113 protein-coding genes and 2 pseudogenes (1 of these 115 running past the window's edge) are annotated in these 115,343 nt (G+C 31.2%); 34 read left to right on the forward strand and 81 right to left on the reverse strand.

Translation table 11 applies throughout. From position 1 onward, the window contains the following. Window positions 1-1,329 precede the first annotated feature (1,329 nt). Window positions 1,330-1,551 carry a hypothetical protein gene (locus bhDAH_RS05725; RefSeq protein WP_062705800.1) on the reverse strand — a complete coding sequence of 74 codons (222 nt, stop codon included), beginning with the start codon at window positions 1,549-1,551 and terminating at the stop codon, window positions 1,330-1,332. 184 nt (window positions 1,552-1,735) lie between these two features. Continuing rightward, window positions 1,736-1,897, reverse strand: coding sequence for a hypothetical protein (locus bhDAH_RS05730; protein ID WP_155719661.1), 162 nt, complete (start codon window positions 1,895-1,897; stop codon window positions 1,736-1,738). A 1,047-nt stretch (window positions 1,898-2,944) separates the two neighbouring features. Here bhDAH_RS05730 and bhDAH_RS05735 point away from each other — a divergent pair. From bhDAH_RS05735 to bhDAH_RS05745, 3 genes are all read left to right on the forward strand, one after another. Next, window positions 2,945-3,094: a hypothetical protein gene (locus tag bhDAH_RS05735; RefSeq protein WP_247098903.1), complete on the forward strand. Its 150-nt coding sequence runs from the start codon at window positions 2,945-2,947 to the stop codon at window positions 3,092-3,094. Window positions 3,095-3,507: 413 nt separating this feature from the next. Further along, window positions 3,508-4,632: a fibronectin-binding protein gene (locus bhDAH_RS05740; protein WP_020732343.1), complete on the forward strand. Its 1,125-nt coding sequence runs from the start codon at window positions 3,508-3,510 to the stop codon at window positions 4,630-4,632. Between the two features lie 149 nt (window positions 4,633-4,781). Further along, on the forward strand, window positions 4,782-5,339 hold the full coding sequence (locus bhDAH_RS05745) for a hypothetical protein (protein WP_020732344.1): 558 nt from the start codon (window positions 4,782-4,784) through the stop codon (window positions 5,337-5,339). A 210-nt stretch (window positions 5,340-5,549) separates the two neighbouring features. On the opposite strand, the gene bhDAH_RS05750 is transcribed toward bhDAH_RS05745, so the two are convergent. The 5 genes from bhDAH_RS05750 to bdr form a co-directional block, all read right to left on the reverse strand. After that, entirely contained in the window at window positions 5,550-6,647 is a 1,098-nt protein-coding gene (locus tag bhDAH_RS05750; RefSeq protein ID WP_020732345.1) for a BTA121 domain-containing protein surface lipoprotein, read from the reverse strand. Window positions 6,648-6,736: 89 nt separating this feature from the next. Further along, window positions 6,737-7,678: a BTA121 domain-containing protein surface lipoprotein gene (locus tag bhDAH_RS05755; RefSeq protein WP_020732346.1), complete on the reverse strand. Its 942-nt coding sequence runs from the start codon at window positions 7,676-7,678 to the stop codon at window positions 6,737-6,739. A 265-nt stretch (window positions 7,679-7,943) separates the two neighbouring features. Further along, window positions 7,944-9,005, reverse strand: coding sequence for a BTA121 domain-containing protein surface lipoprotein (locus bhDAH_RS05760; protein ID WP_020732347.1), 1,062 nt, complete (start codon window positions 9,003-9,005; stop codon window positions 7,944-7,946). 1,076 nt (window positions 9,006-10,081) lie between these two features. After that, the gene (locus bhDAH_RS05765) at window positions 10,082-10,423 is read right to left on the reverse strand and encodes a hypothetical protein (protein ID WP_206743764.1); all 342 of its coding nucleotides are present in this window, start codon (window positions 10,421-10,423) and stop codon (window positions 10,082-10,084) included. Between the two features lie 514 nt (window positions 10,424-10,937). Beyond that, on the reverse strand, window positions 10,938-11,111 hold the full coding sequence (bdr, locus tag bhDAH_RS05770) for a Bdr family repetitive protein (protein ID WP_155719663.1): 174 nt from the start codon (window positions 11,109-11,111) through the stop codon (window positions 10,938-10,940). 392 nt (window positions 11,112-11,503) lie between these two features. On the opposite strand from bdr, the gene bhDAH_RS05775 reads away from it, so the two are divergent. The 26 genes from bhDAH_RS05775 to bhDAH_RS05905 all read left to right on the forward strand — a co-directional run bounded on the left by bhDAH_RS05775 (window position 11,504) and on the right by bhDAH_RS05905 (window position 41,295). After that, window positions 11,504-12,364, forward strand: a complete 861-nt coding sequence (locus bhDAH_RS05775) for a complement regulator-acquiring protein (protein ID WP_257722527.1) — start codon at window positions 11,504-11,506, stop codon at window positions 12,362-12,364. 351 nt (window positions 12,365-12,715) lie between these two features. Next, window positions 12,716-13,504 carry a complement regulator-acquiring protein gene (locus bhDAH_RS05780; protein WP_020732350.1) on the forward strand — a complete coding sequence of 263 codons (789 nt, stop codon included), beginning with the start codon at window positions 12,716-12,718 and terminating at the stop codon, window positions 13,502-13,504. Between the two features lie 189 nt (window positions 13,505-13,693). Next, window positions 13,694-14,443, forward strand: coding sequence for a CRASP family complement regulator-acquiring lipoprotein (locus bhDAH_RS05785; RefSeq protein ID WP_020732351.1), 750 nt, complete (start codon window positions 13,694-13,696; stop codon window positions 14,441-14,443). 417 nt (window positions 14,444-14,860) lie between these two features. After that, window positions 14,861-15,673 (forward strand): virulence associated lipoprotein, encoded by an 813-nt coding sequence (locus tag bhDAH_RS05790; protein ID WP_020732352.1) that lies wholly within the window; start codon window positions 14,861-14,863, stop codon window positions 15,671-15,673. A gap of 90 nt (window positions 15,674-15,763) precedes the next feature. Beyond that, entirely contained in the window at window positions 15,764-16,741 is a 978-nt protein-coding gene (locus bhDAH_RS05795; protein ID WP_020732353.1) for a CRASP family complement regulator-acquiring lipoprotein, read from the forward strand. 211 nt (window positions 16,742-16,952) lie between these two features. Continuing rightward, window positions 16,953-17,771, forward strand: a complete 819-nt coding sequence (locus tag bhDAH_RS05800) for a CRASP family complement regulator-acquiring lipoprotein (protein ID WP_020732354.1) — start codon at window positions 16,953-16,955, stop codon at window positions 17,769-17,771. A gap of 223 nt (window positions 17,772-17,994) precedes the next feature. Next, entirely contained in the window at window positions 17,995-18,927 is a 933-nt protein-coding gene (locus bhDAH_RS05805; RefSeq protein WP_062705803.1) for a virulence associated lipoprotein, read from the forward strand. Between the two features lie 211 nt (window positions 18,928-19,138). Beyond that, window positions 19,139-20,092, forward strand: coding sequence for a virulence associated lipoprotein (locus tag bhDAH_RS05810; protein WP_062705806.1), 954 nt, complete (start codon window positions 19,139-19,141; stop codon window positions 20,090-20,092). Window positions 20,093-20,305: 213 nt separating this feature from the next. Then, the gene (locus bhDAH_RS05815; RefSeq protein ID WP_020732356.1) at window positions 20,306-21,166 is read left to right on the forward strand and encodes a CRASP family complement regulator-acquiring lipoprotein; all 861 of its coding nucleotides are present in this window, start codon (window positions 20,306-20,308) and stop codon (window positions 21,164-21,166) included. A 230-nt stretch (window positions 21,167-21,396) separates the two neighbouring features. Then, window positions 21,397-22,533 (forward strand): virulence associated lipoprotein, encoded by a 1,137-nt coding sequence (locus tag bhDAH_RS05820; RefSeq protein WP_062705809.1) that lies wholly within the window; start codon window positions 21,397-21,399, stop codon window positions 22,531-22,533. Window positions 22,534-22,762: 229 nt separating this feature from the next. Then, window positions 22,763-24,574 (forward strand): virulence associated lipoprotein, encoded by a 1,812-nt coding sequence (locus bhDAH_RS07500; RefSeq protein ID WP_064536590.1) that lies wholly within the window; start codon window positions 22,763-22,765, stop codon window positions 24,572-24,574. 231 nt (window positions 24,575-24,805) lie between these two features. Beyond that, the gene (locus tag bhDAH_RS05835; protein WP_062705815.1) at window positions 24,806-25,792 is read left to right on the forward strand and encodes a virulence associated lipoprotein; all 987 of its coding nucleotides are present in this window, start codon (window positions 24,806-24,808) and stop codon (window positions 25,790-25,792) included. Window positions 25,793-26,069: 277 nt separating this feature from the next. Then, complete coding sequence (locus bhDAH_RS05840) at window positions 26,070-26,339, forward strand: hypothetical protein (RefSeq protein ID WP_020732360.1); 270 nt, start codon at window positions 26,070-26,072, stop codon at window positions 26,337-26,339. 167 nt (window positions 26,340-26,506) lie between these two features. Continuing rightward, complete coding sequence (locus bhDAH_RS05845; protein ID WP_020732362.1) at window positions 26,507-27,601, forward strand: CRASP family complement regulator-acquiring lipoprotein; 1,095 nt, start codon at window positions 26,507-26,509, stop codon at window positions 27,599-27,601. 250 nt (window positions 27,602-27,851) lie between these two features. Beyond that, a complete protein-coding gene (locus bhDAH_RS05850; RefSeq protein WP_020732364.1) occupies window positions 27,852-28,919 on the forward strand; it encodes a virulence associated lipoprotein in 1,068 nt (355 codons plus the stop codon). Window positions 28,920-29,106: 187 nt separating this feature from the next. Beyond that, on the forward strand, window positions 29,107-29,973 hold the full coding sequence (locus tag bhDAH_RS05855) for a virulence associated lipoprotein (RefSeq protein ID WP_020732365.1): 867 nt from the start codon (window positions 29,107-29,109) through the stop codon (window positions 29,971-29,973). 322 nt (window positions 29,974-30,295) lie between these two features. Then, window positions 30,296-31,084 (forward strand): virulence associated lipoprotein, encoded by a 789-nt coding sequence (locus bhDAH_RS05860; RefSeq protein ID WP_062705820.1) that lies wholly within the window; start codon window positions 30,296-30,298, stop codon window positions 31,082-31,084. 325 nt (window positions 31,085-31,409) lie between these two features. After that, window positions 31,410-32,300: a virulence associated lipoprotein gene (locus bhDAH_RS05865; protein ID WP_020732367.1), complete on the forward strand. Its 891-nt coding sequence runs from the start codon at window positions 31,410-31,412 to the stop codon at window positions 32,298-32,300. 251 nt (window positions 32,301-32,551) lie between these two features. Continuing rightward, window positions 32,552-33,445, forward strand: a complete 894-nt coding sequence (locus tag bhDAH_RS05870; protein ID WP_020732368.1) for a virulence associated lipoprotein — start codon at window positions 32,552-32,554, stop codon at window positions 33,443-33,445. Window positions 33,446-33,697: 252 nt separating this feature from the next. Then, the gene (locus bhDAH_RS05875) at window positions 33,698-34,600 is read left to right on the forward strand and encodes a virulence associated lipoprotein (protein WP_020732369.1); all 903 of its coding nucleotides are present in this window, start codon (window positions 33,698-33,700) and stop codon (window positions 34,598-34,600) included. A 326-nt stretch (window positions 34,601-34,926) separates the two neighbouring features. Beyond that, window positions 34,927-35,748, forward strand: coding sequence for a virulence associated lipoprotein (locus tag bhDAH_RS05880; protein ID WP_020732370.1), 822 nt, complete (start codon window positions 34,927-34,929; stop codon window positions 35,746-35,748). Between the two features lie 284 nt (window positions 35,749-36,032). After that, window positions 36,033-36,839 carry a complement regulator-acquiring protein gene (locus tag bhDAH_RS05885; RefSeq protein WP_020732371.1) on the forward strand — a complete coding sequence of 269 codons (807 nt, stop codon included), beginning with the start codon at window positions 36,033-36,035 and terminating at the stop codon, window positions 36,837-36,839. Between the two features lie 245 nt (window positions 36,840-37,084). Beyond that, window positions 37,085-37,942: a complement regulator-acquiring protein gene (locus tag bhDAH_RS05890; protein ID WP_062705823.1), complete on the forward strand. Its 858-nt coding sequence runs from the start codon at window positions 37,085-37,087 to the stop codon at window positions 37,940-37,942. Between the two features lie 221 nt (window positions 37,943-38,163). Further along, a complete protein-coding gene (locus bhDAH_RS05895) occupies window positions 38,164-39,084 on the forward strand; it encodes a complement regulator-acquiring protein (RefSeq protein WP_062705826.1) in 921 nt (306 codons plus the stop codon). 231 nt (window positions 39,085-39,315) lie between these two features. Then, complete coding sequence (locus bhDAH_RS05900) at window positions 39,316-40,143, forward strand: complement regulator-acquiring protein (protein ID WP_062705829.1); 828 nt, start codon at window positions 39,316-39,318, stop codon at window positions 40,141-40,143. A gap of 231 nt (window positions 40,144-40,374) precedes the next feature. Beyond that, on the forward strand, window positions 40,375-41,295 hold the full coding sequence (locus bhDAH_RS05905) for a complement regulator-acquiring protein (protein WP_062705832.1): 921 nt from the start codon (window positions 40,375-40,377) through the stop codon (window positions 41,293-41,295). Window positions 41,296-41,500: 205 nt separating this feature from the next. Here bhDAH_RS05905 and bhDAH_RS05910 read toward each other — a convergent pair whose 3' ends face one another. The 16 genes from bhDAH_RS05910 to bhDAH_RS05980 form a co-directional block, all read right to left on the reverse strand. Continuing rightward, on the reverse strand, window positions 41,501-42,346 hold the full coding sequence (locus tag bhDAH_RS05910) for a hypothetical protein (RefSeq protein WP_020732373.1): 846 nt from the start codon (window positions 42,344-42,346) through the stop codon (window positions 41,501-41,503). Window positions 42,347-42,805: 459 nt separating this feature from the next. Then, window positions 42,806-42,964, reverse strand: a complete 159-nt coding sequence (locus bhDAH_RS05915) for a hypothetical protein (RefSeq protein ID WP_155719664.1) — start codon at window positions 42,962-42,964, stop codon at window positions 42,806-42,808. A gap of 81 nt (window positions 42,965-43,045) precedes the next feature. Continuing rightward, on the reverse strand, window positions 43,046-44,416 hold the full coding sequence (locus tag bhDAH_RS05920) for a hypothetical protein (RefSeq protein WP_247098904.1): 1,371 nt from the start codon (window positions 44,414-44,416) through the stop codon (window positions 43,046-43,048). A 991-nt stretch (window positions 44,417-45,407) separates the two neighbouring features. Then, on the reverse strand, window positions 45,408-46,397 hold the full coding sequence (locus bhDAH_RS05925) for a CRASP family complement regulator-acquiring lipoprotein (protein ID WP_020732376.1): 990 nt from the start codon (window positions 46,395-46,397) through the stop codon (window positions 45,408-45,410). Between the two features lie 1,340 nt (window positions 46,398-47,737). Further along, complete coding sequence (locus tag bhDAH_RS05930) at window positions 47,738-48,643, reverse strand: hypothetical protein (protein WP_062705837.1); 906 nt, start codon at window positions 48,641-48,643, stop codon at window positions 47,738-47,740. A gap of 362 nt (window positions 48,644-49,005) precedes the next feature. Further along, window positions 49,006-49,902, reverse strand: coding sequence for a hypothetical protein (locus bhDAH_RS05935; protein WP_062705840.1), 897 nt, complete (start codon window positions 49,900-49,902; stop codon window positions 49,006-49,008). A gap of 338 nt (window positions 49,903-50,240) precedes the next feature. Next, window positions 50,241-51,230, reverse strand: a complete 990-nt coding sequence (locus bhDAH_RS05940) for a hypothetical protein (RefSeq protein WP_020732379.1) — start codon at window positions 51,228-51,230, stop codon at window positions 50,241-50,243. A gap of 364 nt (window positions 51,231-51,594) precedes the next feature. Further along, entirely contained in the window at window positions 51,595-52,413 is an 819-nt protein-coding gene (locus bhDAH_RS05945) for a hypothetical protein (protein WP_020732380.1), read from the reverse strand. Window positions 52,414-52,718: 305 nt separating this feature from the next. After that, window positions 52,719-53,606 (reverse strand): hypothetical protein, encoded by an 888-nt coding sequence (locus bhDAH_RS05950; protein ID WP_020732381.1) that lies wholly within the window; start codon window positions 53,604-53,606, stop codon window positions 52,719-52,721. Window positions 53,607-53,729: 123 nt separating this feature from the next. Beyond that, window positions 53,730-54,071, reverse strand: coding sequence for a hypothetical protein (locus bhDAH_RS05955; RefSeq protein WP_020732382.1), 342 nt, complete (start codon window positions 54,069-54,071; stop codon window positions 53,730-53,732). A gap of 308 nt (window positions 54,072-54,379) precedes the next feature. After that, window positions 54,380-55,210 carry a collagen-like triple helix repeat-containing protein gene (locus tag bhDAH_RS05960; protein WP_020732383.1) on the reverse strand — a complete coding sequence of 277 codons (831 nt, stop codon included), beginning with the start codon at window positions 55,208-55,210 and terminating at the stop codon, window positions 54,380-54,382. A 132-nt stretch (window positions 55,211-55,342) separates the two neighbouring features. Next, window positions 55,343-55,468, reverse strand: coding sequence for a hypothetical protein (locus tag bhDAH_RS07505; RefSeq protein WP_257722529.1), 126 nt, complete (start codon window positions 55,466-55,468; stop codon window positions 55,343-55,345). A gap of 678 nt (window positions 55,469-56,146) precedes the next feature. Continuing rightward, window positions 56,147-56,932 (reverse strand): hypothetical protein, encoded by a 786-nt coding sequence (locus tag bhDAH_RS05965; protein WP_020732385.1) that lies wholly within the window; start codon window positions 56,930-56,932, stop codon window positions 56,147-56,149. Window positions 56,933-56,971: 39 nt separating this feature from the next. Next, a complete protein-coding gene (locus bhDAH_RS05970; protein ID WP_020732386.1) occupies window positions 56,972-57,742 on the reverse strand; it encodes a hypothetical protein in 771 nt (256 codons plus the stop codon). Window positions 57,743-57,780: 38 nt separating this feature from the next. Beyond that, complete coding sequence (locus tag bhDAH_RS05975; protein ID WP_020732387.1) at window positions 57,781-58,584, reverse strand: hypothetical protein; 804 nt, start codon at window positions 58,582-58,584, stop codon at window positions 57,781-57,783. A gap of 38 nt (window positions 58,585-58,622) precedes the next feature. Beyond that, window positions 58,623-59,486: a hypothetical protein gene (locus bhDAH_RS05980; protein ID WP_020732388.1), complete on the reverse strand. Its 864-nt coding sequence runs from the start codon at window positions 59,484-59,486 to the stop codon at window positions 58,623-58,625. A gap of 499 nt (window positions 59,487-59,985) precedes the next feature. Between bhDAH_RS05980 and bhDAH_RS05985 the strand changes: the two genes are divergently transcribed. Continuing rightward, the gene (locus bhDAH_RS05985; RefSeq protein WP_149029003.1) at window positions 59,986-60,192 is read left to right on the forward strand and encodes a hypothetical protein; all 207 of its coding nucleotides are present in this window, start codon (window positions 59,986-59,988) and stop codon (window positions 60,190-60,192) included. A 149-nt stretch (window positions 60,193-60,341) separates the two neighbouring features. Here the strand turns inward: bhDAH_RS05985 and bhDAH_RS05990 are convergent, their stop codons facing one another. The 22 genes from bhDAH_RS05990 to thyX form a co-directional block, all read right to left on the reverse strand. Beyond that, window positions 60,342-61,235 (reverse strand): hypothetical protein, encoded by an 894-nt coding sequence (locus tag bhDAH_RS05990; protein WP_020732391.1) that lies wholly within the window; start codon window positions 61,233-61,235, stop codon window positions 60,342-60,344. Window positions 61,236-61,602: 367 nt separating this feature from the next. After that, the gene (locus bhDAH_RS05995; protein WP_020732392.1) at window positions 61,603-62,526 is read right to left on the reverse strand and encodes a hypothetical protein; all 924 of its coding nucleotides are present in this window, start codon (window positions 62,524-62,526) and stop codon (window positions 61,603-61,605) included. A gap of 283 nt (window positions 62,527-62,809) precedes the next feature. Then, a complete protein-coding gene (locus bhDAH_RS06000) occupies window positions 62,810-63,709 on the reverse strand; it encodes a hypothetical protein (protein WP_020732393.1) in 900 nt (299 codons plus the stop codon). A gap of 371 nt (window positions 63,710-64,080) precedes the next feature. Continuing rightward, entirely contained in the window at window positions 64,081-64,803 is a 723-nt protein-coding gene (locus bhDAH_RS06005) for a hypothetical protein (protein WP_020732394.1), read from the reverse strand. A 205-nt stretch (window positions 64,804-65,008) separates the two neighbouring features. After that, a complete protein-coding gene (locus tag bhDAH_RS06010) occupies window positions 65,009-66,019 on the reverse strand; it encodes a hypothetical protein (protein ID WP_020732395.1) in 1,011 nt (336 codons plus the stop codon). A gap of 209 nt (window positions 66,020-66,228) precedes the next feature. After that, window positions 66,229-67,038 carry a hypothetical protein gene (locus tag bhDAH_RS06015; protein ID WP_020732396.1) on the reverse strand — a complete coding sequence of 270 codons (810 nt, stop codon included), beginning with the start codon at window positions 67,036-67,038 and terminating at the stop codon, window positions 66,229-66,231. Window positions 67,039-67,185: 147 nt separating this feature from the next. After that, window positions 67,186-67,980: a hypothetical protein gene (locus bhDAH_RS06020; RefSeq protein WP_020732397.1), complete on the reverse strand. Its 795-nt coding sequence runs from the start codon at window positions 67,978-67,980 to the stop codon at window positions 67,186-67,188. A gap of 105 nt (window positions 67,981-68,085) precedes the next feature. Further along, a complete protein-coding gene (locus bhDAH_RS06025) occupies window positions 68,086-68,706 on the reverse strand; it encodes a hypothetical protein (RefSeq protein ID WP_020732398.1) in 621 nt (206 codons plus the stop codon). A gap of 155 nt (window positions 68,707-68,861) precedes the next feature. Next, window positions 68,862-69,467 (reverse strand): hypothetical protein, encoded by a 606-nt coding sequence (locus bhDAH_RS06030; protein WP_020732399.1) that lies wholly within the window; start codon window positions 69,465-69,467, stop codon window positions 68,862-68,864. A 173-nt stretch (window positions 69,468-69,640) separates the two neighbouring features. After that, the gene (locus bhDAH_RS06035) at window positions 69,641-70,249 is read right to left on the reverse strand and encodes a hypothetical protein (protein ID WP_020732400.1); all 609 of its coding nucleotides are present in this window, start codon (window positions 70,247-70,249) and stop codon (window positions 69,641-69,643) included. Between the two features lie 227 nt (window positions 70,250-70,476). Continuing rightward, window positions 70,477-71,229 (reverse strand): hypothetical protein, encoded by a 753-nt coding sequence (locus bhDAH_RS06040; protein WP_020732401.1) that lies wholly within the window; start codon window positions 71,227-71,229, stop codon window positions 70,477-70,479. A 350-nt stretch (window positions 71,230-71,579) separates the two neighbouring features. Further along, on the reverse strand, window positions 71,580-72,395 hold the full coding sequence (locus tag bhDAH_RS06045; RefSeq protein WP_020732403.1) for a hypothetical protein: 816 nt from the start codon (window positions 72,393-72,395) through the stop codon (window positions 71,580-71,582). Window positions 72,396-72,484: 89 nt separating this feature from the next. Next, window positions 72,485-73,315 (reverse strand): hypothetical protein, encoded by an 831-nt coding sequence (locus tag bhDAH_RS06050; RefSeq protein WP_020732404.1) that lies wholly within the window; start codon window positions 73,313-73,315, stop codon window positions 72,485-72,487. Between the two features lie 289 nt (window positions 73,316-73,604). Further along, window positions 73,605-74,510, reverse strand: coding sequence for a hypothetical protein (locus tag bhDAH_RS06055; RefSeq protein WP_020732405.1), 906 nt, complete (start codon window positions 74,508-74,510; stop codon window positions 73,605-73,607). A 358-nt stretch (window positions 74,511-74,868) separates the two neighbouring features. Further along, complete coding sequence (locus tag bhDAH_RS06060) at window positions 74,869-75,672, reverse strand: hypothetical protein (RefSeq protein WP_247098905.1); 804 nt, start codon at window positions 75,670-75,672, stop codon at window positions 74,869-74,871. Window positions 75,673-76,065: 393 nt separating this feature from the next. Next, window positions 76,066-76,920, reverse strand: a complete 855-nt coding sequence (locus bhDAH_RS06065; protein WP_062705846.1) for a hypothetical protein — start codon at window positions 76,918-76,920, stop codon at window positions 76,066-76,068. 392 nt (window positions 76,921-77,312) lie between these two features. Further along, window positions 77,313-78,029: a hypothetical protein gene (locus bhDAH_RS06070; protein ID WP_020732408.1), complete on the reverse strand. Its 717-nt coding sequence runs from the start codon at window positions 78,027-78,029 to the stop codon at window positions 77,313-77,315. A 380-nt stretch (window positions 78,030-78,409) separates the two neighbouring features. Continuing rightward, a complete protein-coding gene (locus tag bhDAH_RS06075) occupies window positions 78,410-79,054 on the reverse strand; it encodes a hypothetical protein (protein ID WP_149029005.1) in 645 nt (214 codons plus the stop codon). Window positions 79,055-79,650: 596 nt separating this feature from the next. Further along, complete coding sequence (gene nrdF / locus bhDAH_RS06080; RefSeq protein WP_062705856.1) at window positions 79,651-80,616, reverse strand: class 1b ribonucleoside-diphosphate reductase subunit beta; 966 nt, start codon at window positions 80,614-80,616, stop codon at window positions 79,651-79,653. 21 nt (window positions 80,617-80,637) lie between these two features. Beyond that, window positions 80,638-82,710: a class 1b ribonucleoside-diphosphate reductase subunit alpha gene (gene nrdE, locus bhDAH_RS06085; protein ID WP_062705859.1), complete on the reverse strand. Its 2,073-nt coding sequence runs from the start codon at window positions 82,708-82,710 to the stop codon at window positions 80,638-80,640. Beyond that, on the reverse strand, window positions 82,688-83,077 hold the full coding sequence (nrdI, locus tag bhDAH_RS06090; RefSeq protein WP_020732412.1) for a class Ib ribonucleoside-diphosphate reductase assembly flavoprotein NrdI: 390 nt from the start codon (window positions 83,075-83,077) through the stop codon (window positions 82,688-82,690). The genes nrdE and nrdI overlap by 23 nt, the downstream gene beginning before the upstream one ends. Before the next feature lie 30 nt (window positions 83,078-83,107). After that, window positions 83,108-83,926, reverse strand: coding sequence for an FAD-dependent thymidylate synthase (gene thyX, locus bhDAH_RS06095; RefSeq protein WP_025400302.1), 819 nt, complete (start codon window positions 83,924-83,926; stop codon window positions 83,108-83,110). 403 nt (window positions 83,927-84,329) lie between these two features. Between thyX and bhDAH_RS06100 the strand changes: the two genes are divergently transcribed. From bhDAH_RS06100 to bhDAH_RS06110, 3 genes are all read left to right on the forward strand, one after another. After that, window positions 84,330-85,172 carry a S2/P23 family protein gene (locus bhDAH_RS06100; RefSeq protein WP_062705862.1) on the forward strand — a complete coding sequence of 281 codons (843 nt, stop codon included), beginning with the start codon at window positions 84,330-84,332 and terminating at the stop codon, window positions 85,170-85,172. A 299-nt stretch (window positions 85,173-85,471) separates the two neighbouring features. Continuing rightward, window positions 85,472-86,287 (forward strand): BB0158 famile outer surface lipoprotein, encoded by an 816-nt coding sequence (locus tag bhDAH_RS06105; protein WP_020732415.1) that lies wholly within the window; start codon window positions 85,472-85,474, stop codon window positions 86,285-86,287. Window positions 86,288-86,460: 173 nt separating this feature from the next. Beyond that, window positions 86,461-87,348 carry a BB0158 famile outer surface lipoprotein gene (locus bhDAH_RS06110; RefSeq protein ID WP_062705865.1) on the forward strand — a complete coding sequence of 296 codons (888 nt, stop codon included), beginning with the start codon at window positions 86,461-86,463 and terminating at the stop codon, window positions 87,346-87,348. A gap of 138 nt (window positions 87,349-87,486) precedes the next feature. Here the strand turns inward: bhDAH_RS06110 and bhDAH_RS06115 are convergent, their stop codons facing one another. The 20 genes from bhDAH_RS06115 to bhDAH_RS06210 all read right to left on the reverse strand — a co-directional run bounded on the left by bhDAH_RS06115 (window position 87,487) and on the right by bhDAH_RS06210 (window position 102,678). Then, complete coding sequence (locus tag bhDAH_RS06115; protein WP_226285704.1) at window positions 87,487-88,083, reverse strand: BTA121 domain-containing protein surface lipoprotein; 597 nt, start codon at window positions 88,081-88,083, stop codon at window positions 87,487-87,489. A 902-nt stretch (window positions 88,084-88,985) separates the two neighbouring features. After that, on the reverse strand, window positions 88,986-89,603 hold the full coding sequence (locus bhDAH_RS06120) for a DUF777 family protein (RefSeq protein ID WP_062705966.1): 618 nt from the start codon (window positions 89,601-89,603) through the stop codon (window positions 88,986-88,988). A gap of 4 nt (window positions 89,604-89,607) precedes the next feature. Then, complete coding sequence (locus bhDAH_RS06125; protein ID WP_020732419.1) at window positions 89,608-90,528, reverse strand: DUF693 family protein; 921 nt, start codon at window positions 90,526-90,528, stop codon at window positions 89,608-89,610. A 99-nt stretch (window positions 90,529-90,627) separates the two neighbouring features. Continuing rightward, window positions 90,628-91,689, reverse strand: a complete 1,062-nt coding sequence (locus tag bhDAH_RS06130) for a hypothetical protein (protein ID WP_020732420.1) — start codon at window positions 91,687-91,689, stop codon at window positions 90,628-90,630. A 39-nt stretch (window positions 91,690-91,728) separates the two neighbouring features. Next, a complete protein-coding gene (locus tag bhDAH_RS06135) occupies window positions 91,729-92,289 on the reverse strand; it encodes a DUF792 family protein (RefSeq protein ID WP_020732421.1) in 561 nt (186 codons plus the stop codon). 22 nt (window positions 92,290-92,311) lie between these two features. Then, window positions 92,312-93,745: a hypothetical protein gene (locus tag bhDAH_RS06140; protein ID WP_062705869.1), complete on the reverse strand. Its 1,434-nt coding sequence runs from the start codon at window positions 93,743-93,745 to the stop codon at window positions 92,312-92,314. 12 nt (window positions 93,746-93,757) lie between these two features. Further along, window positions 93,758-93,970 (reverse strand): DUF1322 family protein, encoded by a 213-nt coding sequence (locus bhDAH_RS06145; RefSeq protein WP_020732423.1) that lies wholly within the window; start codon window positions 93,968-93,970, stop codon window positions 93,758-93,760. A 52-nt stretch (window positions 93,971-94,022) separates the two neighbouring features. Beyond that, a complete protein-coding gene (locus bhDAH_RS06150) occupies window positions 94,023-94,436 on the reverse strand; it encodes a DUF1473 family protein (protein WP_020732424.1) in 414 nt (137 codons plus the stop codon). Between the two features lie 4 nt (window positions 94,437-94,440). Continuing rightward, window positions 94,441-94,860: a DUF1463 family protein gene (locus bhDAH_RS06155; protein ID WP_020732425.1), complete on the reverse strand. Its 420-nt coding sequence runs from the start codon at window positions 94,858-94,860 to the stop codon at window positions 94,441-94,443. Then, window positions 94,860-95,936, reverse strand: a complete 1,077-nt coding sequence (locus bhDAH_RS06160; protein WP_020732426.1) for a DUF787 family protein — start codon at window positions 95,934-95,936, stop codon at window positions 94,860-94,862. The genes bhDAH_RS06155 and bhDAH_RS06160 overlap by 1 nt, the downstream gene beginning before the upstream one ends. A 46-nt stretch (window positions 95,937-95,982) precedes the next feature. Next, complete coding sequence (locus bhDAH_RS06165; protein WP_020732427.1) at window positions 95,983-96,522, reverse strand: DUF764 family protein; 540 nt, start codon at window positions 96,520-96,522, stop codon at window positions 95,983-95,985. A 39-nt stretch (window positions 96,523-96,561) separates the two neighbouring features. Beyond that, on the reverse strand, window positions 96,562-96,933 hold the full coding sequence (locus bhDAH_RS06170) for a DUF1506 family protein (RefSeq protein WP_020732428.1): 372 nt from the start codon (window positions 96,931-96,933) through the stop codon (window positions 96,562-96,564). Beyond that, on the reverse strand, window positions 96,933-97,319 hold the full coding sequence (locus bhDAH_RS06175; protein WP_020732429.1) for a DUF3890 domain-containing protein: 387 nt from the start codon (window positions 97,317-97,319) through the stop codon (window positions 96,933-96,935). Before bhDAH_RS06175 ends, bhDAH_RS06170 begins: the two co-directional genes overlap by 1 nt. A gap of 1 nt (window position 97,320) precedes the next feature. After that, the gene (locus bhDAH_RS06180; protein WP_020732430.1) at window positions 97,321-98,247 is read right to left on the reverse strand and encodes a hypothetical protein; all 927 of its coding nucleotides are present in this window, start codon (window positions 98,245-98,247) and stop codon (window positions 97,321-97,323) included. A gap of 59 nt (window positions 98,248-98,306) precedes the next feature. After that, complete coding sequence (locus bhDAH_RS06185; RefSeq protein WP_020732431.1) at window positions 98,307-98,918, reverse strand: DUF228 domain-containing protein; 612 nt, start codon at window positions 98,916-98,918, stop codon at window positions 98,307-98,309. A 68-nt stretch (window positions 98,919-98,986) separates the two neighbouring features. Continuing rightward, window positions 98,987-99,559, reverse strand: coding sequence for a DUF1357 family protein (locus bhDAH_RS06190; protein ID WP_020732432.1), 573 nt, complete (start codon window positions 99,557-99,559; stop codon window positions 98,987-98,989). Between the two features lie 18 nt (window positions 99,560-99,577). After that, entirely contained in the window at window positions 99,578-100,783 is a 1,206-nt protein-coding gene (locus bhDAH_RS06195; RefSeq protein ID WP_020732433.1) for an anti-CBASS protein Acb1 family protein, read from the reverse strand. A 115-nt stretch (window positions 100,784-100,898) separates the two neighbouring features. Continuing rightward, the gene (locus tag bhDAH_RS06200; RefSeq protein WP_020732434.1) at window positions 100,899-101,996 is read right to left on the reverse strand and encodes a DUF871 domain-containing protein; all 1,098 of its coding nucleotides are present in this window, start codon (window positions 101,994-101,996) and stop codon (window positions 100,899-100,901) included. A gap of 10 nt (window positions 101,997-102,006) precedes the next feature. After that, complete coding sequence (locus tag bhDAH_RS06205) at window positions 102,007-102,321, reverse strand: PTS sugar transporter subunit IIB (RefSeq protein WP_020732435.1); 315 nt, start codon at window positions 102,319-102,321, stop codon at window positions 102,007-102,009. A 9-nt stretch (window positions 102,322-102,330) separates the two neighbouring features. After that, entirely contained in the window at window positions 102,331-102,678 is a 348-nt protein-coding gene (locus bhDAH_RS06210) for a PTS lactose/cellobiose transporter subunit IIA (RefSeq protein ID WP_020732436.1), read from the reverse strand. Between the two features lie 125 nt (window positions 102,679-102,803). Between bhDAH_RS06210 and celB the strand changes: the two genes are divergently transcribed. Next, complete coding sequence (gene celB, locus bhDAH_RS06215; RefSeq protein WP_020732437.1) at window positions 102,804-104,165, forward strand: PTS cellobiose transporter subunit IIC; 1,362 nt, start codon at window positions 102,804-102,806, stop codon at window positions 104,163-104,165. A gap of 344 nt (window positions 104,166-104,509) precedes the next feature. Here celB and bhDAH_RS06220 read toward each other — a convergent pair whose 3' ends face one another. The 16 genes and pseudogenes from bhDAH_RS06220 to bhDAH_RS06295 all read right to left on the reverse strand — a co-directional run. Further along, entirely contained in the window at window positions 104,510-105,127 is a 618-nt protein-coding gene (locus bhDAH_RS06220; RefSeq protein WP_062705874.1) for a BTA121 domain-containing protein surface lipoprotein, read from the reverse strand. A gap of 194 nt (window positions 105,128-105,321) precedes the next feature. Continuing rightward, window positions 105,322-105,906, reverse strand: a pseudogene (locus tag bhDAH_RS06225) (hypothetical protein). A gap of 118 nt (window positions 105,907-106,024) precedes the next feature. Then, on the reverse strand, window positions 106,025-106,648 hold the full coding sequence (locus tag bhDAH_RS06230; protein ID WP_062705883.1) for a BTA121 domain-containing protein surface lipoprotein: 624 nt from the start codon (window positions 106,646-106,648) through the stop codon (window positions 106,025-106,027). Between the two features lie 194 nt (window positions 106,649-106,842). Further along, a pseudogene (locus tag bhDAH_RS06235) lies at window positions 106,843-107,427 on the reverse strand (hypothetical protein). Window positions 107,428-107,469: 42 nt separating this feature from the next. Then, window positions 107,470-108,081: a BTA121 domain-containing protein surface lipoprotein gene (locus tag bhDAH_RS06240; protein ID WP_062705892.1), complete on the reverse strand. Its 612-nt coding sequence runs from the start codon at window positions 108,079-108,081 to the stop codon at window positions 107,470-107,472. A 181-nt stretch (window positions 108,082-108,262) separates the two neighbouring features. Further along, complete coding sequence (locus bhDAH_RS06245) at window positions 108,263-108,847, reverse strand: hypothetical protein (protein ID WP_064536613.1); 585 nt, start codon at window positions 108,845-108,847, stop codon at window positions 108,263-108,265. A gap of 130 nt (window positions 108,848-108,977) precedes the next feature. Then, on the reverse strand, window positions 108,978-109,640 hold the full coding sequence (locus bhDAH_RS06250) for a BTA121 domain-containing protein surface lipoprotein (RefSeq protein WP_062705905.1): 663 nt from the start codon (window positions 109,638-109,640) through the stop codon (window positions 108,978-108,980). A gap of 170 nt (window positions 109,641-109,810) precedes the next feature. Further along, window positions 109,811-110,401: a hypothetical protein gene (locus tag bhDAH_RS06255; RefSeq protein ID WP_062705908.1), complete on the reverse strand. Its 591-nt coding sequence runs from the start codon at window positions 110,399-110,401 to the stop codon at window positions 109,811-109,813. Window positions 110,402-110,537: 136 nt separating this feature from the next. Continuing rightward, a complete protein-coding gene (locus bhDAH_RS06260; RefSeq protein ID WP_020732440.1) occupies window positions 110,538-111,134 on the reverse strand; it encodes a BTA121 domain-containing protein surface lipoprotein in 597 nt (198 codons plus the stop codon). Between the two features lie 82 nt (window positions 111,135-111,216). Further along, the gene (locus tag bhDAH_RS06265; RefSeq protein WP_020732441.1) at window positions 111,217-111,834 is read right to left on the reverse strand and encodes a hypothetical protein; all 618 of its coding nucleotides are present in this window, start codon (window positions 111,832-111,834) and stop codon (window positions 111,217-111,219) included. A gap of 82 nt (window positions 111,835-111,916) precedes the next feature. Continuing rightward, window positions 111,917-112,447: a hypothetical protein gene (locus bhDAH_RS06270; protein ID WP_020732442.1), complete on the reverse strand. Its 531-nt coding sequence runs from the start codon at window positions 112,445-112,447 to the stop codon at window positions 111,917-111,919. A 122-nt stretch (window positions 112,448-112,569) separates the two neighbouring features. Beyond that, window positions 112,570-113,169: a hypothetical protein gene (locus bhDAH_RS06275; RefSeq protein ID WP_020732443.1), complete on the reverse strand. Its 600-nt coding sequence runs from the start codon at window positions 113,167-113,169 to the stop codon at window positions 112,570-112,572. A gap of 87 nt (window positions 113,170-113,256) precedes the next feature. Next, entirely contained in the window at window positions 113,257-113,784 is a 528-nt protein-coding gene (locus bhDAH_RS06280; protein ID WP_020732444.1) for a hypothetical protein, read from the reverse strand. A 125-nt stretch (window positions 113,785-113,909) separates the two neighbouring features. Further along, window positions 113,910-114,509 (reverse strand): hypothetical protein, encoded by a 600-nt coding sequence (locus bhDAH_RS06285; RefSeq protein WP_020732445.1) that lies wholly within the window; start codon window positions 114,507-114,509, stop codon window positions 113,910-113,912. A 102-nt stretch (window positions 114,510-114,611) separates the two neighbouring features. Then, window positions 114,612-115,139, reverse strand: a complete 528-nt coding sequence (locus bhDAH_RS06290; RefSeq protein WP_020732446.1) for a hypothetical protein — start codon at window positions 115,137-115,139, stop codon at window positions 114,612-114,614. Between the two features lie 175 nt (window positions 115,140-115,314). Continuing rightward, window positions 115,315-115,343, reverse strand: the end of a protein-coding gene (locus tag bhDAH_RS06295; RefSeq protein WP_020732447.1) for a hypothetical protein. The gene runs 226 nt beyond the window's last position; the window shows 29 of its 255 coding nt (coding positions 227-255); its start codon lies beyond the right edge, outside the window; it ends in the stop codon at window positions 115,315-115,317.

A 115,343-nucleotide genomic window follows, 5' to 3' on the forward strand; every position in this document is an offset into this window, starting at 1 on the left:
TAGTTTAGTTGATATTAGTATAAATTCCTTTATAAAATCCCATGCAAATACTCAGATCTCTTTGAAATTATTATGTCAACTACTTACAGACATTATTAAATAAATATAAAATAAGGGCTCACTCTCATTATTTGTTAAATATCTTCAAATATGATTCTTTCAATTCTATTCCTCTTTGTTTCGCAATATTAGCTACTCTAGTAACATGCTCATCATTTACAATTCTATTCAAAATATAATTGACATCTTCTTTGGTGCTATTTTTATTTAAAGCCTAGAGATAGTGAGGATGTACTGAAGGAATTTGTTAAGCCTGATTCAAGGAAAGAGGTTGATTCTAAAGTGACTATGGAAGAGCTTATTGATATGAATAAACGGCTAGCTAAATATTTAACAATGTTAGAGCTAGTTAGAAATGTGCTTTTGAATGCTATAGAATTATAGGGGAGTAATAATCACTATAAAGCTGTCCTTCAAAAAACAGATACAACATCCCTCATCATATCATTTATCATCTTAAGAAATTTAACAACAACATTACGATATTCATAACTTACTTCAAACTTACAAGACAACGAAGAACATTCGCTCCTCAATTTATATAAACCAAATAATAGTGAATAAAGCACTTTCGATTATATATAAAACCATATAAATATATTCATCTTTCATCTCATTAGCTCGCATTAATTTCACGTCCAATGCCTCAATAAAGATTACATATGGATGAGTATCATCAATAAACTTGGAGACGATAAGGGGGTACCACTTAAGCTTTTCAAAATACAAAGCATGTGTAATATGATGGTCTTTTTGCTGTTAAAAATATATTTATATATTTCATCAAATTCATCTATAGCTTCCTCTTTTGCATTTGGAACATTCTTTCCCAAATATTGCTTAGAATCCGATTCTTCTCCATGCTCATCAAGATCTATCAGATCTGATACCCAATCTCTACATACAACAGATTCACACTCTTGTAATACTTGTGTTAATGCGGGGCGTTTTCTTCACTTTTAACTTCAGGAAGAAGAAAAGATGAAGGCCCCCAGCTACATCTTGCTCTCCTGGTTTTTCTCCTTACTGTATTTCATCACCTAAAGGGGAATCAGTATCTATCTACAACAACTAATGGGATGAGATTGGTATATCGTTTCATTTACCTTCTAACTTATTGCTAATTATTATTTCCTTTAACTTTACTTTCTTGCGTATTTTGATAACAATTTATTATCAACACACTCAGGAGCACCACACTTACTATTACCATATAAATTTACCATATAAATTTCTCACTTTTATACTCTTGCTTTATTATAACTATTATTAGTTCGGCACATCATCAACTTTAAGTACCAATCTTTTTCTATCTCTTATGCCCAAACCTCTATCCATTAAATCTGATAAATACTTTCTTATTTTATAATCAGATACATTTGTATCTTTAGCAATTTTGCTCAAAGGCTTTATAGTGCGCTTGTCATCTTCTAAATTAGATAGAATAAATTCAAGTGATTCATCAAACTCTTTTAGGTGTTTTCTTAGCATCTAGACTAAAAATTCGACGATTATTTTGCTTGAAACTAACTTTTACTGCTTTTAGGCAATGGAACTGAACATAGTAACTTTTGACCGTAAAACTTAGAATAAGCATTTTTCTTATACAGAATTCTTGGCAAATTATATACGAATTATTATTCTTAATCTTAACATCAATACTAGCTATTTCCCCCTAAATTATCCGATCTTTATCAAAGAGTAACTTACGAATACCTTCTTCTTTTTCAATCTGACCTTTTTTAAGGCTCAAAACAGCATCCCTAATAGTATCTTCAAACCTAACCATTTGAATATGTCTCTCTATTGCTTTATTAAGCTCTACAAGCTCTTCCATAGTCGCGTTAGCCTTTTTTAAAAATAATACTGCTTCCTCACTCTACGCCATAATACATCTGAAGTGGCAACCAACATTCTCCTAACATATGCAATAAATCCTTAATAGCTCCTTTACATTCAGATCTTTGGGCAATATTATTATCAACGCTATAGACATTGGCAACACAAGGAAGTAACAATTAATAACAATTGTTATATAATATAATTTATAAGCTTAGCAATGGAATATACTCATAGTAAGTTTTAGTAGATAAATGTGAAAAATATTTAGCCATGAAAAAACTATTACCATTATTTTAAATTGATTTATAGAAACAGAAATACATTTTAACAGAAGGATTATATTATGAATAAATTTTTAAGATTTTTAGGTATATCAATATCAATACTAATGATTAATTGTAATCCTCATTTAAGAAAAAATCAAAAATAGTGGCTTAGATAGCGATAAAAGCAAATATACTGGTCAAAACATTAAAAGACAAGTAAGCAACAAGGACCTTCAAAAAAAGAACTACTAAAGCAGACTTTAAGAAAAATATTATAAAACTCTCCAAGCAAAGAATAAAATTAGATGAAGTATGTCCTATAGAAGCTAAACAAATTGACAATACTCTTCCTTTTTCTCTATACCAAGACTCAATAAGTCTTCTTAAAAAAGCTTTAATGCATAGGACTATTTATCGCTACGCAAATTATAATGAGGGATCAATTGAGTGGCAGGTTGACAAATTTAAAGTTTATACAGAAGAAGTTGATAATTTTGTGAAATATCTAATAGATACTGATAAAATTCATAATTTCAAAAAATATTAAAGTTACAGCAAGGGGAAAAATAACTTTATAGAATTCGAAAAATCCCTTAAAGCCGATAATAAGAGCCCTATAAATCAAGTTGATTATAAACTAGATATAAAAATATAGAAGACGAATTTCTCTACGAGATTAGAAGAGCTTACAGGGATATCATTTTGGCATGTATCACAATATTACTAGGGCTAAAGATAATGCAATTAAACCTCTTATTTATTACAGCAGAATTAAAATGTACATAAACATGGAGAAATACAAACTAAAAAGAAAAGATCAAGGATATTTATATAGTTCTCATTATAAAGGATACACCGAAGTAGAAGGAAAGAAAATAAACAAAATGATGAAGGCTCAAGGGTTAACTTTAGAATTTGATGTTTAATAGCACCTAAAGCAAGTTGTATTTAATAACAGATACACACATACTGTGAATAAACACAAGGGGAGATCAAGGATATATAAGTGCCAGACAGCTAACCAATAAAGCAAAACACAAAAGGCATTGCCTTTAATAGCTCAAGTTAAAACCAAACTAAATCCGCAAAATTTATAATAAAATGGTCTCTAATCACTCAAATTCACGAATTACTTTCATGATTAATCTACTGGTACTTTGGCAAAGAATAAATCACAATTTAAACATCTACAAACACTCCACTTATATTTTAAATACTATTTAAAATACTATTTAAAATAACTATCAAGGTAAAATTGATAAAATTACTAATGAGAAATGCTCTATCTCTTGTTTTATGCACTTATTGGTATATATTTTTTTCAACTAAGGAGATAAAAATGCAATTGAAAAAACAATGTTTGTTTACACTTATGATGATCAGTTTTATTAGCTGTGACTTATTATTTGACAAAAAAATGCAAGATCAATCTGTTGGCCTACTCGATAAGGTCTACTCTATCTGGGATACTAAAGAGCAAGCTAGCAGAAATACCTCTGGCAAGCCAGATAAAGCAATTAAAAAACCTTTGAAAAAGGGAAGTAAAAAACTTAGAAAAGTTATAACAAGAGACAAATTGCGACAAGCCAATGGCTCTGCTGCTTATGTTGGGGCTCCTATTGTCAATGGTATATTAGTTTCAAGTTCTATGACTCAAGGTACACTTAAAGGAGAAGAAGGAGAAAATTTATCTGTTAGTGTCAACGGTGGGAATGATTTAACTTCTCTTAGCAATCAGGAAGGAGAAATTACTGCACCAGGTAGCACACCTACAAGCGGCCTAAGTGGCACTACAGGCACTCTTGGTAGTTTAAGCGGCAAAATATCTAGTTATTCAACAAAAGGTTCAAATTCAAGTCCTCTTAGCGGTTTAAGTAGTGAATACTCAGGTGACTATGAGTACACTTATTCTTCAGCAATAATCTCAGGTTTCTCTGGTTCTATGACAGAAGAAGAAGATGACCCGCGCTACGAATATTATGATCAATTAAAGAAAGCTGAAAAAGATATCGATTCTGCATTTAAGATATTAGAAAAACTAAAAAAAGATAGGGATCAAGTCGAACTTCAAGGTACTATGAGAATGTCTGGTCATTCTACCTCAGAGGATAGAGCAACCGCCCAAGCAAAGTTGAACCAGTTTAGCAAAGCAAAACTAGTACAAGAACTTAAAGATCTTTTGGAAAAAATTGATAAGAATGCTAAGCTAACAATTGATAATGCAGTAGAAGATTTTTCCAAATTCTCATCAGAAACCCCCCAAAGTAATTATGTTACTGAGGCAGATAAAAGCTTATATTTGGCTAAAGATAAATTATACGATCTTATAAAAGCCGTTGAAAGCTCAGCTAATACTTATGATGCTTACGCAAAAAGAACAGGCATAGGTCATGGCTCTAAATTCTCAGAGGTAGAAAATCATTTAAAAGATGCAAAAAGTTTAATCAAGAAAGCCTTAAAATAAGTTAGTTTATCCTTTAAAAATGAGATTATCTAAATATAATTTTTAACTTAAAACAACAGATAGACTCAATTTACAGTCTATCTGTTAATTAATATGCATTCAATGTTTTTAAATTAAACTGCACTATATTTTGTTTTAAAGGAGGCAAAATGCAATTAACAAAAAAATATTTACCAGCAATTCTTTTATTATTAAGCCTTGCTAGCTGTGATTTATTCTATAAAAACAGAAACTCAAATGCTAATTTACTAAAAACTCTTGATAATAATCAAAAACAAGCTCTCATTTACTTTAAAGATACACTTCAAGATAAAAAATATTTAAGTTATTTAACGACAAGCCAGAAAAATTTTTTAGACGATTTAGAGAAAAATAAAAAAGCTCCTGGTTTGCAATATAAACTTAAAAAAACACTAAGCTCTGAGTATGATGAAAGTCAATTCAATAAATTACTTAATGAACTTGGAAATGCTAAGGCTAAACAATTCCTTCAACAATTGCATATAATGCTACAGTCTATCAAAGACGGCACGCTTACAAGCTTTTCATCTGCAAATTTCAATGACTTGCAAAATTTAGAGCAAAAAAAAGAACGAGCATTGCAATCTATCAATGGTGAATTATATGTTGAATACTATTTCTATATCAATGGAATTAGCAATCCGGACAATTTTTTTGAAAAAATAATGCAAAATTTAAAAACTTAAGTTGATCTTATAAATCAAACTGATGCAAAACCAAATCCTTATTAACTGAAATCTTTTGGTTTTACATAAATTTTAATATCGGTATTATTTATATGTTAACCTGAGAGTATAGGCAGTACTCCAATTACTACCTATTTCTCTTTTGGGTTACTACTAATATACAAAGCAATACATTTAAATACACTAATTTTTTATATCAGCACTCAAAGACTAATTTATCGCATGTGCCTTTGCCTTAATTTGCTTAAATTTATCTGCATAACTTAATGCAATAAGTTTGTTACATAATTCTACATTCTCCTCCGCAGGATTATAGAATGCGGCTTTTAACGCTTGTGTATAATCATTATCAACTTTTAAATAATCATCATTTAATTTATCTTTTTCAGCTCGGTCATTTACTATGTTTATAGCTGCTCGCGCTTCGGCTCTTGCCTCAAGAATATTCATAATATTTTGAATAACCATCCTGAATTTATCAGTATTAAAAACAAATCTAGACATTACATAATGAAAATTATTAACAGTATATATTTCAAACCTGCTCAGATGTTTATGATCTTCTTTATGCCGCGGTTTTTTAAAACATTCCCGTACATTACGAAACATAATAAACTCGGAATTCACTACTACATCTCTCAAGTAATAAATGACTCTCGTCTCTTCATCGGTCAAATTAAATTTATCATCTATTTTAGAAATCAACGCCACATCAATATCAATTGCCTCAAACTTGACCTTCGCATCCACAATCAATTTAGCAAAGTTGCTATCATTAGTAAGATTATCATATGCCTGATTAGGATCATCGCATGCCAGTTTTAACACTTTCTCATAATAATTATTAGCGCTCACAAACCGCTTACTTAATGCGTCTTTTTTAGTTACATCTTGTACCTTAGCAACAGCTGCTTCAGCTGAGGCTTTTGCATTAAAAATAACTGCAATATTTTCAGCAACTGTTTGAGTTCTAACAGCACCAAAAATAATAGATAGCAGCTTATAAAAATCATCATCATCATATGTTTTTACTCTTACCCCATCTGCATCACGTACAACAAACCTAGAATCAGTCAATACATTTTTCAAGCACAAAACAGCTCTTGCCTGGTAGTCAGTTAGATTCAATTTAACAAATAATTCATCAAATCTAACATTATTATGATTACCAACACTAACAAATGCCCTATTCATTGGAAAACTAGCATTATGATACCCATCTACTGAACTAGAGACAGTACCTTTTTTATCCACATTACAACTAACTAATAACAATACTAATAATACTTTACTCTTATTACTCTTCATGTCCATTTCCTTTCAATTGACATACAATAAATGCTAATATCCACTCCCCTTCCCGCTTTTAACTTCACGCTCTTACTGCTAAGTGTTAGCTATATTTTTGCTTGAAGGTTCTCCAACCTAGCTTTATAGTCAAAACTCAAATTAGCAAACGCCCCGCCTACAAGGTTGTTATATGCCTTAGTAGAATCTTTAAAAATACGTTTTAACTCGCTTTTATATACATTATCATTAAGCTCAATATCTGCTAGCAATTGATTTCTTTTTGTATCTTCTTGCACCTTATCAACAGCTACAATGGTTGCCTCTACTATTCTTAGGGTTTTTACAATTGAATCTAAAGCCCTTTTAATGTTGGAAGCACTAAAAGGAAGGGATAATAATACGGAATAAACCTCATCATCATGATATACTACTTCTGCTACATTACTTGGAGAAATACCAGAAACGGTTAATGCATCTCGCAAGTAATATACAGCCTTTTTCTCATCAAGAGTCAAATTAAATTTGTTAAATACTTCAGCAGATAATTCTGCAATTTTCTTAACATTACCAAGCTCGCCCTTTGCTATCTCAATTACGTCAGTCAACACAGATGCCTGATCAGGCCTATTAAATACAACTTTTAAAAACTTTTCATTCCAAACTCGGCTTAAATGCTCATGCAATCTACTTTTTTCAAATTCATATTGCACCTTATCAATAGCCCCTTTAGCTTTCTCTAATGCCTTTTGAATTTCCATAATGCTCTCAGCAACTGCTTTAGTGCCATCCTTACCAAAACTATTTAGTAAACTATAAAACTCATCACTGGTGTACGTTTTGTAATCCTTTTTATATGCATCGGGTATAAAATGCTTAAAACTCATTAGTATATCTTTTAAGTAATCTATAGTATTCTTCTCTTCAGTTGTTAGATTAAAATTTTTATACATATCTGTATAACGACTTACATCATCTTCTCTTTCATCCAACAAACTACAACTAACTAACAACAATAATAATGATAACAACTTAATCTCATCCATCTTCATACCTAAACTCCTTTTTAGCAGACTTCCTACATGTACATTTTAACTTTTTTATATAACACAAATAAGCCTGCTACTTATAACTCCTAGCTTCCTCTAATTCATTAATAAGCTATATAAAATTTTTTAACCAAATTACAACTAACTAATTAATAACATTAGTAATAATTAGAGATTATTACTAATAAATAATCTCCTTTTAAATGCACAATAAATACTAGCAATAACTCACTAGTTATTATTCCAGTTTGAAGACCTGCTGTTTGCACTAACTTTTGCTTCGTGCCTCTTGCTTAATTCTGTCAAATTCACCTGCAACAGTATGACTTAAATGCTCAAATATATCACTAGTAAGCTTAGCATATAGCTTATCAGGATCCTTTAATACGGGTTTCAACTCTTGATCATACAAATCCTTCTGACGATTAAACTGCTCTTTTAAATTATTTTTTCTAGTCTCATCCTTTATCTTGCCAATAGCTGCTTCAGCTGCGTGTAGGGCCTTAATAGTCTTTTTCATGTTCTCAACAGCATTTTTAATGTTAGCAGCACCAAGAGGAGGGGACGCTAATAGCTCATAAATCTCATATTTAGTATACGGGGTTACCTTTACTCCAGTATCATCATCTTCACCATGAACAATTGATAAAGCTAAAATGTAGCGAATAACTCTTTTCTCATAAAGATCCAGATTAAAGGTGTCATATATTTTAGCAGATAACTCTGCACTTCTCTTGATTCCTTTTTCAAATACGTCCTTTACTTTCACATTCCGTTCAGCAAGATCATTATATGTCAATGAAGGATCATCAAATGCAACTTTTAATACCCTTTTATACCAATTCTGCCTTAACTCCATCTGCTTGAATACTTCTCGTTCGATTAAATCTCCTATCTTACTGACAGCTTCCTCAGCTTCGGCTTGTGCATTTAGAACTGCCACAATGCTTCCAGCAACTTTTTTAATACCATCCTTACCAAAACTATCTAGCAAACTATAAAACTCATCACTCGTATACGTTTTGTAATCCTTTCTATATACACCGGGTATAAAATGCTTAAAATTCATTAATGTATCTTTTAAGTAATTTATAGCTTTCTTCTCTTCAGTAGTTAGATCAAAATCTTTAAGTAATCCATCTGATTGACTACTTGATCTAGTTGATCTAGGAATCAATGCATGCTGCCCATTAGCTGCATATGGCCTAGGCACTGAATATACACCTTGCTCACTGGACGAAGCTCCACCTGAATTTTCTTTTTTAAATAGATCGCAACTAATTAATAATGTTAATAACATTAACACTGCTTTAATACTATTTAATTTCACAAATATTCTCCTTTTTTATATTATATATAATATAAAATATTACAAATTAATATATTTTATTATATGATAATAAATATTAAGTTTCAACATTATTAAGCTTCTGTACTAATATTCATTTACAAATATCCTTGAAAAGCTTATTAGCATATCTCCTCTGTTCATCTCCTCAAGTGAATACATTACTTATGCTTGTATTTCAAATTTAACTGGAAAATTTCTTAGCGGTTTGTGTTTATTGGTAGATGCGAGATTACACTTGAACTTACTATTTCTATGCTTATAAGTAAGGTTCAACATTAAAAGATTATTGGCAAACTTTCTGTTATTCCCGAGCTTTTCAACATTAATAAATCTATAGCTTTTGAGAACTCAATTATTTTAAATCCTATTTTAGATACTCCTTTCTATTAGCTAGTCTCTTTAATTAAGGTAACTACTACGTATACTTTAACAAATTTGGACTAACTGAAAAAGTTAAGATTTTAATAATCCGGACTATACAAGCACCACCATAAACTTTTATAGCATAACCACAGGAACTTTTAAAGAAAATTTAAAATTTTTTTAAAAAAACTTGAAATAAATAATTTTTTGAACTAATAATTAATTACCAAATACTTTAATTTTTCAAAAGGAAGATTGTTTACTCACAATGTTTTATACATTCTTTTAAATGTCCCCTTTATCAAGGGGGCTTTTTTTCAATCCATTTCTTAAAGGCATAAATATTCTATTCCACATATATCCAACTTTACATTAAGTATTAGCCTAAAATACACACATCAAATTAACAGAATCACTAATTGTGCTATTCATTTTAAACTTATTTTATTACATCAAAGCATAACATTCTAATCAGACCAAAAGACTAGCAATGCTCAAACTGAGATCAAGAACAAACAAAATCTAAAGGTTAAAGCAATTTTAGGTAAAGCTCACTTTAATACACTTTCTCAAGTACTATCAGATTTATGAAGTATATTTATTGTAAAAGGAGACATTATATGGAGCATGTAAAAACAATCATCATTGCAGCACTGCTACTAACGATCAATTGCAAACTAGATAATAAAAGACTAAAGGCAGAGAAGTGATACTAAAACAGCAAAAGAAAATACAAAATCTGTAGAAGAATCTATTGCAGGACAAGTAAGCAAATTTACAGGATTAGCAGTAACTGAAATTAAAGCTTTAAGTACATAAGAACTCGCTAAGATTACTGCTGAGGCAAAAGCAAATTCTAAAAACTCTAAAAAGGGAATTGATAATTTTAGAAAAACTACAGGTAAAGCAAAATTAGAAGTAAATGATATCCCAAATTTTATTAAAGCAATTAAAGATTCTGCTGAAAAGATTGAAATAGCATTCAAAGCATTATTAAATGCAGGATACAATGGGCCTGTAGCAAATGCTGTCAAGAGTAACATAGATAGTGGGATAAAAAATGCTGACTTTACTGGATAAGTTATTAGACACAACTACCAGGATAACTCATAATGGTAGAAAACTAGGGATTAAAGGGACAATAGAGAAATTTAATACACATAATCCAAGATTACAAATTTATATTAATGAATCTCGGGCTAACGCTAACATGAAAGCATACATAAGGGTTATTATGACAAATGTAAGTAGATATTTTTTAATGGTGTCTATGATGAGTTAAAACGACAATTTAGACCAAGCTCCAAGTAATCTTAAAGAAGCTTTGACATCTCTAAAAGAGGCTGCCGACTCTATAAGCACTGCAGCAGGAATAATTGAGCTATGTTTTAATAGCAATTATTAATCAATTAAATATCATTAACGATATACTAAGAAAATGTCTTTATAACATTATATTGGCATATCTTCTATTTTTAATAAGCGTATAAATCTTTGTTTAGGCAACTTAAGTATTTCTGGTCATAAATAAACATGTAATTATCATATTTATTTGAAAATAAAGCCCGCTATTATAGTAATTACATTATACGTAAGCTTATTATGATAATAACGCCTTGACAAATCAAATGCAATAGCTTTATGCATACCTACCCTAACAAACTCACTATAAATTTGCTTTTCTGCGATATACGGATTATCCTTAGCCTTTACATTCTGCATAAACACACCCTCTACTCTATTAGACTTTAAATCTAGATAAATAATCAATAAAAAATAATCTTTAAAAACCAAATAAGCTGCACTAAATTAGCATTAACTGCAAAACAATTACGGGTATCAATAGACTATAAAGTCAACATTACACTTAACTAACTATCATTAATGTAATAACTTATTCCTTTTTAAATTGCGCTTGTATTTCAACAATATGCAATATATGACTAAACATCAATTATTGAATAAGCATTATTATAATGAATATTATATCTTTCCTCTCCACCATCTTGATATTTAAATTTGATATCATATATAATATCAAATAATATACAATATTAAATTACATGAAGTATCAAATAATATACAATGTTATTTGATAAAATATTAATTAATATTTGTTAAATTTTACAAGCAAGGAGAATATTGTGAAAAATTATTTTTTAATCATATATTTTCTAATAATTTTTACCGCTTGCAAATCAGACCTTAACGAACAAAGAACAAAAGAATTGCATCACAAGGATCAACCAAATTGGACACAGTCAACGCAAAGAGATGGCACATCATCACTACAGACACAGATACAAAAAAAATGCAAAGAAGAGGCTGAAAAAAAAGCAAAACAGATGTTAATAAAATCTTTAAGAGAACGGATTCAAAATGTCACGGTTTTAATAGAGAGAGACAAAGCAAATACTCAAAAGAATGAGCCTGCAGATCAATTTGGAATGAAAAATGGAGCATTTAAAATCATCATAGGCAATCCTAGTCAGAAAGCTTACAATGATCCTGAAAGTCAAAATAACAGAAGACAATTCTATTCGTCTCTAGGTTACAACGAAGAAAAAATTAGAAGTATTGGGATCATTCTTAATCAAATAACATCTGATGGTACCAATAGAGGACAATTACACATAGACATCACAAATGCAGGAAGAGCTTACTCGCAATTTTTATTTGAACGAGTAATCGATAAAATAAAAGAAGCTCAAGACAAGTTTGATTCTCTGGCCCTTCAGGATTTAAGAACAATTAAAATTAAACTTGATTCAATTGAAAAAATAAAGTTACTGTGGCAAAACACTGTAGATAGTATCACCAAGGATTATGATGATGACAGGGATGGGATTAAAACTGATAGCAAAAAATTAATTGAACATATAAAAGAAAAATATGGCAACCTACTTCAAAAGGAAATCCCTGCAATCGGCATACTAGCTGGTGATATTAACAAAATTTTAAAAACAATAAATTAGCAATCTATATTAAACATTATAATAATGAATTTATAAACCGCAGAAGAGAAGATATCCTCTTTTCTGCTTTTATTTTTACCTTTATGCTTAAAATTTTTACTTAAATTCAATAAAAAAGATATAAATATGATAAGACTTTACTTTAAGACATACAACAATCTATAACTGTCTTAAAGTAAAACTTTAAAATAATCCCTTAGCACAATACATACTATCTTGACAGTAGCATTACTACGCAGATATACGTGTATAATATTATTTATAGCTATTATTTAATAAATAATATTTAATTGCCATTATTTAATAATAATAAACTATAATTTATTAAATCTTAAAAGCAAGGGGTATATTTTGAAAATCTATTTTTTTGTCATGCCTTTTATAATAATTTTTACTCTAACTACTTGCAACTCAGATCTTGATTTATTTCCAAAAACAGGAATAGTAGGCTTGCGCAACTTTCTTGGTAGCTTAGAGCCAAAAGCGATAGAAAAACTTAAAAATGCTTTAATAAATGAGCTAAGAAAAAAAGCTTCCAATATTAAACCCATATTAGATATACACAATAATGATACCTGGATCGAAGATAGTACTCAATTTGGAATGAAAGGAAATGGCAAGGCATTTGATATGATTGACAATAAGGCAAATACTCAAAAAGTAAGTAATAATATAAATAAATCAGTTAGAAGGCAATTTTATTTAGCTTTGGAATACGATGAGAAAACAATTAAAGACTTAGGAGCAGTTCTTAACCAAATAACAGCAACTATTACTCATAGAAACAATACGCTGCTTACCAAGATCACAAATGCAGCAATAATATACTCTTCCAACTATTTTGAACTTGCATTCACAGCGCTCATTAATAAAAAGGATCAACTTGAATCTTTAAATCTTAATACTCTCCTCTTCCTTAAAGAAGCATTTGATATACTTGAAAGGATAAGAAATAATTGGAAACAAACTGTAAAAAAGCTTACCAATGATTACATTAATGATAAAAATAATATTAGAACTAACAAAACTAAAATTATATCCCACATAACTCATAACTATAGATCGAACTTTACAACCGCAATTAATAGAATTGATACAATAAGTAGTAACATTGCAATAATCTTAAAAGAACTTAGATAAACGATGGGGTTAAGCAGAGACATTTAAGAAAGATATATTACATATTTCAAATAATAACCTGATTATTTAACTTTTCCTATTGATATTCAAAATTAAATCAATATAATAAATAATAATTATCAATTAATAATAAGCATTGTTATAAAATAAATTAATACCGCATTTAATTTTAAAAACAAGGGGAACACTTTGAAAAATTATTTTTCTGCAACATTGATTTTCATAACCTTTATTCTAATTGCCTGCAATCCAAATCTTAAACCAGCTCCTAATGAGACAAGAAATAGAAAGGCTAAAATTCTAATAGATAAACTAATAAGCCAAACTGATAATATTAAACACATACTCAATATACACAACAATGATAAATGGGTCGAAGATAACACTCAATTTGACATGAAGGGAACAAATCAATTATTTGATGTCATTAGCACTGATAATAACAAAAAATATAAGGATAATGAATTTGCCAGGAGAGAAATTTATTTAGCCTTCGAGTATCACACAAGCTCCATTAGAGAATTTGGGACAATTGCTAACAAATTAGCAGATGGTGCTATTAAAGGCAGTAATCAAGATATTCAACACCTAAACATGGTCATAAACCAAGTAAAGCAATATGCTAGAAATTATTTTTTAGCTGCATTCACACCACTAATCAACAAAAAAGATAACCTTACCTCTTTAAGTTTTCGTGACTTAAGAAAACTTACAAACAAATTCAAAACACTTGAAAATAAAAAACAACAGATTAAAAATACGCTGCTCAGGATAAAAAATGATTTCAATAATAATCATAATAATATTAAAACAGGCAGTATCGCTAATTTAATAAAATACCTGACTGTCGATAATAAATATCCTGAACAACTTACATATGCAGCTATTACAATCGACTACATATGTAAAGACATTAGCTCAATCTTAGGTAAAATATAAACATTATGTAACATATATTACATCTCAAATAAAGAATAATAATAAGAAGAAAAGGTATTCTTTTCTTCTTACTGAGTGTAAGGATTTACGCTTAAGAAATTTACAGATCAGCAAGTGTTATTCAGATATTTAAACACATTTGGGTCTTTGTATGTTTTATTTATTCAATTTTATTTGTACCATTTGAATGGTACTCTAAACAACATTTAACATCAAAATTCAACCAACATAATCATTATAATTGTTATACATATAAATAACATTCTTATAATATGATTACAATAATATTATTCAACTCTTACCATCTTGATATTTGAATCAAATAAATATATAATACCATATAATAACAATTATTAACTAATACTTTTGTAAGTAATGTTAATAACTCTGTTTAATCTTGAAAATAAGGAGAATATTTTGAAACACAAGGTTTTTATTATATGTATTTTAACAGGCTTGATTTTACTGGGCTGTAATCAAAATTCAAAGGAGAAGGAAGATCCTACAACACCGGTTGACACAGCCCAACAAGAAAAAGCTGCAAAACAGGCTATTATCGATGACTTAACAGCAAAAGCTCAACAAGTAGAAACAGAACTAAGCACACATAAGGATACAGCTTGGGATGAAACTGCACAAGCTTATGACATCTCAGGTGCCGATCAATTATTTGATGCAATTGAATATGATAATGCTCAGAGTCAAAAAACAAAATACAATGGCAATGATAATGAGAGTAAAAAAGCTAGACGAGAAATGTACCTAGCCTTTGCTTATAAGAAAGACGACATTAAAGCTTTTGGGGCACTTGCCAACAAAATGACAGCTCCAGGAGCACCTCCAGAAATGAAGGGTACTCTAGAGATGATTGTAGATAATATGAGACAATATGCTAGGGATTTCTACTTAACAGCATTCGATACGCTAACTAGCAAAAAAGATAGGCTTATGGAACTGACTCTAAGCGATCTAAAAATACTGAAAACAAAGTTCCATATACTTCTAGCATCAAAAACAAATCTTAAAAGTGCAGCAGATGTAATCATCGGGGACTACAATAATGATATAGAAATTGGCGCTGCTAACCCTAAACATAAACTTAAAACTAATGCTACTGCTGAGGAAATAAAAAAGTACTTAGAAGACAAAAAAAATATCTTTACGACTGACTTAAATACAGTAAAAAATGACGTTCCCAAGATTATTACAATCTTAAATAAGATTCAATAAGAAGATACATAAATATCGGATATAAAATTTATTATAAAACAAGGACAAGAAACACTCTTCTCCTTGTTTTCTTTAAAAAAGGAGAAGATTATGAAATACAAGATTTTTATTATATGTATTTTAACAGGTTTGTTTCTACCACTCTTAGCTCTGGTTTCTTGCAACTCAGAACCTGAAAAAACAGAGGGAGTAAAATTAGGAGCAAAATCAAATGCAAACACTCTTACACCAAAGCCTGGTCCACGCAAGCACGATCCACCAAAGCCTGGCAAGACTGATCCACTAAAGCCTGATAATCCTGGCGGAGGGGCAGCGGGCAATTCTAGCGGAGGGGCAGCAGGCAATTCTGGCAGCGGAGCTGCAAACCAACAGGATGAAGCTGCAAAACAGCACATCGTCAATCACTTAACAGCACTTATTGTTCCATCAATAAAAGATAACATAAACATATATAATAGTATAACTTGGAATGAGGCTGCAGAAGCTTATGACATCTCAGGCGCCAATCAATTATTTGATGTAATTGAATATGATAATGCTCAGAGCCAAAAAACAAAATACAATGGTAATGATGATGAGAGTAAAACAACTAGACGAGAAATGTACCTAGGCTTTGGTTATAATAAAAACTACATTAAGGCTTTTGGGGCACTTGCAAACAAAATAGCAGCAACTAAAAATGTACAAATGAAAACCGAGCTTGAAAATATGGTGAAGAAGATAAGAGAATATGGTACAGCTTACCACTTAACAGCATTCAATACGCTAATTAACAAAAAAGATAAGCTTTTGAAGCTGGATCTAAGTGATTTACAAATACTGAAAGCAAGGTTTGATGCAATTCATCCAACAGAGATAACTATTCTCTTTACATTCAAAGATACAATCTACAGTGATTACGAGCTTAACATAGAAGTTGGTACCGCTAAACATACACTTCAAGATAATGCTACCGCTGAGGAAATACAAAAGTACCTAAAAGATAAATTCACTTCAGTCGAACCCGACTTCGCTAAAGTCATAGAGGAAGCTCCCAAGATTGCCGGTATCTTAAATAAGATTCAATAAAATATCAATATCGATTATAAATCTATTACATAATAAATTTGTTATTAAATTTTGTAATAAGGAGAAACATTTTTTTCCTTATTCTTTTTCGCAGCCTTATACCATCTTGATATTTAAATCAAATAAATATATATTATTTTATTATTAGAATTATTTATTAATAATATTGCTAATAATATATTTGTTTAATCTTGAAAATAAGGAGAATATTTTGAAATACAAGATTTTTATTATATGTATTTTAACAGGTTTGTTTATACCTCTCTTAGCTCTGGTTTCTTGCAACTCAGAACATGAAAAAACGGAGGGGGATAAATTTCCTACAAACACACAAAATGAGGCTGAAAAACAGGTTATTGTCGATAAACTAATAACCTCTATTATTATTCCAGCAATAAAAACCAACATAGACATATATAATAGTACAACTTGGGATGAGACTGCAGAAGCTTATGACATCTCAGGTGCCAATCAATTATTTGATGTAATTGAATATGATAATGCTCAGAGCCAAAAAACAAAATACAATGGTAATGATGATGAGAGTAAAACAACTAGACGAGAAATGTACCTAAGCCTTCATTATATTTCTAGCATCATTAAAGCTTTTGGAGCACTTGCAAACAAAATGGTAGCAGCTAAAAATGCACAAATGAAAACCGAGCTCGAAAATATGGTGGATAAGCTAAGAAAACAGGGGAAAGCTTTCTACTTCACAGCATACAATACGCTAATTACTAAACAAGATAAGCTCTTGAAGCTGGATCTAAGTGATTTACAAACACTGAAAGTAAAGTTTGATGCAATTAATTCAGCAAATAAAAAGATTTACCCAGCATTCGTAAAGCCAATTACAAATGATTACTATAAGAACATAGAAATTGGTACCGCTAAACATACACTTCAAGATAATGCTACCGCTGGGGAAATACAAACTTATCTAAAAGACAAATTCAATTCAGCTGAACCCCACTTCAATACAATCATAAATGAAGCTACTGATATTGCCAACATCTTAAAGAAGATTTAATAAGATATCAATATCGGCTATAAATCTATTGCATAATAAATTTGTTATTAAATTTTGTAATAAGGAGAAACATTTTTTTCCTTATTCTTTTTGCATTCTTATACTATCTTGATATTTAAATCAAATAAATATATATTATTTTATAATAAGCATTATTTATTAATAATATTGATAATTATATTATTTAATATATTTGTTTAATCTTGAAAATAAGGAGAATATTTTGAAATACAAGATTTTTATTATATGTATTTTAACAGGTTTGTTTATACCTCTCTTAGCTCTGGTTTCTTGCAACTCAGAACCTGAAAAAACAGAGGGAGTAAAATTAAATGCAAACACTATTACCCCTAAGCCTGGCCTACGCAAGCCCAATCCACCTAAGCCTGGCGGCGGGGCAACTGATCCTAGCGGTGGGGCAGCAGCAGGCAACTCTGGCAGCGGAGCTGCAAACCAACAGGATGAAGCTGCAAAACAGCACATTGTCAATCACTTAACAGCACTTATTGTTCCATCAATAAAAGATAACATAAACATATATAATAGTATAACTTGGAATGAGGCTGCAGAAGCTTATGACATCTCAGGTGCCAATCAATTATTTGATGTAATTGAATATGATAATGCTCAGAGCCAAAAAACAAAATACAATGGTAATGATGATGAGAGTAAAACAACTAGACGAGAAATGTATCTAGGCTTTGGTTATATTGCACTCGACATTCAAGCTTTTGGGGCACTTGCAAACAAAATGATAGCAGCTAAAAATGCACAAATGAAAACCGATCTTGAAAATATGGTGGATAAGATAAGAGAATATGGTACAGCTTACTACTTAACAGCATTCAATACGCTAATTAAAAAACAAGATAAGCTTATGAAGCTGGATCTAAGTGATTTACAAACACTGAAAGTAAAGTTTGATGAAGTTAACTCAACAGATAACAAGATTTACTCAGCATTTGCAAATTCAATCGAAGAGGATTACAATAAGAACATAGAAATTGGTACCGCTAAACATACACTTCAAGATAATGCTACCGCTGAGGAAATACAAAAGTACCTAAAAGACAAATTCACTCCGGTCAAACCCGACTTCGATAAAATCATAAAGGAAGCTACCGATGTTGCTGGTATCTTAAATAAGATTCAATAAGATATCAATATCGGTTATAAATCTATTACATAATAAATTTGTTATTAAATTTTGTAATAAGGAGAAACATTTTCTCCTTATTCTTTTTGCATTCTTATATTATCTTGATATTTAAATTGAACAAATATTATTTTATAATAACTATTATTTATTAATATAATTACTAATAATATTAATATATTTGTTTAATCTTGAAAACAAGGAGAATATTTTGAAATACAAGATCTTTATTATATGCACTCTAACAGGTTTGTTTCTACCTCTCTTAGCTCTGGTTTCTTGCAACTCAGAACATGAAAAAACAGAAATAGTAAAATTAGGAGCAAAATTAAATGCAAACACTCTTACACCTAATCCTGGCAAGACTGATCCACTAAAGCCTGATAATCCTGGCGGAGGGGCAACTGATCCTAACGGTGGGGCAGCAGCAGGCAATTCTGGCAGCAGAGCTGCAAACCAACAGGATGAAGCTAAAAAACAGAGTATTATCGATTACTTAATAGCACTTATTAATCAAGGGATAAAAGACAACATAAACACACATAATGATACAACTTGGAATGAGGCTGCAGGAGGATACAACATTCAAGCTTCCAATCAATTATTTGGTGTAATTCAGTATACTGATGCTCAGAAGCAGCAAAAACTCTATAACCTTCAGGATAATGAGAGCAAAACAGCTAGACGAGAAATGTACCTGGGCTTTGATTATTTTCCACCATACATTGAAGCTTTTGGGAAACTTGCAAATAAAATGGTATCAACTCAAAATGTACAAATGAAAACCGATCTCGAAAATATGGTGGATAAGATAAGAGAATATGGTACAGCTTACTACTTAACAGCATTCAATACGCTAATTAAAAAACAAGATAAGCTTATGGGGCTGGACCTAGGTGATTTACAAACACTGAAAGAAAAATTTAATGAAATTAATTTAGCAAATACCGAGATTTCCCATGAATTCACATATCTAATCTACTATAATTACGATAAGAATATAGAAGTTGGTACCGCTGACCCTAAACATCAACTTCAAACTACTGCTACCGCTGAGGAAATACAAGATTATCTAAAAGACAGATTCAATTCAGCTGAATCCGACTTCGATGCAATCATAAAGGAAGCTACCGATATTGCCAACATCTTAAATAAGATTCAATAAGATATAAACATCGGTTATAAATCTATTACATAATAAATTTGTTATTAAATTTTGTAATAAGGAGAAACATTTTTCTCCTTATTCTTTTTTGCATTCTTATATTATCTTGATATTTAAATTAAACAAATATTATTTTATAATAACTATAATATAGTAATACTATTGCTAATAATATTAATATATTTGTTTAATCTTGAAAATAAGGAGAATATTTTGAAATACAAGATTTTTATTATATGCATTTTAACAGGTTTGTTTTTACCACTTTTAGCTCTGATTTCTTGCAACTCAGAACCTGAAAAAACGGAGGGAGTAAAATTAGGAGCAAAATTAAATGCAAACACTCTTATGCCAAAGCCTGGCAGAATTGCAGACCAACAGGATGAAGCTAAAAAACAGCTTATTATCAATGACTTAATAGCATTTATTATTCCAATAATAAAAGACAACATAGACACACATAATGATACAACTTGGGATGAGGATGCGCAAGGATACAACATTAAAGCTTCCAATCAATTATTTGGCGTAATTCAGCATACTGATGCTCAGGGCAATAAAAAACTCTATAACGCTCAGGATGATGGAAGTAAAACAGCTAGACGAGAAATGTACCTAGGCTTTGATTATAAGAAAAACTACATTAAAGCTTTTGGGGCACTTGCAAACAAAATGATAGCAGCTAAAAATGCACAAATGAAAACCGATCTCGAAAATATGGTGGATAAGATAAGAGAATATGCTAGAGCTTACTATTTAACAGCATTCAATACGCTAATTAAAAAAAAAGATAAGCTCTTGAAGTTGGATCTAAGTGATCTACAAACACTGAAAGCAAAGTTTTGGGGAATGTCATCCACATATCGCGATATTTCATTTCACTTATCTTCAATCTACAATGATTACGATAAGGACATAAAAGTTGGTACCGCTAAACATCAACTTCAAACTACTGCTACCGCTGAGGAAATACAAAAGTACCTAAAAGACAAATTCAAGCCAATTGAAGCCTACTTCAATACAATTATAAATACAGCTCCCAGGGCTACCGGTATCTTAAATAAGATTCAATAAGATATAAACATCGGTTATAAATCTATTACATAATAAATTTGTTATTAAATTTTGTAATAAGGAGAAACATTTTTCTCCTTATGCTTTTTTGCGGCCTTATATTATCTTGCTAATTAAATTAAATAAATATATATTAGCTTATAATAACTATTATATATTAATACTATTGCTAACAATATTAATAAATATATTCAATAAATTTGTTTAATCTTGAAAATAAGGAGAATATTTTGAAATACAAGATTTTTATTATATTCATTTTAACAGGTTTGCTTCTACCGCTCTTAGCTCTGGTTTCTTGCAACTCAGAACCTGAAAAAACAGAGGGAGTAAAATTAGGAGCAAAATTAAATGCAAACACTCCTACACCTAAGCCTGGTGGACTAACTGGTGGTGGGCTACGCAAGCTCGATCCACCACCAAAGCCTGGCGGCGGAGCAACTGATCCTGGCAACAGTGCAGGTAATCATCCTGGCGGCGGAGCAACTGATCCTGGCAGCGGTGCGGGCAATCATCCTGGCGGCGGAGCAACTGATCCTGGCGGAGGGGCAACTACTGGTCCTAGCGGAGGGGCAACTAGTCCTGGCGGCGGAGCAACTGATCCTAACGGTGGGGCAACTGATCCTGGCAGCGGTGCGGGCAATCATCCTGGCGGAGGTGCAGACCAACAGGATGAAGCTGAAAAACAGGATATTATTGATTACTTCACAAAACTTATGCATCAAGGAATAAAAAAAAGCATAAGCATACATAATGATACAACTTGGAGTGAAGTTGGAGAAAGTTACAACCTTCAAACTTCCGCTCAATTCTTCGGTGTAATTCAGTATACTGATGCTAAAAAACAGAAAAAACTTTATAATACTCAGGATGATGAGAGTAAAACAGCTAGACGCGAAATGTACCTGGCCTTTGAATATTTGCTACCATACATTGAAGCTTTTGGAGCACTTGCAAACAAAATGGCAGCAGCTCAAAATGTACAAATGAAAACCGAGCTTACAAATATGGTGAAGAAGATAAGACAATATGCTAGGGCTTTCTACTTAACAGCATGCAATCCGCTAATTAAAAAACAAGACAAGCTTATGGAGCTGGACCTAAGTGATTTACAAACACTTAAAGCAAAGGTTGGAGCAATTAATACAGAATATAAAAATATTAATTTCTTATTTATAAATTCAATCTATAATGATTATTATAATAACATAGAAATTGGTACCGCTAAACATACACTTCAAGATAATGCTACCGCTGAGGAAATACAAGCTTATCTAAACGGCAAATTCACTTCAGTTGAATCCGAATTCAATACAGTCATAAAGGAAGCTCCCGATGTTGCCGGTATCTTAAATAAAATTCAATAAGATATAAATATCGGTTATAAATCTATTACATAATAAATTTGTTATTAAATTTTGTAATAAGGAGAAACATTTTTCTCCTTATGCTTTTTGCAGCCTTATATTATCTTGCTAATTAAATTAAATAAATATATATTAGTTTATAATAACTATTATATATTAATACTATTGCTAACAATATTAATAAATATATTCAATATATTTGTTTAATCTTGAAAATAAGGAGAATATTTTGAAATACAAGATTTTTATTATATTCATTTTAGCAGGTTTGCTTCTACCGCTCTTAGCTCTGGTTTCTTGCAACTCAGAACCTGAAAAAACAGAAATAGTAAAATTAGGAGCAAAATTAAAGGCAAACACTCCTACACCTAAGCCTGGTGGACTAACTGGTGGTGGGCTACGCAAGCACGATCCACCACCAAAGCCTGGCGGCGGAGCAACTGATCCTGGCGGAGGGGCAACTACTGGTCCTAGCGGAGGCGCAACTGATCCTGGCGGAGGAGCAACTGATCCTGGCAGCGGCGCGGGCAATCATCCTGGCGGAGGCGCAACTGATCCTGGCGGAGGGGCAACTGATCCTGGCAGCGGCGCGGGCAATCATCCTGGCGGAGGCGCAACTGATCCTGACGGAGGGGCAACTACTGGTCCTAGCGGAGGGGCAACTACTAGTCCTGGCGGAGGGGCAACTAGTCCTGGCGGCGGAGCAACTACTGGTCCTAGCGGAGGGGCAACTAGTCCTGGCGGCGGAGCAACTACTGGTCCTAGCGGAGGGGCAACTAGTCCTGGCGGCGGAGCAACTACTGGTCCTAGCGGAGGGGCAACTAGTCCTGGCGGCGGAGCAACTACTAGTCCTGGCGGAGGGGCAACTAGTCCTGGCGGCGGAGCAACTACTAGTCCTAGCGGAGGGGCAACTACTAGTCCTGGCGGAGGGGCAACTAGTCCTGGCGGCGGTGCGGGCAATCATCCTGGCGGCGGAGCAACTACTGGTCCTAGCGGAGGGGCAACTAGTCCTGGCGGCGGAGCAACTGATCCTAACGGTGGGGCAACTGATCCTGGCAACAGTGCAGGTAATCATCCTGGCGGAGGGGCAACTAGTCCTGGCGGCGGAGCAACTACTGGTCCTAGCGGTGGGGCAACTAGTCCTGGCGGCGGAGCAACTACTGGTCCTAGCGGAGGGGCAACTAGTCCTGGCGGCGGAGCAACTGATCCTGGCAGCAGTGCGGGTAATCATCCTGGCGGCTGGGTAACTAGTCCTGGCGGCGGAGCAACTGATCCTGGCAGCAGTGCGGGTAATCATCCTGGCGGCTGGGTAACTGGTCCTGTCGGCGGAGCTGCAGACCAACAGGATGAAGCTGCAAAACAGAATACTATCGATTACTTAATAAGCTTTATTATTCCAGCAATAAAAACCAAAATAAACATACATAATGATGCAACTTGGAATGAGGGCGGAGAAGATTATAACATCTCAGGAGCCAATCAATTCTTCGGCGCAATTCAGTATACTGATGCTCAGAAGCAGCCAAAACTTTATAATACTCAGGATGATGAGAGTAAAACAGCTAGACGCGAAATGTACCTAGGTTTTGGTTATTCTCCACCACACATTGAAGCTTTTGGGAAACTTGCCAACAAAATGGTAGCAGCTCAAAATGTACAAATGAAAACTGATCTCGAAAATATGGTGGATAAGATAAGAAAATATAGTAAAGCTTACTATTTAACAACATACAATACGCTAAATGACAAACAAGATAAGCTTATGAAGCTGGCTCTAAGTGATTTACAAATACTGAAAGAAAGGTTTAGTGAAATTGATTCATCAAATAGCGATATTAACTCAAAATTCGTATATTCAATCGCAAAGGATTGCCATGAGGACATAAAAATTGGTACCGCTAAACATCAACTTAAAACTACTGCTACCGCTGAGGAAATACAAGATTATCTAAAAGACAAATTCGATTCAGCTGAATCCGACTTCGATAACGCCATAAATACAGCTAATGAGATTGCCGGTATCTTAAATAAGATTCAATAAGATATCAATATCGGCTATAAATATATTACATAATAAATTCTGTAATTAAATTTTGTAATAAGGAGAAACATTTTTCTCCTTATTCTTTTTTGCAGCCTTATATTATCTTGCTAATTAAATTAAATAAATATATATTAGTTTATAATAACTATTATATATTAATACTATTGCTAACAATATTAATAAATATATTCAATAAATTTGTTTAATCTTGAAAATAAGGAGAATATTTTGAAATACAAGATTTTTATTATATGCACTCTAACAGGTTTGTTTATACCTCTCTTAGCTCTGGTTTCTTGCAACTCAGAACCTGAAAAAACAGAGGAAGTAAAATTAAATGCAAACACTATTACACCTAAGCCTGGCAAGACTGATCCACTAAAGCCTGGTGGACTAACTGATGGGCTACGCAAGCCTGATAATCCTAACGGTGGGGCAACTGATCCTGGCGGTGGGGCAACTGATCCTAACGGTGGGGCAGCAGCAGGCAATTCTGGCAGCGGAGCTGCAAACCAACAGGATGAAGCTGAAAAACAGCGTATCATCAATACCTTAATAAACTTTATGCATCAAGTAATAAAAGACAAAATAAACTCACATAATAATGCAACTTGGGATGAGGTCGGAGAAGATTATAACATCTCAGGTGCCAATCAATTATTTGATGTAATTCAGTATACTGATGCTCAGAAGCAGCAAAAACTCTATAATACTCAGGATGATGAGAGCAAAGTAGCTAGACGCGAAATGTACCTAGGCCTTGATTATAAGAAAGACTACATTAAAGCTTTTGGGGCACTTGCAAACAAAATGGTAGCAGCTCAAAATGTACAAATGAAAACCGAGCTTGCAAATATGGTGGACAAGATAAGACAATATGCTAGAGCTTTCTACTTCACAGCATTCAATCCGCTAATTAACAAAAAGGATAAGCTTATGGAGCTGGATCTAAGTGATATAGAAACACTGGGAATAAAGTTCCAAGCAATTCGTTCAGCATATAGCAATATTTTCTCAAAATTCGTATATTCAATCTACAGTGATTACGATGAGAACATAGAAATTGGTACCGCTAAACATACACTTCAAGATAATGCTACCGCTGAGGAAATACAAGCTTATCTAAACGGCAAATTCACTTCAAATGAATCCTACTTCGATAAAATCATAATGGAAGCTACCGATATTGCTGATATCTTAAATAAGATTCAATAAGATATAAACACCGGTCATAAATCTATTACATAATAAATTTTGTAATAAGGAGAAACATTTTTCTCCTTATTCTTTTTGCATTCTTATATTATTTAAATAAAAATTACTAAATGCCATAAATGCAACCATTTATGCAATATTGCATCCTAACTGAAGGTTACTATTTCTGATATCTTATATGCTTGACATATACATTCAACAAACATATAATGTCATTTAACTATAATTACTAACTTATTTACCAACTAATGATTATAGCTAAAGCAAGGGGAATATTTTGAAACACAATTTTTTTGTTGTATTCATTGTCATACTCATTTTAATAAGCTTAATTACTTGCAACTCAAACTTAAACAGGGCAGAAATAGACAGAAGAGCACGTCAAGTTCAAGAAGAGATAAGAAAAAAAGAGGAAAAAGCAAAAAGGAAAACACAAGAAGCAATAAAACAAACATTCATAGAAATACCAGAAGACGAAGTAACAAAACAAGCAAAAGAAAAAAGAAAAAAACAACTATTAAATGAAATACTAAGAATAAATCCATAGTAATAAGTAAAGAGGATAATTAATGTACCGAAAGACAAACCTGCAAGATTACCTAGCAACCTTGATATTAAATCCAATAAATGTATAATGTTATTGTAAGCATTATTAAATAATAACTGTTAATTATAACTATTAATTGATCTGTTTCTACGAGTTGGGGGAATATTTTGAAAACTAACATTTCTATCATTACTTTAATTACCATAATTATAATCACCACTTTAACTTGCAAAGCGAATCTTGACAAGGCTGTAGAAATAGAAAAAATACTAAAAGAAGCAGAAATAGAAACAGTAGTAGCAACGAGAAAAGCAACAAAGGCAGCAACAAAGGCAGCAGAAAAAGCAAAAACAGCACGAACAGCAACAGACAAAGCACTAGAAGCAATAGTGGTATCATCAGCAGAAGCAATAAAAGAAGCAGAAAAAGCAATAAAAGAAGCAGAAAAGCAAAAAGAAGTCGCACAAAATGAAAAAGAACGAACAGAAAAAGAAAAACTAATAATAGAAAACAAGACAAAACAATTCGAAGCACAAATAGAAAAAACACGGAAGCAGGATTTAACACAGATTAAACTTATGCAAGCAAAGCTTGAACTAGGACACAAAATTCAAGATACCGCAAGACTGCTAATGAAATACGACAATGATTATTGGATTGAACCGCCTGATCAATTTGGACTGCACGATAGCACTTCTAACAACAAGGCATTTGATGTGCTCAAGCAAGGCCCAAATCCATATTATCATAGCGATAATAAGGAGACTAGAAAGAAAATTTACTTGGTATTTGAGTACCAGGATACTTACATAAAGTCTCTTGGAGAAATTCTTAACAAAATTGCAAAGGATTCTTATCTGCCACCTGACCAGGAAAAGCAAAAAACTTCTGCACATGATCAGGCTAATAACTTATTACAAGAGATCATAAATAACATTCATGAGCATTTCGATCGCTACTTTAGCGATGCATTTAGAATACCAAGTAATCAACAAAATAAAATTGACTCTTTAGAGCTTAGCGGCCTACAAGAACTTCTAAAAAAATTTGAGGCACTTCAAAAGATAAGACATACTTGCAAAATGTACGCAACAAAGATTTACAATGATTTCCAGAATGATAAAAACAAAATTAGAACTGGTGGTATCAAAAAAATAGAAGAATATATAACCAACAATGCATACAGAAACAAATTTAAAGAGGCAATTGAACAAATTAAAACACTAATCACCCAGATTAATAACATTATATATAAAACATAAATCTCTTATTCAATATCGATTCAATACTGATTGATATGGAGCAAATGAATTAACATTGATTTTAGAATCTATATCTAAACTTAATATCAAGATTAACTATGAAGATAGCTATGAAAATAACTATCTTACTACCTAGCCAATATTGATATTAAAATCTAATAAATGTATACTATTGCTAGTAAGCATTATCAAATAATAACCGTTAATCATAACTGTTAGTTGGTCTGTGCCTACAAGTTGGGGGAATATTTTGAAACACAAAGCTCTTATCATCACTTTAATTACCTTAGTTGCCATCACCACCTTAACTTGCAAAACAGATCTAAGTTCAGAATTAGAAAAAGCACTAAAAGAAGCAAAAGACGCGGAACAAATAGTCTTAGAAGCACAAGCAGTAAGAGCAAATGCAGAACTAAACGCAATAATAAAAGAAATAGAAGCGGAAGCAGAAATGGAAGCACAAAAAATCACAGAAATTGAAGCAGTACTAGCAACAACAATAACGCAAGCAAAACAAAAAACCGCAGAAGCGGCAATAATAAAACAAGAAACCGCAAAACAAGAAATACAGCAGACACAAGACGAAATACTAAAAGCAAAAATACAAGCAATAAAAATAGCAATAGAACTGAATCAAAATTTAAGACAGATCATAATCAATAAATTAAAGTCTAAAGTTGAAGATAACGCAACAATATTAAATATGCACACAGATACCAATTGGCACGAGCCTAGTGATCACTTTGGAATGACATCTCTACCAGGCCAGCAAAGAAACATTAGTGCATTTAATAGAGCAAGCAAAAAATACGATCAAAAAGGCTACGAAACCTACCCTTACCTCTTAGAAAGCAATCAAGCCGCCAAAGACAGGAGAAAAATTTACTTAAGTTTTAAGTACGATAGAATCAGTATTCAAAAATATGGAGAGATTTTTAACAGACTAATAGATGCTGGCACACATTTAGCCGTCGAAGATATTCTTAATGTAACGATTGATTATGCTAATGCTTATTTTGAAGTTGCATTAATGACGCTGCGTAACAAACAAGACAAGCTTAACTCTTTAAGTCTTGCAAGGCTAAAAGAACTTCAAAGCGCATTTGAACGACTTGAAACAAAAAAGCAGAATTTTGAAAATTACATGAAAACACTCTATAATGATTACCACAATAATAACTATAATATTAAAGATGGTAATTACAAAAACATAATAGCCTACATGTCTGCTAACAAATATAAAGAAAGACTCACAACAACAGCTAACATAATAACAAGCCTAGCTAACCAGTTCAAAAACTTACTTGAGCAAATATAAAAACTTCTATTTGACATCTTAAACTCAATATCAAGATTAATTATTAAAATAACTATTCTTACCTAGAAATCTTGATATTAAAACCCAATAAATGTATAATTCATAATTATTGCTTAATAAGCATTATTAAATAATAATATTGATTATAACTGTTAATTGATCTGTTTCTACAAGTTGGGAGAATATTTTGCAAACTAACATTTCTATCATCACTTTAATTACCTTAATTGCCATTACCACCTTAACTTGCAAAGCAGATCTAAGCTCAGAATTAGAAAAAGCACTAAAAGAAGCAAAAGACGCGAAACAAATGGCCTTAAAAGCGCAAATAATAAGAACAGACGCAGAACAAAGAAGACAAAAAAAACTTATAATCGCTATATTAAAAAGCAAAATTACAAAGGCCAAATATACATTAAAGATACACAAGAATGATGCTTGGATAGAAGACAATGATATATATGAAATAAATGCACAAGGCCAAGCATTTCATATAGCTAAGAATAGCGATACTGGTGAGGTCTATGCAAGTGACCGCAATAAGACTGCCAGAAAGCAAATTTATTTAGCCCTTGAGCATCGCCGATCAGTCATCACAAATTTTGGAGAAATCCTAAGTAAACTAGCAGAGGGTGCAAATACCAATGTTAATTACGCACCAAATGAACATGATCTTCAAACAGAATATAATATTTTAATAGAAAATATCCTAACTGAAGCAAAAAAATATGCGCATAATTACTTTGAAATTGCATTAATACCACTGCACGATAAACAAGATAAGCTTAACTCTTTAAGTTTAGATGATTTGCAAAACCTTAAAGACAAATTTGATGAACTTCAAAAGATAAGGGATACTTGCAAAATGTACGCAGAAACAATTTACAATGATTTTCAAAATGATCAAGATCATATCAAAGATGGTGCTGCTGCTAACTTAAGAAACTACATAAATCAAAATAATTATAAGAATAAATTCAAAGAATTGGTTAAAAAAACAGAAGAAACGGCTTATCAAATTAACCAAATCTTAAATAAGATAAAAATATATTGATTTGCATATTTATTTACAAGCAACTTCATAAAAGAAAATATTCTTCCTTGATTTAAAATCATACTTAAAATTAAAAGCACATTCAAAACAAACGGTTTTTCAATACACATACATAAATCACATTTCAATAATCAAATTCCAACTTAAAAATTTATGATAAGATACAATCTTTATCTTACATCTTGATGTTTTAATTAAAATAAATGTATAATATTATTTAATAATAATTACTAACTAATAATTTTTCAACTTGTATTTTCAAATCATACTTACACAATTTAATTATTAATTAGTTTTTAATTCTAAAAACAAGGAGAATATTTTGCAAAACTTTTTTATTATCACATTTTTACTATCACTCTTAGTTCTAGTTGCTTGCAATTCAGGAACTGACCAAACAAATAATAAAGGCGGAACTCCCTTAACAGAAGAAATGTATAAAGCAGAACTGGAAAAACAAAAAATAGAGTATGCACTAATGGAATTAAATCTAAGGGCTACCATTGCTCAAAAGACATTAGATATCCACTCAGATAAGAATTGGAGCGAAGACCCGGCTCAATTTAAAATGCATGACGCTACCAACAATAATGCGGCATTCGACATACTTAAAAAAGATACCAAAGCATACAACCATAATGACAACAAAAATCTCAGGAGAAAATTTTACCTAGCCTTAGAATATCACACTGATTCCATTACATCCTTTGGATTGATTTTAAATAAACTAGCAGAGGGTGCAGTTGATCAACCGCCAAACCCACAGTACAAATTGCTTGAAGCAATCGTAGACAAAGTAACTGCTCTTAGCACAAATTACTTTGAAACTGCATTCATACCGCTGACTAACAAAAAAGATAAACTTAACTCTTTAAGTATAGATGACCTAGAATCACTTCAAACGCACTTTAGAGATCTTGACGAGAAAAGACAAATTATTAGACAAAGTGCAGATGCAATACAAAACAAATTCAAGGATCCTCAGGGCAATATAGGACAACAAGATCAGTTAATAAAACACATAGATGATAACAAAAAAGAATTTATAGAATCATTTGCAGCAATAGAACAAATAGCTAAGGAAATTAAAAGCATTTTAGATACAATATAAAAACGCTATATATTTTAAAATAACTTTAAGGAGCAAAGTATACTTTGCTCTTTCTTATATTGTTTAAAAACATCTTATATCATATTTCTAATAAAAATACGCATATTCCCTACCCTACACAAAGCACGCATGTAAACACATAAATTTATTTCTTAGGAATCATATCTGCTTATTTATATTGATATTTTAATTAAAATAAATATATAATGTTATTTAATAATAATTACTAACTAATAATTTTTAAACTTGCATTATCAAATCATACTTACACAATTAATGATTAAATTATTGATTAGTTCTTAACTCTACAAACAAGGAGAATATTTTGAAACATAAACATATTTTTTTAATCTTGTCTATCGCGTTTATTTTACCACTACTTACTCTGGTTGCTTGTAATGCAAAACCTGAAAAATTGGGGAGGGATAAAAAATTTCCTGAATCGCCAGCCATTCAAGCAATACAAGCACAAATAAAACAGCATAAACGGGAATTTATAATCGCTAAATTAAAACTTAGAGTCCCAAAATACGAAAAGATGTTAAATGATCATATCAACTACGCCTGGATTGAAGATGGTGATGTGCAGCATAGATGGAAGAACTATGGGCCAGGAGGAAGGCAATATGGAATGCATCGCGCCAACCTAGCTCGGAATATATTTTTTATAATTCTCTCTCCTTATAATCGCAATTTGACATATGGCGCGCCTGAGTCAAAAGATGCCAGATCAAAAATTTATTTGGCATTTGAGTATAACGAAAACCTCATTGAAGATTTTGGAGAGGTACTTTGGTCGCTAGGAGGTCGAGCTGCTACATTTCATCATGGGGGATTAGGTATACGTAATCCCAATGAATACAATAAGTTAGTTCAAGAAATTGCGGATAAAACAGGAGAGTATGCTTGTAATTACTTTGAAGTTGCATTTGGAGAACTAATTAAAAAGCAAAATAACCTTAACTCTTTAAGTTACGACATGCTGCAAGCACTTGATCAAAAGTTTGATAAGCTTATAGCAGAAAGGGAAATGCATATCAAAGACGCAAAAACAATTTACAATGATCTTAAGGCCAATAAAGGGGAAATTAAAAAGGATAAGAATGCTGCTAAATTAAAGGATTACCTAATAAAACATAAGCCAAAATTCGAAAATTCATTTGAAGTAGTAAAAACACTAGCTAGGGAAATTAAAAATATTTTAGATACAATATAATGCCTATACATTTTAAAATAACTTCATAACGCTACTAGGAGCAAAGTACACTTACATTTGGCTCCTTTTTTATTGTTTAAAAACATCTTATATCATATTTATATTGATATTTTAATTAAAATAAATATATAATGTTATTTAACAATTATTATTAAATAACATTATTAAACTTGCATTATCAAATTATATTTACACAATTAATATGATTAAACTAATCATTAGTTCTTAACTCTACAAACAAGGGGTATATTTTGAAACATAAACATATTTTTTGGGTACCTTCTATCACATTTATTATCATATTTATTTTACCACTACTCACTCTGATTTCTTGTAATGCAGAACCTGGAAAAAAGGAAGGCTCCCCTCAATCACCAACAGAAAATGCAGCTATTCAAGCATTAAAAGCAAAACTAAAGCAGCATAAACGGGAATTTATAACCGCTAAATTAAAACTTAGAGTTCCAAAATACGAAAAAATGTTAAATGATCATATTAACTACGCCTGGATTGAAGATGGTGATGTGCAGCATAGATGGAAGAACTATGGACCAGGGGGAGACCAATATGGAATGGCACAACGGAATCAGGCGGCATTTCATGTAACCACCTCTCCTTATAATCGCAATTTGTCATATAGCAATCCAACGGCAAAAGACGCCAGATCCAAAATTTATTTGGCATTTGAATATAACGAAACCCTTATTAGAGCTTTTGGCAGGGTACTTAACGCACTAGCATTGTTTACTATTCCATTTGATCTAGCCTCAAAAAGCATACCTAATCCCAATAAATACAATAAGTTAGTTCAAGAAATTGCAGATAAAACAGGAGAGTATGCTTGTAATTACTTTGAAATTGCATTTGGAGAACTACTTAAAAAGCAAAATAATATTAACTCTTTAAGTTACGACATGCTGCAAGAACTTGATCAAAAGTTTGATAAGCTTATAGCAGAAAGGGAAATGCACATCAAAGACGCAGAAACTATCCTTAATGATTTTAAGGCCGATAAAGACCAAATTCAAAATGATACTGCTAAATTAAAGGATTACCTAATAAAACATAAGACAAAATTTAATAATTCATTTGAAGTAGTAAAAACACTAGCTAGGGAAATTAAAAACATTTTAGATACAATATAACGCTTATACATTTTAAAATAACTTCATAACTACTCTAAAAGGAGCAAAGCTACTTATGCTCCTTTTTATTGTTTAAAAACATCTTATTATCTGCTTATTTATATTGATATTTTAATTAAAAAAAATATATAATATTATTTAATAACAATTACTAACTAATAATTTTTAAACTTACGTTATCAAATTACACTTATACAATTAATATGATTAAATTATTAATTAGTTCTTAACTCTACAAACAAGGAGAATATTTTGAAACATAAACATATTTTTTGGGTACCTTCTATCACATTTATTATCATATTTATTTTACCACTACTCACTCTGATTGCTTGCAATGCAGAACCTGGAAAAACGGAAAGCTCCCCTCAATCACTAACGGGAGATGCGGCTATTCAAGTATTAAAAGCAAAATTAAAGCAGCATAAACGGGAATTTATAACCATCAAATTAAAACTTAGAGTTCAAAAATACGAAAAGATGTTAAATGATCATATCCTTTATGCCTGGATTGAAGATGGTGATGTGGACCATAAAGGGAAACCGTATAGCGGATATATAATAATAACCCAATATGGAATGGGGGGACATAATCAGGCATTTGGCATAATTAAATCTCCTTACAATACCGATGCGCATTATAATGATAATAATGATTCCGCTGCAAAAAAGGCCAGATCAAAAGTTTATTTGGCCTTTGAATATAACGAAAACCTCATTAGAGATTTTGGAAATGTACTTAACAAACTTGCAGCCTCTGCTGTTCCATTTAATAGAATCTTAGGCATACCTAATCCCAATGAATACAATAAGTTAGTTCAAGAAATTGCAGATAAAACAGGAGAGTATGCTTGTAATTACTTTGAAGTTGCATTTGGGGAGCTACTTAAAAAGCAAAATAACCTTAACTCTTTAAGTTACGACATGCTGCAAGAACTTGATCAAAAGTTTGATAAGCTTATAGCAGAAAGGGAAATGCACATCAAAGACGCAAAAACTATCCTTAATGACTTTAAGGCCGATAAAGATCGAATTCAAAGTGATGTCGCTAAATTAAAGGATTACCTAATAAAACATAAGACAAAATTTAATAATTCATTTGAAGTAGTCAAAACGCTAGCTAGGGAAATTAAAAACATTTTAGATACAATATAATACTTATATATTTTAAAATAACTTCATAACTCTACTAGGAGCAAAGTTACTTATGCTCCTTTTATATCACATTTTCTAATAAAAATGCGCATACTCCCTGCCCCACACAAAATACCCATATAAACACAGATATCATTTATTGGTGTTAATCATTATATCCATTATTATCTGCATATTTATATTGATATTTAAATCAAAATGAACATATAATGTTAATTAACAATAATTACTAATTAATAATTTATGAACTTGCATTATAATGCTCATGCAATTAATCGTAATTAAATTATTAATTGGTTCTTAACTTTACAAACGAGGAGAATATTTTGAAACATAAACATATTTTTTGGGTCCCTTCTATCGCCCTTATTTTCCCGCTCTTAGTTCTAATTGGTTGTAATCCAAATCACAAATCAAATGACACATTAAACACTGCTCCAAAAGACATATTCGCAAAAAGATCGTTAAGAGTAAAAAATATTTTAAATGCAAGAAGAAACTTAATAAACCAAATAAAGAACAAAGTCAAAACCGACCTAACTTTAATAAAGACACATGAAAAAGATATTATCAAGGAGTCTGGAACACAGCTTGGAATACAATGTGCAATCTTTGATGAAATTCACTACCAGAATGTGGTGCATGCGTCAAATAAAACATATCCCATAGACAAATACAAAATAAAGCTATTCCACGCATCTTTAAATTACAATATAATAAGATTGAAATGGCTGGGAGAAATTCTGATTCAAATGCAAGCCCCTAATACTAAGAAAGGCAATAAACTTTATAAAGCAATCATAAACACAGGAATAGAATACTATCAAAAGCCATTTGAAGCACTCGTAAATCAAATCAATATGGAACAAGACAATTTAACTCTTCTGAATGCTAAACAACTAACAAACATTATAAACAATCTTAATACAATTGAAAACTTAAGAAAAATTTGGATATCATTTGTAGATAATACAATTAATGACTATAGGACTGATACAGATATTAAAAATAACAGCATAAAATTACTAGAACACATAATCACTAAATACACAAAAATAGAAGATAAAATTAATAGTATCAAAGACATAGCTCACAAAACTAATAAAATTTTAAAGACAATAAAACACAACTATTACATTAATCAATAGGTTGATCAAAATGCGAAATACAATACCTTGCAAAAAAATTCTTAAGATTTAATAAATTTCAAAACTAACATATAAGCTTAAATCACTTCAAATAAACTAAAATGCACCTAAAAGACCTACCATCAGGCCTGGCATATACAAGGCAATTGCCGCACTAACAAATATTATGATCAAAATTTTTATTATTTTTGATCAATTCACTTGACATTCAAATTCAATAGTGTATAATATCATTTAAGAATGATTATTAGATGATAATCAAAATTAAAGAAGGAGAATATTTTATGAGAAATATTTTAAATAACATTTTTATTGGATTTGCTTTAATAGCATTTATACTAGTTAGTTGTAACACAAAAGGCAGCGAACCTGCTACCCTACAAGACGCTCAAGGCAATAACCCAACAGCACAAACTCCATTAAAACCAATACCAGCCAAACCAGCAAATGATGTTGCCCAAACAAATGAAGCTCAAAAACAAATTGTAATAAATGCTCTTAAGCAAAAAGTCGCAAGTGAACAAGCCATGCAAAAAGGCAAGGTTGAAAAGACTAATCAATACGGAATGAAAGATGGAGTGTTTAAAAAATTAACTAACACCACTAATAACAAAACCTACGAAACTGCTGATAACAAGTCTTTAAGAGAAAAATTTTATGCATCTTTAGATTGGATCGAAAAAACCATTGAGGACTTTGGAAAAATCATTGCTCAAATCGAAGCAGACGCCACCCATAAAGGTACTTGGACTGCAGATCTAATAAAAGCAGGACAAAATATTCAAGAAGAACTTGATAAAGTAAACACTCAAATAGACGCAAAAAAAGACAAGCTTAATTCTTTAAGTCTTGAAAAACTAAACGAACTTAAAGTCAACTTTGAGAAAATTGAAAAATCAAAAAAGACTTGGAAAACATTTGTAGATGAGGTTATCGCAGATCATACGGCTGATAAAGGTAGCATCAAAAATGATGTTCAAAAATTAGCAGCACATATAAAGACATCATATGACAAGGACATCAAAGCTGCCCCTAAAAGCACTAAAGACACAGGTGCTGAAATTAAAAAAATACTAGATGAAATAAAATAACATCACAAAATACATTTAAATATAATCATTACAACCATAGAAGAGAAGATATTCTTCTCTTCTTTTTTAATTAAAAAACTTATAACTAATACCTCAGGATAAAATTAATTGCAAATCAACGCAACAAGAAAAATAATATTTTTCTCTTAGGTTTATTGGTTTTCAAATTATTTGATATACAATATCATATAAGAATCATTATCAATTTGATTGTGGTATAATAATATTAAGGAAGGAGAATATTTATGAGAAATATTTTAAATAACATTTTTGTTGCATTTGCTTTAACAGCATTTACACTAGTTGGTTGTAATCCAAAGGGCGGTGATTTTACTGCACTACAAGATACCCAAAGTGATAATGCAACAACACAAATTCCAGCAAACCTAAATCTAAATGACAAACAAAAACTCGCACAAAACGCCTTGGAAAAGGCTCAAGGCATAAAGTCAGACAAAGAAAAAGACAAAGAAAAAGATAAAGAAAAAGATAAAGCACCATTAATAGCATGGGTAACAAACAAAGCTCAAACTAGTATAGCTTCAATCAAGCAATATAAAAATAAGACTGAAGATGACGACCAATATGGAATGAAACAGGGGGTATTTAAATTATTAAAAAACTTGGGAAATCAAAAAACAGTAAATTCTGATGAGAATACAGCCCTCAGAAAGTTATTTTATTTATCCTTAGAGTGGAATGAAGACAAAATTAGAAAGTTCGGAATAATCTTTAACAAAATAGATCTAAATAACATCAATAATTTGACACAAAACATCTTCTTAGCAGGAGCAGGTCATGCTCAAAGATATTTTGAACAGATAATTAATATAATAGAGAACAAAAAAGATAATCTTAAGACCCCGTCTCTTCAAGAATTAAAAAATATTAAAAGCAAACTTGAGGAAATTTACGAATTAAAACAGAAATGGACAGATACTATTAATAATATCATTACGGATTATGAGGCTAATACCGATGACAGCCAAAATAACAACCAAGCATTATTAAAGCACATAAACTCTAAGTATGGTCGGGTATTTAAGGATGAAATTCCTAAAATTCAAGCACTAGCTCAAGATATTGAAAAAATTTTAAAATAACACTTTACAAAGCATTAGAACCTTAGGAAGGAAATTATTTTTTCCTTCCTTTCTTATTTTAGAGAAAATGCCAAAAGCAATAAAAATAAATCCCAACTAATAAATTACAAAAAAAATAATATTTTTTATTGGTTTTTCAAATTATTTGATATACAATGTCATATTGTAATTATTACTAATTTGATTACGATATATAATAATATTAAGGAAGGAGAATATTTATGAGAAATATTTTAAATAACATTTTTGTTACATTTGCTTTAACGGCATTTACACTAGTTGGTTGTAACCCAAAGGGCAGTGATCTTACTGCACTACAAGATACCCAAAGTAATGATACAACAACACAACAACACATAACGCTCAGCCCACAACTAGCTGCTAGCAATGTTAAATTAGAAGGAAAAAAAGGAAATTTAATACCTAAACCAGAATTAAAGCCAGAAAACCCAAATGACAAACAAAACCTTGCACAAAACGCTTTAGAAAAAGCTCAAGGCGTAAAGTCAGAAAAAGACAAAGAAAAAGATAAAGCACCATTAATAGCATGGATAACAAACAAAGCTCAAACTGATATGGCTTTAATAAACAAATATAATAATAATATTGAAGACACTGAGCAATACGGAATGAAACAGGGGGCATTTAAATTCTTAAAGAACACAGAAAATAATAAAATAATGAATTCTGTCGAAAATACACAATTAAGAAAGCAATTATATTCATCCTTAGACTGGAGCGAAGGCAAAATCAGAAAGTTTGGCACAATCTTGAACACAATAGAACGAAATGATCCCAATAATTTGGCAAAAACGATCTTATCAGCAGGAGTAAATTATGCTCAAGGATATTTTGAGTGGATAATTAGTATCACACACAACAAAATAGAGCATTTAAATAAATTAACACTTCGGAAATTAAAAAATATTAAAGTCAACTTTGAAAAAATTGATAAACTAAGACAGAAATGGAGAGATACTATTGACAACATCATTGCTAAGTATGAGGCTAATACTGATGGCATGCAAAATGACAACCAAGTATTAATAAACCATGTAAACTCTCAGCATGGCACAATATTTAAATATTTCATTCTTAACATGCAAGTAATAGCTCAAAATATTGAAAAAATTTTAAAATAACACCTTACAAAGCATTAAAACCTTAGGAAGGAAATTATTTTTTCCTTCCTTTGTCTTTTTACAGACAAAATACCAAAAAGCAATAAAAATAAAGCCCAACTAATAAATTACAAAAAATAATATTTTTTTCTTGAGTTTATTGGTTTTTAAATTATTTGATATACAATCTTATATAAGAATCATTATCAATTTGATTATGATATATAATAATATTAAGGAAGGAGAATATTTATGAGAAATATTTTAAATAACATTTTTGTTGCATTTGCTTTAACAGCATTTACACTAGTTGGCTGTAATCCAAAGGACGGTGATCTTACTGCACTACAAGATACCCAAAGTGATAATGCAACAACACAAATTCCAGCAAACCTAAATCTAAATGACAAACAAAAACTCGCACAAAACGCTTTAGAAAAAACTCAAAGCTTAAAATTAGAAGAAGATAAAGCACCATTAATAACCTGGATAACAAACAAAACTCAAACTGATACGGATTTAATAAACAAATATAACAATAATATTGAAGACCCTGAGCAATACGGAATGAAACAGGGAGCATTTAAATACTTAAGAAATTCAGCAAATCAAAAAACAATAAATTCTGTCGAAAATATACAATTAAGAAAGCGATTATATTCATCCCTAGAGTGGAACGAAAACACAATTAAAAAATTTGGAACAATTATAAATGAAATAGAAAACAATCAAAACAAGGATTTGGCAAAAAATATCTTAAACTCAGGAACAGATTATGCTCAAGGGAATTTTGAACAAATAATTGACAAAATAGAAAACAAAAAAGATAATCTTAAGACTTTGACAATTCAAGAATTAAAAAATATTAAAAGCAAACTTGAAGATATTGACACATTAAGACAGAAATGGAAAGATACTATCAATAACATCATTGCTAAGTATGAGACTAATACTGATGGTATACAAAAGGATAGCCAAGAATTACTAAAATACGTAAACTATCAGTATGGCCGGGTATTCAAGGATGAAATTCCTAAAATTCAAGCACTAGCTCAAGATATTGAAAAAATTTTAAAATAACACTTTACAAAGCATTAGAACCTTAGGAAGGAAATTATTTTTTCCTTCCTTTGTCTTTTTACAGATAAAATACCAAAAAGCAATAAAAATAAAGCCCAACTAATAAATTACAAAAAATAATATTTTTTTCTTGAGTTTATTGGTTTTTAAATTATTTGATATACAATATTATATAAGAATCATTATCAATTTGATTATGATATATAATAATATTAAGGAAGGAGAATATTTATGAGAAACAATATTTTAAATAACATTTTTGTTACATTTGCTTTAACGGTATTTACACTAGTTGGTTGTAATCCAAAGGGCAGTGATCTTACTGCACTACAAGATACCCAAAGTGATAATGCAACAACACAACACATAACGCTCAGCCCACAACTAGCTGTTAGCAATGTTAAATTAGAAGGAAAAAAAGGAAATTTAATACCTAAACCAGAATTAAAGCCAGAAAACCCAAATGACAAACAAAACCTAGCACAAAACGCTTTAGAAAAAGCTCAAGGCGTAAAATCAGAAAAAGACAAAGAAGAAGATAAAGCACCATTAATAGCATGGATAACAAACAAAGCTAAAACTGATACGGATTTAGTAAACAAATATAACAATAATATTGAAGACGCTGATCAATATGGAATGAAACAGGGAGTATTTCAATACTTAAGAAATTCAGCAAATCAAAAAACAGCAAATTCTGTCGAAAATACACAATTAAGAAAGCAATTATATTCATCCTTAGACTGGAGCGGAGACAAAATCAGAAAGTTTGGAACAATCTTGAACACAATAAAACGAAATGATACCAATAATTTGGCAAAAACGATCTTATTAACAGGAATAAATTATGCTCAAGGACATTTTGAATGGATAATTAGTATAACATACGACAAAACAAAGCATTTAAATAAATTAACACTTCAAGAATTAAAAAATATTAAAAGCAAACTTCAAGAAATTGACAAATTAAGACAAAAATGGATAGATACTACCAATAACATCATTACCGATCATGAGGCTAATGCTAATGGCATACAAAAGGATAACCAAAAATTACTAAAGCACGTAAACTCTCAGTATGGCTGGATATTTAAGGATGAAATTCCTAAAATTCAAGTACTAGCTCAAGATATTGAAAAAATTTTAAAATAACGCTTTACAAAGCATTAGAACTTTAGGGGGGAAAAAATAATTTCCTTCCTTTATCTTTTTACAGATAAAATACCAAAAAGCAATAAAATCAACTAAATTCACAAAACCTATTCAGCAAATCTATTCTCGTACATCTTTTTTTTAATATCAATATTAATAATTGATCATATCTTAATAATTCCCGGTGTAATGGATCTAACTTATATTAATTGGTTATTATTCTCTTAACCAGTCTTTTAAGCACATATAAAGACCGTACAATCTGATTAAACAATGGATTAATCCCTTTCTCCTCATGATAGATATTTTCCAAATGGGCCAATATTATTTGTCTATCATTAGTCCTTGACGCTTCTCCTATATGCATTTTAATTTGAAATATTATGTTCTCCCTTAAATTAATCAATTCACGTAGTTGAAATGTAGCATTATTAATTTCATCTTCAGTTGCTAATTCCTTAAGTTTACCCAAAGCGTAATCATTTAAATGCATCTGCCGCCCATCCCCTCCTCTGGAAACAACTGCAACCCTACGTAAACTATTTAACACATTTTGAACAACTTCCCTATCCTTACGTCTTTGATAAACCCTTTGTCCCTCAACATTTTTACCGTCTCCTAAAGTCATCAATATACTCTCCAACTTCTCAATAAAAGTAACATCATACCCTAAACTCTCATAAACGTCATAGTGTGTATCTGGGGAGCTAAAATATTGTGGAAATTCTTTAAAAGGAATCTTAAATGAACGACCACCTTGTTTAAAGTTAGTTCTTAACTTTTTAAGCGATGTGCTAAACTGCCGTACCTCTCTTACTAATGTCTCATAAGGTGTATCGCTATCATTTGTATGCATTAGATCGCCAATTGGTATTTTTTCCTGTTTTAGTACGCTACTAGTCGTTATTCCGCTGCTGCTGGCCCCTTCCGATACCCTAGGGCTACGAGTTACTATTCTTTTTTTATCTTTTGACATACTTAATTTATCTTTTTCCCCACAAGATACAATGACTACAAATAATACCCAAAATAATATACTAAATTTTTTCATTAAAATCTCTCCTCTTTTTTGTTTTTCCACTATACAAACAATAATTAATCTTATATAATAAGTATTACATTATGATACTTATTATACGTTACAATCCATATGATTTAAGGTTTTTAAATTATTACTTCGTCCATTCACAACAAACAATATTTAAAATATCAGCTTGGATACCCCAAGCTGATAGGTGGCTTAACCTTTTTTAAATCTTTATTACTTCTTTTCAATATTTACTATGGATAAACTACTGTTTCTATGATCTTTTTATAGAAGTTACTTCTTGTATGCTTTTTAAACTCTAAGAACGCTAAATTCACTAGAGCTGATCCACAAACTTAACTTCAGGCTGTTTTAAGCTTAGTCTTTATTTCTCTTGTTCTTTAACACTTGAATATAGCCTAAATTCATAGTTTGATTAACACTCATTGTATTTAAGCATTGTAACATAATATTGGGACAAATTCATCCCGCACCTAAATTTAAAATCTCTGAAATTTTTTCAAAAAAAAGGTCTGAAACAGACCTAAATAAACTAATTTCTTTATTTTCATGTTTAATCTTATATTTAATCTTTACACTAAATAAAAGACATGACAAAAGACATATTGGTTTAAGTAACATACACATAACATAATAATTAATGCTATTGTGTATTATACTATGGGAAGTTTAACCGCTCCATTTAAATTTAAACTTACCCTCTTATAAAGAACGAATTAAATGTCCAATGTCATTTGATATTTTCAATAAAGAGTGGATTTCCAACGCTATAGGCCCATCTGAAGCAGCAATTACTCTCAATGACGACAACATCCTATCTCTATTATTTTTATATTCTATTGCCCCATTCAACTTATTAACTATTTTAAGCATCACATTTGCTCTTACGTCAATAAACTCTTGTAACTTAAGGTCAATTTCAGCTATTTTTTCTGAAGACATGCTTTTATTAATTAAAGCTAATTTTTCTTCACTGAAATTCAAACTTAAATTTAGATAGGCATAAGCTGAAGCATAATATAATTGGTATAACACACCTGCCATAAGCTTCGTTTCACTATCGCTGTATCTATAATCATTAATATCGATTGATAAATCTAACTCTTTACATAGACTTTTTAAAACCTGAATATCTTCAATACTATTTCCTAATGTTGCATAAATTTTTCTCTTTATCCTTTGATGCTCATAATATTGTAATTTTTTAGCAATAACCTGGTCATCAAATAAAGAGTCTTTTGGATCAAATCCTGCTTCTTTGGCTGCAACTGTATCTACTACAGCATTAAGCTCTTTAATATGAAAGTCTAGCCTCATGGTGAATATTTTATAAGCCAGATCTCTGGCTGCTTTACCATCTTGCTTCCCATCACCATCTACAGTTCCATCACCATCTACAGTTCCATCACCATCTACAGTTCCATCACCATCTACAGTTCCATCACCATCTACAATTCCATCACCATCTACAGTTCCATCACCATCTACAGTTCCATCACCATCTACAGTTCCATCACCATCTACAGTTCCATCACCATCTACAGTTTTATCACCATCTACAGTTTTATCACCATCTACAGTTTTATCACCATCTACAGTTTTATCACCATCTACAGTTTTATCACCATCTACAGTTTTATCACCATCTACAGTTTTATCACCATCTACAGTTTTATCACCATCTACAGTTTTATCACCATCTACAGTTTTATCACCATCTACAGTTTTATCACCATCTACAGTTTTATCACCATCTACAGTTTTATCACCATCTACAGTTTTATCACCATCTACAGTTTTATCACCATCTACAGTTTTATCACCATCTACAGTTTTATCACCTCCAACCAACAAACTAACATTATCTACTTTTATTGGTGTTAAAATGCCCCTTCTTAACTCTTCCCTAACTAATGGGGCGCGTCGTGGTATAACCACCTTATTTAAAGCAGAACCTCTTATTACTCCACCTCCTTTGGAAATTACACCATCTAAATGTTTCTTCCCTTGATGCCCACATCCTATCATCATTATGCTTATAGCACAACAAATTAATACAATAAATTTTTTCACTCACTTCTCCTTGAACATTAAAATAAATTTATAAATCAACTTGTAATTAATATAATTAATAAATCAACTTACAATTAAATCAATTTATAAATTGATTTATTATTAAAACAATTTACTTAATATTTATAATTTAATCTGTAACGATAATATAAGCTCATTTAAAAGTTTATTTTTCAAGTTATCTTTACAAAGATTTTTTAAAAACATTATCTTTTACTCAAATCTCTGCTATCTTGGAAAGAAATACAAATTAATATACAAATTGGTAGAACATTTAAAATTAATGGACTCTAAGTCTGGTGATGAATAATTAACATTTATAACTTTATCAGTACTTTTCATTAATGTTTATTTAAATAAACTTATTCAATAATAAGATATAACTTAAAAAACAATGCAATAGAAATACGCCTCTTCTACCAAGGATTAAATATCTTCGTCATCCACATTTCTTGTATTTCAAAACGCTATACTCCATTAGTTAGGAATTACAAACATCCTGCCAGTCTGGGCAGATTTTGTTTAATTAGTATAAAAAGAAATGTTTATACTAATTTGGAATATGACGAGAAAGTTATGGGCAATTTCAAACAATTTCAAACAAAAACAATTTTAAACAATGTCAGATAATTGAAATACAATTGGAAGATCTAAAACAGAGTTTGCCAAGGTTTCTAATTATATGGGTTTAATTATATGGAACTTTAGCATTTAAGAGATAGTAAGTACGTTCTAGAGATCTTGCGGGAATAGTTAGATTTTTGGTATCAAGATATATTACTTCATAAGTAAAATTACAATTTTAGCTCTACTAAATTAATACAACCATAACTCAAATCAATTAATAATAATTGATAATAAATCATAAAAATGCCAGTCTACGCACACTTAGAAACATAAACTGGCTAAAACAATTTACCCTGTATTTTACATTTTTTCTACATTTAAATCAAAAACTCTTGCCCTACAACTAAGGCAATTGTGGCCACAATTAAATGTGGTCAAACATTCTTATCTCCCCAAACTGCACCATCTGCTTTAATCTACCAACATAAAAGCAAATGTCCCCTTTTAAGCTTAGTAAGTTACGTGAAAAATAATAGTTAGGAGCACCATACACTGGTAACGCTAAAACTTCCGAACTACAAAGCTCTCCGCTTGTACCAATTATTGACATCAATCTCTCGCTCATTTTATCTGGATCATTCAAACTTGCCACTTCCCTTAGCCTATCTTTCAATATTTTTGCAATCAAAGCATGATAATTAATCAACATTTCTACCATAGACTTAACAACATCAAGCTTTTCTAAATCATCACTTTTTTGAAGCAGATCTAAATTAACTTGTCTAAAACCAAGTTGCATAACTTTGCGGACATTCGACGCACCATATAATAAATCTCTAACTAAATCCCGAGCAGCATCAATACGACTCCACCACATATTTTTAGCTGTTAATCTCTCTACTATACTTTTTAAGTCAAGAATAGCTTCCCTATCATAGTCTAGCGACATATAAAGATCATCTTTAACATACTGATTTTTTATATCTTTTGACCTAAGGGAAGTCCTATTATTGGGACCCACCATCTTATAAACCTCAAAGTGGGAATACCATTGGGAGCCATCAAAAAATGACCCAAATTTTTCATTATGCAATATGCCATCAGCAAAATCAGATCCGTCAAACTCTTTCATAAGCTTATCACGCTTAGAGTCCCATGTTGCATTAAAATCATCTATCATCGCCTTCAAGTCGGCATAAACTTCCCCTGCTGACCTTACTATTCTTAGATTTTCTAAATTTTCTTCTAGCAGCTGATACTCGTTATTGCCTTGGGTATAAACTTCATATGTTACTAAACCTGATGATTGATCCCCTGATGAATCTGACTGACTATTTGCTGGTAATGTACCTGTGGAACATCCAACAAATACACTTAAAACACTTGTAATAAGAAATACTATAAATATTTGCATTACTAAACATTCTCCTTTCTCACTTTATACCTTACAACAAAGCATGTACACCATAACACTGTACAATAAGCAATGTATAATTTTTATATAAAGCAATATTTTACTACTAATTGTGTATGTATATTATTAAACTAATTAGTAAGATAATACTATCTTAATCAACTTCAAATATCAATGCCTAACCTTTCTTCAATTTTTTTGTCACTCTTATCCTTGTATCAAACAAAAAACTTAAATCAAAATAAATGGCAAAATACTCTTAAATGATGCTCCTAATAGATACCTTAGATTAATAATCTTAAAAAAGATAAAGATATATGTAATACATACTCTCATCATAAACTTGTTCTCTACATTCCTTATTTTTCATGAGATTTCAAAAGAAATTACAAATTTGAATTTATAAAATTGAGTCACCACCTGATCCAGACTACTTATCTAAGAAATGTAGACCGGTATTTTTATTATCAACCTTTTTTAATTAACTACTTAAAGACAGTAAAATAAATCATAACACCTACTATTCTACATTTATTATTATAAATAATACATATTATATCTTTATATCTATTATTATATACGAATTATTATTAATTACCACAATTAATATCATTTTTTTCAAGATTTTTACTTACTATTTTATTTATTTCTATACTTAATTTTCATATTTTATCTGTAATTTATAAGTCCAATTAAACTATACAATAGTGAACTTTGATAAACTTCTCTTTAAAAACCTCAATAGCCACGCTGCCGCTTTTGGAATTTGCTGATTAGTCCACTACTTACACTCTACATACACATAAACTTAACAATAATTAAAATACTTATTTATTATTAAATAATTTATCTTTAAATTTATTCCCATATTACTAATAAAATATAGAAATAATTAAAGCAATATCATAATAAGTCAACACAATAAAAAACCAGTTTACGTCTTTAAATTAAATTTTAAAATACGTAAACTGAACCAGGTGGTGGCTTAACCTGTAATATTTATTATACATTAAATAATGTAAAATTTGCAACCTATCGTAATTAATATTAAATTAAAACTTACAACTAAATTTAAACAGCAGACTGCCTAACAAATACAAAAGCTTGATTGATTGTATCTTTAATAGTACTTCCCCCTCCCTTTGTGCAAGCATATTATCTAGCATAATATTAAAATACCATTTACAATATTATTTACAGTCAACCAAACACAAAAAATATAGCCTACACACTTATGTAGGCTTAATACTTAATTAATACTTAATATAATAAATTACTATTAACGTCTTGCTCACAAGCAACCGCAGGCTACTACAAATGCATAGATTATGACGCTGAGCTTACTTATTTATCAATGCTTTAACTTTATCTTGAATTTTGTAGCGCAAGCTTGTCAAATTCCTACCTACAACACAAATTGGATTATCAGCACATTTTTTCATTCGCATAGTAAGATCTTTACGGGAATCAATGATCGATTTTAATGCCTCTTTAATCTGTTCTTTGTCACTTAAAGCCGCTGCTTCCCTGATTGTATTTTGGAGTAGTCCTACCATCTTCTCCCTTTGTACAAGCACATCATCTAGCATAGCCTCAAGCTCACCTAAACCCTCTACATCTTGTACGTCTTTAGGCTTGATTAAATTGACATTACTTTCAATAAAACCCAAATCTATTCCAATTATCCCTAAAACCGCCAATAACTCAGCAGGAGTCCGCAAATTCACCTCGCTATTATCAGTCTTAGTTGTTAAACTCATTACTATTGCTTTCAAATTATCTAAAGTTTCAACATCTCGCTTTAAGCTAGTATGAACTTGCCTATATTGAGCTCTGGGAACATCAGCCCAAACTGTAGAAAAAATATTCTCAAATTTAGACTCATCAAATCCTTCAGGCTTATAACTTAATGAATCTTTAAACTTATTAAAGCTCTCAAGTAATGCCATATAAGCTTTCTCTGGTATTTTTACTTTATATTCTCCTGCTGGTGTTCTTGATTTATATTCCCCTGCTGGTGTTATTGATTCATCTTCTCCTGCTGGTGTTATTGATTCATCTTCTCCTGCTGGTGTTCTTGATTTATATTCTCCTGCTGGTGTTCTTGATTTATATTCTCCTGCTGGTGTTCTTGATTCATCTTCTCCTGCTAGCGTTATTGGGCCATCTTCCCTGCTCTTAGGTCCACATCCCAACACTAACCCCAACACATTGAGTATAAATATTGCCATACATATCTTTTTCATTAACATTTTCCTTTCTACTTTATTTTCGCATTACACACTACCCTTATATTATGCAGCATATAATACATCTTTATACTTATTATAATACAATAATAATACTATTAATTTAATATGTCTAATTATATTTCATTAATTAATCTCTTTGCCTAAATTTAATTGGCGCTCTACATCTTGACTTTGCTTCTCTTAAATTTTTCTTCCCTAAGCAACAAAAACAAAAATATAGCCTACACACTTATGTAGGCTTAATACTTAATTAATACTTAACATAATAAATTACTATTTAACGTATTACTCACAAGCAACCGCAGGCTACTTAACAAATATACAGGTTATGACAATGACTAGATCTATTTCTCTAACTATTCCTTCTTAGACCCTTTCTTCTTGGGACTTTTCTTCTTTAACTCTTCCTCTTTAATTCTTGCGCTAAGACGATCCTGTCTCTCCTGCTGTTCTACTAAATCATCAATCTTATTTTTAATTATATCTCTTAAGCCTAGCAAACTATCATGACCATTCTCAATTTTCTCCAAAATCTCTCCGTTCTTACCAAAAGTTAAATTTACGGCATCCCTAATTGATGCGACCTTTTTTAAACCTGATATATCCCTTATTTTCTCCTTTAATAGTTCTATCACATGTTCCCTTTTTAAATGTAAGTTACCCAAAGCAAGCCTAACAACATTAATTACCTCTATATTATTACTCTTCTGCAATATACTTAAGTTGGCATTACTTAAAATCTGACCATCCTCTTCCACAACATCACTAACGTAAATCCCACTATCTCTTAACCCTATCAATAACTTTTCAGCTGCTTCCTTATCAGCAGCAATACCAGTAGCTTTTAATGCCCTTACAACTTGTCTTACTCTCTCAATATGTATAATGCCATGCTTTAGGCCAATGTAAAAATAATCCTTTGAGTAATAATCATCACTTCTAAAGGACCGATTAAAGTCATTAAAAATGTCATCGAATGTGGACTTGTCAAATCCTTCAGGCTTAGAATTTATTGAATCTTTAAGCTTACCCAAGCTTTCAAGTAATGCAGCATAAGGTGTCTGTGGTAGTGGAACCTTGTATGGGCTTGGTTTTATTGGATCGGGCGTATTTAATTGATTCATCGTATGGATAATTTTTACTGCATGTAAATTGATTGGACTATTTGATGAAACTTTTGCACCTGCTGCACAGCTTAGCATCAATAACCCCAAAATACTAACTGCACATATTATCATACCTGTTCTTATCATATATTCTCCTTATCTTAAGTTATGTGTATCTTTCATGATTAACAATACATAGGAACTATGAATCTATGCAAAATCTATGTAAGACACAATACTTACCCGTAAGATTAATTAATAATATTGCCAATTAATAGTTTTGTTATTATTTTTATTAATAATAACAAAAAGACCAGCTTACGTCTTTAATTTACGTTTTAAAGTACGTAAGCTGGATCAGGTGGTGGCTTAACCTGTAATATTTATTATACTTAAATAATATTAAATCTGCAATCAAATTTAAATTTTAAATTAAATTGCATGCCACATTGCAGTTAAGCAGCTGCAGCTTGCATATGCATGCATTACCATGGTGCTGGCTTATGTAATAATTTATTGACTTGCTTCCTAATTGCATTTCTCAGGCCTTGTAAACCTAAAATTGGCTCACTAGTAGAATAAATTCTATCATAAATAAATCCAGGTTTATTAATAAACTTATTAATATGCAAACTCACTCCTAGAGCTGCTCCTTGCATAGTAGCTAATCCTGCTGCTCCTTGTAGCACTATCTTAACTTTCTCTATTATCTCATTACGTACCAATAACATACGATCTAGCATGTCTTTAAGCTCTGTAATGCCTGCTTCATTATCGACACTTTTAAGTAAAGTTAAATTGTCTTTACTTAAAATTTCATTCTCATCATTAAAAACTTGAATTACATATTGTATACTATTATTTAAATTACTTAACAAATCAGAAGCAGCACCCCAATTCACACCCTGTTTAAACACATCAGAAGCAAGATTCCAATTCTCACCCTTTTTAAACAAATCATAAGCAGCTATCAAATTTACACCCTCAGAAGCAGTATTCAAATCCACAGGTCTACCAGAACCTGCCAACATCTCTATTACCGCCCTTAAATGACCTAAAGTTTTAATATCTCGCTTTACGCTAGCATAAACATGCTCTGTTCTAGGACTAACTTGAGGGGGAGAATGCCAAAATTTGTTAAACATACTATAAAACTGAAATTCATCAAAACATTCAGGCTTATAACTTAATGACTCTTTAAGTCTCTCCAAACTTTCAAGTAATGCAGCATAAGCTTCCTCTGATAATATCATTGATTCTACTGGTAATATTCTTGGCTCTCCTGATAATATTGTTGATCTTTTTTGCAACATTTCTGAGCCGCCTTTCTTAATCTTAACTCCTAAGCCACGTAACTTTGATAATAAACCATTACCACTTGAAGAATTTTCTTTAAAAAATTCAGCACCAGATGGACACCCTAACAATAGTACGAAAGAACACAAAACACAGGCTATAATACATGTTTTTTTCATTAAAAAACTCCTTTTTTACATATACATACCACACGGCAATGTTATACCTAAACAGCATATAATATATTTCAATCATTATATTGCATTATTATTAATTAACATTATTAATATGTTATTTATTAACAGAATTTATTATTTTGTACTGTACTCTTTAGTTTACTTCTACCTTTCTTAATTTATCTTTATTAATTAATAATGCAATGGATTTAGTCCGGCATGCTAGCAGCTCATGCAACTTGCTACCTAGGCTATTGTAGGAAACTTAACATATAACTTAACACATATATTACAAATCAATATAATCTGCATTTAATATGATCTGCATTAAGCAGGGTGCATCACCTTAAGCAAAATAAATACACTATCATTCTGACCTTAAAACCTGCAATCTTAAATTATTAAATGTACTTTCAATCTTAGTTCGTAAATCTCTCAAGCTTCGTTTTGTGGCAGAATTAATGTTCTCTTTAAGATCGCCTTGAGCACTGGTAATCAAATTAAGCACAAGCAAAACCTTTGCATTATCACCTACCACTCTTACCGCCTCTTTTAACATACCTTTAGCCATATCTACTACAATATTTCTCAAACTAAGCATCTCATCTAAATCAGCCTTAAGCAAATTCATGCCCCTTAAATCATTGCTATGCCGCAGAACATCTAAATTGGCTTGACTTAAAATCCCTTCATTCTCATCCACAATTTCTCTGATGTACATCGCACTAGCCCTTAAACGATACAATAAACACAAAGCAAAAACTTTATCGGACTGACTGGCATTTGATGATGTTAAAGCATCTACCACGGTTTTTAAGTTTGTAATATCCGCAACTTCATGCTTTAGGCTAACATAAACATCACCCCTTGCCCTATCATCATTAAAATCCATCTTAAACTCATTAAATATACTACTCTTAAACTGATCCTTGATTGGCAAAAAAACATCACGGTTATAACTATAAGAAGCCTTAAGAGCTGATAAGCTTGTGTTTAATGCATCGTAAGATGCCACTACCTGTGGGTACCTTGCTCTAGGTGGGGGCGGTGTAGATGGTGCTCCGATATCTCCTGTAAATCTATGAGAACCAGATGCATTACCACCTGGAACTTTTCCACCCGCAAAACACCCCAACATTAATCCCAAGGTACCAAATAAGCAGATTAGCATAGATATTTTTTTCATCAATATTCTCCTTTCTCAGTCTCCCTACACACTTATGTAAGAAAGATTAAAATAATCTTTAACATAATTATTTTATACTAAATACATCTAAAATTCAGCAACTAAACATACCACTATGACATGGAATTAATAAGCTTAAGCTTATCTTTATTTTTACTATATCTCTCTTATCAAAACCTGCTGCTTCATCTAGTACTACTTAATATGACTTATTAATATAAGTCCCTCAAAACAACATCTTCTCTACTAGAAAATTAAATTTATTAAAATCATTATGTGAAAACAAATTTAACTCATAAACGCTTCTAGAATTTTCCGTTATAGCCAAATTGTAACTGTAGTCGAGGCTTGAACATCATATTCTCTATCTTATCAAGTATAACTTTTATGCTTTCGTCTCTCTTTCTCATAAAAACTTTTCTATTAATCAATCCATCTTTATCAATAATAGGCTTAAGCTTATCCTTAATTTTTACTATATCTTTCTTATCAAAACCTGCTGCTTCATCTAATATCTCTTGAATACTAATTATTAAATTACCCCTCAAAAACAACACCTTCTCTACCAGCAAACTAAGCTTATTAAGCTGCTCTTCAGATAACAAAAGCATTAAACATTTATTATTATCTATAGAACTTATAAATGACTGAACCGACTCCCCGCTAATCTTTAAAACTTTAAGCAAATTAAAAGCAGCTCTTTTATTATCCTCACCATCTGATTCTAATAAGTTCTTTACTATATCTCTCAATTTAGTAACATATGTTTCATTATAATCTAAACCAACATAAATGGGGGTCTTCTCCCACTCTTTTCCAAATTCCCTCTTCAATTGCTCATTATGTTCAAATGGAATCTCTTCATTAAACCGAGCTTCTTTTAATGCAAATGCCTGATTTTTAACACAATATTCACCCTTAAAATCCAAATAGCTCCCACGTAATATTAATTTTTCAACCTTATCAATTCGTTCATCTCGCCAATATCCCCCACATGGTCCTTTATTGCCTTTGACTATTTTAGAGCCCCAATATTTCTCGCGCAATCCTGCTGGCCCTTGTAACCCTCGCGAACCAGGTGCTCCTGCAGATCCTGCTGGTCCAGGTGCTCCTGCTGGCCCATTACAATTTAAAAAGACCAAAAAGCTTAAAATACACATTACCACACATGTTCTTATCATGAAATGAATCATGGCTCTTCTCCTTTTCCCCTACACACTTATGTAGAAAACCCAACATAATATTCTCCATAAATATATCTAAACTTCACCCAGCACATACACTAGGCAGCGAATCTACTCCTCTGTGTTACGTTTTCAAGATTTTATATTTGAACAAACTTCAGTCTTAATGGCATCTCTTAAGCCTTTCAAGCTTCTCTCAGACTGACTAGCATTTATTTCCTCATAAATAATTTTGCATTCAATAAAAACCAACATCAAATGATCTTGCATCTCCCCCATGTATTTTAACTGTAGTATTACAGGATAAACTCTTCCATCTCCTCTCTCACCCCTATCTCCGTTATTCCCGTATTTTCTTCTGGCCAGCCCTTTCAGTCCTTGTGGACCTACTGGTACGCACCCATGGACCACTACATCCCACCTATCATAAGCTCCAAAGCAATTATAATGCACATTACCATGTAGTCTTTCCATTAAATATCCCCTTTTGACATAACACAAAAATATTCTCAGACTATAAAAAACATAATATTTATTCATATTAATCATAATAATTAATACTATATTAATCAGAATTTTTACTTAACTACTTTATTGTTCTTGTTTCTTTAACCCTAATTAGCAATATTTACTTTAAAAACCTACACAAACTTAATAATGCACATTAAGTAATATTTTTGATATTTATTATGTTTAAATATATAGATCTTAAACCGTGCATCACTAAGACAATAATGCTTGCTTTAATTCATCAATTTTTCTTGCGGCTGCATTATACTAGGCTACAGAAATCTAGACCATATTAAAGTTTTTTCAATTATCCTATTTATTGAATCGCATAAACTTTGTAAGCTTTTGTTACCACTTTTTTTAGCAATTTTATTATGGATCCGCCCGCCTTTAGCAGTAATAAGCTTAAGCTTACCTTTAATTTTTACTATATCTTTCTTATCAAAACCTGCTGCTTCATCTAGCACTGCTTGAATATGCCCTATCAAATCTCCCCTTACAAATAACATATTGCTTATAAGCAAACTAAGTTTATTAACATCCCCTTCAGTCAACAAAAGCAGCCCACATGCATTATTATCTACAGCTATTATAACTGACCGAACTAACCCCCCACTAAGCTTTAAAACTTTAAGTAAATTAAAAGCAGATTCTATATTATCATCACCACCTACTTCTAATAAAGTATCTATTATGTATTTTAATTTCATAACATACATCTCATTATGATCTAAACTAGCATAAATATCGGTCTTTTTTAAATCACCCTCAAATTCTTTTTTAAATTTTTCATTATATTCAAATGGAATATCTTTATTAAACTTAGCTTCTTGCAACTCAAATTCCCGCTTGTTTGCCCAATATGCACTTATAAGATTGAAGTGACTCCCATTTAGTAGCAATTCAATCTTATAAAATTGTTTATCTGACAACTGTCCCCCGCATAGCCCTCGCTCACCTCTAGGCCCTCTAGACCCAGGTGGTCCAGATGCTCCTGATGGCCCTGCTGGTCCTCGTGCTCCTGCTGGCCCAGTACAATTTAAAAAACCCAAAAAACTTGAAATACACATTACCATACACATTATTGTCATGAAATAAATCATTAGCCTTCTCCTTTCCCCTACACATCTATGTATAAACTATCTAGAAACCCAACGTGATATCTAATAAATCATCTAGCTTCACCCAACATACATACTATGAGCACCATAGGTAACACCCATATTATGTATTTTTCATTGTTGCAACAATCGATTAACTTCAATCCTAATATCATCTTTTAATTTTTCTAAGCTTACTGCAATTTGCATACTCTCAATATCCCCATTAATATCTCCTCGTAAATTAGTAATCGACTGCAAATGAGATCGAATCTTTGCTGGCTCACTCTTACGATTTGCCGAATCTATTACTTGTAGAGGCCTGCTAACAAAATCCTGTCTCTAAAAAAACATGGTAGACAAAAGAGCGCTAAGATTCTCAAGTTTAGAGTCCTCACATTTACTCAAAATTGCACCACTTAAATCTTATCTGAGGTTACATTATTTACAACATCATCAACATACTTCCCAAGATTCTTTAAGTTACCAACAAGTTCTTAGCAACACGAATATTATCATCAGAAAGGGAAGCAGTTAATAATTTATCTATTATAGCTTCTAATTTAGTATCAGAAATCTGCTCATAATTTATACCAGAGCATAAAGATAATCCTTTTTCTCATCACTATCAAATTCTTGTCCAAATATAACACTACCATTAGCATCTAACTCGTCAAATGCAATACCCACTCGTTGTAAGTCAAATACATTTCGGCAAGCAGAATATGCAAGGCGAATACGATTGTATCTTGTATTTAGCCGTGCAGAATAAACTAGTCCTGGGACCCCATCTAATTCCGACATTCCTGGGAACCCGTGCTTACCCCCGTCTAATCCCCTTGGGCTCCCTTCTGGTCCTCGTGCTCCTGCTGGTCCTTGCGGTCCCATTTTGGACCACTACATCTGTTTAAATATATCTAGATCTCAAGCCATGTACCACTAAGGCAATAATGCTTGCTTTAATTCATCAATTTTTCTTATGGTTGCATCTCTTAAACCTTGCAAGCTATTATCCCCTGTATAAATCTTTTTATAAATTTTGCTTCGAGTTTGAACAATTACATCTAATTTAACTCGAATATCTGCAATAGCAAGGGGCATTAAAGACAATTCTGCGTTTATTAATGCCTCTTTAATACCCTTTATCACACTTTCTCTTTTTCTTAACATCATCATTAACATAGCATTAATTTCACTAACATCTATTACATTATCGCCTCTCTTCAGTTTATCCAAATTGACATCATTGCAAATCGTATCTTTTTCATTTATAACTTCACGAACGTACTGCGCACTACTTCTTAAAGCCAATAACAAATTCTTAGCAACTTCTTTACTAACATCATCAACATCACCCATTAATGCAGTGACGAGTTTTTTTACTACCTCAATATCCACAATGCTATACCCTAGGCCAGCATAAACGTTGTTTCTCTGCTCCCCTGTCTTAAATTCATCCCCAAATTCAATACTGTTAAATGGAATTTCTTTATCAAAATCAGCTTCTCTTAACTTGAATGCATTATAATTAGCATCATATACTTTTACAAGATTTAAATAATTTGCCTTTAGCAAATCAACATCACTTCGTCCATCATGTCCTGGAAGCCCATTGCGGCCATTATGTCCTTTATCTCCGTCTGCTCCAGGTCGCCCAACTCGAAAAACACACCCTACAAGTCCTAAGGCAATTAAGATACATATTGCCATACATATTCTTTTCATAAAAACTCCTCAGATTCTTTATCTTCCCCTCATGCACTACTAAGGCACTAATACTTGCTTTAATTTATTAATTTTTCCTGTGATTGCATCTCTTAAACCTTGCAAACTATCATCCCCTGTATAAATCTTTTTATAAATTCTTCCCTGGTTTTGAATAATTACATTTAATTTATCTCGAATATCTGCAACATTAAGAGGCATTAAAGACGATTCTGTGTTTCTTAATGCCTTTTTAAGATCGTCTAGAACACTTTCCCTTTGTCTAAAGATATTCATAACCATAATATTAAGTTCAGTAATAATGGATCCATTATGTTCATGAAACTTAGCTAAACCAGTACCGGATAAAAATAAATTTATAACCTCATTGACATATTGTGCACTATTCTTTAAAGCCACTAGCAACTTCTTAGCAACATCCCTATCAAGATTATTAGCAGAAGAAGCATTTATTAATTTCTCTAAGATTCGTTCTACTATACCAATACTTAACTCGTCATGCTTTAAACCAGCATAAACGTAATCCTTTTCCTCTCTTGCATTAAATTCATTCTGAAAGGCAGCATGTCTAAACGGAATACTTTTATCAAAACCTGCTCTTTTTGTCTTGAACACCTCATTGTTACAAGCATAAGAAGCTTTAAGAAGCAATACATTTGCCTCTAATAATTCAATATCACCTCGTATACCTTGGCCATCTTTCCCATCTTTTCCATCAGACCCTCTAGCTCCATGCGGTCCTATTGGACCAATACACCCTACAAGCCCTAAGGCAATTAAGATGCATATTACCATACATATTTTTTTCATTAATCTTCCCCTTTTTCTTTATTTTCCCTCATACATTCTCATGGCACTAATGCTCGCTTTAATTCATTAATTTTTTCTTCAATTGCATTCTTCAAGCTTCTCAAAGTCATATTAGTCCCATAAATTTTTGCACGAACTTTTCCTCCTGCCAAAATCATTGGATTTAATATAGCTCGAACTCCTAAAAAATCTATAATATTTGGACTTAGGAATGGTTCTGCACTTTTTAGCTTCTCTTTAACATCATCTATCACACTTTCTCTTAGTCTTAACATCATCATTAACATAACATTAATCTCACTAATACCTGCTACATCATTACTCTGCTGCAATGTAGCTAACTCAGCCTCTAACAAAGAGATAACCTGCCTTACAAACCAAGAGCTGTCACTTAAAATTGGCAACAAAGACAGAGCATCAGATTGCAACGTACCATCAACTTGACCACGAAGAGAACCAACTGCAAAGTCCTTTATAATTTGTTCTACTATTTTAATATCTGCAATATCATATTTTAAGCTAGCATAAAAGTCATTTCTTTTATTATCTGGATTGTCTAGCTTAAATCTATTCCCAAACATATTATGCTCAAATAAAACTTTAGTATTGATATTACCTTTTTGTAAATCAAATCCCTCAACGTTAGCATTATATGAACGTTTAAGCTCCAATAAGCTCATCCTTAGTATTGCAATATCACCTCGTACGACTTTCTTTCCCAGCTCTCCTGTGTGCCCGTCAATTCCTGCTGGCCCAGACACCCCGACTGGCCCTCGGGGGCCTAAACACCCTACAAACCATAAGGCATTTAATATGCACATTACCATATATATTCTTTCCATTAATCGCCCCTATTATCTCTATTTTTCTTCATAAACCACTATGGCACTAATGCTTGTCTTAATTTATTAATTTTATCTTCAATTATCCCTCTCAGACTTTGCAAGTCCCTATTGGTCCCCAAAATTTTTCCAGAAATTTTTTCACGAACTTTTCCCCCTAACCTAGTAATTGGACTTAATGCAACTCGAATGCCTGTAATATTAATAGGATTTGAACTTAAATGCAGTTTTGCCTTTGTCAGTATCTCTTTAACATCATCTATTACACTTTCTCTTTGTCTTAACATCATCATTAATATAACATTAATTTCACTAATACCTGCTACATCATTACTCTGATACAATGTAATTAATTCAGTCTCTAACAAAGAGATAACCTCACTAACACATCGCCCACTCATACTTAAAGTTGCCAATAATAACAAAGCATCAGATTGAACCATATTATCAGAACTATTTGCTAATTCTTTTATAAGCCGTTCTACTACTTTAATATCTACAATGTCATGCTTTAGGCTAGCATAAAAGTCATTTCTTTCATTGTCTTGATTGTCTAACTTAAATTTATCCCCAAATACACTATGCTCAAATAAAACCTTAGTATCAATATTACCTTTTTGTAAATCAAATCCCTCAACGTTAGCATTATATGAATGCTTAAGCTTCGATAAATTCATCCTTAATATTGCAATATCACCTCGTCCAGCTTTCTTGCCTGGCTCTTCTACATTCCCTTCAGTTCCTGCTGACCCGGATGTCTCCCCGCTGGCCCCGTTTGAACAGAACACATTACAAACCACAAGGTACTTAAGATACACATTACCATACATATTCTTTTCATTAATCTCCCTTCTGTCTTTATTTCCTCTTACATAACATAAAATACACACTATAGAAAGCATTTACATACTACTATCTACATTAGATAGAACATCTATGCTATATAAGAAACAATATATATTTATACTAAATATAATAACATAATATTATTAATAATAATAATCAATATCGTATTAATATATTTATGTATTATGCTATCTTGCTCTAACTTGATCTAATGCCTGTGCATGCCTTTTTATCAATCTAACAATATAATAAATACGATCAATAAATACAAAATATCCAAATTAAACTACAGGGTAAAAAACAATATGATATATTTCTTTGCTAACTAATCAAATATTAAATCTAAATATTAAATTTAATATTTAATCTCAAAAGGCACAAAATACTCCACCTATAATTTAGCAGCTTTGAAACTAAATTATAGGTGGGGACGGATTTGCTCCAATGCCATGCTACAACACATAGATAAATACAATAATGAAAAGACATTATCTCTCCAGCAACTTGCACAATGTTTGTGGCAATAAAATATAAATCTAAAATAAGTAATGTGAAATGAACTTGTGGCAACTGCTCATTATGCATGATAAAAATATAAATGCAACGCTTAATTTAAGGATTATTAACCATAGAATAAGAAAAAAAACTAAGATAAAACGACCTGAAGTTAAGCCTGTGGATCACGTTCTAGTGGATTTGGCGTTCTTAGAACTTAAAATCTATATGGGATTACAAGAAACTAATTCTATCAAAAGACCATAGAAGTAGTAGCTCACTTGCCATAGCTAATATAGTATAAACTTCAAACTTTACATATCAGATACCAGATGAATAAAACATTTACCCGCAAGTAATATTTATGCGGCTTGCAAAAAATAGGGCCCACAACTGGCCCTAACTAAACTCTATCTTTAATGGGCATTAACGGCTTTCCGTATTGCTATCTTTAATGACATCATAGCTAAAATTCCAATCTGGATCTCTGTTTTATGCTCAACAATCCCATTAAGCTTGTCTGTCACAAATTTAGCATCGGTACTTGCTGCTGCTAATATTATTTGCTCTTTAAGTTTACTTATCACGCTTTCTCTTGTTGAAATGAATTGCTCCAAATTAGCATAAACGTTAAGCATAGCATTCATACCCTTACTTTTAATTTTGGCTAAACCGTCCTCATCCAAGATCTCACTTAAGACTTGTTCGGTAAATTCCGTAATTTCACGGCAATCCCTAAACAACTTATAAAGAACAAAATTATATGTATTCTTATCAGGATCAACTAACAAATCTAATATATTATCTAATGCCTCAAGAGCCTTAACGTCGTGTCCTAAGGCAGCAAAAACCTCATCCTTTTTATAAGGATCCTCAAATACTGGTGAGACTATATCATAAAGAATACCATATAAATACTTCTCTTCGGCAAATGCATCATGTTCCCCACTAAGCTTAGCCTCGTACTTAACTACTCTATCTGACAATAGCTTGTAAGCTTGCTCTGCTGTCTCTATCTTAACAATTTTTACGTCATCTTCCGGGGAAGGGGGCTCCCTATTAACTATCCCTTGAACATCATCTCCTTTCTCCCCCTTTGTAAGAGATGGTACTGGTGGTGGCAGATGAACATTCCTTCGGGGTGGTGTAACCACTCTGCTCCTTGAACGTGGCTGGACCACTTCTAATTGAGCCGCATCTCTTTTTTTACCCGGCTGATTATCCACTTCTTGTTTACAAGACAAAATACTTAATACACATAACATATACAATACGCATAATGTAAATAACAAAACACCGATTCTTTTCATGTAATTCTCCTTTTTTACCATACAGCAATGCCATATAGTTAATACGTTTTATATTAATCAATATAGAGCATAATCACAGTTGTACAATAAATTTAACGTTTAACAATTTAAATATTTATAGATTCTAAAAATTAATATAGACAACAATATAAGCCTAAAAAATAAACAATAAATCCTTTTTAATATATATTTAACATAATTAATTGTTATTTAAAAAAATTGCATATCTTTGCATTTAAAACAAAGTATCAATATTATTAATTAAATTTAATTACCCAGATCCCAATGCACCTCTTCTGCTTAATTAGATTAAAGGGACATTAAAAAAGAGAACAAGAGGAAAGGAACTAAGCCCCATTCAAATAAACTACTTAACTAAATATGCTATGCGAGCTACCATTCCTATAATAGAGTAAGATGCACGCTGAATCTCTCTATCAGAACCGCTCTTTAACCCAATAGTTTTCTTAAGCCCATCTAACATATCTCCCTTATCTTTTAATGATAATGATGTTATTTGGTCTTGAATTATCTTTACTACCCTGTCTCTCTCTTGCATAAATTTTTCTAAAAAAGCATTAATTGCAATAATATCCTCTACACTCTTGCTAGTCTTAATTCGCTCAAGGTTAGTACTACTTAAATGAGTATTGACAAGTTTTCTGGTGTAATCTGAAATATTTAATAAGAGATTAAATAGATGGGCGGCAACTTTTGTATCGCCATAGGTATACAAAACAGGCTCTTTTAAATCTAAGTTATTAAGTATCCTTTCCAAACTTACAATAACTGCCACATCACTTCCCAAGGCAGCATAAATGTCTGCCTGTTGCTCTGGAGCAGTAAAGATCGGGGATATCTTTTTGAAGGGAATACTTAATGAATAATACCTTGGATCAAATTGATTACGCTCATTTACAAGTTTCGACTTATACTTTGTTACTCTAGCCTCAAATTCAGCACAAACCTCTCGTGCTGTTTTTCTTGGCACTTGTAATCTCTCGTCTACATCAACCTCTAAGCGCGACTCATCCTTCTTGCCTTGAACTCTCTCATCTTTAACCTTTTTGTCCATACCCGAAGGTTTCACCGCATCCCCACTCCTTAAATGAACTTTTGACTTATCTACAACTGAAGGTTTTTTATTCTCTATATCTGCTTGGCTTAAGCTTAAGTTACCTTCTGATTGATGCGCAATTGGAAGCTCCGTAACAATTCCGTCTGTCAACTCACCCTGCTTACAGAACATCATACCAAAGGCACATAAAAATGTTATACCCAACTTTCGCATAAATATCTCTCCTTTTTTAAAACATTTACATAATTTAATATTTAGTATCCAATGTAACGCAATATAATGATATTTACATGATATTTACCGAATGATTTATGTAAAAATATAAAAAAATTTAATTTTTCACTTAGGACAAAAAATGTGAGAAAAAATAGTACACAATAAAATCAAAATATAATATAGACAAAATAATACAGACAAATAAAATATCAATTACTATGAATAAAAAAATGAGAGTTAAAAATTAACTCTCACACATTTAACTAATAAACTAATTAATTTACTGAACTAATTTCTTCATTTGATCCCCCAGGTCCACAATCAAATAAGATACGCTCTGAATTTCTTTGCTAGCATTATCCCCTAAGCCAACAGTTCTCCTCAGTCCCTCTAACATATCTTCCTTATCTTTTGATGCTAATAATGTTATTTGGTCTTGAATTGTCTTTACCGCTCTATCTTTCTCGATAACAAATCTTTCTAAAAGAGCATTAATTGCAATAACATCCCCTACACTCTTGCCAGCCTTAATTCGCTCGAGGTTTGAAGTGCTTAAATAAGTATCCATAAATCTTCTGGTGTAATGGCCAACCTGCCATACTAGCATTAATAAGTTATTAGCAAGTTTTACATCAACATTACGTGAAGAATCGGAATCTTTTTGTAAGTCTAACTTCTTTAGTAATACTTCCAAACTTCTAATAACTTCAACGTCATGACCTAAGGCATCATAAATATCTGACTGTTGATCTAGAGAAGTAAATCTCAAGTCTACATCCTTGAAAGGCACATGTAATGAATGATGGTTTGGATCAAATTGAATACGTTCACTTACAAAGTCTGATCTATGTCTAGCCACGCTCCCTGAAAGTTTAATATAATTCTCTTCTACTACTGACTCTTCTACTGGTTTTTCTGGGTCTTTTTTTGGAAGGTTTTTTGGGTCATCGCTTTTTGGACCTTTTTCTAAAACCCTTGGGATATCTTTTACAATACGCTTTAGCTCACTATTCTGGACTTCAGCTTCCCCTTTTACTTCACTTGGCACCAAATAAGTTCTTATAATACTCCTCAACTGTCCTGCAGCTTCACTCTGATTGAAAGCTACTAAATCATCTTGTCTACAAGACATAGCACTTAAGAAACACAGCACATAAAATCCCATACTAAATCTTTTCATATATCTCTCCTCTTTAAAATTACACGTCATATAATAATGACTATTATATGACATATAATAACATAACAACCTTAATATTACGCAAAACAAACATCCACAATGCTTATCTCATGCCAAATTACAATAAAATCTTGAATTATTTGTCTAAAATCAACAATATAAATTGTTATATCTCTTTGCAGGAGTTGCTCTTCATATCAATAGTTTTAGTAAGTTCCTCAAAAGCATTCTCTTCCTTACTTCAAGCTAATATATGCCTTAGTTTTAAATTGCACTCTCTACTTATACCTCTCTATTGCAAAATACACTGCTCATATCTCCCCCACTCTGGCTCTCTTGCACTTAAGAACAAGTGTAAAAATTCCTTTCCATTAACCAAGACTCCAAATTGTAACTGCAATTATACCCATTAAGCTAACTGCCCGACCAATTTCTCCCTCATTATCAACAATTTCCTTTATTCCTGATAACACGGATTCTCTAGTAATTCTTGATTCTAAGGATGCTAACTGCGATTTAATTCCAGATATGCACTTTTTTCTTATATCAATAAATTCCTCTAGATGGGCATAAATCTCAGTAATCCTTGCTTCATCCTTGTTAGATTTAATTTGAATTAGGTTTTCATCACTCAAATAATAATTCACAACTGTTCTGGCATAATCAACAATTTTATTTAAAATTGTCAATAAACTATGAGCAATATCTATATCGGTATTGATGAAATGGGGACTATTTAAATCCAATTTATTAAATAATATTCCCAATTGTTTAATAGCCTCAACATCATACCCCAAGCCCGCATAAACCTTATCTTGTTTATCTGAAACAGTCAAGTCTGGTGAGATTTGCTTGAAAGGAATATTAAATAAAAGTTCGCCTAGATTAAAGTGATTGCATGCATCTTCAAGCTCCTCTCTGTAAGCAATGACTCTTGTCTTTAATGCGTAGTAAGCTCGATCTTTAGCGCTTATATTAAATAATTGCTGTACATCACTACCTTTTACATTAAATGGCTTCCCAATTGGTCCGCTATTTGCATTTCCTTCTAAATTACAAGCCGCAACATCCATAATTAAATCAGCTCTTTTCATATACTTATCCCTATTATAGTTTATTTATTATATAGTATTAACTACTACATAATAAATAATACATATTTATACTAAAAATAAAATACCAACAATTAAATTTATCCATAATTTCAATAAAATTTAATAAAATCTTTTAAAAACCCTTTTTTAGGCATAACTACACCACAAAAGAGCAAAGTAAATGGACGGGCCATTTACTTTTTACTTACTCTAAATTTTTAACTGCATTTGTAATTGCCATGCTAAATTCTCTTAAAGCACTAACTTTATAATTAACATCTTTAGCATTAACAAAATCTTTATTTAACACATCTATTATTGCCTCTTCATCAGTCACTGATTCTACAGATTCTACACTATCCCTAATCTTGCTTATTAAGTAGTCTCTAATCTTCATAATGTTATCCAAAGAATCAACAATAAGATCAATATCATCTTTTTTCTTGTGATTCCTAATTTTTTCCAAGACTTCATCACTAAAATGATTTAGGGCTTCTTTTAGTCGATGTGACAAATTACTTAAAACGGATAACACGCCATGAGACGCCTTTGTTCTCCTACTAGAAGAAGGTGGGCTAATTAAATTTAATCTATCAAATATCCCGCCTAATTTCTCAATAAGCTCAGCATCATGTCCCAAGCCTGCATAAACTTCATCCTGTTTATCTTTGGAATTAAAGTCTGATGCAATTTTACTGAAAGGAATATCAAATGACAGGTTAGTTAAATTAAATTGACTAAGTTCATTTTCAAGTTTTTCTTTTGAAGTTTGTATCCTCTCTAAAAGTTTAGGATAAGACGTATTTTCTGCCTTACTACCATCTACACCACTAGCATCATTTTGACTGATATCCAATCCGATGTTTTTATGCTCACCTTCACCCTCGCCTTTATTTTTAATTTCAATTTTACCCTCTCTTTCATCTCTATTCCTATCCCCATCTACTCCGTCTTCTGGTCTTAATTGCATACCTGATGAAATTCCTTCCTGCTCACTGCCCCTTAGTTCCTGCAAGTCTTCATCCCGTAAATCTGCATTTGCAAGTGCCAAGCTATTAATTTTTGCTTGATTTGTACCCACATAATGTAAGTCATTAGCTTCATCCTGCTGACGCCCCTCTGCTCCCATTTTGTATTCGTCTTCTAAAGCCCAATATCTACAAGAACTCATACCCAATGCACATAATAAATAAAATACTAAACCTACTATTTTCATAAACTTCTCCTCTTTCAAGCTTAAATGCCCAACAATTCAATATTTATTTATACTGAATACATCTTAGTATACAATATTATGTAATATAATTATATGCATAAAATAGGATGCTAAAATACATTCAATATCTAAATATCTACTTAAACTACTTAAAAAATTAAAGTATCACACAGAGGATTTAAGGCCCAAAAAGTACCATACTCCAGTATTTAGCTCTTAATAAAACATAAAACTACATCTACCATCAATCTCATACTGACATAAAACACAATAATATCACTTCGATTCGAAATGCTTGACCCAATAGACTTGCCGTGCCTTAGACCATCATTTTGCACAATAATATTATTAGCAAGTATCTCTAAAACAGACGCTCTATCAAAATTATTGACAGCTATTCTTACTAGTAAATCTGAAAGTTTGCTTACAAATCTATTTCTATCCTCAACCACCTCTTCTAAATAAAAATAAATTTTAGTAAGCTCTTCAGCAGTCTTGGTAGCCTTAAGTCGCTCTAAGGTTGCATCACTAAAATTCTCATTTAGAAGTGTTTTAAGTAACTTTGCACTATCTAACAAATACTCTAATAATTGCGAAGCATACATTAAATCTAGATTAATGGAATTAATGTTTAAGCTCAATGTATGAAATATAAACTCTAAACTCTTAATAGCTCTAATATTATAATCTAAACCCTCATAAATAAAATCTGCATTATTATAGACTGGAAATATTTGTGCTATAGGAAAACCAAATATAGGCTTGCCTCCACTGCCTAAGTTTTTAAATGTTCTACTATTAAAGAACTCTTTGTATTTTTTTACCATTTTATAAAGTTTATAAAAAGCTACATGTCTAGAATCAATCTTGGTTGGTTTTAACACCACTCTTTGATCACATGGCCCTCTATTTTTTTCTAAATCTTTTGAACCTGTTGTACCAAAACCCGAGCCGTTTGGATCATTTTGCTCACAAGCCAGCATGACCAATACACACAATACCATACTCACCTTTTTCATGAATTTCCCCTCTTCTTATATAAATTCATATATAGACAGTAATAATGATAATTAAGATATAAATATATACATAACAACATTTCAATCAAACTCTTGTGTTTGCACAATGCCTCAAATCTCTCTAGTCTTTGCCCCAACACCTAAAACTTAAGATGCAATTTTTGTAATTAGATTAACCAAATTGTCAATATCTCTTAACAAACTATACATACCTACAATTTTTTCCTTAACTTTTCCATCATTAACAATCTTCTTAAGTTCACTCTCCATTTTAAGTCTATTACCTCTTACTAATGCTGCTCCACTTATAACCTTTTTAAGGTCTTCAATTAACTCATCCCTTGCCTGCATAAACGCAAACAGATAATAAGTAATCTGAGTAATATTCTCTATTGTTGCAGCACCACTAGTTCTAATTTCATTTAATTTTTCATCACTCAAGCTATTACAAAGAGAATTAGTATAATACACAACCTGCTCCAAATTGAATAACAATAGAGAAACAATCCTTGCATCTCTATCTCCCCCATTAGCCCATACTTTCCAATTAAATTCAGAAAGTATGGACTTTAATGCATTCATAATGCCACGATCATGTCCTAAAGCTATATAAACATCGTGACTCTTCGTATTTTTAGGTACCATACCATAATCTGCCAATTCATGGACAATAAAATCACTCTTAGCATCAATCAAATAAGGAATACCGTTTATATCATTTAAATGTTCCTCCAAAAGTTGCTCTTTAAAATGCTCTACTAGTGATTTTAAGTCATCACAAGCTTTACTTCTTGTCTTTTGTAAAAATGGCACTAGCATAGACATTCTAGAGAAACCTTTTGCTCTACCATCACGCATTGATACTGCGTCACGTCCCTTACCATCAGCAGTACACCCTAGCACTAAACCCAGCATACACAATACCATACCAAACCTTTCCATAAAATCTCTCCTCTTAACTATCACTATTCTTTCTGCAAAAATATCAACCCCTAACGAAAATTTCCTTGAATTTATAAAAACTAAAGGAAAACTATTTGCCTTTGATCAAGCAACAATCATATCAAGATCAATCAATTCCATAATATCAAATACAAGACCATGCAGATTGCGAAGCATACTATTAAGCATAACGTTATGGTTAGCAAGAACACCTCCATTTAATGCCTTTACCACATCCTCTACAGTAGTCCTTGATGCAGCTGATATCATGCCATCCTTAACCCGAGGTATCAAATCTTTTATGCCACCTATAAACTGAACTAGATACTGAGTAATTTTTTTAAGATCACCTGCATCTCTGGATTTAAGCATCTCTAATTTTGCACTATTTAAAACCTCTTCAAAGAGAGTATGAATTGAATGTGCAATATGTATAAAACTGTTTAATAAATTAGCCACAGTTCTTGTATCCCTATCATGTATACTACTAAAATCCAATTTCTCAAATATTTGACCTAAGCTGCGAATAACTTCAACATCATACCCTAATGCCTCATAAATCCCTTCCAAATCTGATGGATAATAAATTTCATTTAATGCTCCCTTGAAATTAATATTTAATTGAGTCTCTTCAGGAACAAATGCAGTATGTTTATTTGCAAGTTCTTGTTTAAAGCCCATTAATACTTTACCAAGTTCATCAAAAGCTGGATTTATTGCATTCATATATTTCTCCTTTTTTACACATACCACCTACAGCAGAGCATATGTAATTAATCAAAATAATTATTATCTATATTTAATCTGCAAGAATATAATTCCTTAACGCAGATTTTGCTTTAACTTTAAAAAACTAAAGGAATAATACTTTAAGTAACTTACTATAGAAGATCAACTAATTCTATGATATCAAATAGAAGATAATGAATATTGCGCATCCCCCTATTAAGCCTTGCATCTGCACTAGATATAACTCTATTTAATTCCTTTAATATGTTATCTTCATTAGTCTTTGATGCAGCAGATACTATAACAGACTTAAGCTGGGGCATTAAATCTTTTATAGCATCTATAAACTGAACTAGATATTGAGTAATCTTTTTAAGATCACCTGCATCTCTGGATTTAAGCATCTCTAATTTTGCCTTATTTAAAACTTCTTCAAAGAGAGTATGAATTGAATGTGCAATATGCATTAAGCCATTTAATAAATTAGTAACAATTCTTGTATCTCTATCGCCTATATTTCTGAAGGTCAACTCCGCAAACACTTTGCCTAAGCTACGAATAACTTCAATATCATACCCCAATGCCTCATGAACTTCTTCCAAATCCGATGGATAATAAATTTCATTTAATGCTCCCTTAAAATTAACATTCAATTGCATCTCTTTAGGAGAAAATGCAGCTCGGTCATTTTCAAGTTCTTGTTTAAAATTCATTAATATCTTATTTAGATCATTAAAGGCTAGATTTACTTCATTCATATATTTCTCCTTTTTACACACAGCACCTACTTTGTAATGTACTTACATTTAACATTAATTATACAACATAAATTATATTATTTAATTAACGTTAAAATAAAAAACATCAACCCTTAAAATGCAAAAACTCTCACTTACAAAACAACTAAAAGAATAATACTTTAAGCAACTAACTATAGAAGATCAACTAACTCTATGATATCAAACAAAAGATAACAAATATTGCGCATCCCCCTATTAATCTTTGCATCCGGACTAGAGATAACTCTATTTAACTCCCTTAATATATCATTTTCATTAGTCTTTGATGCAGCAGATGCTATAACAACCCTAACTTGCAACATCAAATCTTTTACCATCTCTATAAAATGAACTAGATACTGAATAATTTTCTCAAGGTCACTTGTATCTCTAAATTTAAGCATATCTAATTTTGTTTGATTTAAAATATCCCTAAAGATAATCTGAATTGAATATGCAACTCGCATTAAACCATTTAGTAAATTAATGACAATCCTTGTATCTCTATCACCTACATGCTTGAGGTTTAACCTATCAAATATCCCTCCTAATTTACCAATAACTTCAACATCATATCCTAACATCGTATAAATTTTGTCCCGATCTGATTGATAATAGACGATATCCTCTAATGTTCCCTTGAAATTAATATTTAATTGAGCCTCTTTGAGAATAAATGCAGCACGTTCATTTTCAAGTTCTTCTCTGAACTCGACTAATATTTTTTGAAGCTCATTAAAAACTTGATCTCTCTTGGCCATAATCTCTCCTTTTTTTACACATACCACCCCCTATTAAAATATACACATTATACAATACCATTAATGTATTTACTTTAGTCTTTAAAAAACTATCCTCTTCTTAAAGACCAACTTAGAGCCAAATAAACAAAATTCGTTTACAAAAGGCAATTCCCAAGATAAAAAAGATCTAAAGCCTAAGACATTTTCTACTCTAAAGAACCACAAACAGATCTAAACATTAATAATTAACTATCCCATTTAAATAAATCTATCAGCTTGTTTTCAATATTAAACACATTGCCTACAAGCCTAGCTAAAATTTCCTTTGATAACTCACCTGTATCATCAATAAGCGATTTCAAACAATTTATCATTACAGCTTTATCACCCCTCTTTGCTGCTGCTGTTTTTATGAAGCTTCTAATTTTAGACATCACCTCAACTCTTGCTTGAATAAACTGCTCTAAATCAGAAGTAATATCATCAAGCACACTAACAGAACCTACCTCAATCATCAAACTATTCCTAATTCTAATCAAGTTTTTCTTGCTTAAATGCTTATGGAACAATATGACTGCCAAGTTTGTAACATCCGTTAACTGCTTTAAAATACGACCAGCAATATCAACATCACTAGTACTGCTCTTACCTTTTCTCAAATCTAATGTATTTAGTATTTCTTTAAGGCGCTCAATAACTTTAGAATCATTCCCTAACGTAACAGCAATACTACGCTTGGTAGCATCTTCTTCAGCCTGTAATAATACTAAGGAATAAGATTGATCATTAAATAATAAAGGTCCCTTTAGAACAACTGACTCAAGCTCATTTACAAGCTTGCTCCTATAATTATCGACTTTGAATTTGAGTACATTGTAAGCCTTCTGTGCTTTTGCATCCAATAATGACGACTCATACTCTGGTCTACACGCCACACACATTATCAGAAATAAACTTAAAATGCTCATTATGCATGATACCACACTCATTCTCTGCATATATATTCCCCTACCTACACGGCACCTGTATGCCTTTCTATGAAATTACGACTTATAGTAAATGTATTTTTATACTATAATTATAAACTAAATTTAACATCAACCACAGCTTTTCTATTTTGATCGCGATTTTTTAATAACTTTTTAACAGAAATAATAAATACGCAAATAACCAATACTACTAAAGAGACACAAAACATACTCGTAAGATCACGTGTATTATTAAACCCACCAGCTTCTTGCAACTTGAAGGGATATTTACCGGATTACTTTGCTATTAAAGCAAGCAAAAGATTTGCATGCCCCAACAAAAATGGCAAAGTCTGCACTATCATTGATTACTGAATTTACTATGCCCCCTTGCTTAATTGAGCGTAATATTTAATTTCTAATCCCTTCATAATAATCTTCAACTTTAAATCCTGAACTAGACTCTCATCATCAGTAATTTTTTTAAGCTTATTTGTCATAATTACCCTATCACGCCATAGTGGTTCTGATTCATCTATAGCTATCTTAATCTGAGACATCGCATTGGTCCTTAAAGCAGACAATTCCTTGAAAGCATTATAAATTTTAGTAAGCTCTTCTGCAGACTTAATGCTGCCCAATTGCTCTAAACTAACATCATTTAAATGATCAACCACAACTTCCCTCATATAATATGTAGTGTTATATAAAATGTCTAATAACTTAGCAACAATGGTTGCTGGTCTTGTGGGAAAATAAGTAGGAGCTGTTGCAGGGGTTATTGCTCTTACAATAGTTTCCAGCTTTGCAATAAGATCAACATCATAACCCAAGGTATCATAAACTATGTCCTTTTCCTCCCAGCCACTAAATTTCGGAAATTTTTCAAAAAAAGGCATCTGAAAGTAATAACGCCCTCGTCTAAACCTAAATTGAGCAGTTCTAAATGCTTTGCTGTACTGTTCTAGTTCATTTTTTAGTTTATCGTAAATTTGCTCTTTAGAAGTCTTTGTATCAGATGTATTTTGGGGAGCATTACCAGATGTACCTTCTATATCAGTTGAGGATCTTGATATTCTCTTAGCACGAACTTTTTTAATGATATCACTTACAAACGAGCCGGTCTTTGCCTGATCCTCCAATGAACATCCCAGAACTAATCCCAATGCACACACAATAATACATATCATTTTCATCTAAATTCTCCTATATCTGCATTTAACCGTATAAAAAGCTTTTATGCTCAAGGCACACACAGCTACAAAAAACAAAATATTAATATAAACTAATATAAATCTTTCTCATCTACCTCTTCATCTTTCCCATCAACAAACTCTTGAATTCCACGTCCTATTTGAATGATCCCTAAAATTAACTTACCAACCGGTCTTTCAAAACTAAGCATCTCAACAAACTCATCTAACATGGCCTCATTATCATTCTCAAACTTAGCTGCTTTCTTTATAACTATCTTAGATTGAGCAATGAATTTGCTCATTAAATCAGATAATATTTTAAGAGTATCATAAAGCTTAGTTAGATCTTCTTCTGATTTGATGAGACTTAATTGTTCCAAACTAACATCATTTAAATGATCAACTAAAACTGATTTGAAGTAATATGTAACCTCATACAAACGGTTTGATAAACAAAAAATAACAATTGATGCTGATCCCAGTTTGTCATCTAATTCCTTCAGGGTTATTTTACTCATCATTGTTTCTAACTTTCTAATAATATTAACATCATAACCCAAGGCAGCATAAATCATATCCCATTTCGCTTCGTTTAATTTTATAAATTTTTCAAAAATAGGAATACTAAATTGATGCTGGCCCTGTTTAAATTTAAACTGCACAGTTCTAAATGCTCTTCTGTACTCCTCTACTCTGTTTTTTAATTTTTCATAAATTTGCTCTACGGAAGTCTTTGCATCAGATGTACCACCAGATACATGCTCAAATTCACTATTTACATGAGTTAAAACCGATCTTCTTCTATTAACATGAGATCTTTTTACAACATCACTTACAAATGAACCAATCTTTGCCTCATCCTCCAATGAACACCCCATCATTAATTCCAAGGCACACAACATCACACACATCCTTTTCATCTAAATTCCCCTTTTTATATCCCTCCTGTAGAACGCTTACAATACGTATTAATCAATATGTTAGCACATAGTATTATGCAATTACTACTTCAAATTAGTCTCACTATTTATACAGTAACATAAAATAACTAATATTTATATAAGAGTTTAATTAAATAGCATTAAACTAAACATTTAATTAATTCTTTGGTTAATTTAATATACCCGTGCTTGAAAAACACTAAAACCTCCAAGCACCCCCATTTCAAGACCCTTTCAAGACCTTACCCACGCAAAAAATTTTCATTTACTATGGTTGTACTTGCACATTAAATAAATCTTCAATCGTCTTTGCTATGACCACCATCTTTCCAACTGCCTGCCTAATCTTCCCATTTTGATCAGTAATCTTTTTAAGCTCAGCTTCCATAGCCGCTTTACCAGGTTCTGCTGCTGCTTGTGAGATATGTAGACACAACTTGGGTATCAAGTTCTCTCTTAGTTGAATCAATGTTTCTAGGTAAACATCAATAGCAATAATATCCTCTGATGATACTGCATCATTAATCTTAATCTTATCTAGATTGAAAAAATTTAAATGATTATTCAGCACGATTTCTCTAACATAATATGTAACATTATATAAAATATCTAATAAATCAGAAGCAATTCTCTTATCTAGCCCGCTTAAATAAGAAGGGGCATTTGGATCTATCTTATTTACCAGTGTTTCTAATTTTCCAATAACTTCAATATCATACCCCAATGATGCGTAAACTATATCCTTTTTTGCATCACCATCAAATTTTGCAAATCGTTCAAAAAAAGGAATACTAAACTGATGTTTACCCTGAGCAAATTGAAAGCCCGCATCTAAAAATTTATTCTTAGACTCTCTCACTCTGCGTTCAAGTCCATCATAAGCTTCTTCTTTGGTCTTTGTCAAAACTGACAAGTCCGATGAGAAGTCCGCATCATCAGCTCCATCCTTCTTATTTGATGAAATTGATTGAACATCTTCAAGCTGATCACCTACTAAAGAAGATTCGTCTTCTTTAGTAGGTGAATCTTCTTTAGTAGCCACTTGTACTTCTGCGAGCGCTAACTCTTCCAGAAGTCCTGAGTTATGCCTTATATCTTGATTCCAATAAAACATTATAAACACAATAAATAATACTAACAATACTAACAATAACAGCATATCAAAATTTTTCATATATTCTCCTTTCTACAAAACGAAAATTACATAACCATAACTATGTAGATAGATAGTACACCCCAACATTTACCATTAAATACTGCAATACGCTTAATTTAAGAAATTAAATTTTATTAATACTCAAAATAGACATAAATAATCTAATATCTATTTTGACTGACTTGAGTAAGCCTAACAAAATAGTTTTGTATTTGCATCAAAAAGGTATAAACACTTCAATTGCTCAATTTATGCTCACACACTTAACTCTTATGCGATTATCCTTGTAAGGACAGTCGCACATCTCACAAAGATAAAGGATAATAACCTTTATCTTTCAAATAAATTACTTAATTCCTTAATTTCTTAATTTACATTAATCCACAAAGTATTTTCCTTCCACTAAATCAGCAAGAATACTTGCATGGTGTTTCATAACCTCAAAATTTGAAGCAATCGATCCCCATTGCTCTCGATCCACACTCCTCTCTAATATGCTTAACACACTTTCTTTATCTGTAAACTGTGGGCTTAAGCTATATCGATCCATCTTACGTCTCAAATCATACAACATGTTTATAGCTAATTCTCCAGCAACCTTCCATTCATTTAAAAATGTCTCTAAGTTCCAAGAAATGACAGAAATAGTTGCAACATCATAAACAAACGGCTTTAAGCGTGATTCATGTAAATACTCATATACAACTTTTGTAGCAAGATCTGATATTTGATCTAAAACCGATATAAATTTATTTGCAGCTCTTAAATCACGGGAATCAGGATCATCTAAATTTAACATACTTAATATTTTCATCAATATATATGGAGGTTCAATTTTATAGTGTAATGCCGCAAGAATGTTACGGTGCGTAACTAGATCATTTACTACCAAACTCATTTTATCTAAAGGATAGGTAACAGGCTCTCTCATCATCCCACCAGTGAATTTAGAGTAATACTTTTTAGGATCAATAAATCTTTTGTGGCGATCTAGCATAGATACTATATCAACGATATCATATACTAAGTTGCCCCTTCTTTGAGAACCTAAAACATCAATGCGCCTTGGCGCTGAACGTGACGGGCGGCTTGCAAAAATTTCCAAACGATCATCATCAAACAAACTTGTAACACCATCAGAACTGTATCCATCGTTATTGCTACCCTCTTGGGGTTTCAATCCTGATGACTGCTCACAGGCTACCACGCATAAAACAAATAAAATAACATAAATAAAATGAATTTTTTTCAAAATAAACTCCTTTGATTAAAAATCAAAAATTACGCAACAATACCACTACTACTATCCACTATTATAATGTTTTGACATTTGCCAATAATCAAAATTAAAACATAACTATTATGTCATTAATTAAACTAATATTAACTTATGGAAAATTTAATATCTCTTTTTTAAATTAATTTAATATTAATTAATATGCAAGCTAAATCAATACATCAAGCTGCAGCTATATTTTGCTTGTGTTAAAAATCAACTGCAAAATCAGATAAACAAGAAATACAGAATTTACCTTAAGTACTAACAATTAAATTCAAATAAATAAAATTTATATTAAAGCACACTAAGTAAGTTATTAACTGAACATTGAATTATAGCTGCCTTTTGCTTCGTAAATTCAAATGCCAAGACAATATCTGTTTTAGGCCCCATAATTTTTTGCAAGACTTCCAACATGCCTTCTGCATGTCCTGCTCTTATTTTTACTCTTAATATTTCATTTTTAATCTTTTCTATAAATTGAGCCCTGGTTTGCATAAATTCATCTATATGATCATGAAGCTCAACAAGATTTTGTGTAGACTTGCTTCTTGCAAGATCAGTTAAGCGTGGTCCATCTAAATACTCATTTGTAACCTGAATAGCTAAATTTGTAATACTACTTAAAGCAAATAATATATTATAACTTATATCTAACAACTGGGCCTGCGGCCCTTTTGATTTTGTGTCTTTTGCTTGCGGTGCTTCACTTAAGTTTAATGAACCAATTATTCTTCCTAAATGATTAATAACTTGAACATCATGTCCTAGAGAAGAATAAATATTTTGCACTAAAGCTGGATTAAGAAATTTCACAGACACTTCTTTAAAACGAGGCATTGATAATGCCTCTAGTTCAGTTCCCTTATCATCAATAACTGTTTTCCCGCCATTTTTTTTAATTTTTTTGTTAATCTCATTAATGTTAGCCTTAAATTTCCTCATTTCATTTACAATTTGTGCCCTATATCTAGTTACGCTTTGTTTAAGTTGCTCATAAACCCTATCTCTTTCTATTTGCTCATCCTTTGATAGTTCTGCTGGAGGTATTATCAACGTTCCTTCTGCACATGGCAAAACTTGTGTTTTTACAATACCTGATGTCAAATCATTGCCCTGCTCTATTTGCTTGCGCTTATTAATTGACATTGATCTTGAACTCCTTATGTTCCTTTTTTGGCGGCCTGTTGATGATGGTTTACAAGTTACAATAAATAAGCCCAGTAACACACCGAATACAAAAAACACTGTGTTAAACTTTTTCATGCCTCCTCCTTAAGCAAAGAGTTATAAACTACATATCATTAGCTAATACGTAACACATAATATATTCTAATATCAAAATGATATTAGAATATATTATTATGATTTATATATCTATATTAATTTAAAATTAACACAAATTACAATAATTTTTAATAAATTTAATAAAATATTACCAATAGGGAAATTAAAGTGTTAAAACCAGTTTGATTCGTTTTTAAAGCAAATAACTAATAATGCACAAACTACGTGACTCACAATTTTAATCTCAAGAACACTTAAGCAAACTGTCTAGTTAACGACTCAATTTGATTTGCTACGTTATTTATAAAGTTAACTGAACGTTTAATCTCGCCACTCTCAATAAAAATATTACTTAGTTTATCCAATATATCTGGATCATTATTCATTTCTGCCTGAACTCTTTCAATCTCTTTTATAATCTTCAAAGTAACATCGCATCTTATTCTCATCACCTCATCTAAAAGAGAATTAATCTTAGTAATAACTCCCTCACCCTTGCTTGCTATAATTTTAGTTAAACGTGATTCACTTAAATGCTCATTTAAAATTACTTTAACTGAATCTGTAGCATCCTTTAAAAGATCTAATAACTTAATGGCAACAGCAGTATCCTCATTATCAGTAGGAGGATCTTGTAAATCTAATTTACTAAATAACATCTCTAATTTCTTAATAACATCAAAATCATATCCAAGACTTGCATAAATGCCGTCCTGAGCATCAACAGCATCATTATCAAAGACTGATGATACCTTAAAGAAAGGAATATTAAATTGATAAGCAGCTTTTTTAAACTTAATCTCTGCAGCAGAGAATGCTATCCTATATTCAGTTACTTTATCTGATAACTTACTGTAAGCCGCATCTCTTAATATCACTTCGGTCTTTGTTAAAGCCATAGCTTGCCTGATTCGCCCTGACCCACAAGACATCATGCTTAATAACATACAAAACATAAATATCATTTTCATAAATCTATTCTCCCTTCTAAAAATTCATTCTCCCTTTTAATATCAAAAAATACTTAAATATCAAATAATAATAAGTACATTTTGATATTAAATCCTATACAATAGGACCACATTTATGCAATAACTTTTATGTAAAAATCTTAAAAAATCTTCAAATTGCCTAAAAAAGTGCCCAAAAGACGCAAATTATAGCATACTTTCAGGCATACATAAACTAAAGGAGAATAACAAAGTAAAGGACAAAGTACTTCAAACCACATCTTACGCGCTTAAAAGAACTTAATAAAACACTAAAGGGGCAAACCCTCTTGCTACTTAAACATTATTAATTAACTTTGAAATCCTCCTAGACATTTATTTTTACCAAACGAACATTTGCATTAAATCCCATCATAAATAACACTCTTTAACTTTTGCAAAAAAATTTGCCTTCCACCAGTCAGATCTATTGCTAACATCCGCCCCATAACTTGTGCGACTAAATCTTTTTCTCTAGCCGCAGCTTTTTTTAGATTAAAAATGATTATCGAAATAGTGCCTACATCTTTGTTTATGCTCATTCTATTTAAATTTGCATCACTTAGATGACCATTAAGGATTTCATCAATTGGTTCTGTAATTTCCTTTAAAAGGTATAAAAAATCATAAGCAAGCTTTGTATCCCTAGTCGTGTGATCAAAGGTTAAACCCCCCGGGATTTTTACTAATCTGCCTATGACTGGAGCACCATGCCCCAATGCAGCATAAACATTAGTTCTGACATCTGGCAATTCAAAGACTGGCATAAATTTACTGAAAGGAATATTAAACTTAATACTAAACTTATGATTGTCTTTTTGAAAACCAGTAAATGCCTGGCTAAATTCATTCCTATAAGTCCCTGCTGCTTCCTCAAGCATACTATAAACTCTTTCTCTTACCTTAATCCCTAGTTGGAACTTATGACGTGAGCTATAAATATAAAACAACATGGCTACAATGAATGACATAATAAGCACACAAAACATCGCACACATTCTTTTCACCACACACTCCCTTTCAAAAACTACAATACAATTGCATTAACATAACAATGCTACAGCGTATAATATATCTTGATACTTATTATTATATAATAAAATTATAATATGTGAAGCGGTTTAATTTAAAAAATTACTATAAATAATACAAACTTACACATATTTTTAACCACTCTAACAAACGAACAAGCATAATGCACTAAATAAGGCTCTACAGCAAGATTTACCGGTTCAAAAATAAATTAGGAAAACTAAAAAAATCCAAAAAAAAGTGAAAAAATACTAAAAAAAGCGAAAAAAGCTAAAATAATCCTTAAACAAATTTAAAATAATCCTTAAACAGATATAAAATAAAATCAAAAGTAGAAGTTAAAATAAACCAAATAAAATCAAATATAAAACTTAGCAATAAATACAAGTAATTAAAGATAGCACTTGCAATAAACCAAATAAAATTAAATACAAAATTTAGAAATAAATATAAATAATTAAACACATACCAAAAATAATGAGAGGTAGAATCTGGATAAACTAATAAACTCAATAAAAGTGCTAAGCCTAATAAAATTAACAAACTTGATAAAAGGAATAAAAATAAAAATTTACGCAAAATCATCATCCTGCAAAGGCTCAACCCTCATGGGCTTAATATAACCATTACCTTTAGTAGAGAAAAAATCATGAGTTTTAGTATTAGTTCTAAGCCCATTTAAAACTAAAGGATTAACATCAATATCTCGAATATTAAATGCAGAATCAAATCCTAAATTCATCAAGGCCTTATCAGCATTATACCTAACAAAAACATCAACAGCACCCTCAAGCCCAATAGATGAATATAGGTCTTTAGTATATGCACTCTCTAAATAATAAAGTCTCTCTAAAATCAATGTTGCCTCTCTTTGAGCAAATGCTTGCTCCTTAAAAGTCATTTTATTAAACTCTTCTTGCGCCAAAAGACCAACAAATACTCCATGAACAGATTCATCACGTAATATTAAATTAATAATCTCACCACTATTAACCATCTTACCTTGACCTGCAAGATAGAGGGGATAAAAAAACCCTGAATAAAATAAAAACGTCTCAAGAAATACAGAAGTACACAAAGCCTTATATAAACTCATCCTATCGTGTATGCTGTTATACTTGCCCAAGATCAAATCCAATTTATCTTGGAAATTTCTATAAGTCTTAACCCAGCCAAATATATGATCTATTCGATCTATGTTTGATAAACTTGAGAATATGCTACTATAACTCTTAGCATGCATATGCTCCATAGCACCCATAAACCCAAGAACCGGTTTATAATCCAGATTATCTATTGCCAAAGCTAGACGCGGCATACCAACAGAACCTTGCTCTGTATCTAATAAGGTAAGTCCACCCAAAACCTTCTCGTAAACATCCCGCTCCTCACCATCTAAGGTATTCCAAACCAACTTATCATCAGAGATTGGAATCTCTTCATCTACCCAAAATTGTCTTATATTTTGATCCCAAAACATCTTAGTATAACTATTATTTAATCTATTCCAATTGATAGCTTCTCTATTTTGCTTCATTAATACTCCCCTAAATCATAATTATATTGCACAAAGAATACATTCATCTACCGATAAATTTTTATTACGCGTATAATACAAGCTCTTAAGTCCCTTATTTTTAGCATAAATGTAAAGTTTTACAAGCTCCCTAGTACTAGTTTCATTTGTAACATAAAGAAGAGTACTAATTCCTTGATCAACATGCCGCTGAGCTTCACTTATTAAATCAATTAATTTTCTCATATCCATATAATATGCCGACTTAAAAAACAAAGCATTTTCCTTGCTAAGATATGGCATTGGATAATAAGTTGTAGAATTACCATAAACCCTAGCCTCAACAGGTTCAACAATAGGCATAAGAGATGTTGTTGCATTTTGAATATAAGATATACTCTGTGTTGGTGCTACTGCTAACCTATATGCATGATAAAGTCCATGCATTTGAACATCACGCTTAAGACTCTCCCAATCACTCTTTAAAGGAATCTTTATACCGCTAAATATCCCCTTTACAACTTCTGTTTTGGGGGAGAAATCTTCAGTTAAATACATATTAAAGTAATTGCCATTATAATATTCACTTTGCTTAAAATCTTTAAAAGTCTTGCCTCTAGTTTTTGCAATATTCATACTACTCTTAATGGAATAAAAATTTAATAACATAAAAAAGGTACGAACAAAATCTATAGCCTCAGCACTCTCATAAGGAATCTTATTTTTAATTAAAAACCCATGCAAATTCATAACACCAAGACCAACAGCATGATAATCATTATTTGCCTTGCTTATGCTTGGAGCATTTTTAATGTCAGTTTTATCACAAACAGATGTCAATGCCTGCATGGCAATATCAACTGTATGCTCAAAATTGCTATTAACTACATTTACAATATTTAACGAGCCTAAGATACAACTAACATCATATCCAATCAAATCCCCCTCTCCATAATCACCAATAATGGATGGTGTTTGAATTTGAAAAATCTCTGTACAAAGATTAGACATCTTAATTTTTCCAATACCTTTGAGTGGATTATTTAAATTGCATGCTGTTTGGTACATTATATAAGGATATCCAGACTCAAACTGCAACCTAGCAATACGAACAAGCATGTCTCTAGCTTTAATCTCTTTTTTTAAAATATTAGGATTACTTGCAAGTAAATCATATTCCAAGTCAAAATCAATTTCATTCATAAACCTGCCAGTTGCCTTATAAAGTGAATATGGCGCAAAAGCATAATAACTTTGACCTTGTTTTGCAATCTCAAAAAATTTATCTGGAATAATTACTCCTAATGATAATGTTTGAACACGACTCTTCTCATCAGCATTAATCTTTTTTGTATCTAGAAAATCTTCTATATCATAATGAAAAATATTTAAATATACAGCACCAGCTCCTTTTCGCTGTCCCATCTGATCTGCATAATTAAATCCATCCTCTAAAAGCTTCATAACGGGAATAATACCTTTTGCAATATTACAAATTCCCCGTATCTCCTCACCTCTAGCCCTAATATTGGAAAGATTTAAAGCCACTCCTCCACCAATTTTTGAAAGCTGCATAGCAGAAGAAATATTAAAAGTAATACTATTAAGGGAGTCACCAACTTCCAATAAGAAACATGATACAAGCTCACCTCTTACCCTTTTACCAGCATTTAAAAATGTAGGAGTTGCAGGCTGATATCGCTGCTTTATCATCTCTGAAGCAAGTTTTAAAGCAAGCTCAAAACAACCATCAGCAAGAAAAAGACTAACTGCAATTATTCTATCCTCATAAGACTCAAGATAAGTATCACCATTAAGCTTAAGTGCATAATCTTTATAAAACTTTGAAGCACTCATATAAGACTTAAACTTAAAATTTTCAAACTCGACAAGCTTATATATTTCAAGTATTTGCGCTTCAGAATAGTTTTTATAAAAATCTTCATATAAATTATTATCAATTAAATAATGCATCCTTTCATTTGGATTACTGAATCTTAAAGACTTAGCTTTGACCTCTTCTAAAAAAACACTCAAAGCTTCAAGATCTTTTTCTAATCTGTAAAATCCATCCTTTAAAACCATTATCTCGTTATTTAACTCTAAGTGCCTCATTTTTAATCCTTTCTACAAAACTCTCAACATCATGTGATGTTCCTGAAAGTTCAAACTTTAGTATTTCCTCAACATTATATTCATTTCTTATTAAATTAACAGCATTGCAAAATGAATCACCCCAATTTCTATTCCCAGAGCCAGCAACTCCAACCATAAGTTTAAAATTATGCTTTAAAAAATTTTCTACCTCAGATGGAACCTTGCCAAAGGAAATCGTATATGTAAGCAAAACATAAGGCCTATTTACGATCTCAGAGCCTGTAACTATACGAAAAGTATCCTTAAGGCCCGTTTTTGCAATAAACCGCTCTATATTTCCTGTTTTTGAAGCATAAACTACTAAAATATATCTATCTCCTAACAATAAATTTCCTAATAAAATTAAAATTGTAAATTATAAATTAAGTTTTTCTTTTAACCGATTTAAAAGTTTTTCAGGTAAATTAATTTTAGTTAAATCTAATACCTTGCGAATCTCACATACCTCTTCACTTGAAAGCATAACACCCCCTAAAATATGCCTTTTAAAACTAGCTGTTGCTAATGGTGCAACTAACTCCACAATGTCTAATATAATCTTAGCGTATTCTCTTATTTCTTTTTGTGCATGCCCTGATGATCTAAGTTTAATAAAACGAAACAAATTATTTAAATCAATCTGCCAGTACCATTCTGTATATAAACTTAAAGGCAAAGTTATTCTTGCAAGCTCTCTTGAGACATCTCCCTTGATCATATCATCATAAATCTTATAAGAATGCTTATAACTCTCATCTAGACCACTTAAAAAGGACAAAGCAATATCAGCTTCAACATCCTCATCTGAACGACCCTGTTTATTTAGAGTGCTTTGCCTCTTAATATCTTCCCTTAAAGGAACATAAAATTCTTCCCTCATAAGGCTATAACGCCCTGAGACTTCATTAATTCTTGATGTTCTATGTCTCATCCATTGCCTTGCAACAAATATTGGAGCTTTAACATGAAAAGTCAAAACTACTTGCTCAAGTGGACTTGTATGTTCATTTCGAATCAAATAGTCAATAAGACCGGCACTATCTCTTTTCGCTTTAGAATCCCTATAAGAAACCCTAGCAGCATTTACAATGCGCTCATCGCTGCCCATATAATCAATAAGCCTTAAGAATCCCTTATCTAAAACCTTATATTCCTTGTCCAATATCTCTTCTGCTGCCTTTACATGATCGTGCATATACCCGTCCTAATTAATTAAAATTTCTATCTAAAATTATTGTAAATCCCCACCAGAGCTTTCTGGTAGCCTACAGATATCGTAAACAAAAAGTAAAATCTGTATACGACTTTAGAATAATATCACAATTATTCCACAATATTTTATATTATTCTATAAATATCTTGACTATTAAACAACTCATCTTATTATAGATAACTTAACTTCTCCTTAATAAAAATTAAAACCAAAACTCAAATAAAAGTTAATAAAATAAATGTTAACATAAAACTATCGATTATTAAATAAGCATTTTTAAGCAATATCTATGTACTTAACTACAAATAAATTAGAATAATAAACTCAATAATAAATGGCAAATACGATTTTTAGCTATACACTTCTACACTTGGGAGGTTAAAACTTGAGAAAAATAATTATTTTATTACCGTTATTTATAACTTGTTGTTTCTTAAATAGTGATGATATTGCAAATATCAAAATTAAAGCTCAACAAGCACTTATGCACAAAGATATACAAGAAGATCTCTTAAGTGATGAAGAGAGAGCAAAAAAGCTTTTAAGTGATAAAGACGCAGAGCATGCAGCATTAATAAAAGAATATTCAAAATTTGAAATACTTGAAGGTACTACTGAAAAATGCATGTGTCTAATGTGCTGGTGGTGTAGCTGTCCAAAAAAATGTCATATCACTTGGACGAAAATTAAAGCCAAAGACATTATTGGGCAAGATGAAAAACCACTAGATGCATTAAAAAATAAGCTTAGATACTCATATTCAGTATCACCCATCAAGTATAATAATGCATACAGCAATTACGTTATGCCTTTAATATTATTTGAAAGCATGGATGAGAATATTGAAGTAACCTCATTTAAGCTAACAAATCATACAAGCCTAGACTTCAATAATAAGAGCGTTTTAGGTGGACTTACACAAGGCATACCTAAGGTAGAAAAATCATCTGAGGCGGGATATAAAAATGTATACCCTTATGGAATACTAAATGCACTAAACCCAACTGGTGGGGATGAATTAATATCTGCTTTTGCAGCTCTTTACGCAAATGGCAAATGGAACTTTATGCAAGCAGAAATAAAAGTTAAAGACCAAACAAACACAGAGACAACTCATAACATACTCTTAAGTGGTAAATTATTTAACGAATTTATGAAAACAGTTATATCAGCACATCAAGGCGCCACAACTGCAAATACCAAATTTAGAGTTCCAATTAATGATTAAAACACAATTAAAAAATTAAATTGCTAAATAACGGTTAAGTTTACATTCATTACTTACTCATTACTTAAGGCTAAAGGCAAGTTTAAACATACTTACTTAAAGTTTTACCTTAAGTAATGAATCTGCAATAATTTTTAACAAACTTGAATAACCTTAAACATTATTTAGAAATTAATTTGTTATTAAAAATTTATTTAAAAAAATTTAAATAAATTTGTTTTATAGCTCAAAATAATTTATATTATATAAGTCGGTAAAAAAATTTAATAATGTATCCTAAAAAATCAAAGGGGTAAAAGATGAGAAATATAATTATTTTATTACCAATCTTCATAACATGCCACATACAACATGATGATAATTTAAGACTTCAAAGTCAGGGTAAAAGCCCTAGACACACTTATAGATTAATTAATAAACCTAAGTTCAACGCAAATGGAATTACAAAAGAATATCAATATCAACCAGCTCCAATGAGCATATCTGAGGGTATTTTGGATGTATGCTTAAGCGTGATTCACTGGTATTGGGATAAGTCTATATGCCAAATTACTTGGGCAAAAACTAACCCACAAAATATTATTGGACCAGATACAAGACCATCATCAAGACTACAAGGTAAACTTAAATACTCATACGCCGTAGCACCTATTCAAAGCCATCAAGAATATACCAAATACGTCATGCCTTTAATATTATTTGAAAGCGTGGTTAGTAATATTAAAGTGCTTTCATTTAAATTAACAGATTACAAAAACCTAAATCTGGATTTTAGAGAAGGAAGCATGCAAAGCATAAGAAACAATGTAGCTAACCAACTAGAAAAATCAATTAAAGCATTAGGATATCACTCTGTATTTATTTGTGGCCAACTAGTAGCATCAGCTCCAAATGGAGGGAAAGATCTAATTAATGCTTTTGCTAATCTTTACAAGGATGGTCAATGGAGCTTTATGGAAGGGGAAATAACCATTCACGATGACAGAATTAATCAAACAAACACTTACACAATACTTCTAGACAGCGAATTATTTAATACATTCCTAAAATCAATAATAGCAAGGCATCCAGGAACACTCACTGCAAATGATCAATTTAGAGCACCCGTTAATTAAGAGTGCTAATATTGCAAAAAATCATTTAAATCGTATTACTTATAGACATTAAATATAATTAATATTATTATTTGATTTAACTATTTAAGTAATTGACATATATTCATAATCTAAATTACTTAAGGAAGAGTGGCAAACATTAACTATAAAAATTTTATTTGAAAGGATGCATAATGCGCAAGATACTTATTTTATTGCCACTATTTATAACCTGTCACTTATTTCAAGGCAATAAAACACCCATTAAAGAAAATGAAGAAGATATTGATGAGAGAGAATATGAGACCGATTTAACCCACACCCAAAATCCAAAGCCTATTAAGAGAGAACGAATACATAGCAAACACCGCTTATTTGAATTATTTGAAGATTATTTAAATAATATTTGTCTGCAACCACCACACTTCCCACAAAAATGTAAAGTTCAAGTTTGTGGAATTACTTGGATTAAAATTAAAAGCAAAACCATTGTGGGCAAAGATAAAACCCCAATACCAGAATTAAAGAACAAGCTTAAATATTCATATGCAATAGCACCTATTAAATATAATGATGGATACAATGCAAATATTACACCACTCATATTAATTGAAATCTTTGATAGCAACATTGAAGTAGTCTCATTTAAATTAACAAATCACCCAGGCCTAGAATTAGATCTTGGCAAGAAAACATACGATCCCAATGCCATTTCAATAATTCAAACATTTTATGATGAAGTTAGGAATTCAATTTTAAGAGCAGCAAAATACAAAATTAAATCTTATGGGGGTGAAGACGTGCACCTTTATGGCATACTCAACATGCCCACAATAAGCCAACCTAGAGTAACTGGAAATGTGCAGTTAATATCTATTTTTGCGGATCTTTTTAAAAATAAACAATGGGAAAGCCTGCAAGCAGAAATCACCATCAAAGACAAAACTACCAATCAAGAGAAAACTTACCAAATACTTCTAAGTAGCAAAGTATTTAATGAATTTATAAAAACAACCTTATTAAGACACAAGGGAATAACTAATGTGCATCCCACATTGCAAGCTCCTGTTAAGGATGAATAACATTGGCAATAACTTAACCTAATGCTACTTAAAGTCTTATTAAATTTTATTAAATTTTAAATTTAACTTTAATAATCTTACATTCAGGGATAACAAATTTAAGGATTATCTTACAAAAACGTCAATACAAAATGCAATCTAATATTTATGCAAAACATCATATACTTGTCTTTTAAGTGGTATAAATATTTCTGAACAATCGGATAACTTAAGTGCCATATATGCTCCCTTATAACCATTATCACTACCACAAGCAATTTTCAAAGTTTTTAAATATTCTCTCTCCTTAACATCAAGTTGTACTTCAAAAGTATCTCTTTGAGAATCCCCACCTGCAAACTCATATATAGCCTTTAAAATTTCATCTCGTACTCTTAATGTTACAACTATATCAGCAATTGCCTCTCTAGTCTTAGAAGCACCAAGAATAACTAAAAACTCATAAAACTCATCATCACTGTAAGTACGTATACCCGCACCTTCTGCAATTGTAGGATCTGTTAATGCGCTTCTTAAAAATCTAACTGCTATTCTCTCTTCTCCTGATAGATTAAAATTCACAATTAAATTTTCTAATGAAGGATGGTCAAAGGCAAGACCAATATCAAGGTCACTGCTGGCAATATCATCAAAATCATAACCTACCCCCAAATTATTGACATATTCCTCATCATCACAACAACAAAATAAAACTATTAGCAAGATCAAAAGTTTGTAAGCCTTAATAACCTCCATCTTTTATGCCTCCTCTTACCATAAAAGATACCTCATTAATCATTAATTAAAATCAAAAATAATAACTTTATTTGTTATATAATAATGATAAAATACTATTTATAAATCAAATTAAAATAATCTCTTAAATTTAGACAATAAATACAAAGACAAATGGTACTAAAACATAAATAAAAATAAAATAAAAATCTCTTACATTACTTAAACAAACACCTAAGTTTAAGGGGTTTTAAACAAATTGATATTACTTGCGCACTAACCACAATGCTACTAATTAATCTACTGTAAACCTTATAAAACAACTGCAAATTTAAAAATAAATACAGCAAAATACAATTGATAATGTGCAAAAGAATGAGACTGCTAACACAAAGACACCGGTTATCTTAACTTCTGATGAGCAAAAAAAGTTTAACTCTTTAAAGCTAACTCTTTAAAGCATACTTTCACAAAAACAGTTGAAAAGATTGATAGCTGCAAACAATATAAAGACAAATGTACTAACTTACTTGGCTTAAGACATTTATAATTGTCTTAAAAGTGAATTCTCAGACAGCAAAAATCACGTTACAGGTCTAAAGGACTGTAAGAAATGAAAATATTAAAACTTAAGTACTTTAAAATAATAAATATCATAATAATTGGATTTATTGAATAATCCTGCTAGTTCATATTTACATAGCCTCTTCTTTATTAACGTCTTAAACAAACTCTATAACTATGTACTCAACAGAATAATTATTAAGAGTGCCTCAGCATAAAACAATATTTAAATTAAGCCTTAGACTTATCCTTAGGCTTAATCGCCCAGCGCAACAGTTATAAAACTCAAAAACAGAATACGTTTTACATCTCTTAGATCTTCAATCTTTTAGATCTCCAAGCACCCCTTGCAAGTAGATTTAAGTCACACCCGAAGTATTTCCCGTTGCAATAGTAGGGGCCCCACTGGCATTCACATAAGTTATGCTGCCAACACCATGTGTATGACTTTCAAATAATTTGCCATTAATGTATAAATTACCCTTAATCTGAATGCTATCAGCCTCAATAACTATAGATTTAACAGAAATCTTGGTATGATCACCCTCACATATCACATTCTTAGAACTAAAAGAAACATCATCACTTAAAATATCAAGTTCCTTTGAACTGAGGCTAAACTTATCTACATTAATGCCTGCATACTTACGATTTACTGCATTTAAAATATAAAAATAATGTTTATCAAAATAATTATTATCTCTCTCATCAAAGATATTAATACTGCTTTGAAGCAAGATTACCCTATCACCTTCCTTAAGCTCAAGTCGTAAGCATGAAATATTACGACTTTTAATATTTAAGTCCTCATACTCTTCAATTAAAACAATTCCTTCTTGGGTTTCAAAATCAAATTCCTTAATAACTCCAATTCGACAAATAAATACATTATCACGCAAACATTTCTTAACCATCTCTAATGCTAAATCATCACCTAAATTCCCCAACCTTCTAGCAATTTCATAAGCTTCCTTCATAAATTTACCCCATCCATAAAATATTAGATTCATCATAAAGCCTTAATTTTAATGTACAGTCACCTACATTGCTTAAACTCGCACCAATCTCTTGCACAATAGCCCTAATAACTCCCCCATGCCTATCTATAAACTCAACCCCATCTCCAACTTTAATCTTATCTGTAAAGAAAAGTGTAGCATTCCAAAAATTAATGGTTGATTTTCCTACAAATCTCACCTCTCTTTGTGGAATAAATAAAAGTGCAAAATCCTCAAGTCTTTTATAAACTCTCTGCCCGACTGGTCTATCGAAATTAATGAAAACAAATTTGGCATCAACTTTAAAATCCAATTCACCAACATCAACAAAAATTAAATGTACATATTTCCCAATAAGTTTTTCTATAAACTCTCTTAAAGTAGAGGCATAAAAACTCTCACTTATTATCTGCTTCCGATCTTGACTGCTCATACCAATAATGGCTTGCCCTGGGAACGCCAAATTTATTGCTTCCTCTATAGATCTTCCAATGTAATTCTTAGTATCAAGTTTTTTATCAAAAAAAGTATCGCTTGATAGCAGATAAACCTCATACTGACAAATAAAATCACCATTCTCAAAATCAAAATCCACAGGAGCACCCAAGTATCCAATCATAATAAACCTATAATCCAAATCACCCTCATGGGCAAACTTCTTATAGTATATTCTAGCAATATCTCCCTGCTTTAAAGACTTATTAAAATTCAAAGGCATATTAAATAACTGCAATCGTGCTTTTTTACATTGAAGCGAGCTTGCAAGGGAATACTCATTACTAATTACAATATTAATAATAGGCGCCCCTTGCTTTGTCTCTACTACAAGCTTGGGTTTCTGATACCTAATATCACTACTAGCACCATAAAACTCTATTTTAAAGTCATATTGAAATAATATCATAACTTCCTATATCTGCTCCAAATTAAAGAGCAACACTTACAATAACTCAATACTCATATCTAAAACCTAAACTAAATACTAATTATAAGCATAATAACATTAATTATCCCCGTCTGAATACCCTGATCTAAAATTAACAGGCTTCTCACCAAGCGGCCTAACAATAGGTCTTACAAAATTTGGTCTTATATCACTTCCTGGTCTTCTACGACTTGGTCTGGTACTGCTTGGCCTAATATTACCTTGTTTAACGCCACTTGGTCTAGTGGTACTTCTTGGTCTACTATTTTCTTGCCTAGCCTCACTTGGTCTTACTCGCAACCTTTGACTTGCCGCCGGTCTTTGCCCCCCCGGTCTTTGACGTCCCAAACTCTCATCATTATCCCCAACCATAGGTCGTCTCTCTGCCTGTTCATCACTGCCCCTAACCATGTCACTTGATCTCTCGCTTACTTGTCTTTGGCTCTCAGGTCTCTCATAACCATTCCTTGTAACGCCTCTTTTAAAGTCATATCTATCCTTGCTGCCTTGACTTGATTGTCTTTGACTTGGCGGTCTTTGACTTGACTGTCTTTGACTTGACTGTCTTTGACCACTTGAACTGCCATTTGAAACACCTAATTTTACACCAAGTTTTTGTTTAACATAACTCTCCACAAAATCAATCTCTCTAAGCTGCAGCTTAATGAATAACTTGGTATAATCCGGATTTTTAATCCAAGTCTTATTACTAAAACTTAAAACTCTATGTCTATACTTGCCAAATGCATTTTCCATAGGGATTTCTATTGTTTCTTTAAACCTATTATCAGTCTCGGTAAAAACATCATCATCAAAATACTGGCCATATTCTCTTAAAAATTCATCTTCTACCTGCAAAAACAAATCATCCCGTATCATATTTACAAGACACTTATAATAACCTTCAAGCTCTGCTATTCTTTGTAAAATTTTTTTTGACTTCCCATTTTTAGTCGGATCATCAACATTAACTAAAACATCATCCACAACCTCATAACTTGCTTCATAAGCTTCCTCAATATCTTGCTCAAAATTCCAATTGGCAAAATCAAAAGGCCTTAAAGGTGCTGCACCAAGATTAAAAAATAAAAATAATGAAAATAATGAAAATAATAATACAATATACCTGAATTTAACCATAAACATTCTCCTAAATATAAATTACTATATACTTATATTCTAACCTTTATATGTAAAAAAATTAAAAGTTTTTACTATTTTAATTTGTAAACTAATATCAAGCTCGTCAATAAACGACGTACTCTTGATTTTTAAAGAATTGATAATGGCCGTTTCATGAAATCCTATTGAAGGACCATAAATGGTATAATAAATACCAGCTTTAAATTTTTCCCTAAACTGCATCTTTATAAAATTAGAATCAAACTCTAAAGCACTATTTGCAAAAGGCGTTGTCTTTAAATTCTCGATTAAAATTTTATCATAAATAGCAGATAAAATCGCATTAGAAATACTAATTATCTCAGGATTTGCCGTAACATTATAACTTACAAATTCACTACGCCTGGTATTAAGATTAATAATGGCTCGCTGACTACTGATACTACTTAAATTTTCCTCAATTGCTCCCAATTTTGGAAATATGAAAAATACTTGCGGCAAATATGCAAGTCCCTTAAAATCAGGTCGAGGAAAAATCGCAATAAAATTTGATGAACTTGAGAGACTTAAAACGTGATTTACAACCTCCCTAATAAGTAATGTTACATCTTCGAACATATTAAATATCCTTTAAAACTCTTTAAGGCATTCGTGAAATTTCGCTGCCCATCTTATAATCACTCATATTATTTTGCGAAGAAACACCTTGCATGTTTATAGCGTCTGCTAAAGCATTAATAGCACTCTCCATATTAGTAAAATAAAAACCTAAAGGTTCTACAATACTCTTATCTAAATCTATGCGACAAGCCCAACTTAAAAAGTCTCTAACCTCTTCTAATAGCATATGTATATCATCACCACCCACATCATTAATAGGTCCAAAACTGTTTGGTTTGAAATCGCTTGTAATTGACCCTGAACGAGCATCACTTAAGTTTGAATTTAAGTTTGAACTTAATCCTGAACCTAATCCTGAATTTAAATTTGAATTTAAATTTGAACCTAGACCTGAACCACCTGCACTTAAGTTTGAACCTGAACCTAATCCTGAATTTAAAAGCACATCCCAAAGACGCTGCTTTAATCCCCCACTCATTCCCGTACCTAAAACCCCAGAAAGGTTTTCTTTTATATCTTTTATATGAGTTAAATCAGTCGAAGATAAATTCCCCTCATCTTTTTTTAATAAATCATAAACAACAGATACAGCATCATCATTAGAATCAAACTGCCTGCTGCTTCCCTTTAAATCACTTGCAAGTTTAACTGCATCAAAGAGTGCCTCAGGAGTACTCTCTGGTAATAATGATTTAAAACCACAAGTCTTACGAATAAAATCATTCATATCTACTTGAGTATCAAATTTACCTGTTCTTGCAAGCGTACTTTCAATTCCTCTACTCTCAAAATCACTATAAGTTACATCATTAATTCCACAAGCAACATTACCTCCCAAATACCCCAAATTATTAGGAACTACTAGAGAATCTAAATTACTCTTAGATTTAAAAATATTTGAACCTAGAATACTTGTATTTAAATTTAAATTTGAACTTAAGTTTGAACTTAAATTTGAACTTAAGTTTGAACCATCACCAGATAAAGGAAAACTTGACATACTTGCAGGCTTTTGAAGCTTAAAAGACATTAAATCTGAAAACATCAGTTTAATTGAATTACCATCTAATTTCAAATCTTCACTTCCTTTAAAGTTTAAAGCTTGCATAAAATCTTTAGGAACATCAACTTCTTGCAAATCAACATCAATACCTGGTAACTCAACTCTAAATTTATCACTCATAAAATTATTATTTAAAATATCCTGCAAACCACTAACTACTTCAGGCTCAACTTCAAGAGAAGCCATCTGTTTCTCTAGAAACTCACTACTACCTGCAACCTTTAATTTAAGTTCATCTAAAAGTTCATCTAGAGTACTATTTAAATTCCTACCCAAATCACTACCAGCTAACTCACCAGCATCACTACCTAAATCACTACCAGCATCACCACCCAAATTGGGCTTAAAGAATATATCCTGCTTTGCACGAGCAAATTTACCTAAATTCATATACAAAATCTCCTATAAACTTGAAATCAAAAAATTTTCATACATTTCCTTTTTAAGCTTGAAATTAGCAATTTTATTAATTTCTAAAAGTTCAGCGTATTTAAATCGCTTAACCTCATCCAAAGTGCAAACTCCCATTAAAACGGGGAAATAATATTTGCAAGTCTCACTTCTTAAATACTTCAAATAATCAAAATATTCATTTAAAATTGCACTACGATTCATAAACTGTCCTTAAAAATTTAGTCTATAAGTTTAAATTAATTCAAACCCAACACTACCCAGATACCAAGTCTTTGTAATTCCACCTATCATCAATATGCGGATATTTAATAAAAGTCCCATTAGCATCTTGAGAACTCTCAACATAAACTAAACTGGGCTCTTTAAGTCCTGCAAGTTTTTCTACCAAAGAATACTGAACAGCAAAGAAAATAGTGGGAAGCTGATATTTATATAAAAATGAATGCTCCCTGTTAGTACTAATGATTTCGTAAAATTCATCAAAAAAAGACTGCGATATCATTAAAGAGCTTATTCTCTTAAGCACAGGTAAACTATTAAGTTCTCGTCTTAAAGTTTCTTGACTAGCATCAAATCCTAAAATAGAATCCCAATCATACATAGAAATATCCCTTAAAATATATCCATAAGTCTGAAATTTAGTTAAAATCTTTAATTTATATCTCACAAGCCTAACCCCTTTCAATCTCACAATTGATTGCATGAATTACAAAATTGACAGCATCACTATTACTTGTATAACTACGACTTGGCACCTCAGAAAAAAATGCACTATTAGATACAATCTTAAGTCCCATCTGATCATTAAATACTAATGGTTTAAGTTTATCTTTTTTCGACGTCGAAGAATAAAACTGCTCATTGCTAAGTTTAGTTAAAACCTTATAATCAAATGAGCCTTTGGTAATCTCTAGATTGAATATATGCGTAATAGTCCTAGGATCCCTGAAACTTGGAATTGGAATATTCCTCTCCTCAGTACTAGCAGTTGCCATCACATTTGGAGAGGTTGAATATTGTAACTTCCCCCTATCTATGAGCATACCTGCAAAACTAAAAAATACTAAATCTAATGAATAATAATCCTTCATTAATCAGCCTCCCTTCTTAAATAATCATTAATATCATCACTACTTATGTTTAAAACCACACTCTTGAAGCTATCATTGTATTTAATACGAATGGATAAACTTAAACCCAAAACATTATCTGCCTTTAGTCCAAATTTAATGTCACCAAAAGATACAATAAGTCCCCTTTCTTTAAATTCTTTAAATAAACATTCAAGACCTGCTGTATAAGCATTAGGTCTCCCATCAGCAAATTTTAATTGGCTAAGCTTACTATTTTGTCTATTATTTCTGTTCCAAATACGAATAAGTTCACGTGTTGATTCATTTTTTAAAAGATAATACGTAAATGCCTCATCAATTGGACTACCTGAACAGTCTACCCCTTCTTTGAAAGCTAAAACCCCATCATGGCCCGTCTCATTAAGAAGAGAATAAAAATTAATATTATCCCGTCTTAAATCATTAATTAAAGTCGCATCATAAATTGGTTTTGATCTTAATGTAATCCCATAAGGATTAGTTGCATGAAAAATACTAGCTTCATGCAAATATTTAGCTGCAAACTTAAGATGCAAATTATCATTACCACTATCATACATAAAAATGGCCCCATCCCTCTGACTTACAGGAATAGCCTCTAAAAACTCAGGCAGCCTATGAAATTTAGTTGAGAATAATACAAATTTCGAAAAACCCTTTACAGCATCATAATCAGCTTTAAACATTTCTCTTACTGGCTCTACAAATACCACAAATGGATGTATATTTTTCTTTAAAAATTGAACTATGAACTTTTTATCTTTATAAATAGAAAAATTAAAAGACTTAAGTCCATCTTCACTAAAAAAATCACTAAAACTTTTTGATAAAAACTCACGCTGAGTAGTAGCTAATTTAATCTTATCTTCATCACTCTTAAACTCTCCCTTAACTTCAATAGATTCTAAAGTCTCTTTAAAAGACGCAACACTTAAAACAAAATGTCCCTCACTTAAAACGTCGCTCTTATAAATAAGCAAAGGATTATAATAACCAATGCTATCTAATTTAACTGTATCTTCAATTAAATTAACATTAATTGTATCTTGTGGCATGTTATCTCCTATTTTTAAATTTAATTTTTCATTTTAATCTTTAACTTTAATCTTTAATTTCAATCACTTGTATATCTGCTCTGTAAGACTGAGTTAACCCCAAAATGCCTATTCTTTCATTACAAGAAACATTAACAAAACCTCCATCTATCAAATCACCTGTGGATTTTAAGTAATAATTTAAAGATAAATCATACTCACCTTCTAGTGGCTTTTGAAACTCAAATTTAAAAGAATTCTCATGCAAAAAATCCAAGAAATATTCATAAACTTTATGCAAATTAACATAAATCCTAAATTCACCAACATCCCTTACAAATCCTAGAAAACAAAGAGTAAACTTTAAGCCAAACTCATTAACATTAGAATAAAAACTTCCACTTCTTAAAACCCTAGGATCTAAGCAATCAAAACCTTTAAAGTTTATGACCACAATGTAAGAATAATTAGCTTTTAAATCACTTAAATACAGACGATTATAAGAATTTATAATCTCTAACTTTAAAGAATGACGTTTTAAGTAATCCTTAAAAGAAAGGAATATTTTTATTAAAAAAGTTTGTGATTCATGTAAATTAAGCAACACAAATATTCTCCTTAAAGGCAATACTAAACTGCCAAAATATTAAAGCTTCCTTAGCATTAAAACGGTATAGATGATCCTTTCTTGCAAGTACACATTACAATACTTACTTATACTTACAATCTCCATCAAATCATCATCCACTTGTACCTGATCCTCCAAATCAAAATCAACCTTATTCAAGGTATAAACCTTGGCATAAATTTCTTTTGTGAATATATTTGAACCGAAAAGTTCAATATTATCTTCACCCTTAAATAAAAACACGCCATCAAACTTAATAGAAGTCTCTTTATCGACCTTCCGCTCATAAGAAGCATTGCTTTTATTCCTAATTAAACTTTTCTTAAATAAAAACATTGGCCTTGAATACCTTGTAATATTATCAGTTATAGCTAAATTAAGACCAATCATCATACAACCCCTATTAATGCCCTCTTGCAAGCCTTAATTTCTTCTACAAGATTACTAAAAGCAACGCAAAAATCTTTACTTAAAGCCTCATCACGTAATACGTAATCTGAATATTCCACCGATATCTCATTTAATCGCTCAGACTTAACTTTATTAAAATCAAAACGTAAAAGCTTGCCTCTTTTCTTAAGTTCACACCCAAGAAAATAATAAATAAGTAAAAATACCTTGCTCATACTTAAATCCCCAAGGCCTAAACCTTTGCTAAGCAAAACATCCTCAAGTAATTCCACATATACATTAAATTCTTTAAAATTAAGCTCATCAGAACTAAGCATCAGTAGACTTAGTACTTTAGCATAAATCTTATCTAAATCATTATCCATCTCAGGCCCAATCTATCTTAAGTCTAAGTATTGATTCTTGACTTGCAAGAATGCTGCCAATAGAAAAGTCTAGAAAACTAGTCCTAAAATTACTACTTGACATCTGTGTATATGCATTTAAAATCGGAGGATGTCCATCTTTTAATACCAAGAGCTTAGAACTTCTTGGATAAATTAACATCTCATCATTAAGTAAATTCGTAGTCTCAAGCTCAATATCAGCATCATTATTTATTGCCCTTAAAGAGTCAAATAACATGTCCTTATATGAATAATTATTATTACGTGGTCTCTCAAGCAAGCTAGCTTTAACTTTAGGTGTTGTTAATACCTTAAAAGGAACTCTTCGCTCATCTTCCAAATTGATCTTACCCACCTCAGCATTGCAAACCTTTATCAAATCTGAAGTTTGTGTGACCTTGACAGTTTTATCTATCTGCCCTGGAATATTTAGAAGTCCATACATGGTCTCGCGGTCTGCATCATCAACAAGAAGAGTTTTTTGGGTCTGCTTACTTGAAAAGCTTAAACCACCTCTTAAGTAATGCGAACTTAAAAGCTTATGTATCTCGGATAATGAATACCTAAGTCCTTCTCTCATATTAATATTATTAATTGCCTGAATATCTAATTTTCCATCAGGAGCATAATACGTAAAGGCATACTGAAATGGTAAATAATTAACAAGAACCACTTGTCTTTTAAACTTAATAGTAGCTACGGTACTAAAATCATTAACCTTAAGAGTTGGTAGATCTACTATGCTTGAATTCCACTTTATAACCCTTTCACTTGCAAGTGATATATCACTACTCTCTATTTGCTCATTATCAAAAAAATGATAATATTCAGGAACTGGTTTATCAAGAGACAGAGAATCCCTAATAGTATTTATAAATTCTTCATTATTAAATAAACTTTCACTCAATGTCTAGTTTCTCCTTAAATTTTTAACTAATTTTTTTAAATTTATATTTAATTAAATTACTAACTACCAAAAAACTTATGTAAAATCTTAGATATAACCATAACCTTTGCACCACAAAGTCCAGGCCTATCTTTAAACTCAGAAGCATCACTTAAAGCCATTGCATGCATGTAAGTAGCATCTGCACCAATCTTTGCAAGTACTCCCATACTACCAAAAACCAATTTATCACCAGCTTTAACATTAGCATTTGAGAGTAAAATACACTCAAAACTACTAGCAATTGATATAACTGTTGCTGTTTTTGTAAAATCATCATAATCTATGCAAATCCCATAAAGATCATTACCACCACCACGTGCTACGCGGGGTGAGTTTCCATTATCAATAACCAGTTTAACTCCACGTTTATAGCAGAAATCATCAGCCTGATAATTTTCAAATTTATCTGCTAAAGAATATAGCAACACTCCCCTATGGGAAAAATAAACATCAGATGCTCCAAACTGACTGGACTTATCAAAAACAGATGGATATGTGCTAGAATTTTTAAGCTGCTCTAAGACTGATGCTTGCTTATTTGCCTTTAAAGCTGCAAGTTCACGATCAAGTTTATTTTTCTCTCCAGTAAGTTTAGCTAAACTTGCCTCTAATTCAGATTTATCTGGCATAAATACTCTCCTTAAAATTTTTAAATTTAAATATTTAAATAACTACTTTAATAACTTAAGATTTAATATCATAATTTAACATTATAAAAGTCTTGCCTAATTTGCATCCACTCATTAAGCATTGCTTGTCTTAAATCTTTATAATCCTTTATTGTATTATTCGTATTTCGTAAATTTAATGCCTCTCTTGTATTACCCTTATTAAAGGTCATTAAACCATATGAATTATTACTGTTCTTAAATGTATCAATACTTGCAAGCCTTAAGAGTATATCCTTAGTCTTATCATTTAAATTTACAATATCAAGACTTCCTGCAACTGCCAGTATCTGCTTTTCATCAACATATTTTTTAATAAGCTCACATACTTGAATATCTAAAACCTCAACTAATGAATGCCCCGAGCTTAAAAGCTCTTGCGTGCTATAACTTAAACTTAAATTATCATCAGCAAGTCTGGTTATCCAAACAGCTCTACCTAGTAATTCATCATTATTCACAGTATTAGTATTAAGATTAGTATTAACAGTAGTAGCATTAACATTGCTATCAATAGTATTAATATTATTATTACTTAAACTCTGATTTGGAGAAATATCTCTTTTAAGTTCATCTGAAACTTTAATATCAGCGTTTTCCATTAATTAAACCTCCTTAAATCAAAATCTTAAATCAAAATGTAACTTACTCTTTAATATCTCAATCTCATCACTACTTAAAGAATGAGTCTTTATAATCTCTAGATATTTAGAATAAACATCAAGTAATCTTATGTCTCTTGATAATTTTTGTTCATCACTCAATACAGCTAAATCATTAAAACGCATATTAAGTCTGTAATGCTTATTAAGCTTAAGATTAACTGATAGTGCAACTGATTCTTGCACTGTATGCAAAAAATCAATATAATTAGCCCTATCTCCCTTGCCATCACTTCCCAAACCCTTGACCTGTTCATTAAAACTTCTTGTTAGTGGTTCTTTTGTGTCAGCACCAATTTTTGCTTTTACAAGTTCAAATGCATCCTTTAAAAATGAAAGATCGTACTTTATAACCTGTAAACTTGCGTTCTCATCAGCACTATAAACTATTCCCTCATTACTCAAACCATCCTTTATTTTCTCAAGCATACGATTAAGAGTAGCTTCAACCGTGCCTAAATCTTTATTTAAATTTAAATTACTATTAAAAAATGTAGAAAATAATCCCTTACCCTTAGCATCAAGACTAATCTGATTCTTAGCATCATGCAAAGTCTCCATAAGCTCAACTAATTGTTCATCTTTATAAAACAAGAAATTATATTGCCCAATGCGCCTTTCAATCTCTGAGTATATCTGTTCTAAAAGACAAATATCTAAAAGCAGGCTTTGAGTATAGACTGGAGTATGCTCTCCTAGTACATAATCAAAATTTTCATAAATTATAACTCGACTCTTATGCAAGATAATAGACGTACCATCATCTTGAAGATATTCTAAATAATTACTACCGTAATTATCTCTTATCCGCTTATAATCTAAATACTTAAATCCAACTGGTAACTCATCATTAACACTCTTGCTTAAATCCTCATCTAGCACCTTAGGCTTAATTAAAATATATCCTGCTCCATTAAACCTATAACTTATCATGGCTTCAAGAAGCGCTTCTTTAAGTTCTAAACTTAAAGGTTGCAAATCATTTAAATCAAGTGTGGTGGAATTTAAAAAATCTAATTTAATCCCAGATCTTAATGCATCTTCTGCTGAGTTTTCTATGTAATTCCTAAAAAATAATGAATGTCTGTAAAGTTTTAATGGGTCGATTGAATATTTATTAAATAATATATTTTCAAAATTATTTATACCTTTTTTAAATATCATAAATTTATTATATCAATAATAATTAATAATGTAAACTAAATATTATTTAATAATACTTCTAAAGAATATTTAAATAACTCTTACTCATAAAATAAGTAAGAGCCTACTTAAGATTTTATTTAGATTCTACAATTTTAAATTTTTCCCAAGCTTCTATCTGATCTATAAGATATAATTCATCTTCATCTATTCTTCCAACCACATTAACAAGTCCATTATTAGGTGTATCTTTAAGTGCTATTTGAAATTCTCCACTATATCCTAAATATTCTGAAGAATCTATTAATAGATCGCCTCTTTTAATCGCCGCAGGTGAATGTACCATAAAGTTTTGACCCTTGTAGTAATTCCTAGGCTGACTTGACCTAATTCTATAAGAAGTCAGATCTCCTCTATTAAAGTGCAAATTGTCTAAGACTACCTCTCTTTCTAAAGGAGTTATCTTAGGATTTAATTTGGCTTTAAGTTCAAGTACATACCTATTAACTCTAGATACTTTTTTTAGCTCTAAATCACTTGGAAAGCAATTTGAAATTAATACAGCATCCATTCCTTCTCTAAAGAGATCTTTAGTTTGAATCTCAATATCTTTATTTCTATGTTCTTCTAATGTTGGGACACCATCTTTGTTAATTCCTCTTACATCTTCTTCTGCTACAGTTGAAGTTACAAATGCAGCTGTTGGTACCGAGTTATGCTTAAATGCTTGTGTTTTTTTTCTAAAAAACTCTCTTGAGAGACCTGTGTATTTATGAGGATAAAAATTATGACATCCAAGTAAATTATCCTTATTTGGCTTAAAAAACATTATTGTATTCATATGATTGTTAACACTAGTCATATTTAATTCAATTTTTAAGTCATGATCATTAAAGGTCATTAAGGCTTCTTCAATTCCTGTAAATGAATCGTCAAGTCTAATCCCCCATACCCCAAGTTTTTTGAAATAATCAAGTTTATAACAATTTCTCAGATCCCTTAAATCAATATTAAGTTTCCTAAAAATTTCAGGAGTAACATCTACAACTGCCTTCATATTATATTGTCTTGCCACATCAAGCACTTCCTTAAAGGCAATAAATTCATCCCCATCAATATAAAGTAGCGATGTAAATACTCTCGTAAACCCCAAAGATGCACTTTTTTCAATATACTCCTTAATTTTACTTTTTGAACTTACAGTTGGATATATCGATATTCCTATTTCTCTCATTTTCTATCTCCTAAACTTTATTTGCAGACAATGCATTAATAGCGAGCTTCAATACATTCTCACCATTCATTGTTCCATAATCAATTGTATTTATTAATTCAAGGGGAATCCCTTTTGGTTTTGTGATTTCTTCTAGTTTGCCTTTTTTAAATCTTATTTGTGGCGCTACCAAAGCAATATCAAAATTATCAATTATTTCAATAAATTTTGCTTCTGCTACCGCATCGATATTTGCATCTATATTATTATCTTTAGCATATTTTGCCATTCTTTGCATTAACATACTAGTAGACATACCAGCACCACATACGAGTAATATATTCATAATTCCTCCTTATTTTTTAAGTTCGTTAATCACCTTATAAACAGTTATTAATTCCTCAAAAATACTTAAGTCAGAAACTGCTGACATCAAATGATCCTCAGCATGAATTAAAATAAATGGTATTTTAATAAACTCTGGATTTGTTACTGAATATTGCACCACATCTTTATGTGCATCATATGCCTTTGCAAGGGACGACCTACTCATCTCCATCATTTCTTGTGATTTTTCATAATCCCCAGCTTTAGCTGCACCTAGCGCTTCTCTTAAAAAGCTTTTAGCTTCCCCAGCATAAGCCACAACAGGCATACTTACATTATCTATTAACTCTTCGGTTGTATATTCTTTATTCTTCATATCTTTAAACTATAGAAATATAGTATTTATATATTAACATGTTATGATTAATAAATACAATTATTATTAATAAATTAAATTAAATTAAACTTAATTAAATTAAATTATTAAATGAGGAGATTTTTATGAACTTTCAAGAATTTATTGAAAATAAATTAATGCCTATTGCAAGCAAAACCGCTTCAAATAAATACTTAAGTGCCATCAAAGATGGATTTATAGCATCAATGCCGTTTTTAATAGTAGGGTCTTTCGTACTCCTTTTAGTTAATTTACCGTTAGTTGATCCTAATAATTTTTTATACCAACAGTGGTATGTTGATTTGATGAGCAAATATAAAGCAAATCTTATTCAACCATTTTATGTAAGTATGGGAATTATGACTATCTTTGTGTCCTTTGGCATTGGATATAGTCTGTCAAACGCCTATAAGATAAATGGTATTACGGGCGGTCTTTTATCTCTCTTCACATTTCTCATTTTATGCGGTCAATCAGATCAGATACCTTATGGAGGAGATGTACCTAAATGGGCCATTTTGCCTGGAGCATCGTTTCCCATTATTGATGCTAGATATCTTGGTGCACAAGGAATATTTACAGGTATTATTGTTGCCATTTTATCAGTTGAACTTTATAGGTTTTTAGTGAGCAGAAAAATAATAATTAAGCTCCCAGAAAGCGTTCCTCCTGCGGTTGCAAGATCATTTGAAGCTTTAATTCCTGTCATTTTACTTACAATTATTGCTCAAACTATAAATATTGCGGTTCAAAGCACAACTGGTACTCTACTCCCAGAAATAATGATGAATATATTCAGACCAATGCTAAATATTAGTGATTCTTTATTTGGCTCTTTAATGATTGTCTTCATAATTCACATATTTTGGTTTTGTGGTATTCATGGGGGTGCTCTGGTTTCGGTCTTTTTAAGTCCAGTAAGTTTAACTAATCTTGAAATTAATGCAAGAGCTTTGTCAAATAATCTCCCACTTCCTCATATTTTATCTGGAGGATTTCTTGATGTGTTTGTACATATCGGTGGAAGTGGAACAACTCTTGGACTTACTATTGCCATGATAATGAGCAAGGTTCCACACCTAAGGAATATTGGTAAAATTGCACTAGCTCCTGGTATTTTTAATATCAATGAACCTATAATCTTTGGTGCTCCAATTGTTTTAAATCCTATCTTAGGTATCCCTTTTATATTAGTTCCATTAATAAATACAACTATTGCGTATTCACTAACAAATTTTGGAGTAATTGAAAGAGTTAGCACTTTAATGCCCTGGACAACCCCAGCAGCACTAGCAGCTTTTATTTCTACTGGACTTGATCCTAAAGCTCTTATATTATCTTTGTGCTCATTAGCGCTCTCCGTATTGCTTTATTTGCCTTTCCTAAAAGCTTATGAAAAAGTACTCTTAAGACAGGAAAAAACACATAATAAAAAAATTACAGTAGGCAAAAAAAATAATAATTAACATTAAGTTGCTTAAAAATTAATTAGATTAAAGGAATAAATTGGACTTAAAGATTAATAAAAATTTAAATGAAAATTTAATTTAACAAATTAATCTCACATTCAATAAAAATTGTCATTGTTTGGTACTAGGACACAAAAACATAATGTTTATGTGTCCTAAAGACCCCGGATCCTTAACTCTCGCATACTAAACATGTACCTTGCTTTCCAAACAATAATCTAGATATGAAAATCAAAATATAAGCATTGTTGTTAATCCCGCTGTTTGGAATTTTCAAATAAATATTAAAAAAATTGATGCTCAAAGTACATACTTAAAATAGTTTATTTAAATTATGCCTATTAAGGCACTCTCTGTCGCATTTCACCTAGAAAAGCATTATGAGCTGTGTCCTTAATGCTTTCAAATTTGTCACCATCATCATGATTTATCATCATGCCATATATCTGATCAACAGTATCTCCACTACCAATCAATTTTAAAAAACCTGAATAATCTGCATCAATAGCAGCAAGATCTGTATTAAATTTATCTTTATTAGCTTGATCCTTTAAAGACTCAATAGCATCAACAGCACATTTTCGTACCCTCAAAGTCAAGAAAATTACTTTCACGCAGTTTTCAAGCCTGTCTTTACCCAAGTTAACTAATAAATCGTAAAATTCAGCATCAGTATAAGTCTTGTCATTCGGAGCTCCTACATTTGGATTAGTTAATGCTTTTTGAACATACAAAACAGCTTCCTTGTATTCATCAGAAAAATTAAAGTCATCTAATAAAACTAGAACAGGTGTTCTGGAATCCTTTGGTTTTTTTATTACATCGCCCTTTCCATGCTCACATTGCACACGCTTACACAAATCTTTATCTTTGAAGTTACAACTATTTAATAAAAATAATATTATTATCATCATAATTATTTTTAATTTATTATTATAAATACAATTATAAATATCCATAAATATCCTCCATCAATATTTAATTATACCTAATATATTTTGCTCATCTTTAATCTGTAAAAATTAAATACTATTCTTAAATACTATTCTTAAATAAGATTTAAATATTTAAGCCAAAAAATGCATAAAAAATGCATAAAAAGTTAATTTTAAATATCTTAAATCTTGGTAATAAATTTTAATAAACATAAAACCTAAAACTCATATTTTCTAATAAAATTATCTGTCTCTACAACAAATTCCTTATCATAATGTGTTGTTAGAGTAACTTTAATTTTGTCTCTAGCTTTAAGTTTTTCAATAAACCTCCTTCTAAGATGAATAGTAAAAGTATTATGCACTGACATTGGAAATATAAATTCTGCAAATTTATTATCCATTCCAGGCGCTTCCATCTGAAAATCTTTAACTTTAGCAAGTCGCTCCTCAAATCCATCATACTCAAATATGGATACTTATGCTTCTACACCATCAAAAACAACACTTTTAATATCTATTAGCCTAGGCTCAACCATGACAAAATCCAAAAAATAAATCGGATAAATCTCTTCCAGCATTTTTGTGTAATCATCCTCGATTCTCTTTAGCCTTTCCTTATAAGGCCCACTCATCTCCTTTTTAATTAAAACAATACGCTTTATGCCACCAAAATTAAACTCTTGAGAATATTCACTGTAACAAGAAATTGCATTCTCGCAAAATGACCCCGCCTCAGCTACAAGCAAAAATACACCCATCCAGCACAATAAACATAAACGACACATTACCTGAGTAACCATATATGCCTCCTTAAAGATAACAATATACTTAAATCAAATTTAAAAAGTTACCTTTTAAATTGTTTATTTAAAGTTCATTAATAAATTATAAATAAACAATTTATTTAAATTATGTCTACTAAGGTACTCTCTGTCGCATTTCATCTAGAAAAAGAGCATGAGCTGTGTCCTTAATGATTTCAAATTTGTAACCATCATCATGATTTATCACGCTACTATATATCTGATCAACAGTATCTCCATTGCCAATCAATTTTAAACAATCAAAATAATTTGCATCAATAGCAGCAAGCTCTGTATTAAGTTCATCTTTCTTGGCCTGATCCTTTAAAGACGCAATAGCATCAACAGCACCTTTTCGTACCCTAAAAGTTAATAAAGTTACTTTCGCGCAGTTTTCAAGCCTGTCTTTACCCAATTTAACTAATAAATCGTAAAATTCAGCATCAGTATAAATCTTGTCATCCGGAGATCCTACATTTGGATCAGTTAATGCTTTTTGAATATACAAAACAGCTTCCTTGTATTCATCAGAAAAATTAAAGCCATCTAATAAAATTTGAACGGGCGTTTTGGAGTCATTTGGTTCTTTTCTTTCATCTTGTTTTTTTATTGCACCACTCTTTTCATGCTCACATTGCACACGCTTACACAAATCTTTATCTTTGAAGTTACAACTATTCAATAAAAATAATATTATTATCATCATAATTATTTTTAATTTATTATTATAAATATCCATAAATATCCTCCATCAATATTTAATCATACCTAATATATTTTGCTCATTTTTAATCTGTAAAAAATTAAATACTAGTCTTAAATACCATTCTTAAATAATATTTAAATATTTAAGCCAAAAAGTGCATAAAAATGCATAAAAAGTTAATTTTAAATATCTTAAATCTTGGTAATAAATTTTAATAAACATAAAACCTAAAACTCATATTTTCTAATAAAATTATCTGTCTCTACAACAAATTCCTTATCATAATGCGTTATTAGAGTAACTTTAATTTTGTCTCTAGCCCTAAGCTTATCAACAAACCTCCTTCTAAGATGAATAGTAAAAGTATTATGCACTGACATTGGAAATATAAATTCTGCAAATTTATTATCCATTCCAGGCGCTTCCATCTGAAAATCTTTAACTTTAGCAAGTCGCTCCTCAAATCCATCATACTCAAATATGGATACTTATGCTTCTACACCATCAAAAATAACACTTTTAATATCTATTAGCCTAGGCTCAACCATGATAAACCCCAGAATATAAATCGGATAAATCTCTTCCATCATTTTTTTGTAATCATCCCTGCTTCTCTTTAGTCTTTCCTTATAAGGCTCAGTCATGTACTTTTTAATGAAAAAAATACGCTTTATGCTACCAAAGTCAAACTCTTTTGAATATTCCCTGTAACAAGAAAATTCATTCTCACAAAATGACCCCACCTCCGCTCCAAGCAAAAATACACCCATCAAGCACAATAAACATAAACGACACATTACCCGAATAAACATACATGCCTCCTTTAAGATAACAATTTATTTAAATAGACTATCTTAAGGTACTCTCTGCTGTATCCCATTTTGAAAAACATCATGGACTGTTTTCCTAAGACCTTCAAATCTGTAATCATCAGCATGACTTGACATCCTCTCATATACCTGATCAGCAATATCTGTACTGCCCATAAATTTTAAAAAACCTAAATACTGTCCGTCAATAACAGCAAGATTTGCATTAAATTCATCTTTCTTAGCTTGATCCTTTAAAGCCTCAATAGCATCAACAATATCTTTTCGCACCCTAAAAGCCAATAAAGTTGCTCTTGTGCAGTTTTCAAGCCTGTCTTTACCCAAGTTAACTAATAAATCGTAAAATTCAGCATCAGTATAAGTCTTGTCATTTAGGCCTCCTACATTTGGATCAGTTAGTGCTTTTTGAATATACAAAACAGCTTCCTTGTATTCATCAGAAAAATTAAAGCCATCTAATAAAATTTGAATAGGTGTTCTGGCATCCTTTAGTTTTTCATTTCCATCTAGTTTTTTCATTGCATCACCTTTTCCATGCTCACTACCCAAAGCTTCATCTTTGAATTTACAACTATTTAATAAAAATAATATTATTATCATCATAATTATTTTTAATTTATTATTATAAATATCCATAAATATCCTCCATTAATATTTAATTACGCCTATATATTTTGCTCATCTTTAATCTGTAAAAAACTAAATTATTCTTAAATACTATTCTTAAATAAGATTTAAATATTTAAGCCAAAAAATGCATAAAAAGTTAATTTTAAATATCTTAAATCTTGGTAATAAATTTTAATAAACATAAAACCTAAAACTCATATTTTCTAATAAAATTATCTGTCTCTACAACAAATTCCTTATCATAATGTGTTGTTAGAGTAACTTTAATTTTGTCTCTAGCTTTAAGTTTTTCAATAAACCTCTTATTAAGGATAAGAGAAAAAGTATTACGCACTGGCATTGGAAATATAAATTCTACAAATTTATCATCCATATCAGACGCTCCCATATGAAAATCTTTAATTCTAGTAAGTTCCTCATCAGATCCCTTAAGCTCAAATGTGGTTACTTCTGCTTCTACACCATCAAAAATAACACTTTTAATATCTATTAGCCTAGGCTCAACCATGACAAAATCCAAAAAATAAATCGGATAAATCTCTTCCAGCATTTTTGTGTAATCATCCTCGATTCTCTTTAGCCTTTCCTTATAAGGCCCACTCATCTCCTTTTTAATTAAAACAATACGCTTTATGCCACCAAAATTAAACTCTTGAGAATATTCCCTGTAACAAGAAAATTCATTCTCGCAAAATGACTCCACCCCCGCTCCAAGCAAAAATACACCCATCAAGCACAATAAACATAAACGACACATTACCCGAATAAACATACATGCCTCCTTTAAGATAACAATATATTAAATAGACTATTCAACATTACCTTTTAATGGTCTATTTAATATATTTTATTTAAAGTTCATTAATAAATCATAAATAAACAATTTATTTAAATTGCGTATCTTAAGGTACTCTCTGCTGTACCCCATTTTGAAAAACATCAGGGAATTTGGTCTTAATACTCTCAAATAAGATACTACCAGTATGACTTATTAGCCCACCATATACCAGATCAACAGTATTCTCACTACCCAAAGATTTTAAAAAACTAAAATACTGTTTGTCAACAACAACAAGATAGAAATCAAGTTCATCTTTCTTAGCTTGATCCTTTAAAGACTCAATAGCATCAACAATACCTTTTCGTGTCCTCAAAGTCACTGACATCCCTTCCACGATGTTTTCAAGCCTTTCTTTACCCAAGTTAACTAATAAATCGTAAAATTCAGCATCAGTATAAGTCTTGTTACTCGGAGCTCCTGCATTTGGATCAGTTAATGGCTTTTTTATATAAAAAACAGCTTCTTTGTATTCATCAGAAAAATTAAAACCATCTAATAAAATTTGAATAGGTGTTCTGGCATCCTTTAGTTTTTCATTTCCATCTAGTTTTTCATTTTCCTCTAGTTTTTCATTTTCCTCTAGTTTTTCATTTTCCTCTAGTTTTTTCATTGCATCACCCTTTCCATGCTCACTACCCAAAGCTTCATCTTTGAATTTACAACTATTTAATAATAATATTATTATCATCATAATTATTTTTAATTTATTATTATAAATATCCATAAATATCCTCCATTAATATTTAATTACGCCTATATATTTTGCTCATCTTTAATCTGTAAAAAACTAAATTATTCTTAAATACTGTTCTTAAATAGTTAAACTAAAAAATGCATAAAAAGTTAATTTTAAATATCTTAAATCTTGGTAATAGATTTTAACAAACATAAAACCTAAAACTCATATTTTCTAATAAAATTATCTGTCTCTACAACAAATTCCTTATCATAATGTGTTATTAGAGTAATTTTAAGTCTGTCTCTAGCTTTAAGCTTATCAACAAACCTCCTTCTAAGATGAATAGTGAAAGTATTATGCACTGGTGTTGGAAAGATAACTTTTAAAAAGTTCGGATTAACATCAGGTTTTCCCATCTGAAAATCTTTAATTCCAGCAAGTTGCGCACTATGATCATAAAGACTAAATATGGATACTTCTGCTTCTACACCATCAAAAATAACACTTTTAAAATTAATTGCTCGAGGTTCACCAACTATTTCAAACTTTAAATAATAATCTGGGTAAGCCTCTTCAATTTCTTTTCTGGACCTATCATAATATGCCGTCTTTAATTTTTCCTTATAAGACTCTGAGAGGACTTTTTCCGCAAAAACAATACGCCTTATCCCACCAAAATTAAACTCTTGAGAATATTCTTTGATACAAACATATTCATTCTCACAAAATGGTTCAAGCGCAGCTCCAAGCAAAAATATACCCATCAAGCACAATAAACATAAACGACACATTACCTGAGTAATCATATATGCCTCCTTAAAGATAACAATATATTTAAATCAAATTTTAAAAGTTACCTTTTAATTGTTTATTTAAAGTTCATTAATACGCAATTAAATAAACTATGCATCTATTTAATTGCGTATATTAAGGCACTCTCTGCTATATTTCATTTCGCAAAACAAGCCATGCATCATCTTTAATCTTAGCAAACCCTTGCGAGCCAGTATGATTTTTAATATTATTAAATATCACATCAACATTAGCTATGTTAAAAACAGATTTTAAAAATGTGCGGTATACATTATCTATATTATCAAAATCTTGCGTAAGTTCAGCTTTCTTGACTCGATCTTTTTTAATAGTATCAATAGCATCAAAAGCATTTAATCGTTCTCTAAGAGTAAGTAAAATTATCCTTACGCTATTTTTAAGCTTATCTTTACCCAATCGAACTAATAAATCGTAAAATTCAGGCTCAGTATAAGTCTTATAGCCTCTTATATGTCCAATATCAGAATCAATTACTGAATTCTTTATATATAAAACGGCTTCCTTGTATTCATTTGTAAAATTAAAGTCATTCAATAAAATTTCAATAGGTGTTTTTGAGGCCTTTGGGCTTTCTACTACATCAACCCCAGAGTGATCAGATTTCACATCCCCATCCAAGGTCTCACCTCTAAAGAACCTACAACTATTTAAAAATAACATTGCCACTATTATTATCATTATTATTAATTTATTATCAATATCCATAAACATTCTCCCAAATATATTTAAGTAAGCTTAAATATAAGTTTATCATCTTTGCTTTATATTTAACAAACAATAATAAACCTTAAAACCCATATTTTTTAAGAAAATTCTCAGTCTCTAAAACAAACTCCTTATCATAATGAGAAGTTAGAGTAATTTTAAGTCTGTCTCTAGCTTTAAGCTTATCAATAAACCTCCTTCTAAGGCTGATAGTGAATGTATTATGCACTGGAACTGAAAATGTATGTTGTAAAAATCCTACATTAACATCAAAGTCTCCCATCTTAAAGTCTCCCATCTGAAAATCCTTAATTTTAACAAGTTGAACACTAGGATCAGAAAGATTAAATATTGATACTTCGGCTTCTACACCATCAAAAACAACACTTTTAAAATTAATTGCTCGCGGCCCATCAACTATTTCAAACTTTAAATAATAAGCTGGGTAACCCTCTTCAACTGATTTTATGTATTCCTTGCTGTATGCTCTTGTCTTTATCTCTTTCCTATAAGACTCAGTCATGTCCGATTCTAAAAAAGAAATACTCTTTATGCTACCAGAGTTAAACTCTTTAGAATACCGCCTATAACAAAAATATCCACCCTCACAAAATGATTCAATCTCAGCTCCAAGCAAAAACACACTCAACATGCAAAATTGAACATACATTAACATTCTCACAATCACTTGAGTAAACATATATGCCTCCTTTAAAGACAACAATTCTTAAGATAACAATCTTAAAGATAACAACTTTTAAAGATAAACTTAAGATAAATAACTACGGTAATGGTTCGAAAATCTCAAGAAAGCGCCTAAAATTTGCCACACTAACTTTAAAAGTATATTTCCTTGAAAGCCCACTCATAGGTTCAATGCACTCAACATTAAATTTTAAGTCCCTTCCATTAGCTTTCCTTATAAGTTCTCTCCACTCTAATTTGTAAGAATCGAAATAAATCCCACCAATTCTAGTCCATTTTCCATCCCGATTATACATATCAATTCCCTCTTCCTCTTCATCGGCAAACCTATCAATATCAACAACACTTCCCATTAAGTCGACTGTCTTTAACTTAATCTCATGATCACTCTTAAGCGCAACAAATATGCTCATATAGCTCTTATAAAAATCATAATTAATTTCAAACAAATTATCCTCATTAGTTAAACTTAGATTAATGTTGCCTGAGAGTATCTTATTACTTAAATAAGATACCCTAAGCTCTTCAGACTCAAGAGCACAAACATCATAAAATACAAATAAACTGACTATAAATAATAATTTTAAAAAGAGTTTATATACTTTCATAATTAAATACTCCCCTAAAATTAAATTTTCATTAATACAACATTAATGTTTTACTAAAATACATCTTAATATATGCATTAACATGCATGCCAATATTAATTTCCCAAATTTAAGTTTAAAACTTAAAATTCATATTTCTTAATAAAATTATCAGTCTCTACAACAAATTCCTTATCATAATGAGTTATTAGAGTAATTTTAAGTCTGTCTCTAGCTTTAAGCTTATCAATAAGCCCCCTTCTAAGGCTGATAGTGAATGTATTACGCACCGGAACCGGAAAAATAATTTCTAAAAATCTTTTATTAGAATCAGGCGATCCCATCTGAAAATCTTTAATTCCAGCAAGTTGCAAATTAGGCGAATAAAGATAAAATACTGATGCTTCTGCTTCTACACCATCAAAAATAACCTTCTTAAAATTAATTGCTCGCGGTTCACACACTATTTCAAATGATAAAAAATAAGCTGGATAACCCTTTAGCATTGCTCTCTTATACTTCCCATCATTCATTGCATTTATCTTTTCCCTACGAGACTTCAAGAGATCCGATTCTACAAAAGAAATACTCCTTAGGCTACCAGAGTTAAATTCTTCAGAATATCGCCTGTAACAAAAATATTTATTCTCACAAGATGGTTCAATCTTAGCTCCAAGCAAAAATACACCTAACACGCAAAACTGAACATACATTAACATCCTCACAATAACCTGAGTCAACATATATGCCTCCTTAAAGATAACAGCTTTTAAAAATAACAACTTTTAAAGATAAACTTAAAATAAATAACTGCCGTAGGTCCTAAAATATCAATATACTACTTCGAAAATATCAATCATGCGACTCAAATTTGCTGCACTAACTTTAAAAGTATACTTCCGCTCAAGTTTACCCTCAACCTCAATACACTCAACATTAAATTTTAAGTCACCCTTAGCTTTCTTAATCAGTTCTCTCCACTCTGACTTGCAATTCTCAAAATCAATCCCAATAGTACTATACCATCTTCCATTCTTATGATTACTAGTCATCCCAGACAAGCTGAAAATCCCCCCGTAAATACAATGCGACTCTCCATTTAAGTCAATTGTCTTTAACTCAATTTCACGATCATTATTAAGCTCAAGATATACATTTACAACACCAACATAAGAGTTATAACCGATTACAAACGCACTACCATCATCATCAGTTAAATTCAATGTAATGCCGCCTGATCTATTCTCATTGCTGAAATAATATATCCTAAACTCCTCAGACTCTTTTGCAAACAAATCATAAAATACAAATAAACTGACTGCTAGTAATAATTTTAAAAAGAGCTTATATACTTTCATAATTAAATACTCTCCCCCTAAAATTAAATTTTCATTAATATGTATTTTAATATATACATTAATGTCTTACTAAATACATTTTAACATGCATGCCAATATTAATTCCCAAATTTAAGTTTAAAGCCTTAAAATTCATATTCTTTAATAAAATTATCAGTCTCTACAACAAATTCCTTATCATAATGAGTGATTAGAGTAATTTTAAGTCTATCTTTAGCTTTAAGCTTATCAATAAGCCTCTTTCTAAGATGAATAGTAAAAGTATTACGCACTGGTATTGGAAAAATAAGGTTTAAAAATTTCGGATTAACATCAGGCGCTCCCATCTGAAAATCTTTAATGCTAGCAAGTTGTGCACTAGGCTCATAAAGATTAAATATTGATACTTCTGCTTCTACGCCATCAAAAATAACACTTTTAAAATTAACTGCCCGAGGTTCACCCACTATTTCAAACGATAAAGAATAATCTGGATAACCCTCTTCAATTGCTTTTCTATACTCTTCATTACGCATTGTCTTTAGCTCTTCCCTACGAGACTTCAAGAGATCCATTTCTACAAAAGAAATACTCCTTATGCTACCAAAGTTAAACTCCCTAGAATATCGCCTGTAACAAAAATATTTATTCTCACAAGATGGTTCAATCTTAGCTCCAAGCAAAAATACACCTAGCACGTAAAATTGAACATACATTAACATCCTCACAATCACTTGAGTAAACATATATGCCTCCTTAAAGATAACAATTTTTAAAATAACAACTTTTAAGATGACAATCTTAAAGATAAACTTAAGATAAATAACTACTGTAATGATTTGAAAAAATCAATAATATACTACTTCAAAAATATCAAGTAAGCGACTCAAATTTGCTGCACTGACTTTAAAAGCATACTTCCGCTCAAGTTTACCCATCTCTTCAATACACTCAACATTAAATTTTAAGTCTCCTCCATTAGCCTGCCTTATAAGTTCTCTCCACTCTGGCTTGCAATGCTTAAAATTAAATTGATCAACACTACTACTCCATTTCCCATTATCAAGAGCTTCATCAATGACGCCACTCTCCCTGTAAAAATAGAGAAACTTTCCATTTAAGTCAATCTTCTTTAGTTGCATTGCACGATCACTTTTAAGATCAAGAGATATGTTTATCTTATAAAAATAACCATCATAACTGACCGCAAATACATTACCATCATTATCAGTCAAATTTAATGTAATAAAGCCTAATCTAGGCTTATTGCTTCCATACACTACTTTAAATTCTTCAGACTCAACAGCACAAACATCATAAAATACCAATAAATTGACTGCTAGTAATAATTTTAAAAAGAGTTTATATACTTTCATAATTAAATACTCCCCTAAAATTAAATTTTCATTAATATAACATTAATGTTTTACTAAAATACATATTAATATATATGCCAATATTAATTTCCAATTTAAAGCTTAAAGCCTTAAATTGCATATTCTTTAATAAAATTATCTGTCTCTAAAACAAATTCCTTATCATAATGAGTGATTAGAGTAATTTTAAGTCTATCTTTCTAT

Origin of the sequence: Borrelia hermsii DAH (genome assembly GCF_023035675.1) — a bacterium.
GTDB lineage: Bacteria > Spirochaetota > Spirochaetia > Borreliales > Borreliaceae > Borrelia > Borrelia hermsii.

Coding starts and splice junctions, on each gene's coding strand:
- bhDAH_RS06115 (WP_226285704.1), bottom strand. CDS start 88,083: ATGGAGGTTATTAAGGCTTACAAACTTTTGATCTTGCTAATAGTTTTA.
- bhDAH_RS06185 (WP_020732431.1), bottom strand. CDS start 98,918: ATGCCAGATAAATCTGAATTAGAGGCAAGTTTAGCTAAACTTACTGGA.
- bhDAH_RS05915 (WP_155719664.1), bottom strand. CDS start 42,964: ATGTTACTTAAACCAATATGTCTTTTGTCATGTCTTTTATTTAGTGTA.
- bhDAH_RS06250 (WP_062705905.1), bottom strand. CDS start 109,640: ATGGATATTTATAATAATAAATTAAAAATAATTATGATGATAATAATA.
- bhDAH_RS05975 (WP_020732387.1), bottom strand. CDS start 58,584: ATGGAAAGAATATATATGGTAATGTGCATATTAAATGCCTTATGGTTT.
- bhDAH_RS05950 (WP_020732381.1), bottom strand. CDS start 53,606: ATGATTCATTTCATGATAAGAACATGTGTGGTAATGTGTATTTTAAGC.
- bhDAH_RS05895 (WP_062705826.1), top strand. CDS start 38,164: ATGAGAAATATTTTAAATAACATTTTTGTTACATTTGCTTTAACGGCA.
- bhDAH_RS05980 (WP_020732388.1), bottom strand. CDS start 59,486: ATGCTTTCTATAGTGTGTATTTTATGTTATGTAAGAGGAAATAAAGAC.
- bhDAH_RS06030 (WP_020732399.1), bottom strand. CDS start 69,467: ATGAATGAAGTAAATCTAGCCTTTAATGATCTAAATAAGATATTAATG.
- bhDAH_RS05955 (WP_020732382.1), bottom strand. CDS start 54,071: ATGGAAAGACTACATGGTAATGTGCATTATAATTGCTTTGGAGCTTAT.
- bhDAH_RS05995 (WP_020732392.1), bottom strand. CDS start 62,526: ATGCGAAAGTTGGGTATAACATTTTTATGTGCCTTTGGTATGATGTTC.
- bhDAH_RS05795 (WP_020732353.1), top strand. CDS start 15,764: ATGAAATACAAGATTTTTATTATATGTATTTTAACAGGTTTGTTTCTA.
- bhDAH_RS06290 (WP_020732446.1), bottom strand. CDS start 115,139: ATGAAAGTATATAAACTCTTTTTAAAATTATTACTAGCAGTCAATTTA.
- bhDAH_RS05910 (WP_020732373.1), bottom strand. CDS start 42,346: ATGAAAAAATTTAGTATATTATTTTGGGTATTATTTGTAGTCATTGTA.
- bhDAH_RS05885 (WP_020732371.1), top strand. CDS start 36,033: ATGAGAAATATTTTAAATAACATTTTTATTGGATTTGCTTTAATAGCA.
- bhDAH_RS06065 (WP_062705846.1), bottom strand. CDS start 76,920: ATGTCAATTAATAAGCGCAAGCAAATAGAGCAGGGCAATGATTTGACA.
- bhDAH_RS06210 (WP_020732436.1), bottom strand. CDS start 102,678: ATGAAGAATAAAGAATATACAACCGAAGAGTTAATAGATAATGTAAGT.
- bhDAH_RS06260 (WP_020732440.1), bottom strand. CDS start 111,134: ATGGATATTGATAATAAATTAATAATAATGATAATAATAGTGGCAATG.
- bhDAH_RS06220 (WP_062705874.1), bottom strand. CDS start 105,127: ATGGATATTTATAATTGTATTTATAATAATAAATTAAAAATAATTATG.
- bhDAH_RS05740 (WP_020732343.1), top strand. CDS start 3,508: ATGCAATTGAAAAAACAATGTTTGTTTACACTTATGATGATCAGTTTT.
- bhDAH_RS06285 (WP_020732445.1), bottom strand. CDS start 114,509: ATGTTTACTCAAGTGATTGTGAGGATGTTAATGTATGTTCAATTTTAC.
- bhDAH_RS06000 (WP_020732393.1), bottom strand. CDS start 63,709: ATGAAAAGATTTAGTATGGGATTTTATGTGCTGTGTTTCTTAAGTGCT.
- bhDAH_RS06010 (WP_020732395.1), bottom strand. CDS start 66,019: ATGAAAATAGTAGGTTTAGTATTTTATTTATTATGTGCATTGGGTATG.
- bhDAH_RS05985 (WP_149029003.1), top strand. CDS start 59,986: ATGAACTTGTGGCAACTGCTCATTATGCATGATAAAAATATAAATGCA.
- bhDAH_RS05745 (WP_020732344.1), top strand. CDS start 4,782: ATGCAATTAACAAAAAAATATTTACCAGCAATTCTTTTATTATTAAGC.
- nrdF (WP_062705856.1), bottom strand. CDS start 80,616: ATGAAGCAAAATAGAGAAGCTATCAATTGGAATAGATTAAATAATAGT.
- bhDAH_RS06175 (WP_020732429.1), bottom strand. CDS start 97,319: ATGGATAATGATTTAGATAAGATTTATGCTAAAGTACTAAGTCTACTG.
- bhDAH_RS06050 (WP_020732404.1), bottom strand. CDS start 73,315: ATGAAAAGGATGTGTGTGATGTTGTGTGCCTTGGAATTAATGATGGGG.
- bhDAH_RS05725 (WP_062705800.1), bottom strand. CDS start 1,551: ATGCTAAGAAAACACCTAAAAGAGTTTGATGAATCACTTGAATTTATT.
- bhDAH_RS05905 (WP_062705832.1), top strand. CDS start 40,375: ATGAGAAACAATATTTTAAATAACATTTTTGTTACATTTGCTTTAACG.
- bhDAH_RS06270 (WP_020732442.1), bottom strand. CDS start 112,447: ATGAAAGTATATAAACTCTTTTTAAAATTATTATTTATAGTCAGTTTA.
- bhDAH_RS05890 (WP_062705823.1), top strand. CDS start 37,085: ATGAGAAATATTTTAAATAACATTTTTGTTGCATTTGCTTTAACAGCA.
- bhDAH_RS05965 (WP_020732385.1), bottom strand. CDS start 56,932: ATGAAAAGAATATGTATGGCAATATGTATCTTAATTGCCTTAGGACTT.
- bhDAH_RS05925 (WP_020732376.1), bottom strand. CDS start 46,397: ATGCAAATATTTATAGTATTTCTTATTACAAGTGTTTTAAGTGTATTT.
- bhDAH_RS06245 (WP_064536613.1), bottom strand. CDS start 108,847: ATGTTTATTCGGGTAATGTGTCGTTTATGTTTATTGTGCTTGATGGGT.
- bhDAH_RS06045 (WP_020732403.1), bottom strand. CDS start 72,395: ATGAAAATGATATGTATTATTGTGTGTGCATTGGGATTAGTTCTGGGA.
- celB (WP_020732437.1), top strand. CDS start 102,804: ATGAACTTTCAAGAATTTATTGAAAATAAATTAATGCCTATTGCAAGC.
- bhDAH_RS06240 (WP_062705892.1), bottom strand. CDS start 108,081: ATGGATATTTATAATAATAAATTAAAAATAATTATGATGATAATAATA.
- bhDAH_RS05735 (WP_247098903.1), top strand. CDS start 2,945: ATGTACATAAACATGGAGAAATACAAACTAAAAAGAAAAGATCAAGGA.
- bhDAH_RS06125 (WP_020732419.1), bottom strand. CDS start 90,528: ATGATATTATTTCAATATGACTTTAAAATAGAGTTTTATGGTGCTAGT.
- bhDAH_RS05960 (WP_020732383.1), bottom strand. CDS start 55,210: ATGATTTATTTCATGACAATAATGTGTATGGTAATGTGTATTTCAAGT.
- bhDAH_RS06015 (WP_020732396.1), bottom strand. CDS start 67,038: ATGAAAAAGGTGAGTATGGTATTGTGTGTATTGGTCATGCTGGCTTGT.
- bhDAH_RS05750 (WP_020732345.1), bottom strand. CDS start 6,647: ATGAAGAGTAATAAGAGTAAAGTATTATTAGTATTGTTATTAGTTAGT.
- bhDAH_RS06280 (WP_020732444.1), bottom strand. CDS start 113,784: ATGAAAGTATATAAGCTCTTTTTAAAATTATTACTAGCAGTCAGTTTA.
- bhDAH_RS06205 (WP_020732435.1), bottom strand. CDS start 102,321: ATGAATATATTACTCGTATGTGGTGCTGGTATGTCTACTAGTATGTTA.
- bhDAH_RS05935 (WP_062705840.1), bottom strand. CDS start 49,902: ATGATAAGAACAGGTATGATAATATGTGCAGTTAGTATTTTGGGGTTA.
- bhDAH_RS06265 (WP_020732441.1), bottom strand. CDS start 111,834: ATGTTTACTCAAGTGATTGTGAGAATGTTAATGTATGTTCAATTTTGC.
- bhDAH_RS05940 (WP_020732379.1), bottom strand. CDS start 51,230: ATGAAAAAAACATGTATTATAGCCTGTGTTTTGTGTTCTTTCGTACTA.
- bhDAH_RS06195 (WP_020732433.1), bottom strand. CDS start 100,783: ATGATATTTAAAAAAGGTATAAATAATTTTGAAAATATATTATTTAAT.
- bhDAH_RS06055 (WP_020732405.1), bottom strand. CDS start 74,510: ATGAAAAATTTTGATATGCTGTTATTGTTAGTATTGTTAGTATTATTT.
- bhDAH_RS06110 (WP_062705865.1), top strand. CDS start 86,461: ATGCGCAAGATACTTATTTTATTGCCACTATTTATAACCTGTCACTTA.
- nrdE (WP_062705859.1), bottom strand. CDS start 82,710: ATGAGGCACTTAGAGTTAAATAACGAGATAATGGTTTTAAAGGATGGA.
- bhDAH_RS06255 (WP_062705908.1), bottom strand. CDS start 110,401: ATGATTACTCAGGTAATGTGTCGTTTATGTTTATTGTGCTTGATGGGT.
- bhDAH_RS06170 (WP_020732428.1), bottom strand. CDS start 96,933: ATGATTGGTCTTAATTTAGCTATAACTGATAATATTACAAGGTATTCA.
- bhDAH_RS06105 (WP_020732415.1), top strand. CDS start 85,472: ATGAGAAATATAATTATTTTATTACCAATCTTCATAACATGCCACATA.
- bdr (WP_155719663.1), bottom strand. CDS start 11,111: ATGCAGAATGTAAAGGCTAAGGATAATCCGTATATCGCAGAAAAGCAA.
- bhDAH_RS05970 (WP_020732386.1), bottom strand. CDS start 57,742: ATGAAAAAAATATGTATGGTAATATGCATCTTAATTGCCTTAGGGCTT.
- bhDAH_RS06035 (WP_020732400.1), bottom strand. CDS start 70,249: ATGGCCAAGAGAGATCAAGTTTTTAATGAGCTTCAAAAAATATTAGTC.
- bhDAH_RS05945 (WP_020732380.1), bottom strand. CDS start 52,413: ATGAAAAAAATATCTATGCTAATCTGCTTATTTGGTACCTTGGGATTA.
- bhDAH_RS06120 (WP_062705966.1), bottom strand. CDS start 89,603: ATGAAGGAAGCTTATGAAATTGCTAGAAGGTTGGGGAATTTAGGTGAT.
- bhDAH_RS05755 (WP_020732346.1), bottom strand. CDS start 7,678: ATGAAGATGGATGAGATTAAGTTGTTATCATTATTATTGTTGTTAGTT.
- bhDAH_RS06005 (WP_020732394.1), bottom strand. CDS start 64,803: ATGAAAAGAGCTGATTTAATTATGGATGTTGCGGCTTGTAATTTAGAA.
- bhDAH_RS06230 (WP_062705883.1), bottom strand. CDS start 106,648: ATGGATATTTATAATAATAAATTAAAAATAATTATGATGATAATAATA.
- bhDAH_RS05900 (WP_062705829.1), top strand. CDS start 39,316: ATGAGAAATATTTTAAATAACATTTTTGTTGCATTTGCTTTAACAGCA.
- bhDAH_RS06160 (WP_020732426.1), bottom strand. CDS start 95,936: ATGCCACAAGATACAATTAATGTTAATTTAATTGAAGATACAGTTAAA.
- bhDAH_RS06145 (WP_020732423.1), bottom strand. CDS start 93,970: ATGAATCGTAGTGCAATTTTAAATGAATATTTTGATTATTTGAAGTAT.
- bhDAH_RS05730 (WP_155719661.1), bottom strand. CDS start 1,897: ATGGAAGAGCTTGTAGAGCTTAATAAAGCAATAGAGAGACATATTCAA.
- bhDAH_RS05990 (WP_020732391.1), bottom strand. CDS start 61,235: ATGAAAAGAATCGGTGTTTTGTTATTTACATTATGCGTATTGTATATG.
- bhDAH_RS06155 (WP_020732425.1), bottom strand. CDS start 94,860: ATGAAGGATTATTATTCATTAGATTTAGTATTTTTTAGTTTTGCAGGT.
- bhDAH_RS06020 (WP_020732397.1), bottom strand. CDS start 67,980: ATGGAAAGGTTTGGTATGGTATTGTGTATGCTGGGTTTAGTGCTAGGG.
- bhDAH_RS06135 (WP_020732421.1), bottom strand. CDS start 92,289: ATGTTCGAAGATGTAACATTACTTATTAGGGAGGTTGTAAATCACGTT.
- bhDAH_RS06275 (WP_020732443.1), bottom strand. CDS start 113,169: ATGTTGACTCAGGTTATTGTGAGGATGTTAATGTATGTTCAGTTTTGC.
- bhDAH_RS06025 (WP_020732398.1), bottom strand. CDS start 68,706: ATGAATGCAATAAATCCAGCTTTTGATGAACTTGGTAAAGTATTAATG.
- bhDAH_RS06140 (WP_062705869.1), bottom strand. CDS start 93,745: ATGAATTTAGGTAAATTTGCTCGTGCAAAGCAGGATATATTCTTTAAG.
- bhDAH_RS06070 (WP_020732408.1), bottom strand. CDS start 78,029: ATGAAAATGATATTTATGTTTTGTATGTTATTAAGCATGATGTCTTGT.
- bhDAH_RS06130 (WP_020732420.1), bottom strand. CDS start 91,689: ATGGTTAAATTCAGGTATATTGTATTATTATTTTCATTATTTTCATTA.
- bhDAH_RS06040 (WP_020732401.1), bottom strand. CDS start 71,229: ATGCAGAGAATGAGTGTGGTATCATGCATAATGAGCATTTTAAGTTTA.
- thyX (WP_025400302.1), bottom strand. CDS start 83,926: ATGCACGATCATGTAAAGGCAGCAGAAGAGATATTGGACAAGGAATAT.
- bhDAH_RS06190 (WP_020732432.1), bottom strand. CDS start 99,559: ATGGAAAACGCTGATATTAAAGTTTCAGATGAACTTAAAAGAGATATT.
- bhDAH_RS06200 (WP_020732434.1), bottom strand. CDS start 101,996: ATGAGAGAAATAGGAATATCGATATATCCAACTGTAAGTTCAAAAAGT.
- bhDAH_RS05930 (WP_062705837.1), bottom strand. CDS start 48,643: ATGAAAAAGATATGTATGGCAATATTTATACTCAATGTGTTGGGGTTA.